This is a genomic window from Candidatus Nitrosocosmicus sp. T (genome assembly GCF_054408485.1).
Window position 1 is genome coordinate 1,614,800 of the sequence record NZ_CP166992.1, and the last position, 115,343, is coordinate 1,730,142.

Annotated in this window: 105 protein-coding genes and 1 tRNA gene (1 of these 106 cut by a window edge); 42 read left to right on the forward strand and 64 right to left on the reverse strand. The window is 33.7% G+C overall.

Annotated elements, in window-relative coordinates:
- Both AB0A59_RS08275 and tmk read right to left on the reverse strand, forming a co-directional pair.
- Window positions 1-929, reverse strand: partial view of an HD domain-containing protein gene (locus tag AB0A59_RS08275; RefSeq protein ID WP_458742858.1) — the 5' portion only. Its footprint begins 376 nt before the window's first position; the window shows 929 of its 1,305 coding nt (coding positions 1-929); the start codon lies at window positions 927-929; its stop codon lies off the left edge, out of view.
- Between the two features lie 45 nt (window positions 930-974).
- On the reverse strand, window positions 975-1,571 hold the full coding sequence (gene tmk, locus AB0A59_RS08280) for a dTMP kinase (RefSeq protein WP_458742859.1): 597 nt from the start codon (window positions 1,569-1,571) through the stop codon (window positions 975-977).
- Between the two features lie 85 nt (window positions 1,572-1,656).
- Here tmk and AB0A59_RS08285 point away from each other — a divergent pair, with 85 nt between their 5' ends.
- The gene (locus tag AB0A59_RS08285) at window positions 1,657-1,986 is read left to right on the forward strand and encodes a hypothetical protein (RefSeq protein ID WP_458742861.1); all 330 of its coding nucleotides are present in this window, start codon (window positions 1,657-1,659) and stop codon (window positions 1,984-1,986) included.
- 12 nt (window positions 1,987-1,998) lie between these two features.
- Here AB0A59_RS08285 and AB0A59_RS08290 read toward each other — a convergent pair whose 3' ends face one another.
- A complete protein-coding gene (locus tag AB0A59_RS08290) occupies window positions 1,999-2,700 on the reverse strand; it encodes a hypothetical protein (protein ID WP_458742863.1) in 702 nt (233 codons plus the stop codon).
- Window positions 2,701-2,788: 88 nt separating this feature from the next.
- On the opposite strand from AB0A59_RS08290, the gene AB0A59_RS08295 reads away from it, so the two are divergent.
- On the forward strand, window positions 2,789-4,063 hold the full coding sequence (locus AB0A59_RS08295; protein WP_458742865.1) for an aminotransferase class V-fold PLP-dependent enzyme: 1,275 nt from the start codon (window positions 2,789-2,791) through the stop codon (window positions 4,061-4,063).
- Between the two features lie 562 nt (window positions 4,064-4,625).
- On the opposite strand, the gene AB0A59_RS08300 is transcribed toward AB0A59_RS08295, so the two are convergent.
- Window positions 4,626-4,868 (reverse strand): Lrp/AsnC family transcriptional regulator, encoded by a 243-nt coding sequence (locus tag AB0A59_RS08300; RefSeq protein WP_458747587.1) that lies wholly within the window; start codon window positions 4,866-4,868, stop codon window positions 4,626-4,628.
- A gap of 155 nt (window positions 4,869-5,023) precedes the next feature.
- Here AB0A59_RS08300 and AB0A59_RS08305 point away from each other — a divergent pair.
- The 3 genes from AB0A59_RS08305 to AB0A59_RS08315 all read left to right on the forward strand — a co-directional run bounded on the left by AB0A59_RS08305 (window position 5,024) and on the right by AB0A59_RS08315 (window position 6,006).
- A tRNA-Ser gene (locus AB0A59_RS08305) sits at window positions 5,024-5,107 on the forward strand.
- Window positions 5,083-5,640, forward strand: a complete 558-nt coding sequence (locus AB0A59_RS08310) for a hypothetical protein (RefSeq protein WP_458742867.1) — start codon at window positions 5,083-5,085, stop codon at window positions 5,638-5,640. The genes AB0A59_RS08305 and AB0A59_RS08310 overlap by 25 nt, the downstream gene beginning before the upstream one ends.
- A 15-nt stretch (window positions 5,641-5,655) precedes the next feature.
- Window positions 5,656-6,006: a site-specific integrase gene (locus AB0A59_RS08315; protein ID WP_458742869.1), complete on the forward strand. Its 351-nt coding sequence runs from the start codon at window positions 5,656-5,658 to the stop codon at window positions 6,004-6,006.
- A 344-nt stretch (window positions 6,007-6,350) separates the two neighbouring features.
- Here AB0A59_RS08315 and nuoB read toward each other — a convergent pair whose 3' ends face one another.
- The 7 genes from nuoB to AB0A59_RS08350 all read right to left on the reverse strand — a co-directional run bounded on the left by nuoB (window position 6,351) and on the right by AB0A59_RS08350 (window position 14,432).
- Window positions 6,351-7,295, reverse strand: coding sequence for an NADH-quinone oxidoreductase subunit NuoB (nuoB, locus tag AB0A59_RS08320; protein WP_458742871.1), 945 nt, complete (start codon window positions 7,293-7,295; stop codon window positions 6,351-6,353).
- A gap of 66 nt (window positions 7,296-7,361) precedes the next feature.
- Entirely contained in the window at window positions 7,362-9,074 is a 1,713-nt protein-coding gene (locus AB0A59_RS08325) for a hydrogenase large subunit (RefSeq protein ID WP_458742872.1), read from the reverse strand.
- Window positions 9,075-9,179: 105 nt separating this feature from the next.
- Window positions 9,180-10,703: a hydrogenase 4 subunit F gene (locus tag AB0A59_RS08330; protein WP_458742874.1), complete on the reverse strand. Its 1,524-nt coding sequence runs from the start codon at window positions 10,701-10,703 to the stop codon at window positions 9,180-9,182.
- A 4-nt stretch (window positions 10,704-10,707) separates the two neighbouring features.
- On the reverse strand, window positions 10,708-11,046 hold the full coding sequence (locus AB0A59_RS08335) for a hypothetical protein (RefSeq protein ID WP_458742876.1): 339 nt from the start codon (window positions 11,044-11,046) through the stop codon (window positions 10,708-10,710).
- Window positions 11,021-11,386: a hypothetical protein gene (locus AB0A59_RS08340; RefSeq protein WP_458742877.1), complete on the reverse strand. Its 366-nt coding sequence runs from the start codon at window positions 11,384-11,386 to the stop codon at window positions 11,021-11,023. Before AB0A59_RS08340 ends, AB0A59_RS08335 begins: the two co-directional genes overlap by 26 nt.
- An 8-nt stretch (window positions 11,387-11,394) precedes the next feature.
- Entirely contained in the window at window positions 11,395-12,357 is a 963-nt protein-coding gene (locus AB0A59_RS08345; protein ID WP_458742879.1) for a respiratory chain complex I subunit 1 family protein, read from the reverse strand.
- Window positions 12,357-14,432, reverse strand: a complete 2,076-nt coding sequence (locus tag AB0A59_RS08350) for a proton-conducting transporter transmembrane domain-containing protein (protein ID WP_458742881.1) — start codon at window positions 14,430-14,432, stop codon at window positions 12,357-12,359. The genes AB0A59_RS08345 and AB0A59_RS08350 overlap by 1 nt, the downstream gene beginning before the upstream one ends.
- A 292-nt stretch (window positions 14,433-14,724) precedes the next feature.
- Here AB0A59_RS08350 and AB0A59_RS08355 point away from each other — a divergent pair, with 292 nt between their 5' ends.
- Window positions 14,725-15,339: a hypothetical protein gene (locus AB0A59_RS08355; RefSeq protein ID WP_458742883.1), complete on the forward strand. Its 615-nt coding sequence runs from the start codon at window positions 14,725-14,727 to the stop codon at window positions 15,337-15,339.
- Between the two features lie 175 nt (window positions 15,340-15,514).
- Here the strand turns inward: AB0A59_RS08355 and AB0A59_RS08360 are convergent, their stop codons facing one another.
- Window positions 15,515-15,718: a winged helix-turn-helix domain-containing protein gene (locus tag AB0A59_RS08360; protein WP_458742885.1), complete on the reverse strand. Its 204-nt coding sequence runs from the start codon at window positions 15,716-15,718 to the stop codon at window positions 15,515-15,517.
- 360 nt (window positions 15,719-16,078) lie between these two features.
- Here AB0A59_RS08360 and AB0A59_RS08365 point away from each other — a divergent pair, with 360 nt between their 5' ends.
- Complete coding sequence (locus AB0A59_RS08365; RefSeq protein WP_458742887.1) at window positions 16,079-16,285, forward strand: sporulation protein Cse60; 207 nt, start codon at window positions 16,079-16,081, stop codon at window positions 16,283-16,285.
- 223 nt (window positions 16,286-16,508) lie between these two features.
- Here the strand turns inward: AB0A59_RS08365 and AB0A59_RS08370 are convergent, their stop codons facing one another.
- Window positions 16,509-16,943 carry a hypothetical protein gene (locus AB0A59_RS08370; protein WP_458742889.1) on the reverse strand — a complete coding sequence of 145 codons (435 nt, stop codon included), beginning with the start codon at window positions 16,941-16,943 and terminating at the stop codon, window positions 16,509-16,511.
- A 558-nt stretch (window positions 16,944-17,501) separates the two neighbouring features.
- Complete coding sequence (locus AB0A59_RS08375; protein ID WP_458742891.1) at window positions 17,502-18,122, reverse strand: MEDS domain-containing protein; 621 nt, start codon at window positions 18,120-18,122, stop codon at window positions 17,502-17,504.
- Between the two features lie 459 nt (window positions 18,123-18,581).
- On the opposite strand from AB0A59_RS08375, the gene AB0A59_RS08380 reads away from it, so the two are divergent.
- The gene (locus AB0A59_RS08380) at window positions 18,582-19,076 is read left to right on the forward strand and encodes a hypothetical protein (protein WP_458742892.1); all 495 of its coding nucleotides are present in this window, start codon (window positions 18,582-18,584) and stop codon (window positions 19,074-19,076) included.
- Window positions 19,077-19,653: 577 nt separating this feature from the next.
- Here the strand turns inward: AB0A59_RS08380 and AB0A59_RS08385 are convergent.
- From AB0A59_RS08385 to AB0A59_RS08395, 3 genes are all read right to left on the reverse strand, one after another.
- Complete coding sequence (locus AB0A59_RS08385; protein ID WP_458742894.1) at window positions 19,654-20,937, reverse strand: response regulator; 1,284 nt, start codon at window positions 20,935-20,937, stop codon at window positions 19,654-19,656.
- A gap of 294 nt (window positions 20,938-21,231) precedes the next feature.
- Window positions 21,232-25,245, reverse strand: a complete 4,014-nt coding sequence (locus AB0A59_RS08390; protein WP_458742896.1) for a hypothetical protein — start codon at window positions 25,243-25,245, stop codon at window positions 21,232-21,234.
- A gap of 182 nt (window positions 25,246-25,427) precedes the next feature.
- On the reverse strand, window positions 25,428-26,828 hold the full coding sequence (locus AB0A59_RS08395) for an NAD(P)/FAD-dependent oxidoreductase (protein WP_458742897.1): 1,401 nt from the start codon (window positions 26,826-26,828) through the stop codon (window positions 25,428-25,430).
- 1,258 nt (window positions 26,829-28,086) lie between these two features.
- Between AB0A59_RS08395 and AB0A59_RS08400 the strand changes: the two genes are divergently transcribed.
- Together AB0A59_RS08400 and AB0A59_RS08405 are read left to right on the forward strand one after the other, a co-directional pair.
- The gene (locus AB0A59_RS08400; protein WP_458742898.1) at window positions 28,087-28,230 is read left to right on the forward strand and encodes a hypothetical protein; all 144 of its coding nucleotides are present in this window, start codon (window positions 28,087-28,089) and stop codon (window positions 28,228-28,230) included.
- A gap of 921 nt (window positions 28,231-29,151) precedes the next feature.
- Complete coding sequence (locus AB0A59_RS08405) at window positions 29,152-29,697, forward strand: hypothetical protein (protein WP_458742899.1); 546 nt, start codon at window positions 29,152-29,154, stop codon at window positions 29,695-29,697.
- A gap of 357 nt (window positions 29,698-30,054) precedes the next feature.
- On the opposite strand, the gene AB0A59_RS08410 is transcribed toward AB0A59_RS08405, so the two are convergent.
- Window positions 30,055-30,456, reverse strand: coding sequence for a DUF1428 family protein (locus tag AB0A59_RS08410; RefSeq protein ID WP_458742901.1), 402 nt, complete (start codon window positions 30,454-30,456; stop codon window positions 30,055-30,057).
- Window positions 30,449-30,703, reverse strand: coding sequence for a hypothetical protein (locus AB0A59_RS08415; RefSeq protein WP_458742903.1), 255 nt, complete (start codon window positions 30,701-30,703; stop codon window positions 30,449-30,451). The genes AB0A59_RS08410 and AB0A59_RS08415 overlap by 8 nt, the downstream gene beginning before the upstream one ends.
- A 143-nt stretch (window positions 30,704-30,846) precedes the next feature.
- Here AB0A59_RS08415 and AB0A59_RS08420 point away from each other — a divergent pair, with 143 nt between their 5' ends.
- Together AB0A59_RS08420 and AB0A59_RS08425 are read left to right on the forward strand one after the other, a co-directional pair.
- A complete protein-coding gene (locus tag AB0A59_RS08420; protein ID WP_458742905.1) occupies window positions 30,847-31,092 on the forward strand; it encodes a hypothetical protein in 246 nt (81 codons plus the stop codon).
- Between the two features lies 1 nt (window position 31,093).
- Window positions 31,094-31,333, forward strand: a complete 240-nt coding sequence (locus AB0A59_RS08425) for a hypothetical protein (protein WP_458742907.1) — start codon at window positions 31,094-31,096, stop codon at window positions 31,331-31,333.
- Between the two features lie 342 nt (window positions 31,334-31,675).
- Here AB0A59_RS08425 and AB0A59_RS08430 read toward each other — a convergent pair whose 3' ends face one another.
- The 3 genes from AB0A59_RS08430 to AB0A59_RS08440 all read right to left on the reverse strand — a co-directional run bounded on the left by AB0A59_RS08430 (window position 31,676) and on the right by AB0A59_RS08440 (window position 34,738).
- The gene (locus AB0A59_RS08430) at window positions 31,676-32,281 is read right to left on the reverse strand and encodes a CHRD domain-containing protein (protein WP_458742909.1); all 606 of its coding nucleotides are present in this window, start codon (window positions 32,279-32,281) and stop codon (window positions 31,676-31,678) included.
- A gap of 1,329 nt (window positions 32,282-33,610) precedes the next feature.
- Window positions 33,611-34,405, reverse strand: coding sequence for an LbetaH domain-containing protein (locus tag AB0A59_RS08435; protein ID WP_458742911.1), 795 nt, complete (start codon window positions 34,403-34,405; stop codon window positions 33,611-33,613).
- A 75-nt stretch (window positions 34,406-34,480) separates the two neighbouring features.
- On the reverse strand, window positions 34,481-34,738 hold the full coding sequence (locus AB0A59_RS08440) for a hypothetical protein (protein WP_458742913.1): 258 nt from the start codon (window positions 34,736-34,738) through the stop codon (window positions 34,481-34,483).
- A gap of 393 nt (window positions 34,739-35,131) precedes the next feature.
- Here AB0A59_RS08440 and AB0A59_RS08445 point away from each other — a divergent pair, with 393 nt between their 5' ends.
- The 3 genes from AB0A59_RS08445 (at window position 35,132) to AB0A59_RS08455 (ending at window position 37,577) form a co-directional block, all read left to right on the forward strand.
- Window positions 35,132-35,623, forward strand: a complete 492-nt coding sequence (locus AB0A59_RS08445; protein WP_458742915.1) for a hypothetical protein — start codon at window positions 35,132-35,134, stop codon at window positions 35,621-35,623.
- 1,015 nt (window positions 35,624-36,638) lie between these two features.
- Window positions 36,639-36,881, forward strand: a complete 243-nt coding sequence (locus tag AB0A59_RS08450; protein WP_458742917.1) for a hypothetical protein — start codon at window positions 36,639-36,641, stop codon at window positions 36,879-36,881.
- 432 nt (window positions 36,882-37,313) lie between these two features.
- Complete coding sequence (locus AB0A59_RS08455) at window positions 37,314-37,577, forward strand: hypothetical protein (protein ID WP_458742918.1); 264 nt, start codon at window positions 37,314-37,316, stop codon at window positions 37,575-37,577.
- A gap of 701 nt (window positions 37,578-38,278) precedes the next feature.
- Here AB0A59_RS08455 and AB0A59_RS08460 read toward each other — a convergent pair.
- Window positions 38,279-39,055: an MBL fold metallo-hydrolase gene (locus AB0A59_RS08460; RefSeq protein ID WP_458742920.1), complete on the reverse strand. Its 777-nt coding sequence runs from the start codon at window positions 39,053-39,055 to the stop codon at window positions 38,279-38,281.
- 273 nt (window positions 39,056-39,328) lie between these two features.
- Between AB0A59_RS08460 and AB0A59_RS08465 the strand changes: the two genes are divergently transcribed.
- Window positions 39,329-40,138 (forward strand): hypothetical protein, encoded by an 810-nt coding sequence (locus AB0A59_RS08465; RefSeq protein ID WP_458742921.1) that lies wholly within the window; start codon window positions 39,329-39,331, stop codon window positions 40,136-40,138.
- Window positions 40,139-40,718: 580 nt separating this feature from the next.
- Here the strand turns inward: AB0A59_RS08465 and AB0A59_RS08470 are convergent.
- Complete coding sequence (locus AB0A59_RS08470) at window positions 40,719-41,165, reverse strand: hypothetical protein (protein WP_458742923.1); 447 nt, start codon at window positions 41,163-41,165, stop codon at window positions 40,719-40,721.
- Window positions 41,166-41,307: 142 nt separating this feature from the next.
- Between AB0A59_RS08470 and AB0A59_RS08475 the strand changes: the two genes are divergently transcribed.
- Complete coding sequence (locus AB0A59_RS08475) at window positions 41,308-43,770, forward strand: ATP-binding protein (protein WP_458742925.1); 2,463 nt, start codon at window positions 41,308-41,310, stop codon at window positions 43,768-43,770.
- A 351-nt stretch (window positions 43,771-44,121) separates the two neighbouring features.
- Here AB0A59_RS08475 and AB0A59_RS08480 read toward each other — a convergent pair whose 3' ends face one another.
- Window positions 44,122-44,565 (reverse strand): hypothetical protein, encoded by a 444-nt coding sequence (locus AB0A59_RS08480; protein WP_458742927.1) that lies wholly within the window; start codon window positions 44,563-44,565, stop codon window positions 44,122-44,124.
- Window positions 44,460-46,181 (reverse strand): hypothetical protein, encoded by a 1,722-nt coding sequence (locus AB0A59_RS08485; protein ID WP_458742929.1) that lies wholly within the window; start codon window positions 46,179-46,181, stop codon window positions 44,460-44,462. The genes AB0A59_RS08480 and AB0A59_RS08485 overlap by 106 nt, the downstream gene beginning before the upstream one ends.
- Before the next feature lie 366 nt (window positions 46,182-46,547).
- On the opposite strand from AB0A59_RS08485, the gene AB0A59_RS08490 reads away from it, so the two are divergent.
- Window positions 46,548-47,369, forward strand: coding sequence for a PD-(D/E)XK nuclease family protein (locus AB0A59_RS08490; protein WP_458742930.1), 822 nt, complete (start codon window positions 46,548-46,550; stop codon window positions 47,367-47,369).
- A 364-nt stretch (window positions 47,370-47,733) separates the two neighbouring features.
- Here AB0A59_RS08490 and AB0A59_RS08495 read toward each other — a convergent pair whose 3' ends face one another.
- Window positions 47,734-48,288: a hypothetical protein gene (locus tag AB0A59_RS08495; protein ID WP_458742932.1), complete on the reverse strand. Its 555-nt coding sequence runs from the start codon at window positions 48,286-48,288 to the stop codon at window positions 47,734-47,736.
- 425 nt (window positions 48,289-48,713) lie between these two features.
- Here AB0A59_RS08495 and AB0A59_RS08500 point away from each other — a divergent pair, with 425 nt between their 5' ends.
- The 3 genes from AB0A59_RS08500 to AB0A59_RS08510 all read left to right on the forward strand — a co-directional run bounded on the left by AB0A59_RS08500 (window position 48,714) and on the right by AB0A59_RS08510 (window position 54,494).
- Window positions 48,714-50,729 carry a S8 family serine peptidase gene (locus AB0A59_RS08500; RefSeq protein WP_458742934.1) on the forward strand — a complete coding sequence of 672 codons (2,016 nt, stop codon included), beginning with the start codon at window positions 48,714-48,716 and terminating at the stop codon, window positions 50,727-50,729.
- A 454-nt stretch (window positions 50,730-51,183) separates the two neighbouring features.
- Window positions 51,184-52,359, forward strand: coding sequence for an MBL fold metallo-hydrolase (locus AB0A59_RS08505; RefSeq protein WP_458742936.1), 1,176 nt, complete (start codon window positions 51,184-51,186; stop codon window positions 52,357-52,359).
- 704 nt (window positions 52,360-53,063) lie between these two features.
- Window positions 53,064-54,494: a TIGR01777 family oxidoreductase gene (locus AB0A59_RS08510; RefSeq protein ID WP_458742938.1), complete on the forward strand. Its 1,431-nt coding sequence runs from the start codon at window positions 53,064-53,066 to the stop codon at window positions 54,492-54,494.
- A 315-nt stretch (window positions 54,495-54,809) separates the two neighbouring features.
- Here the strand turns inward: AB0A59_RS08510 and AB0A59_RS08515 are convergent, their stop codons facing one another.
- The 6 genes from AB0A59_RS08515 to AB0A59_RS08540 form a co-directional block, all read right to left on the reverse strand.
- On the reverse strand, window positions 54,810-55,136 hold the full coding sequence (locus AB0A59_RS08515) for a nitroreductase family deazaflavin-dependent oxidoreductase (protein ID WP_458742939.1): 327 nt from the start codon (window positions 55,134-55,136) through the stop codon (window positions 54,810-54,812).
- Between the two features lie 251 nt (window positions 55,137-55,387).
- Window positions 55,388-56,113, reverse strand: a complete 726-nt coding sequence (locus tag AB0A59_RS08520) for an adenylate/guanylate cyclase domain-containing protein (RefSeq protein WP_458742941.1) — start codon at window positions 56,111-56,113, stop codon at window positions 55,388-55,390.
- A gap of 936 nt (window positions 56,114-57,049) precedes the next feature.
- The gene (locus AB0A59_RS08525) at window positions 57,050-57,400 is read right to left on the reverse strand and encodes a PPOX class F420-dependent oxidoreductase (RefSeq protein WP_458742943.1); all 351 of its coding nucleotides are present in this window, start codon (window positions 57,398-57,400) and stop codon (window positions 57,050-57,052) included.
- Between the two features lie 203 nt (window positions 57,401-57,603).
- The gene (locus tag AB0A59_RS08530) at window positions 57,604-58,026 is read right to left on the reverse strand and encodes a pyridoxamine 5'-phosphate oxidase family protein (protein WP_458742945.1); all 423 of its coding nucleotides are present in this window, start codon (window positions 58,024-58,026) and stop codon (window positions 57,604-57,606) included.
- A gap of 507 nt (window positions 58,027-58,533) precedes the next feature.
- Window positions 58,534-58,833, reverse strand: a complete 300-nt coding sequence (locus AB0A59_RS08535) for a hypothetical protein (RefSeq protein WP_458742947.1) — start codon at window positions 58,831-58,833, stop codon at window positions 58,534-58,536.
- Between the two features lie 312 nt (window positions 58,834-59,145).
- On the reverse strand, window positions 59,146-60,801 hold the full coding sequence (locus AB0A59_RS08540; RefSeq protein WP_458742949.1) for a sensor histidine kinase: 1,656 nt from the start codon (window positions 60,799-60,801) through the stop codon (window positions 59,146-59,148).
- A gap of 775 nt (window positions 60,802-61,576) precedes the next feature.
- Here AB0A59_RS08540 and AB0A59_RS08545 point away from each other — a divergent pair.
- Together AB0A59_RS08545 and AB0A59_RS08550 are read left to right on the forward strand one after the other, a co-directional pair.
- Complete coding sequence (locus AB0A59_RS08545; RefSeq protein WP_458742950.1) at window positions 61,577-61,969, forward strand: response regulator; 393 nt, start codon at window positions 61,577-61,579, stop codon at window positions 61,967-61,969.
- Between the two features lie 1,157 nt (window positions 61,970-63,126).
- Complete coding sequence (locus AB0A59_RS08550; protein ID WP_458742952.1) at window positions 63,127-63,630, forward strand: hypothetical protein; 504 nt, start codon at window positions 63,127-63,129, stop codon at window positions 63,628-63,630.
- An 841-nt stretch (window positions 63,631-64,471) separates the two neighbouring features.
- On the opposite strand, the gene AB0A59_RS08555 is transcribed toward AB0A59_RS08550, so the two are convergent.
- A complete protein-coding gene (locus AB0A59_RS08555) occupies window positions 64,472-65,350 on the reverse strand; it encodes an SDR family NAD(P)-dependent oxidoreductase (protein ID WP_458742954.1) in 879 nt (292 codons plus the stop codon).
- Between the two features lie 444 nt (window positions 65,351-65,794).
- Between AB0A59_RS08555 and AB0A59_RS08560 the strand changes: the two genes are divergently transcribed.
- Window positions 65,795-66,352 carry a ferritin-like domain-containing protein gene (locus AB0A59_RS08560; RefSeq protein WP_458742956.1) on the forward strand — a complete coding sequence of 186 codons (558 nt, stop codon included), beginning with the start codon at window positions 65,795-65,797 and terminating at the stop codon, window positions 66,350-66,352.
- Between the two features lie 705 nt (window positions 66,353-67,057).
- Here the strand turns inward: AB0A59_RS08560 and AB0A59_RS08565 are convergent.
- The gene (locus AB0A59_RS08565; protein ID WP_458742958.1) at window positions 67,058-67,726 is read right to left on the reverse strand and encodes a YsnF/AvaK domain-containing protein; all 669 of its coding nucleotides are present in this window, start codon (window positions 67,724-67,726) and stop codon (window positions 67,058-67,060) included.
- A 281-nt stretch (window positions 67,727-68,007) separates the two neighbouring features.
- Window positions 68,008-68,424 carry a hypothetical protein gene (locus AB0A59_RS08570; RefSeq protein ID WP_458742960.1) on the reverse strand — a complete coding sequence of 139 codons (417 nt, stop codon included), beginning with the start codon at window positions 68,422-68,424 and terminating at the stop codon, window positions 68,008-68,010.
- A 730-nt stretch (window positions 68,425-69,154) separates the two neighbouring features.
- On the opposite strand from AB0A59_RS08570, the gene AB0A59_RS08575 reads away from it, so the two are divergent.
- Together AB0A59_RS08575 and AB0A59_RS08580 are read left to right on the forward strand one after the other, a co-directional pair.
- Window positions 69,155-69,820 carry a thermonuclease family protein gene (locus tag AB0A59_RS08575; RefSeq protein WP_458742962.1) on the forward strand — a complete coding sequence of 222 codons (666 nt, stop codon included), beginning with the start codon at window positions 69,155-69,157 and terminating at the stop codon, window positions 69,818-69,820.
- Window positions 69,821-70,273: 453 nt separating this feature from the next.
- The gene (locus AB0A59_RS08580; protein ID WP_458742964.1) at window positions 70,274-70,828 is read left to right on the forward strand and encodes a hypothetical protein; all 555 of its coding nucleotides are present in this window, start codon (window positions 70,274-70,276) and stop codon (window positions 70,826-70,828) included.
- Between the two features lie 477 nt (window positions 70,829-71,305).
- On the opposite strand, the gene AB0A59_RS08585 is transcribed toward AB0A59_RS08580, so the two are convergent.
- On the reverse strand, window positions 71,306-73,522 hold the full coding sequence (locus AB0A59_RS08585; RefSeq protein WP_458742965.1) for an ATP-binding protein: 2,217 nt from the start codon (window positions 73,520-73,522) through the stop codon (window positions 71,306-71,308).
- Between the two features lie 331 nt (window positions 73,523-73,853).
- Between AB0A59_RS08585 and AB0A59_RS08590 the strand changes: the two genes are divergently transcribed.
- The 3 genes from AB0A59_RS08590 to AB0A59_RS08600 are packed head-to-tail and all read left to right on the forward strand — an operon-like array spanning window position 73,854 to window position 77,300.
- Window positions 73,854-74,900: an ABC transporter substrate-binding protein gene (locus AB0A59_RS08590; RefSeq protein WP_458742967.1), complete on the forward strand. Its 1,047-nt coding sequence runs from the start codon at window positions 73,854-73,856 to the stop codon at window positions 74,898-74,900.
- 7 nt (window positions 74,901-74,907) lie between these two features.
- Entirely contained in the window at window positions 74,908-76,827 is a 1,920-nt protein-coding gene (locus AB0A59_RS08595) for a sensor histidine kinase (protein WP_458742969.1), read from the forward strand.
- A gap of 32 nt (window positions 76,828-76,859) precedes the next feature.
- Window positions 76,860-77,300: a response regulator gene (locus AB0A59_RS08600; RefSeq protein WP_458742971.1), complete on the forward strand. Its 441-nt coding sequence runs from the start codon at window positions 76,860-76,862 to the stop codon at window positions 77,298-77,300.
- A 288-nt stretch (window positions 77,301-77,588) separates the two neighbouring features.
- Here AB0A59_RS08600 and AB0A59_RS08605 read toward each other — a convergent pair whose 3' ends face one another.
- The 3 genes from AB0A59_RS08605 to AB0A59_RS08615 form a co-directional block, all read right to left on the reverse strand.
- Window positions 77,589-78,071 carry a DUF2299 family protein gene (locus AB0A59_RS08605; RefSeq protein WP_458742973.1) on the reverse strand — a complete coding sequence of 161 codons (483 nt, stop codon included), beginning with the start codon at window positions 78,069-78,071 and terminating at the stop codon, window positions 77,589-77,591.
- Between the two features lie 229 nt (window positions 78,072-78,300).
- Entirely contained in the window at window positions 78,301-78,948 is a 648-nt protein-coding gene (locus tag AB0A59_RS08610) for a methionine biosynthesis protein MetW (RefSeq protein ID WP_458742975.1), read from the reverse strand.
- 822 nt (window positions 78,949-79,770) lie between these two features.
- Entirely contained in the window at window positions 79,771-80,658 is an 888-nt protein-coding gene (locus AB0A59_RS08615; protein ID WP_458742977.1) for a glycosyltransferase family protein, read from the reverse strand.
- Window positions 80,659-80,796: 138 nt separating this feature from the next.
- Here AB0A59_RS08615 and AB0A59_RS08620 point away from each other — a divergent pair, with 138 nt between their 5' ends.
- Window positions 80,797-81,006 carry a hypothetical protein gene (locus AB0A59_RS08620; RefSeq protein WP_458742979.1) on the forward strand — a complete coding sequence of 70 codons (210 nt, stop codon included), beginning with the start codon at window positions 80,797-80,799 and terminating at the stop codon, window positions 81,004-81,006.
- A gap of 110 nt (window positions 81,007-81,116) precedes the next feature.
- Window positions 81,117-82,253, forward strand: a complete 1,137-nt coding sequence (locus AB0A59_RS08625) for a glycosyltransferase family protein (protein ID WP_458742981.1) — start codon at window positions 81,117-81,119, stop codon at window positions 82,251-82,253.
- A gap of 273 nt (window positions 82,254-82,526) precedes the next feature.
- On the opposite strand, the gene AB0A59_RS08630 is transcribed toward AB0A59_RS08625, so the two are convergent.
- Window positions 82,527-82,733 carry a DUF2283 domain-containing protein gene (locus AB0A59_RS08630; protein WP_458747588.1) on the reverse strand — a complete coding sequence of 69 codons (207 nt, stop codon included), beginning with the start codon at window positions 82,731-82,733 and terminating at the stop codon, window positions 82,527-82,529.
- 316 nt (window positions 82,734-83,049) lie between these two features.
- On the opposite strand from AB0A59_RS08630, the gene AB0A59_RS08635 reads away from it, so the two are divergent.
- Window positions 83,050-83,334, forward strand: a complete 285-nt coding sequence (locus AB0A59_RS08635) for a hypothetical protein (RefSeq protein WP_458742983.1) — start codon at window positions 83,050-83,052, stop codon at window positions 83,332-83,334.
- A 473-nt stretch (window positions 83,335-83,807) separates the two neighbouring features.
- Here the strand turns inward: AB0A59_RS08635 and AB0A59_RS08640 are convergent, their stop codons facing one another.
- The 5 genes from AB0A59_RS08640 to AB0A59_RS08660 all read right to left on the reverse strand — a co-directional run bounded on the left by AB0A59_RS08640 (window position 83,808) and on the right by AB0A59_RS08660 (window position 88,336).
- On the reverse strand, window positions 83,808-84,272 hold the full coding sequence (locus tag AB0A59_RS08640) for a hypothetical protein (RefSeq protein WP_458742985.1): 465 nt from the start codon (window positions 84,270-84,272) through the stop codon (window positions 83,808-83,810).
- 1,631 nt (window positions 84,273-85,903) lie between these two features.
- Window positions 85,904-86,032 (reverse strand): hypothetical protein, encoded by a 129-nt coding sequence (locus AB0A59_RS08645; protein WP_458742987.1) that lies wholly within the window; start codon window positions 86,030-86,032, stop codon window positions 85,904-85,906.
- A 374-nt stretch (window positions 86,033-86,406) separates the two neighbouring features.
- The gene (locus tag AB0A59_RS08650) at window positions 86,407-86,652 is read right to left on the reverse strand and encodes an Lrp/AsnC ligand binding domain-containing protein (protein ID WP_458742988.1); all 246 of its coding nucleotides are present in this window, start codon (window positions 86,650-86,652) and stop codon (window positions 86,407-86,409) included.
- A gap of 486 nt (window positions 86,653-87,138) precedes the next feature.
- Window positions 87,139-87,579 (reverse strand): DUF308 domain-containing protein, encoded by a 441-nt coding sequence (locus tag AB0A59_RS08655; RefSeq protein WP_458742990.1) that lies wholly within the window; start codon window positions 87,577-87,579, stop codon window positions 87,139-87,141.
- Window positions 87,580-87,967: 388 nt separating this feature from the next.
- Window positions 87,968-88,336 (reverse strand): hypothetical protein, encoded by a 369-nt coding sequence (locus AB0A59_RS08660; protein ID WP_458742992.1) that lies wholly within the window; start codon window positions 88,334-88,336, stop codon window positions 87,968-87,970.
- A 213-nt stretch (window positions 88,337-88,549) separates the two neighbouring features.
- Here AB0A59_RS08660 and AB0A59_RS08665 point away from each other — a divergent pair, with 213 nt between their 5' ends.
- From AB0A59_RS08665 to AB0A59_RS08675, 3 genes are all read left to right on the forward strand, one after another.
- Window positions 88,550-89,140 carry a DUF7482 domain-containing protein gene (locus tag AB0A59_RS08665; RefSeq protein WP_458742994.1) on the forward strand — a complete coding sequence of 197 codons (591 nt, stop codon included), beginning with the start codon at window positions 88,550-88,552 and terminating at the stop codon, window positions 89,138-89,140.
- A gap of 313 nt (window positions 89,141-89,453) precedes the next feature.
- The gene (locus AB0A59_RS08670) at window positions 89,454-91,637 is read left to right on the forward strand and encodes an ABC transporter substrate-binding protein (protein ID WP_458742995.1); all 2,184 of its coding nucleotides are present in this window, start codon (window positions 89,454-89,456) and stop codon (window positions 91,635-91,637) included.
- Window positions 91,638-91,765: 128 nt separating this feature from the next.
- Window positions 91,766-91,939, forward strand: coding sequence for a hypothetical protein (locus AB0A59_RS08675; RefSeq protein ID WP_458742997.1), 174 nt, complete (start codon window positions 91,766-91,768; stop codon window positions 91,937-91,939).
- Window positions 91,940-92,811: 872 nt separating this feature from the next.
- Here the strand turns inward: AB0A59_RS08675 and AB0A59_RS08680 are convergent.
- Both AB0A59_RS08680 and mce read right to left on the reverse strand, forming a co-directional pair.
- Entirely contained in the window at window positions 92,812-93,138 is a 327-nt protein-coding gene (locus AB0A59_RS08680; RefSeq protein ID WP_458742999.1) for a hypothetical protein, read from the reverse strand.
- Window positions 93,139-93,260: 122 nt separating this feature from the next.
- Window positions 93,261-93,659, reverse strand: coding sequence for a methylmalonyl-CoA epimerase (gene mce, locus AB0A59_RS08685; protein WP_458743000.1), 399 nt, complete (start codon window positions 93,657-93,659; stop codon window positions 93,261-93,263).
- Between the two features lie 395 nt (window positions 93,660-94,054).
- Between mce and AB0A59_RS08690 the strand changes: the two genes are divergently transcribed.
- Entirely contained in the window at window positions 94,055-94,780 is a 726-nt protein-coding gene (locus AB0A59_RS08690; protein WP_458743002.1) for a hypothetical protein, read from the forward strand.
- 11 nt (window positions 94,781-94,791) lie between these two features.
- On the opposite strand, the gene AB0A59_RS08695 is transcribed toward AB0A59_RS08690, so the two are convergent.
- The gene (locus tag AB0A59_RS08695) at window positions 94,792-95,220 is read right to left on the reverse strand and encodes a pyridoxamine 5'-phosphate oxidase family protein (protein WP_458743004.1); all 429 of its coding nucleotides are present in this window, start codon (window positions 95,218-95,220) and stop codon (window positions 94,792-94,794) included.
- A gap of 161 nt (window positions 95,221-95,381) precedes the next feature.
- On the opposite strand from AB0A59_RS08695, the gene AB0A59_RS08700 reads away from it, so the two are divergent.
- Window positions 95,382-95,594, forward strand: a complete 213-nt coding sequence (locus AB0A59_RS08700) for a hypothetical protein (protein ID WP_458743006.1) — start codon at window positions 95,382-95,384, stop codon at window positions 95,592-95,594.
- Window positions 95,595-95,679: 85 nt separating this feature from the next.
- Here AB0A59_RS08700 and AB0A59_RS08705 read toward each other — a convergent pair whose 3' ends face one another.
- The 10 genes from AB0A59_RS08705 to AB0A59_RS08750 all read right to left on the reverse strand — a co-directional run bounded on the left by AB0A59_RS08705 (window position 95,680) and on the right by AB0A59_RS08750 (window position 104,441).
- Window positions 95,680-95,820: a hypothetical protein gene (locus AB0A59_RS08705; RefSeq protein WP_458743008.1), complete on the reverse strand. Its 141-nt coding sequence runs from the start codon at window positions 95,818-95,820 to the stop codon at window positions 95,680-95,682.
- 102 nt (window positions 95,821-95,922) lie between these two features.
- Window positions 95,923-97,944, reverse strand: coding sequence for a V-type ATP synthase subunit I (locus tag AB0A59_RS08710; protein ID WP_458743010.1), 2,022 nt, complete (start codon window positions 97,942-97,944; stop codon window positions 95,923-95,925).
- A 15-nt stretch (window positions 97,945-97,959) separates the two neighbouring features.
- Window positions 97,960-98,295 (reverse strand): hypothetical protein, encoded by a 336-nt coding sequence (locus tag AB0A59_RS08715; RefSeq protein WP_458743012.1) that lies wholly within the window; start codon window positions 98,293-98,295, stop codon window positions 97,960-97,962.
- Window positions 98,296-98,446: 151 nt separating this feature from the next.
- Window positions 98,447-99,112, reverse strand: coding sequence for a V-type ATP synthase subunit D (locus tag AB0A59_RS08720; RefSeq protein WP_458743014.1), 666 nt, complete (start codon window positions 99,110-99,112; stop codon window positions 98,447-98,449).
- Between the two features lie 7 nt (window positions 99,113-99,119).
- Complete coding sequence (locus AB0A59_RS08725) at window positions 99,120-100,529, reverse strand: V-type ATP synthase subunit B (RefSeq protein WP_458743015.1); 1,410 nt, start codon at window positions 100,527-100,529, stop codon at window positions 99,120-99,122.
- A 1-nt stretch (window position 100,530) separates the two neighbouring features.
- Window positions 100,531-102,297 carry a V-type ATP synthase subunit A gene (locus AB0A59_RS08730; RefSeq protein WP_458743017.1) on the reverse strand — a complete coding sequence of 589 codons (1,767 nt, stop codon included), beginning with the start codon at window positions 102,295-102,297 and terminating at the stop codon, window positions 100,531-100,533.
- A 19-nt stretch (window positions 102,298-102,316) separates the two neighbouring features.
- Window positions 102,317-102,661, reverse strand: a complete 345-nt coding sequence (locus AB0A59_RS08735) for a V-type ATP synthase subunit F (RefSeq protein WP_458743019.1) — start codon at window positions 102,659-102,661, stop codon at window positions 102,317-102,319.
- Window positions 102,662-102,670: 9 nt separating this feature from the next.
- Window positions 102,671-103,738, reverse strand: coding sequence for a V-type ATPase subunit (locus AB0A59_RS08740; protein ID WP_458743021.1), 1,068 nt, complete (start codon window positions 103,736-103,738; stop codon window positions 102,671-102,673).
- Between the two features lies 1 nt (window position 103,739).
- The gene (locus AB0A59_RS08745) at window positions 103,740-104,303 is read right to left on the reverse strand and encodes a V-type ATP synthase subunit E (RefSeq protein WP_458743023.1); all 564 of its coding nucleotides are present in this window, start codon (window positions 104,301-104,303) and stop codon (window positions 103,740-103,742) included.
- 15 nt (window positions 104,304-104,318) lie between these two features.
- A complete protein-coding gene (locus AB0A59_RS08750; RefSeq protein WP_458743024.1) occupies window positions 104,319-104,441 on the reverse strand; it encodes a hypothetical protein in 123 nt (40 codons plus the stop codon).
- An 846-nt stretch (window positions 104,442-105,287) separates the two neighbouring features.
- Between AB0A59_RS08750 and AB0A59_RS08755 the strand changes: the two genes are divergently transcribed.
- The 3 genes from AB0A59_RS08755 (at window position 105,288) to AB0A59_RS08765 (ending at window position 107,555) form a co-directional block, all read left to right on the forward strand.
- Window positions 105,288-106,142, forward strand: coding sequence for a methyltransferase domain-containing protein (locus AB0A59_RS08755; RefSeq protein ID WP_458743026.1), 855 nt, complete (start codon window positions 105,288-105,290; stop codon window positions 106,140-106,142).
- Window positions 106,143-106,208: 66 nt separating this feature from the next.
- Window positions 106,209-106,832, forward strand: coding sequence for a hypothetical protein (locus AB0A59_RS08760; RefSeq protein WP_458743027.1), 624 nt, complete (start codon window positions 106,209-106,211; stop codon window positions 106,830-106,832).
- Between the two features lie 327 nt (window positions 106,833-107,159).
- Window positions 107,160-107,555, forward strand: coding sequence for a J domain-containing protein (locus AB0A59_RS08765; RefSeq protein WP_458743029.1), 396 nt, complete (start codon window positions 107,160-107,162; stop codon window positions 107,553-107,555).
- Between the two features lie 296 nt (window positions 107,556-107,851).
- Here the strand turns inward: AB0A59_RS08765 and asnB are convergent, their stop codons facing one another.
- Together asnB and AB0A59_RS08775 are read right to left on the reverse strand one after the other, a co-directional pair.
- Window positions 107,852-109,552 (reverse strand): asparagine synthase (glutamine-hydrolyzing), encoded by a 1,701-nt coding sequence (gene asnB / locus AB0A59_RS08770; RefSeq protein WP_458743031.1) that lies wholly within the window; start codon window positions 109,550-109,552, stop codon window positions 107,852-107,854.
- Window positions 109,553-109,638: 86 nt separating this feature from the next.
- Window positions 109,639-110,292, reverse strand: coding sequence for an HAD family hydrolase (locus tag AB0A59_RS08775; RefSeq protein WP_458743033.1), 654 nt, complete (start codon window positions 110,290-110,292; stop codon window positions 109,639-109,641).
- 99 nt (window positions 110,293-110,391) lie between these two features.
- Here AB0A59_RS08775 and mpgS point away from each other — a divergent pair, with 99 nt between their 5' ends.
- The gene (gene mpgS / locus AB0A59_RS08780) at window positions 110,392-111,594 is read left to right on the forward strand and encodes a mannosyl-3-phosphoglycerate synthase (protein ID WP_458743034.1); all 1,203 of its coding nucleotides are present in this window, start codon (window positions 110,392-110,394) and stop codon (window positions 111,592-111,594) included.
- Window positions 111,595-112,206: 612 nt separating this feature from the next.
- Window positions 112,207-112,716, forward strand: coding sequence for a hypothetical protein (locus AB0A59_RS08785; protein ID WP_458743036.1), 510 nt, complete (start codon window positions 112,207-112,209; stop codon window positions 112,714-112,716).
- A gap of 246 nt (window positions 112,717-112,962) precedes the next feature.
- Here the strand turns inward: AB0A59_RS08785 and AB0A59_RS08790 are convergent, their stop codons facing one another.
- From AB0A59_RS08790 to AB0A59_RS08800, 3 genes are all read right to left on the reverse strand, one after another.
- Window positions 112,963-113,877 (reverse strand): cache domain-containing protein, encoded by a 915-nt coding sequence (locus AB0A59_RS08790; RefSeq protein WP_458743037.1) that lies wholly within the window; start codon window positions 113,875-113,877, stop codon window positions 112,963-112,965.
- 350 nt (window positions 113,878-114,227) lie between these two features.
- Window positions 114,228-114,410 carry a hypothetical protein gene (locus AB0A59_RS08795; RefSeq protein WP_458743039.1) on the reverse strand — a complete coding sequence of 61 codons (183 nt, stop codon included), beginning with the start codon at window positions 114,408-114,410 and terminating at the stop codon, window positions 114,228-114,230.
- On the reverse strand, window positions 114,370-115,296 hold the full coding sequence (locus AB0A59_RS08800) for a hypothetical protein (RefSeq protein ID WP_458743041.1): 927 nt from the start codon (window positions 115,294-115,296) through the stop codon (window positions 114,370-114,372). The genes AB0A59_RS08795 and AB0A59_RS08800 overlap by 41 nt, the downstream gene beginning before the upstream one ends.
- Between the last annotated feature and the right edge of the window lie 47 nt (window positions 115,297-115,343).

A 115,343-nucleotide genomic window follows, 5' to 3' on the forward strand; every position in this document is an offset into this window, starting at 1 on the left:
TATTCATAGATGCATTTAAGCAAATTTCTGTTTTTGTAATCTCTAGCAAGCTTTACTGCAAAAGTATCCATGTGCCGGGATTTTGGGGCTTGAAAATTGCATAATAATTCAAGGACCATTTCGTCATGTAAATTAAGGTAATCCTCTAGCGAATCAAAATCAGTCAAGTGCAGAGCCTGATTAAGATGTTTCATGGAGTGTAATATCATGACTTCGCCGGATCGGACAGTCTTGTGAAAATAAACAGACTTGAACATTTGATATCTTGAGATGAGCATGGACTCATATGAATACAAAGCAGATTTGTTAATTCCCAAAACTTTTGAAGACGCAACCTCCAGGGAATTAATAATTCTAAAATAATCTACCTTACCATATTCAGTACCTGAAAAATAACTGTCACGAGGCAAGTAATCCATCAAATCTACTGATAATCCACCAGAAATAACTTCATTTAAATATCCTGAATTATGTTTTCCAAAACTTAGGGAAGATACAGTAGAAGGACTATAACCATTGCGTTTTATTATATCTGATATTTTGGTTTCCAAGATGATCCTCTCGCCGAGATTCTCATGAGAATAGTTTTTGGAATCTTTTAGGATTTCCTCAAATAAATGTGAAAACGGACCGTGTCCAACGTCGTGTAATAGGGCTGCCAATCTTAGGTGTTGAATCAAATCGGCATCTGCAAAGTATCCCTTATCAAATAATGTTTGACCGGCCATCCCAGCCAAAAACATTGAACCAAGTGAATGTTCAAATCTAGAATGAAGTGCTCCCGGATAAACGAGATGAGCGCCAGCTAACTGACGAATTCTCCTGAGCCTTTGAAAAATATAGGTATCGATTATCTCTATTTCAACATTTGTAAATTTTATGTTCTTATGTATTGGATCAGTAATTTCACCTACATATTTTAGAGCCATTGTTCTTCTAAACACCCTTATTCTATATTCAGAACAATAATACTATTACTCTCCTATTATATTTAGGATTGATTTGAAAACAATGTCCGTAGAATTTTCCGAATAAAGAACATTCCAATTGAATATTTTAGCAAGTTCAAGATAATTAGCTCTTACTTTTTCTAAGAATTCTCGACTTTTCTCAAATTCATCTAAAATAAAATTATTCGCAATACTCCGTAGATAAGAAACATGAGGACTGACATCTAGTATTATGGTAACGTCTTCCTTTGGCATACCTCTATCTAGTGCAGACAACCATTCGAAATCTAATCCATTTGCCAAGCCATATACGAGGTTGGATTGATAGTATCTGTTCATGATTACTGTTTTTCCGGATTTTAAGGATTCTAAAATCTCTTCTTTTTTCTCCCATCTATTACTTGAAAGAAGCATGTGTTTAGTTTCAGCGTTGTATTCAGCTTTGCCATCTAAGAAGGCACGAATTTCTTGTCCTATCTTGGTAGAGTAATCCGGAAAGCCTAACAGCTCTGCCTGTCCACGACGTTTGTCATTGAGATAATCAAATAATAATCGAGCTTGGGTTGTTTTTCCTGACTTGTCAAGGCCCTCCAGCACGATAATTCTCCCCCCCGGCTCCATAGTTACACTTTTTCCCTTAATGAGTCGATCATAATATTAAGGGAAAAAGTTTTAATTTATAAATCCTATAGATTTAACTACACCATTGAAACCTAAATTTATCAAACCTGTGCTTATTTTATCGAGCATTTATATCTTGATATACTTTGCATTTGCTTCCGGAATAATTAATTCTATAATAGAAGGCCAAAATTATAATCAGGCTGTTTTTCTACCCTCTAGAGCTGTCCAAAATAATTATGAGACCGCGATAGGTATTATTATAGTGTTATCTGGATTTATTGGCGCCCTTATCGCGGTCAAGGGATTAAACGTAGAAAAAGTATACGAAAAATATGCCTTGATGGGTTCAGGCTTTATGATAGTGATGATATCATTAATTTTCATGTACAAAGTTATGGAATTAAAGGCTTAGGTCATATCCTTGTCAATTTATTTTGGCATTCCTGATTATTTTCCGAGTTTGAGGAAAATCAGGAAAACGCGACAAGAAATTGGATGCGGAACTAGTTTTTTTTTTCTTTAAAATGGTAATAAACAAATCATCTTTGTCTTGAAAATATTCTAATAAAGTTATTAAATTTGATATCCTTCTGAAATGATTATTTTCTTGGTGTGGATATGATTCATCGGAAATTGTTTCAAAAATCAACCGGTCAATACTGCTTTGCGACTGATAAGAAGTGATTACTACTGGTATTTTCTTATCAGCGTGAAACTGAAATAATATCTTTAAAAGGTTTAGGCTCTTGTAACCAGCATGTTTTCCAGCAATACGATTTAGGCTAGCAGCGCCTTTGTATTTACCCACATTTTTATGAGTATTAAAAATCTCATTATTTCCACCAAAGTTAAAGTAATCTAACAATCCATTCAATGAATCTATTACAATAAGTGAATTAAATTTGTTATATTCAATAAACTTGTTGACCATTGTACTATGAGTAATTTGATATGGCAGAAAAATCTCAAGATTAGGTTGAAGATCACAATCTGAAAATATAAAGTGATTGTTCAGAAGTGAGGAAAGTTGTGTATCAAAATCCATTAACAAAATATTCCAATTGCTAAATTCAGTGATTAATTTCTCAATTAAGCTTATTTTAGCATTTACATCGTAATAATACATTAAATTAATCCCACCCGAGATTATAGGATGTAGAAATGATGGTAATAATTCAGCTCACCTTAAATAATAATGCCTAATCTGATATATATTGAGTAACCAGGAAAATGTCGGTACATTGGATAAGGAATTGTTAGACAGTATCAACTCAGATTTTTATATAACCAAAAAGAGAATCTATTTGAACAATGGTTCAATTAGTCCGCTTCCTATTTCATCCATAAAATCAATGACGGATTTTAATATAAGATATTCTGAAGTGGGACCAGATTCTAAAGAGTTTGCAGTTTACTTAGATGAACTCAAATTGGAAACTCGAAAACGTGTCGCAAATCTCATAAACGGGCACAAGGATGAGATTATTTTCACACAGAGCACCACGGAAGGAATCAACATGATTGCTAGTGGATTAGCATGGAAGGATGGAAATCGCTTATTAATTAGAAATCCTTTAAACGAGCATTATTCAAATTATTTGCCTTGGGTCAGACTCTCTGTAGATAAAAACCTACAGATTAGAAATTTTCCAGAAGGAAAGATTGAGAATTACGGTAATAGCTTGATTGAGGATTTTGTCAATATTTATGAGAAAAGTACTTTTAAATTAGTTTCTACAAGTCATGTCATTTATAATAATGGGTCAATCACTCCTGTTGAAAAAATGGGAAACATAATAAAAAAAAGGAACAAAGGTACTTTGTTTTCTATTGACGGAGCACAAAGTGTAGGGGCAATGGTAACCGACGTAAAGAAAATGAGATGCGATTTTTTGACATTTCCGAGTTTTAAATGGCTGTGTGGGCCTTTAGGAATTGGTATACTCTATGTTAAAAAGCAGGTAATGGAAGATTTGAATCCTGTGTTCATCGGATCAGGAACTGCAGACCTTGAATTTGTGAGAGACAAGAAATTAAAGGATGATAAAAACAAGAAATTAAAGGAATCTACCAAATACCTCAAATATCCAGAAAAGTACCATGCTACATTCAGAAACTTCACTGGATTGGCTGGGCTTGAGGCATCATTGCGATACCTGTTAAGGGTAGGGATACAAAATATTTTTCAACGAAATAGATATTTGGCTTCAATATTAAGGCAGGAACTAATGAATATGGATGATATAACACTGCATGAAGCATCAACGGAAGAATTTAGATCTTCGCTTGTTTCCTTTTCTTTTAGAAAGCAAAACAATAAGAGAATCGAAAAATTAAATGCTAGGTTGCAAAAAGAAGGGGTGATATTAGCAGAAAGGGAAATAGGAGCAAGAAAGATATTGAGGGCTTCTCCACACTTTTATAATTCCGAAGATGAAATGGTGAAGACAGCAGGTTCAATAAAAGCATTGATACAGGTATTAGATTAGGATGAGATGAGTTCAGAGAGGAAGAGGAGGACTCGAAGATTATTACCTAAAAACAAATACGATAATATTTTACTGCTTTGTAACAACTTTTTGAATAAATTCAATGGAGTCAGAGTAAAAGGTGGCGCATTATTCTATGATTATCACGCTACTAAAATTTGTCATCGCCAACATATTGAATAAGTCATTAGATTTCGAAATCAAGTATTAAGAAGATTGGAAACCGAAGTAAACATTAATTTTACTTTAAAAAGTTCTATGGTAACTCTGTTTTAGATTTGTAACAATATTGTTTTGAAAACTAGATCCTCCTAAGTTTTACGTGAGTAATAGTAACGTTGGATTTTGGATTCGAATCTAGTATCTTTCTCATTTTCTTAATACTGATCATTTAAATTTACTTACGATGCGGAATCTAATGGATCAACAGATATTTAGAAAAGTTGATAATTCTTACCTATCCCAACATAATCTTAAAATTTTTAGGGAACTATTTTCTGTTGAATTTTTTTTAATTAGATAAACTATCCTTAATAAGGATTAAAAGAAAGGGATATTGTAATTAATGCGACTGCCCTTCAATAACTATCATTGTCAAAGTGGAGCGAACCTTATCTATCTTGCGGATTCGCCATGTAATGATTTCCCTCAATTTATCCATATTATCGGATGAAATTCTTACTATAATATCGTAAACTCCAAATACTCCATTCACCTCAATGACTTCTGGAACTTCCTTAATTTTTTTGATTATCTCACTTTCAGAACCTAGATCACAATTTAATAATACATAAGCAGTTGGCATACTTATCAAAAGGTGGATAAAGTATTAAATCTTTATTAGTAGATTATTAGAAGAGCAAAGAGACTACTGTTTTGCTGATAATCTTTCTTTGCTTCCTCTTATGTCAATTTTGATTGCAAATAATTAATATACCCATGTCAAAAAACAATTGTAAAGCGGGGGTCGCCTAGCCTGGTAGGGCGTGGGATTGCTAATCCCATGTTCGCAAGAACTCGTGGGTTCGAATCCCACTCCCCGCGCTTATCTTGGGGATTTATACGACAATCTTAAATGCGATAGAAAAGCAACAAATGATAGAACGACAAATTTGGCGCATGCTAATAATCCTAATTTTGATGATGGACAACAACAAGACATCAATTCATCAATCACTAAAAGGATAGACCTGTTGACAAAATCATGCACCAAACAATACTTTAACAAAATTTTAAAAAATCTAGCCATTGCTAATATCAGCAATGCTAATACGATTTGTGATTATATTATTTCTGAAGAAACAGAGATCAACATAAAGAATTCTACTAAAGAAGAAAGGATAAAAGTTCTTGTATGGCTTTCAAATTGTCATGAAAACAAGAAACTCTTTAAAGAGTTAACTAAACAAGATATCTTAGAATTTCTAAATAATTTGCGAAAACCTATTTCCGAGGATCCAACTCAGAGGTGGATAGGCACCTATAACGGAAGGCAAATCATTTTGAGTAAATTTTTTAGATGGCTTTACAATCCTTCAGACCTGACCATACTAAGAGAGAAACTCCTGATGGTATGAAGGGGATAAAGCAAATTGCCAAGAAATGAAAAAACGCCGTATTCCCCGTCAGACTTGTGGGAACCAAGAGAACATGCTTTATTTTTGAGATATTGTCCTAGCGTAAGAGACAGAAGTTTTCATGCTATGGCGAATGATTCATCGTGTCGGCCATCAGAATTATTGAATTTACGAATACGTGACATTATTTTCAAAAAGACAAGTGAAGGAAAACAGTATGCAGAAATTCAAATTAAGGGGGGTAAGACTAGGCCAAGGACCATACAACTAATAGATTCAATTCCCTATGTAAAGGAGCTTATTAACAGTCATCCCACAGGTTCAAACCACTCTGTAGTTTTTATTAGATTTACTCAAACAATTTAATTTCTGGATAATTATCTTATGTATTACAACCCCCAAGATAAGCTAATGGATTTGAATCCCAAACCTCATCTGGTGCGATTTTTCAACCCATGATTTTTAGGTACTTGTTAGCAGACAAAAACCGACGATTATCTAATAACAATATCCTCCAGCAAATTCAAATCTTACTATACCTACTTTCTTTTTGTCATTTAATGGATGTTTGATTAGATCCGCAAGCGGATTTAACATTCGTCTCTATCTTTATCAGTGTTGTTTTAATGTTCAATTTATCTATTCTATAGAATTTCTTTAATCATTATCCCAAATTTACTTCATTAACACCTTAACTAAAACGAGAAGAATCAAATTTGAATTTTATTCATTGCAGTTAGAATCCCGTAAATTAGAGCCTCGGGTCTGGGTGGACATCCTGGAATATACACATCGACAGGTAATATGGTATCAACGCCACCGGTTGTAGCATAGATATTCCCAAAGATTCCGCCACTGCATGCACACGCTCCGACGGCAATTACAATTTTAGGATCGGGAGTAGCCTGATAGGTTTTTTGAAGTGCAATAACCATATTCTGAGATACAGGGCCTGTAACTAACAACGCATCAGCATGTCGAGGAGATGAAACAAATTGAACGCCAAATCGTTCTATATCATAGATGGGATTATTCAAGGCAGTTATCTCTATCTCACATCCATTACACGATCCACCATCAACTTGCCGGATCGCCAAAGATCTACCAAATAAAGTTTTGATCTTTTCTTTCAATTCATTACCTATCTGTTCATAAGACAAATCAGAAGAACTTTTCTCATTTATAGGTATATTCACAGATTCTTTGTTTGGTTGTTGTAGCGCCAATTCAACCAAATCTATCAATTGTTCTTTATTCTTTGCTGCAAGGTTCAGGTTCTTTTCCATTCTAAATAAACTCGGATATACTTCTTCACATCTACCACAGAGAAAACATTTTCCATTATCCAAAGTTACTACAGCGGTGTTATTCTTTGATTTTCTTATTTTGATTGCGTTTGATAGACAAATATTTTCTATCTCGTCTCCCTTTCCAACTAGTTCATATTTATAGACATCCCTGGAAGGAATTACATTAATTTTGCCCTTAGAATTTTCAGGAATTAGATCTAGCTCCTTAATCGGATTAGGTATCGTTACGCGTTTATTCTTTAGAATATCACTTTTATTTTTGTCCTTGGAATTAGGCCACAATATCCCTTTATAATCAAATCGGCTCTTATTTGAAACAGTGTCTGAGAGATCCTTTTCCTTCATTACAAATCGTTTCCTGAATAAGAGAGATCAAAACTTTTGTTAATCAATGGAAAATCCGGAACAATATTATTCAGTACCAGCTAATTCTATCAACGGCCAATTACAAAAAGATGCTGTTCTTATTTTGTATCTAAAAATCCTATTGGTGTCGTCTCCAAGCATGACCCAATGTATTGTTTGACCTCTGTGGGATTCAGTATATCCCAACGCACTGTCGTATGGTTGAAGATGATTTTTTAGTTCCTCTATAACCAGACTGTCATCATTGTAGGTTTGATAATTACCACTGGTATCGCTCTTTGTGCCTTTATCTAGGATATCAGTCGCTATTTTCTGAATAATATCTATCGAGTGCCTAGTTTCAAGCACTCGGACTTCGAGCCTTGAAAGAGCATCGCCTTTACGTTTGTTTAGCTCAACTTCATATGCAATCTTATGGACAATACCTTGTATATTTTCAAGATTAAGATAAGGGTAATATGCATAGGGATGGTTCTTTCTCGTATCGATATCAACTCCAGTACTTCTTGCAATTACACCATTTGCTCCTAATCCAAGTACATCTTGAATTGATATACTTCCAGTTCCTTTAAGGCGGTCCATAAAGGAGGAAGTGTTATTTAATAATTTTACTAAACTATTAAAGTCTGTTAATATATCTGATAGATCTTTAAGGATCAGGGTTAGAGTTTCCGGTTTAAAATCTATTTTTACTCCACCAATCCTGTTTATTCCGAAAAGGAGTCTACTTCCACTTAATTTTTCATTTATTCGCATTACTTTCTCTTTGAGTATGTTGATTCTTGAGCTTCCGTATCCGAATCCAACATCAGTACAAATACCCGCGAGAGTCCCAAAGTGATTCCAAATTCGTTCTAGCTCTGCACAAATCGTTCTAATTTGCAAGGCTTTCTTGGGAATTTGTATTGAAGCCATCCTCTCTATCGCCTGGCAATACGCCATAGAATTTGCCACTGATTCATCACCAGATATACGCTCAGATAAGAGCAATGCTTCGTCCAGAGTCATTGTTTCAGCTAGTTTTTCAATACCTTTATGGGTATAGTATAAGCGCGTTTCCAAGTTGAGTATATTTTCTCCGTATATACTAAATCTAAAATGTCCAGGTTCGATGATTCCAGCATGTACTGGACCGACAGGTATCTCACATATACCCTCCCCTTCGACCTTTAGGAATTCATAATGATAATTTAAATGACTTTTTATTTTTGTCTTAATATCAAAATCCTTTCGAAGCAGAAAATGATTCTCTGGCCATTGTTCGTGCAAAACTAGTTTTCTTGTGTCAGGGTTCCCTTGGGCAATGACACCAAACATATCGGATATTTCCCTTTCATAGTACACCGCAGATGGTATATGCGAAACGATACTCGGATAGGTGGGCTTATGCAGATTAGGGAGTAATGAAGTAACTATGAAAAAAATATCTTCAGTCTCACTAGAAAAAACATGTCTAAGGTTCAAACCATCATGTCTTTTGTTAATTAAATCAATTGTATGTTTAGTATTATCCAATTCGTCTTTTTTGTCAAGTCTATCTTCAATATTTCGTTCATCGGTACATATCATGGTAACAAGTCTGCATCCTAGATTATCATTTATAAAATAAATAATCTCAGTAGTGGCTTCGGGACTGCTCGTCAAAATATGGATTTCGTTGTAATTTTTGTAACAGATCCTCTGTATCCTTTCTTTGAATTTTTCGAAGAATAATGGCTCGTATTCAAAGATTTTCTTGCGGAAAGTAGTATGGTTCAATATACCTCCAACCCCTCAACAGTTTGAATATTTAAATGACTAACGCCGCTCTTCTTCACAACAACTTCTGTTAACATTGCCTGTTTCAATCTGCCTTCTCCATCGTCATACCACTTTGAATATCTTCACAGCATCATTGATTAAAGTGTCCAAAGGTTCAGGTATATATATCCCGAGTATTATTACAAAAGCAACAAGCATTCCCATTGCAATTATGGAAAGATTACCAAGTTCTCCATTATTTATTTGTGTTTTAGGTTCACCGAAAGACATCATTACTAAATTTCTTATAAAACCGATAAAAATTATTGCTAACAAGATTATCAAAACTGTGCTAGCCAGTATATTATTAGTACTAAATCCGGAATATAATATCATAAATTTACTTAAGAAGATATTAAACGGAGGTAAGCCTATTATTGCTAATCCTCCTATGAGAAACATAATTCCAGTAATAGGCATAATCGTAACTATTCCTTTTATTTTAGACATTGCTTTAGTTTCGTATTTCTGGCTAATCTTTCCACTCGCAAAGAACATTAATGGTTTTACGATGGCATGATTTATCATATGCAAAATCGCGCCGTATATACCAACGAGACCTCCAAATCCAAACGCTAAAGTGACTATACCTATATGCTCTACACTAGAATATGCTAACATCCTCTTCATATCCTTTTGAAAGAGAATTGAAAAAGAAGCAATGCCAACTGATAATAATCCAAAAATGATCAGTAAATTTTCAGAATATTCTGCACCTATTGAACCACTGCTAATTAGATGAAAACGAAGTATCCCATATAGAGCACAGTTTAAAAGTACTCCTGACAGCATCGCACTTATTGGTGTTGGAGACTCGCTATGGGCATCAGGTAACCAAGTATGCATTGGAGCTATGCCTGCTTTTGTTCCATAACCTATTATTATGAAAATAAATGCTATTTTTACAATCATCGGATCAAAAAGTTTGGAGTTTTGTAGCATGTTTGTCCAGTTTATCTTATCCTCTTCCGGTTGAACAGGTGATAAAGGATCATGAATATTAGCATAATAAAAGAAGATAGTCCCGATTAGTGCAAATGATAATCCAACAGTAGCAATTATGAGATATTTCCAAGCCGATCTTATTGCATCCTCTTTTACGTAAATCATTATTAATAAAACAGATATCAGGGTGGTTGCTTCTATTGCAACCCACATTACTCCTGTATTGTTTATAATGGGAACTAAAATCATTGTAAAGATGAAAATATTGAACCCTTGGTAATATCGGAGTAGATGTTTGTCATCAACTAGTCCACCCTGATACTGTTTTCCCATATAATTAACAGAATAAATAGAGGAAACAAAACTGACAAAGGATATTAACAAAAGTACAACCATACTCAGTGAATCAACATAAAAAAAATCGTTGAATAGAGTAATTTTCTTCAAATCAACTATATATAGGAACAGAAAAAAAGTCAGAAAAAGGATAAAGGCAGTTGACAATACACTGATAATTTCTAGGAATATTTTCTTTTTGAATATTGTTACTAGGACACCACCTAAAATTGGAGTTAAGATAATAGACATCATTAAGTATGATTCAGGCAATATTTTGATTAATGAATTAGCCATGCTCATCATGTTTCTAATCTTCCTCCTCTGAGTACTCTAAGCTTTCACGTTTATGATTAATGTCATTCATGTTATCAAATGTGTATCCAATTCTATGTATCAAAATTGATGATATTACAATTCCGACCAAAATGTCTACGAATATGCCTATTTCTATTATCAGAGAAATTCCATGGGTGAGGGAGAGGACAAACAAGAATAATCCATTTTCCAATATCAAAAGACCAACTATCTGATTAAGGGCAATCTTTCTTCCAATCATTACTAAGAGGCCTATAAGTAACAACGAAATGGAGACTGGAAGAAAACTAATGGCAATAGCATCTTCATCCAGTTGAATTTGGTGAGTCAAAAAAGTACGAAAGCGCCACAAGAATGGTCGAAGCAACGAGTGACACACGTATGCTAATGTACGGCTTTGTTTCATTTTTGAAATCGTAACTTATTTTTTCTGTTACCTTTGTTAAAAGCCTAGGAACAATTACTGCTTTTAATGAAAAGGTGATAATGGCTGCCAGATATATCTCCCAGTTATTAGTAATATAACCAATTACTCCAGTAATTAAAGAGAGGATAATTGTTTGGTATTTATAAGCTTGAATCCATCCCAAAAATTCTTTTTTTATAATTAAAATAAAAGTTGCAATCAGTAACGTACCTGATAAGAATATCAAAATATTGTTATAAGTCATTTCTAATCCTATCCTCCAATATAAAGGAAAACTATACCCATTAGTCCACTTGCCAAAGACAAAAATATTAAATCAGGGATTCTAAATAGTCTCCATTTAGCAACCTTAGATTCAATGTATGCGATCATCATGCCTAAAGATATCACTTTTAAAAGAAAAACTAATAACCCTACTATAATCGCAGGGACTGAGAAAGTTGTAGATAGTCCCCATGGGATAAAAATGCCGATTAAAAGAGACAACAAGAGTAGTTGCTTTATAGATTGGGATAATTCAATAAGAGCAAGTCTTTTTCCTGAAAACTCCAAGATCATTGCTTCATGAACCATTGTAAGTTCTAAATGAGTAGCCGGATTATCAAAAGGTAATTTTCCAGTTTCGGACATAACAATAATGAAAAAACCAAATAGTGAAAACAACAGGCTTGCTGATATCATGTTGGATGATTCTGCCGCATGAGATACAATTGTTTCAATATTTGTTGCACCAAACGTTACTGCTACAGTAAATAAGACTAAAAACAATGCAGGCTCTGTTAGGGATGAAATCATCATCTCCCTGCTGACGCCGATACCTCCAAAAGCGCTAGAAACATCCAGTCCAGCCAGCATTAGAAAAAACCTAGAGAGGCCTAAAAGGCCAATTACTAATATAATATCACCTCCAAGACCAAATGGAGAATAGACAGCAATGATTGGTACGAAGAATGCAACAACCAGTGTAGAAGTAAATATAATCCAAGGAGAGAATCTAAATATCCAAGAAGATTCTTCTGATATTACTTCATCTTTTCTTATCAATTTCAGTAAATCAAAATACATCTGAAAAATACTAGAGCCTGTTCTTTTTTGAGTTATTGCCTTTATCTTCCGCATTATTCCGGTTAATAATGGAGCAAGTACTATAATGATCAGAAATTGAATAATACCAATAAGAATCCCGGATACGGATGGAGCGATTTCAACAGGCATTATGGAAATAACCTCACGTATACCAAAAGTAATATGATGATCACCAAGACATTGAGTAAATACAAATTAACTTTTCCTGTCTGAAATTTTTTCATTGTCTCATATACCTTAAATACGTTACTAATAAACGGTCTATATATGAAATCCTCAATGATATTCTTGTTAGCAACCTGAATCCTAACTGATTTTTTAAAGTAGGGATTAGAGGAGTGGTATGGGATATTCTCAATGGCCAAAGAAGGCTTGTAGAAATTTCTAAATACATGTAGTATAGGCTGAGACAGAGAAGAAGCAGTATATTGCATTCTTTCATTCAGATTACCAAATCCGCAGCTCCAAGTTTCAGTAATCCTATGTTTTGTTCTACCACCGACCCCATATAGAAATCCTATTGTCGCAACCAGAATTGATACAAATATAACGAGGACCACTGGTAACGAAAGTCCTAAAACAGTATTATTTGTTTCAGGCTCTGACCAAATCGAACCAAATGAAAATAACGGTTGATTCAAAGGCATTTGAAAATTAAATGCAAGAGTTATCATACCTATACCAATTGAGGGAATCAATCCTAGAATAATGCATATGATAGCAACAATACCCATTCCTGCAAGCATTGTGCGAGGAACTTCTTTTATTTGGTAAATTATATCGCTTCGAGGTTTTGAGAGAAAAGAAATACCAAAGATTTTTACAAAGGTGGCCAAGACGATCCCCAAAGTCAGTGCAAACGCCGCGCTTGCAAAACCCACAGACATTGCAATAACGATATCAGGAATACGGTAAGAAGATATGAAAGAGAGCATCATGAGATATTCGCTTACAAACCCATTGAAAAAAGGTAAACCAGAAATTGAAAGTACTCCCACTAAAAAGAAAAGCGAAGTCCACGGCATCCTTTTAACTAATCCTCCCAACTTTTCCATATTTCCAGTATGAGTTCTAAAAATTATGGCGCCAACACCCATGAATAAGAGGCTTTTAAAAATAGCATGATTTAGCAAATGGTACATTGCAGCTAACATTGCGATCGCAGATAGATAGATTAAATTAAAAGTTAGAAATACAATAGACAATCCTATTCCAATAAAGATTATCCCCATGTTTTCTATACTGCTATATGCTAAAGCACGTTTGATATCTTTTTCAATTACGCTGTATAACACACCTACCACAGAGGATATCGCGCCTATGGTAACAAACAATAATCCCCACCAAACAAATTCAGAATTATCTGTCGCACCTGATCCTACTCCACTAAAATCATAAATGATTCTTATCAGGCCATAAACAGCGGTTTTGATCATTATTGCCGACATTAACGCAGACACGTTGCTCGGAGCAGATGGATGTGCGTAAGGAAGCCAAATATGTAATGGCACGATTCCTGCCTTTGTGCCAAAACCAACAAAGGCTAGTATGAAAACGATATTTTTCATTGATACAGAAAAAGTATCTGAGGACAATCTGAAGGATTCAAAACTAGTATCACCAGTTTGAGACGAAAGTAACAAAAGTGAAGCTAATATTAGCGCAGTTCCCAGATTAGTCATTATTAAATAGATTATACCGGATTTCAAGCTAGAATCATTTTTATGATTATATATTACGAGAAAGAAAGATGTTAGAGACATTAATTCCCAATATACAACAAATGAGAAAACATCATTTGATGAGACTAAAAGGATCATGGAAAGAATAAAAGTATTAAAAAAAAATCCAAATACAGTTACATGCTTATTTTCAATATATTCTTTAATGTAACTTAAAGAGTATATTGACACGGACAAGGAAACTAAACCGATAAGTAGGAGAAAGAATGCAGCTACTCCATCTATCAGGAATTCATTGAACGAAAAAACATTGTTAGGTGCTATTTCAAAATGAATTGAACTTCCGTTTATTATGACATTCAACGCGAGTATTATCAAAAAGATGGATCCAATGATAGTAGGAATGAAAAAGGGTTTTCCACTCCCGTGTTTTCTAAACATTAACGAGAATAAAGCTCCAAAGATGTAGGATATTATCACCATCCAAAATAATGATATCGAGTCTTCAAACATTGAAATCATAAATACCGTCTAAACCCTCTGAAAATTTTATCATTATAGGAAACTTGAGATTTGTACAAGTACATCAATATTTAATTGTTATGTATTTCTGAAATTTTGAGTTTTTGAGTTTTTTATAAAATGAATAAATTAAATCAGCCAAATTTACCATACTATTGATTCAGGTTAGCCCATCCAGGATAAATAATTCAAATTATTTTCTAATGAAAAAAATGTAAATTACATAATATTCAATTTATTGAATTTATGAATTTAACAAAATTTAAGAATTGAGCCGACTAAATACAAGTAGTTGAAACAAAAAAGTAAAAAATTAAAAACATATTTGACACATTTTCCCGTCAAATCCTATATAGAAGCTGACATTCTATCAAAAGAATCCACTTGGCGAATTATGGATCGAATAAGACAAGCAGGTGCAAAGGGAATAACTGCCGAAGAGATAACACAGCAGGAACAAATTCCTGTAAGTATAGTATACACAACTTTGAAAGAATTATACAGGCTGGAATATGTGTTCCTTTATCCTAGACAAAAAAAGGAAAAGGGTGAAAGGAAGAAGAGATTTGTTTGTGAGAGAGGGTCTTGGGGTAAATATGGTATTGACAAGGAATTTGACGCAATAATAAAGGTCAATGGAATAACAGAAGGAGTAATGAATGATCTGCGCCAGCCTATAATGAAAATATTTGATGAAATTTATGAAAAATTTTCATCAAAAAAAGAGCTTCATCAATTCTTGCCAACAAAACATTCGAACATTTGTCCAAATTGTCAGAGGAGTCATGAATCAATGGAGTTTTTTTATGCAATATTATTGAGAAGTATAGATCTTATGATAACAGAGTCCAAACAGATTAAGGATTTCTTAATTGAGAAAGGATATGCTTACGAGGAACAAATATAGTTCTAAAAGAGGTAGCTTCCTTTAATAAAATAGCTCAAACAAAAGTTCAGAACAAAGGATCCTTTTTTGAAATACCTATTTTAAACTTAATAGAGATTCGGTCATTTTGCTAGACAATGAGAGGAAATGTTTTCCACTATCTGTTAAATGATATAGACGTAAATCTGCATATACGTTATAAGCTTCTTTTGTTGAAGGGAATCCAAGTTCTCTTCATCTGAACAAAAGAGAGATATACCTCGTACATTATTTTTGATTGAATAGCACCTTTATTTCCTATAGTTTTAATAATCTGGGCTTTGATTTCTAAGCGACTTCTATTTTTCATAGTATGGTTAAAGTGCACAAAACTAAAATATAAGTGACCAAAAAATAACATTACTGAAGATCATTAGGTAGTTTTACTAGAATTATTATAACAAATCCCCTTTTGTGGAATTTTTATTGTCTATTCATTACTATTTCGTCAGTTGCAATTCCTCTTTTGGCCGAGTTAAGTTGAGTAACCACATTTTACTTTGAAGTTGATAATTATTTATTAGATCTCAATCGACGTGAGGCTGAAAAGTACATGCAAACTGAAGTTTTTTTATATGGAAGGCTATTATTTCCATATCAGCCGGATATAATGATAAATACAGACATTGGAAAGGATCTTAAAAATCAAAACCTATGGCTCGTAGAAACCTATAATTAACGAGAAAATAACAATTATATTAAAATCAAAGACGATTAAGGTATGACAAGGGTAAAATTCTACAGCAACCAACAATTATCAGAAATTGAAAAAAGCATCAATGAATTTCTTAAAAAAGAAGAGGTAAAACAATTAATTAACATTAAATTTGCCGTCGTTAACAGAGATGGCAGTAATGAATATACTGCACTAATTATTTATGAGGAAAACATGTCTCTTGGTAAAGAAGATCCTCAAATGTATGAATAATTCCACATTGAAGTACGAGGAACGTAAATACACAATTGAGAACTTGCTTTTTAACAACTAGAATAGGACATTCTCGATTTATTTATTTTTTATACTAACCCCTTTTACGTGGAAAAATCAAATTACTCTCAAAGATAGAAAAATTATGCTTATGTAACAAAATAATAGACTAATCAGATATAATGAATGAAAAGATTTCTACTGTCAAAAAAAATAGAGAAAATTATTGTTGTGCTAGAGCGTTGTTACCAGTGTTTTCTTGGTTTTGCAAGTTGATGTTGTTGCCAGAGGCTACGGTATCATCACCTGAAACTACTTGACTATTTTGGTTGGACGATTGAGATTGGCCAATACCCTGTGATGCAGAATTCTCTCCGTTATGGTTATTGTTATTGTCATCATCGTGGTCATCATCATCAATGTCCTTAGACCCAAAATCGCCATCATAGTCTTCGCCATAATGTTCTCTCAAATTTTTGTCGCAGTCTTTTTCATTGTCTTCATAATAATCCTCATCATCCTTACACTTGTCTTTGTCTACACCATAGTGGGCAAAGGCAAAATCAAGACTCGATGTCGTTGGGCCCATTACCATTACTGTCACAAATACTGCTACAATTAGTAATGCTGTTGTTTTGCTATTACTTATCTTTAACATTTTAATCTTGAATTCTCTAGAAAGAATATATGATTTAATAATTTTCTAAGATAATTAGGTAATTAATTTACAGTAATAATATGCAGAAATTTTTCTAATTATGTTTTTATAATATGTTGATTTAAATGCCACAATTAGAAAAGAGATCAAGAGAACTTTGGTTGCGGAACTAGCCTTTGAATAGTATTTCAATAATTAACAAGTATAAACTATTAAATGCAGATTCTTCGAATGCTGTGGATCAGTTCAGACCTCCGTTGAAATAATGACCATTGAATTTAATCTCAGTTGGATGACATTTTATTAGCATAAACCCAGGATTATCTAGCATAGTTATAGGTTTCTATTTCTCATACCGTCATGATTTCATGTAGTCGATATTTCTAGGCTAAAGGTAGTGAATTTAATTGATGATAGATAGCGAAGACTACTAATTATGACAGAACAGATTTTTATGTTAGGAGCCCTCTCATGCTAAACCCAAAGGTTCAAATCCCAACCTGATGGATCATATGACAAATCCTCAGGTACCATAATTGGATCTCAATCCAGTTATTCTCATTCAAGTCTTGCGTTCTTATACGTAATAACATCATCATGTAGAAACAGTCTAGTGAAATATGCATTATAGGGAAACTGATTTACCAAATACTTTGGATATGGACAGATATAGGACCCTGGAAAGGGTTCTTGATGCCACCACTCTTCGAGTAAAATACATTGATTAAAATGTTGATTTTTAAATAATAAAGTTGCACAATCTGCAGTTAAACGTACGTGTTTATCCTTTCTATTCCTGTCTTTATTAACAATGTTGACAATCTCCTCTTTTAGTTTATTAAACGGGTCTAAATTTCCAACCATTGCCTGCACATAATATAGCGTCAAGTCAATAATCATTAGATTTCCTTTTTCTATATTTTCTTGGTAATTGGTAATTTGGGATGAAAAGTTTTCAATATAATCTCTATTGTTTAAATTTACGGATGCATGAAGACAGAGTTGATCACGCTTTAATCCTTCATTGATATAAGTTGCTATTGCATTATCTAAGTCAGATTCGTTTTCATAAAGAAGAATGATATGCCCATTATAAGGGGGACTAATTAGGATATTCTCATAATTAATTTCATGAGTTAATTTGTAATAGAATGCTGCCGTCTTAAACGTTAGTAACATATGATAAATTCTATTATTGCTTAATGAGTTAAAATTACATACCGGCAATTAAAATGTGTTATTAGATATTAAGCATAAATGCATTCTGAAGGTTTGTTATCTATATCTTGTGTATTAAAATCATCAGCTTGTTGTTGCTTGTTGTTATTCATGTTTCTCAATCTTTTGTTTCACATCTTACTTGAAATAAACAAAAATATGATGATAAATATGATACAATTTTTAATTGAAACATCTTCATCAAAGTTAGAGTTCCAAAAATTCAATTAATACACTACAAATTATTGTCCTGCAATAAGTACAAGAAAAATGATTTCTACTACTCCTCTTTTTGTCGTGTTGCATAAGACCTGGTATCAGAGGTTCTAATAATATTTTACACTGTATCTTTCTTTAACGAATCTAATATACTCTATTTCTATGAATGGAATTCTTAAATATGTTCTCTGCATTAAAATTATGATGAAAAATATTTCCTTGTTCTTATGCGTTTTATCTATAACATCCATATTGTATTTGTATAATCTTTCGGCTAGTCCCGCCCAGTCGCAGTCAGGGGGCGGATTAGAGATTACCCCGACGGTTCAATGGAGTGAAAATTTAGAAGGGACTTTCAGTTATTGCGTTTATGAAGGAACAGTCACACTTGATTCAGTTAATGATCCTCAAGCATTTTGCATTGTTCCAACTTCGAATTTGCCTTTCCAAAATATGCAATCTAGTGTGAATGATAATGTTGATACTTATCTGTTACAACAAATAGAGACTCCGGCTGGTCTATTTAAGGATGGTACTCCATACTCTGTCTGTGTTGTGTTTGCTCCATTCTCGCCCCAAGACGCTGGATTTAATACCGCAGAAAGTTGCCAACAATTCACAAACAAAAAAGGTAGTCATCCTGAAGAACCCTTTATCAACCTAGATGATGGGGTATTGTTTACAAATAACCAGTAATTTTTTTGTACTCATTCTATTTATAGAAGAAAATATATCTTCATTTAAGCGGTAGGTAAGTTAGAAAAATAAATGCATAAACTATCTAACTTGTTCCTCCTTTAGTATCATTTAGAGAAGATAATTAGCCAAACAATAAATAATACCATAGGGAATTTTAGGGTACATTAAAATGCTTGCGAGATATCGCAACCTGGACTACAAAAGACTCGATTATGTATTTTATACCACAAGCAACTTAATCCCCACGGATTCACACAACTATATAGATCTTTAACAAAAGTCTTGATTATTCCTAAAAGAATATCAATACGTATCTTACTAAATTCATATTGATCTTTTCAAATATATTTGGAGATGAGTCAGACTTACCACATCATCTAGTTAGAAACAATTTCTTGATTGAATTAAAATTTTGATAAGGCTGGAGGCATACATCTTCACTGAGGTTAGCAATAGTGTGCTTGTTTCTGCATAAATGCTCACCGAAATCCTTGACAATGTCATATGACAAGAGAGATAATTCTTAAATCTTTATAGACAACGAAATCGGTTAATAGCGCCGATAGGTGATTGCTCATTGGATTTCAATTTCACCTTTAATTGCTGATTCTATTGCATGGATGAACCTTTTTCTTTCAATCGGTTTCTTTACCAATTGTTCCATTTTTACATTAGACATAGTATCTATGATAATATCTGCACCCTCTATACCTGAAATAAACAATACCTTTGCGCCTTTGTCTCTTGATTTTATTTTGTTATGGAACTCCACACCATTTATTTTCGGCATTTTAATATCCAATATTATAAGATCGTAATAGTAAGGAGCTGATTGCTCAAATCTCTCTAACGCCAGGACTGGATCACTAAATCCTTCTATAATATAACTTCCGGATTCCAAAAATTTTTTGTACACTTGGAGGTTGTCTTCTTGGTCCTCCACAATCAAAATTTTGATTTCTTTACTTTCTTTGTCATAACCGATTTTTCTATCGTTTATACCTATAATAGGATCAGTAAATTCATTGTTGCTAGCCAATGATGAATATGTAGAAGTTCCATGTTGAATATTTGACTCTGATCTTCTCTTAAATGGATTCAGTATGGGTCGGTTATCCTTTAATGCCACAGAATATATGGGATAGTCAGCCTGGTCAGAAGTAATTGTGTATCTTGCAATTTCTTCAAATATGTATTCTTTGTACGATTTTACAATATCATACAAGTTTTTTCCTATTGCCATGCCATTTGGATTGGCCTTGGAGTTTATTTTTGAACATATATTTACCGTGGAGCCAAAGAGATCTTGGGCCTTTGATGATGAAGATTTTGCTAATTCCACCATTCCGTAATCTGCACTTATCCTGTAGTTAAGCGGAGGTAGACTTTCCTGAGTCATTTTTGAGTTGATTATGCTATGAGCAGCTATCGTGGTGATTCCGCATTCTATTACATCCTGAAAGACAAACTTGTTGCTGTCCAAGGGATTAGTAAAAGTGTTTGGAAAATAGTATATGAGACAATCACCAGCATTTTTGATTATTGTTGCACCAAAGTTTTTAGCAATTGAAGCCATAGCATTTAAAAAGATGGAATAATAGTTGCTGATCTCCAAGTCATTGAGTCTTGATACCGTTTTTGTGGAGTTCATCATATCAATAAAGCATATGCAGCATTTTTGACGATTACCTGAAAAAAGTATTTCTCCATCTTTTATAATGTTCCAATAATTAGCTCGAGGAATAATCGAATGTTGATTAGATTCACTGCCATTTTGTCTAGGAATTAACGGAAATTCATCATAGTCTCCGCTATGATAGGCTATGTATTTTTCACTACTTTGATCCTCGGATGACAATATGTAATTATAATACCAATACATATTATTAACAATATACTTTTTGATTGGTACTTACGTAGAACGATTCTTATATGAGGAAAGATTGTTTTACATCTAATTTACTCTTTCACAATTCAAATTCTATAATTAGTTATCACGGTTATAATTGGCATTGTCAAAAAAAAAGAAAAGAATATTGTCTTAAAATAAAGGACATGATTATTAATGTAAATATTGTCTTGAATGAGTAAACGATAAACACGCTGAATAAAGCTACTCAACCGACCATCCTAAACCGAAGACCATTAGATGCTAAAGATCTAGAGGTAGATTGAAATCTTTGACAATATTTCTGAGTTTGTCTTTGGTTTCAATGTTAAGGTTCTTAATAGAATTCTTTATACCATGCATCCAGCCCACTACAAATTTACTGTTTGGATTGATTTTGACTCTTTCAAATATTTTCTGCTGTATATCAATTGATAACTGTTGGAAATTCATTCCCAAGCTGGTACCCATACCAAAAGATAGATTATTGTATCTCTCCAAGTCGCATAAACTCAATAGTTGATTTTGCAACAACTGATCCTGTAGTGGAAAGCTTTTTCCCAAACCTAAACCCAAGCCCGCCGCAAATTCAGAACCTTGTGTAGCCATATAAAACGCTTCCTCTTGCAGTTTTGTACTTAAACCGTGAAAAATGTGTCCGATACCATCGCCGAAACCCCTAGCAAAGTCCTGCAGTCGATCAGATGTAACATGATTAACAATTGTATAACGAAAGTCTTTGCTTAGGTACGAAAAGATGTGTCCCAACGAAAATCCTGCCTCAAAGCCTAATATTCTGTTATTCTCTATTATTTTGAATAAGTGACTTCTAATTTGCTCAGGCATGTAAGGAAGAATATTGCCAAATCCTGTAGCAAGTCCCCTATTGAAATGTTCTTTTTTCAATAAATAGTCTACTAATTCATGTCTATCTTTATTGTTAAGATATTTGAAAGAATTTCCAATGCCAATTCCCAATCCTCTTGCCAACTCAGCGTTGACGTCTGCTTTCTCAATCCACATTCGCCTAGTATTGGTGCTCATGGTGACGATATTCTCTCCAATTCCAGTGCCAAACCCTCTTGCAAACTGAGCATTCTCATCAACCCATTGAAGTGATTTATTGCCTATTTCATCGTCAAGATAATGTAATGTAGAGCTGAATCCAATGCCTAACCCTCTTCTAAACTGCAAATGATGTTGAGAATACGTGAAGATGGTATGATGAAATTCAGTTTCATAATATCTATAAGCTCTTCCAATTCCAGTGCCGAGACCTCTCGCAAAGGCATCATTCACCTCAGCTTTATCAAAAAGTTCATTCTGTGAAACCTCATCAAGGTACTTAAATATTTGTCCCAAACCATCACCCAAACCAATTGCGAACTCGGGGTTTTGACTACATTCAAACCAAATTTGCTCTTTGAGTTTATCATCAATGTACAAAAAACTCATTCCAAACCCATTACCCAATCCCCTGGCCAGATGCACATTATTCTTTACAAGATGATCTAAAATCTCTTTTTTGAAGTGTTCATTTAAGTATTTGAAAGAATATCCGAATCCATTCCCAATACCAAACGCCAATCCTTGGTTCTCTTTAATCTTAACTTGCAATATCTCATCTTGTAGTTTGTCATCTTGGTAAGTAAAGAGAAATCCTATCCCCATTCCTAGACCTCTCGCAAAGGCATCATTCACTTCAGCGCTTTCAAATAATACTTTCTGAAATACTTGGTCTGAATATCTAAATATTCTTCCATAACCAAAACCTAAACCAAAAGCAAATTCAGTATTTGTCTTCATTCGTTCCCTTATCTTATCCTGCAGTCCTTGATCGAGATATGGAAAAGAATATCCGATTCCAAACCCTAATCCCTTGTCAAACTCGCTATTTCTCTCAGCTCGTCTTAATATATCACTCCGGGTATTTTCGTCAAAATATCTGAAAATGTATCCAAAGCCATAGCCCAAGCCAAAAGCAAAACCGCTATTGGTCTCAATTCTTGCAAACGCCTTTTCCTGAAGTATCTTGCCCAGATATGACCATGTGAACCCAAATCCAAACCCTAGTCCCTTGTCAAATTCTATATTTTTGTCAGCCCGTAAAAAGAACTGGTTTTGAAATTCCTGAGGAAAATGTTTTAGTACAAATCCAAATCCAACCCCAAGTCCTAGGTCAAATTTGATGTTTTGGTTCGTCATGGACAGAATTTGTGCTTGTTTATTTGTAGATAGATATCCAAAGTATATTCCAAAGCCCAAACCCATACCATGGGCGAATTCGCCATCACTTTCCGTATGCATTATAATGGCAGCAGGTGTTTCATCTTTACCGGTAAAGGATATATACATTCCAAACCCTAGGATAAATTCCGAGTGCTTTAGTGCCCTGTTAAAAATTTCTTTGTGAAATGTACTTGGTAAAAACTTAAAATTTATGGCTAGGCCCATTCCAAGCCCCTTGTCAAACTCGCTGTTATTTTCTCCCATCTTAAATGTAGCTTTTCTAGATTCTAAACTCATAGAAGGCATGGCCAGTCCAAATCCACACCCCAAGCCCCTTGTCAGTTCACTGTTTCCCTTAGCCTTTTCAAAAACTTCCGCCTTGAGATCGTTCCCAAGTGAATCGTATGTATAGCCTATACCCATACCTAGACCATCTGCAAATTGATCATTGGTTTCTATATGTTGAAAAATCTCTTTCCTAGTCTCCGGTGAAACATACCCGATAATTTTTCCAAGGCTTTGACCAAGGTACCTGGCAAACAGCATTGCTTTGTAAATTTTCCTTAATATCTCTGTTTTGTGTCTTGAGCCAAGAGAGAGGAAATTTTGACCCATGCTCTCTGCTAAACCCAAACCAAATTCAATGTCTATATCAACTCTGCTTAAGATGATAGATTGTAGTTCCTCATCTAAAATTTGGAAACAGTCTCCAACGCCGTACCCTAAAGCTCTTTCGAACTTGACATGCTTTTTGAAGTATTCATAGATATGGGCGGGTAGGAATGGGCTTGTAGTATTGGAAGGTATAAACGAAAAATTTCTTCCTAAATAGGTTCCAAATAAATAAACCTGGCTTTCTTCTTCGGGTATGATATTAAAGAAATTGGTTATTAAAAATCTCATGATTTTCATTCTTACAAAGTCATCGAATCTGATAGATTCCCTGGCAGCATCATGCATAGCATAAAAGAATCCTGATAGATAGACCCAAGTAATTAACTTTCTTGAAGGCTCTTGGGGAGCAACGCTTCCAAAGATATCTAACTGAAGTTTTTCTATATTGTTTATGTCTCTATCCAGGCCTGTTTCATAAGCGAATTTTAATGTATAAAGAAATTCAGACTCGGCTCTTCGTTCATCAAAACCACTGATTAGACCAAATTGCTGCTCATAGTATTCAGTACTTCGTAATAGCCTTTGGGCAATAACAATAGGATTTACCAAGATGTGGGAAAGTTCTCTCTTGTCTTCTGCAGTGGTTAAATTGTGAAGTGAGTGATTATTCAGGTAAACTTGTTTCTCTTTTGAGCCTAATTCGTTGTAATAGTCAAATATGGTTAATGGGGAAGGCTCTTTTTGCCATAATACAGTAGAGATTTTGTCAATGTCCTTTTCAACGTATTTTTTATATATGTTTGTAAAAACTGAAATTTGTGTACCATACTGCTTTAGCATTTCCTTAATCCGCTCCCTGCTGTATGTAATTTCACTTCTATAGATATCATGGAGTTTAGTAAGGGAAAACCGGTATTCCTCCATAAAAGATGGTCTTAGTGCCAAGAACAGATTGCTTGCTTTTACATTTGAGCTCAATATCTCAATTACTCTTAGACCATTATTAGGATCCTTTCTTAGAAGATCTTCTGGGAAATTGTCCCAAAGTATTGCATCGTTCTCGTTAATTCTTTTTATTAGTTCAAAAAGGTCTGTCCTTCCAACTTCCTCTATCCCTACCGTGTTCCTTGGATTAAGAATAATAATGCTATCATATTCTGTAATTTTTCGCTTGATAATCTCATAAAGTATTCTTGATTTGCCGCATCCACTTGGACCAAAAAGAAATAATTTGCTAAAATGGCGTATATTCTCAAATCCATCATAATCTACAAAAGGAATCGTCTGTAGATCAAAAGTCAACTGGACGTTAATTGCGATACTTATCTTCTGGAGTGTCTCGTCTATACTACCGCTGTTTCTTAGTATTGCATACGAGACATCTATTGGCTCCATCGACATTTGTGTTCCTTGTTGATTAGTCTCGGCGTTCATTTACCTTCTTTTCCAAATTGTTGATATATCGTGATGGTCCACAAAATTATAAAAGGCTTTGCTCGATAAGATAAAATTATTATTTATCTAACTATAGCCTAATAACATATAATTAAATTAATTTATAACTTGGACTATTCCGGGTCTTGTGTTTTATGGTCAAAGAAGATTATTTTTTCCACCTAGTATTCCTTTAACCTTTCAAGTAATACATGTAACAAGATCAATGGATGAAAAATGATTATCGGAGGCTTTATCATATGTATTACTTCAAAAAAATATTTTGTAGCTATTTTACTTTTAGGGGTCAAGAGCAGTACACGATGAGAGTATTTTTGCAATAAACGTGTTAAGAGGTTTGGACGAATCCCTTCAGTCGTAGACCATTGAAAGTCCTCTCCAGTTCCTAATAGCCACGGAAGTTTGTTAGTTTTTGAAATTCTTTTTTGAAATGTCAAAGCAAATCTGGATTTACTTCGATCTAATGGGCCCTTTTTTTTGTATTGCTTCAAGGTTTTGTCCAGAGTCAGGGCTCCAATGCACGCCACAGTAATTCCTTGTGCATAGATTGGGTTAAATGAGGAAACTGAATCACCAAACGCAATGAAGTTCTCTGGCCATGATTTCATTTTTTCATAATGATACTGCCTGCTACCGGTTGTCCGAAATCCGTATATTTGGTTATCGAACTCAAAATCTTTTATTATGTTATACATATCTGTTGTTTCCAATTTCATTATGTATTGCAGGAATCCATTTTGATCTGTTGGCGGGTAAAGCCCTCCTATACCCAGAATACTAATTAACCATGACGAATCTTCAACTGGATAAATTACACCCATTCGTGGATTAAAGGGGGGATTTGTAAATACTATGGTTGGTATAATCTTGTGCAAAGGAGGTTGATTAGGGGAAAAATTGTGTATATTTGGCTTATACCGACAGGTGGAATAGCCTATGAAGGACCCGATATTTGTTTCCGATGGTTTGCCATAACCGAGTTCTTCAAGCCATTCAGCCGTTCTTGATCCTCTTCCGCTGGTGTCTACAACTAAATCTGCAGATATGATCTCTTCCGAATTTGTATTTAGGCAAATGGCAGTTAGGCCTTTACACATACTGATTTCCTTTTGCGTGGATTTTTCAGTTACTAGTCCTTTTACCATCGTTTTTTCACGTATTATAATATTTGCAAAATTTTCTATTATTTCATTTCTAATCTCGTATTCCAGAAGTTGTCGTGTGCATGCAATCGTAGTAATATCGGATCTAAAGTTCAGTGAGTACCCTTTCCCAACATAATATCGTACATCATTAAGCAGATCCAAAGTGTGCGCCCCTTTGAGAACAAGTTTTTTTTCTAAATTGGGAAACAGTTCTAAAAGTATTTTTTTTCCTTTGACTAATAATACATGAGTGTGGTTTGATTGAGGCGTTCCATTCCTGGGGCCTGTATGCAAAGGGTAAGTATCCTTCTCTATAATAATGACTCTCTCATAATACTTTGATAAGACCCTTGCAGCCAACAAGCCTGCAATTCCACCTCCGATAACCAAAGCTTGTTGTTCAGGAATTCTCTCCATTTATTGGGGTTTGCTGTGGTACACGTTTATTTAATAATTTGCTTTAATTTTATAAACTAAAGAGCTGATATCTCCTAATCATTTCCAGCCTGCTTAGAATATATTGACATTTTCAAACTAATTACTAGGACTTCATTTTTTACTGCTAATTGCTATACATTATATTTGAAATCTTAAGAATGATGTTCCTATAATTAAAAAACTCTCTTAAAAGTCTTATTTGATTCTTGGAGTCCTTTACCAAATCAAGTATACTTTATGCACCTAGAATTCTAATACCGTTAAAAGTTGTCAATCTAGTCAAAAATCTACCAATACCTTTTATCAATTCTCTTATTCTAATATTGCCATTAATTTATCCCCAGTTGCGCATCCTTGTAAAGACTATTACTCAGATTAAAGATCTTGTCAGTCCTCTTAAAATTCCGAAACAAAGCACAATACTTGTTTAAGTCATCATAACTCTACTAGAAGTTATACAATCACTATGATCCTGCGGTGAAAAACCCATGACTTATATTTATTTTAAATGTCCTTCCATTCGCAGTTCAAAAAGTATCTTCATTAAAGTATCATAATCAATATTAACTTCGTTTAGAATAAATGAATGATCTGTTCTTCCATGTTTGTTAATAAATCTTAAAATTGACTGCTTTTTCTTTTCATATACTCTATCATTCACCATCAAGTAATAATGAAGATAAGTCGAGTGACTTTCCTATTTTGATATGGGATCGGCCATTTTGACATTATCACAGGTGTCTCTAATTTGTCTTCATTAAGAATGGAAACACCTATCAATTAAAAAATTAAGGTAATAACTCCTGTATAGTAAATAATAGTACTTTAATATGCCATGTGCAAAACATTGTAAATTGTCAATTTAAGTCAGAAGATGATCAGTTAATTCCAAAAAGTTTATTCTTAATCATGCACCTACACCACCAACAGAAACAAACATCACTGCTAATTAATGATGCAATAATATTATATTAAAATGAGATTGCATGCTGCATAGATTAGCATATCTATCTTAAGGTCTTATGAATGTGATAGATTAATGCCTTTCCCCCCCCCCTCCACCTCCATCACATTTACAATTCCTTTATCTAACGACTAAAGGATGGAAAACAGGAAAAGTACATGAGATAGAAATTTAGTTTGTTGAGCAAAATAAAAAATATTATGTTTTATCAGAGCACAAAAAAAAGCACATTAGGTTCAGAATATTATACATTACCCTAAAATAGCTTTTGAAGTGGATAATCAAATCTTCAATGGTTATGGAAGGGTCGTTGAAGATGTTGTAGAGAAAGATTTGATTCATAGAGTTTCAGAATTGATGGATAAGAAGTACGGGTGGAGTGACGGATTAATCGTAGAATTGTACTCTTCGAATTAAACAAAATATACATGTATTGAGACAATCTTCTAAACCTCTTTCCTTATCTTTGGATTATTCAACCTTGAATGGTATCCCGATGATTCATTCCATACAAATAACCTAATTTTAATTATTTGTAAATTTTATAAATGGTTCACAAAGAAGTCCGCCTTTTAAATAATATGTTGCATAAAACCTGTAAATGTCAGACATTAAAAACTCAATGGAAGATACAGGCGAAAGTATGAAAAGAGGAGCAAAGAAAGCAGGCAACAGAATAGAAGAAGGGGCCGAAGAAGCAAAAGACAAGGTGGACTAATAGTCCATTAATTTTTTTGATAATGCTTGTAATATTATAGTTTGACTTGTCTGTTTTAAAATATGTGTTTGATAGCAGCTGTAAATAAGAACTCCATCAAAATCTAATTTTATGCATAATCAATAAAAAGATTGTATATTAATAATTAATAGTAACAGATCTCATATACCTGATGGATTCGAAGCCCATCAGTGCAGAATTTGCAGTTATTAAGTATCATTGAATTTATCTGGAAATTAGACTCATAACATTGGCTATTACTAAAACCATCGGGTCCGATCCATTGATATGCTTTAGATGAAAAGGTAAAAATTTTGATGAAAAGCAACCTCACACAAAGTTTGTAAGAAATATTATTTCTCTTTTCAGTAGAATCCCATTTAAAGAACCGATATCAGCATTAATCCCACGGATGAAAACTGTAACTAATGAATTAAATAATAATTGCTATAAAAATTCAATTTCAAATTGACCTGATTAGACTGCACTATTAAGACTTACCCGAGTTAATCAAGCATATCTTTCAGTATATTTTTTTTGATTGCCAAAGCTTGTGATATTAGACCAAAACAAACTATTCCCTACTAATGAAATTTAAATACTAGGGTTTTAGATAAATTATGATGAAAATCACCAATAGATTGATTCAGACCATCTTTTTGTTAGCAGTTTCTATTTCTTTGATAGTAGTGGCTGTTAATTCGAATCAGGTTTTTGCTCAAAATCCTTCGAATACGGACTCAAATGTCCTGAAAGGAGCTATAACAAGTACTTCAAATGACGGCAATACAACGGAGCCTGCCTGGGTATTAGGTGGAGTGTATAGATTTACCGAATTTAATTCCTCCTCTCCTGCTTTTAACGCTTCTTTCTATATGACTAAAATAGATGGTACAGCCGAACATATTCACTCTATATATGACCTCAAGTTATCGGGTAGCCCGGTTGTTGATAGCAGTTCAAACTCTACAAACCTTAATGGAACAACAACAGTAACGCTTAAAGACGGACCAGTTTCAAATGTGCCAACACAAATAGAGTTACTAGATGAAAGTGCGATAGCCATTACTGTTGATAGCAATTCGACTAATAATCACTTTGGAACTACTCCAATCTATGGAACTCAGCATCTCATCTGTGTAGAAGCCCCAGATCTGTGCAAATAACCCTTTTTGGGTTTATTACCTCTTTATTTAAGCAAGATCATTATCTTTTTTTTAAATAAACTAATTTTTAAGTAGAGGAATTATTCTACGCAGAATTAGAATCCCATTTAAAGAACCGATATCAGCACCTATCGTCACGGGCCCAAACTAACAGTTTTGTTGTAGGGTAATAATATCATGATTTGCTGGGATTTGAACTATTATCCAAACACGCCTGTCAAATTATCCTGGGTTCTACTCCACCTCCAATGAAGTCCACAATGATCTATTCAATAGGGGTTGGATATTTGGAAAATTATAAAAAATCTAACATTGATTCTATGAATTTTTAAAAATTGTAGAAAAAGAAATGGCTATTCAGGATGTTTCATTCAATCTAGTAAAATCTCCAAACACTATTGAACCAGGTGTAATGATTTCCATAGATTCTTTATACAATTTGTTAGCTCTTTTATCGCTTTCCACAGCCTTCATAACTTCATCTACATGCTTGGCGTCTCTATAGGATAGTATTTCTAAATTTACATCTTCGTCATCATTAGCAGAAATGATTTTTGATATATTTACAAAATCCATCATGTTTTCTCTTGTATTTAATCTATATACAAATTTTGACACGCAATGTTTCCTGAAAAAATCATCCGTTTGCTTGCCAATCTTTGCTAAAGCATCACGATCCTTCTTTGGGGCGCGGATAAAAACAATTTGGATCAGACCTCCGGTATCCTTTTGGTGTTCAAAGTTATCAGAATTACTCATACGAATCGATATGAATTGATATTATAAAAATAACAAAGGTTTTGACCTTGTTACTACTCGTTATGTCGATAAATGGGGGATTATATTCAAATTTGAATCTTATCCCCCGGCCCGAACCCCGTACAAATGAAGTATATACAAGATTACCATAGATTTTTTTTGGTGGAGCCCCCATCTGAAAGCCGCAGATTCGAATCCCACTCTTATTTGATATCAATGAAAAAGATAGCGGGATTGATGTTAACATCTAATTTGTTGCCCCTTGAATATTTGAGTAATATCTATCAATATTCAAACTTTCACAATATTGTGTCGAAAGATATTCAATATTGAATCATATGCCCATGAAAGATATCTAATTCTTAAATATTGCCATATCTATACCCGTTTATGACATGGACAAGTGGTTTTGGAAATTTACCTTCAGGTGGAATACAAACATTTTGGGTCGAAGGGTTCGTTGGAGAACCAGCTCAGTACATAATGGCTAATCCTCTGAATCCCGGTGGTTCATTAATGATAAGTGATTTTACAAAGGTAATGAACAACGATGGATCAATAACTTATATGGTGACTATTATTAATGTAGGAACTATAAGTACTAACTTTAATCTAATAGGAGGAAGTGTGAGTTAATATGAAATTTAATGTAATTGTTGATAGCTTTGGTAATATCGTTGGAGCATTCCAATCTGAATTTATAAAAAAAGAAGATGGAAAGGAAAGAAAGAGTGGTATATTCCTTAAACCAGATCAGAAAATGTTCGAAATTGAAGTGGATAACCAAATAATCAAAGAACATCCTTCAAAATTACAAGAACAAATGCAAAAAATTGTCGATACAAAATTTGATCTACGACCTTATTTGAAAAAATAAGTGCTTTAATCTAGATTAAATCTTTTTTTATAAATGCTAATGCCTTATTCGGTAGGAACCCCCGTCCGAAAGGTGTAGATTTGAATCCCAACCTTTGTCTTGTTTATTTTTTGTATTTTTTGCAAACTATATGCATACTGAAAGAATGGTAATTATTCAATAGACAAAGTATTATGCGAATTTGCTCATTATCCTAATCCTAACATCACATGCCTAAAACGGTATTATGTCTAATACGTAACCTTCATTCCTAACTTCATAGTCGGATTTTGAAAGATAAAGTAAGTTAATAGGCATTAAAAAAAATATTGCTATTAATCACGTTTACATAAAAAGTAAAGGTTATTGTTCTTCTGTATCCTCTTGTAATTCTTCACTAATTATCTGTCCTCGTATCTCCCCGTTAGGATTCTGTTGAGTATGTATATTAGCATAGGTGTTTCCATCGTTAAAAGCGTCTACTAAATCAGAAATTTGCATTCCTTCAAGAGTGCCTGAAAGATCTTCTGAGTTAATTGTTCCACTTTCTGAAACTTCATCCTGAGGCGATTCAAATTCAAATAAAGTAGCTACTACTGGTCCATTCTGACCTTCAATTCCAAAATGAATGTGTCCTGCTGTTACTGCTTCTATATCGGTGGCAGTAATAGTATAATCAATGCTACCACCATCGTTAGATGGACTGAAATCTGCAATTCCTGTTGCTTGTGTGTTCACTGGCGGAACCTCTTGATCTCCTGAAAGAACTGTACTGTATTCTACATTGCTACTACCGTTATTATTGTCATCACCATTGTTGTTGTTGTTGCTATTGGTATTGGTATTGGTGTCGTTAGCCTGTGCAAAAGATTGAGATATTGCAACCGAGGAACCTATTCCAAATAATCCCAAGACCAACACTGCTATTATTGATGAAACAAAAAATGGTTTTGTATTTCTTATATTCATTAGCATACATTGAATGTCATAATATATAACTAAATTTCTCTAGGTATGAAGGATATGTGCAGAACCTTGTATTTATTTAACTAAATTTATCTCAATGGATCTAAATTATCTTGTTTTTAGTAAATGGATGTCATTGTTAGGATTCCTGTCGACGGCGAAAGTAGAAACCCGTGACTACTGACATGTACATAATCCCATCTATTCCTCATTTAATTAGATTCCATACATCGATTAGATTCCCTGTTTTTATTCTATTGCTTCGGGTCCCACTCCCCATAGTTCCTATTTATACCTTAACATTTTCTAATCGATAAAGTAGTTATTGGAATTCACGACTTTCGCCAGAAGATCCGAGTCGCAGCCTTTGTCTTGTTTATTTTTGCTCAAAGACAAACTCCATCGTCACATTTTGTAGCGCATCAATTAAAAGTAATGTTACGTCCAAAGCGAGTAGCATACCTAATTTTAATTATAATGCATATTCCCAGTACAATATAACCTACATTATACAAAAGATCGAAAAACCCAGTAGTATAGATAATTTTAAAAAGATCATTGAATCCAAAAAGGAAATCTGCAATAAAAAACAAGAGTCCAAATGATGCAATCAAAATCCAGTAATTATGTCCCTTGTTTAATGAGATAGATCTTCCTCTAAGATAATAAGCGATAGCTACTAGTATAATAAAAGCATCTAAAACAAGGTAACTAAAAAGGAGTATTAAACCAATTATATCATTACTAAAAGTATAAATTTCAAATATAAATATTGAAATATACAATATATATATTACAAAAAGAGAGAAGGTAACTAAAGCGCTTATAATAAAACCTAATTCTATTTTATACGATTTATTTAACAAGTATAAGTATAAAATAAAGAAAATATATCCTGTTAAATAAAAGCAATCTGCAAAGGATGGATATGCGTCTATCCGTAGAAATCCGTCATAGTATGCATATAGAAATTCAGCAGTAAGCCAGCATAGTAGTGAAGATAAAATAAACAAATATGTTTTATGAATACCCCGTATAGAATTTGTTGACTTTTGTATGAAGATTATGATCAAAAAGGTAACTATACCAGCTGACAAAATGTTTGGAATATTAAATTGCGGATAAAAACCTATAAAATAAAAAGAAAGCGAGATTGAGCCTGTAAAAATGAAAATAATTATTAAGGATCTTGTCGAGAAGCCTTGAGAATAATTTTTACTTACAGAATTCACTTTTAAAAACTCTTCCAAAAGAAAAGGTTTGATGGTGATAAATAATAAGCCGTAGATGGTCCATTTAATTATAAATAACTAGTAGTAATAATTGCCTTTACTACCTTTCAATATTTGCACTATCGTATGCGGTCGCAAGAGCTTGGCTATTTTGTAGATCCCCTTGGTTTAGATTTTGACTTGGACTTCCAATTACAGATGGCAACTTGGCAACGTGCGATTGATTCGTAAGAACACTCCCTGGAGGAACCAAGGTATTGTCTGGAATTTCAACTCCTGTTATGATACTGCCGAGCCTGATAACTACGTTGTTGCCTATCTTTGAATCAAGCACGGCACTTTTTACTCCAATTAATGTATTGTTTCCAATCCAAACTGGTCCATGGACAAGTGAGTCATGTGCCAAGCTCACATTTCCGCTGATGAAAATTGCATACCCTTTATCAAATCGTGTGTCATTGCCTAGTAACCTATCTCCTTCCTTAGAGAACCGTTTGTTATCAACATTGGTGCCGTTTCTAGCGGCATCAAGAGCATGTAGAATAACTCCATCCTGGATGTTTGAATAATCACCAACGTGAATCGGAATGCCTTCATCAGCCCTACAAACAGCAGTAGGGGCCACTAGTACCTTCTTTCCGATTGAACAATCACCGATTATTATTGCAAATGGATGTACAAATGCAGAATCATCAATTTTAGGGGATGTAACATTTTGAACTACAAATGTCTTTACGTTTGACATTACGTTTGGCCATTGGTTATATACCGATGCATTGTTATTAGCATCTTGTCCCATGGCGAAAGGATTTTGATACACGAAACTAACAGTTATTACTAAAATCAAAGATACCGTTATTATTGCAATAGATTTGATATTTCCACTATTTTCCACTACATTTGTTATAAATTGCAAAATATAAACAATTACCTTATGAAGTATGTAAATGACATTTCATAAGAAATTTTACTATAGTTTTGTCTGTTTAGACATGTTAGAACTAGATATAAATTTTGTATCCTTTGGTGGCAACTCATCAATTAGTATTGCCATTATTTTAGCTCTCAAGGTTAGCAAATTCTCTTTATCAATAGCAAAGCCATCACTTGTTATCTCTCCATCGTCTTGATAGGTACGTTTGATAAGAGAATAGAATCCTTTGTAAGCTGGCTTTCCTGGATGCTTTTTAGATAGATTGGTGACTGCTATCTCCACCTTATCTGTCAATATTTACCAGAATTAAAACCTCTATCAATTAAATATATAGATTGCTGATTGTGACAAGCATAACAATGGATTAAAGATCCTTACATTACTATAGATCCGATATCAGCCAAATAGTAACAAAGAGGATTAGGCCACTGTTAGAGTTACTATTCAATAAATTGCTAGGCTGATCTAATCTTTGTTTCTGAATTTATTCTGCTCCGCTGTTCAAGAGGCGGCGCTGTATTCACGGTAGACGAGAACAACACATACGGAATTTTCATTCTTGGATAACACCAAAAATAAAAGTTAAATGAGAATGTTGATATTATCTGTCTAAAGGAAAAAAAACGGACTAAAGACGATGGTTTCTAAAAAAGATGAATATAAAGTTTGATTCCAATAATAATTGTGATGAGTAATCACTCTAAGAACCATAATAAATTGTATCTAGTTATATCATTCTTTATTGCAAGTGCATTGATTTTTACATCCCTAATCGCGAGTAATGGTGCCCTTGCTCAACCATCTAATTCTAATAAATTATCAAAAGTTGAAAAATGTGCTTCAGGAGATCTTCCACCTTCGGCTTGCAAAAAAGCTTCTGACCGGAGCCAAACAAATAGTGGTGGTATAGACCCAGGTCAAGCAGGTAATGGTAGTGCTAGAACAAATATGGATGGGAATGGTGGTAGAGCAAGTACGGATAGTTCTCCGGGTGGTTTGAATACCGCAAATTCAACCATTAACCAGAATCAGCAATCTACTCAATTATGCGCCACAGGCAACATCAAAGCGTTACCGCATAGTACTATCATATGTAATAACAATGCTGATTTAGACCAAGCAAATAATGGAGATATTAGTACTGATCAAACAGCCGATGGTAGGTTAACAAAACCATAACCACTAGGTTGTTTAAAAAATTGATGTCAAATGTAAAACTAAAAGTTCTCCAGATATGAGAAATGCTTAGGGCTGGTCTTTTCAATAGAAACCCGCATGGTCTATTTATATAGCAAACAAAAAAGTCGGGCTTAATTTTAGTTTTGGAGGAGTTCAGGTTAATTCATTGGTAAACGACGTGTCGGCAGAAAAGGGTGGAGTTCAAGGAACAAATCAGGCTACCCCCTGGGCGATATAATCACAGCTCTCGACTGGTTTCCGATTAGTAATACTCATGACCTATTGTCATATATTGAAAACAATAAATTAGCCGGGGATAAAATCACCGTTTCAATATACAGTAACAATCAGACTCACAACATAATAGCAACCATAGGAGAAAGGCCAATTTCAGTATGTATATACCTCATCATATATTACAGCACAAACACCATTATTTTAAGAGACAGGGATCATCAATACTACAGGTCATACATTAACGAAATAATCACAAAATGGAAGGCCTGTGTTAGATGAGTTGAAGAAGGAACTTGATGATTTACATTAAAAAGCGCGTTTGTTTCTTTGATAATTTAATCTATTAATTCAATTTGGAAATGATTTCAATTAGTTAACAATATGGATAATCACATTCGGAATTTTTTAGAATATGAACTTTTAGATGAACTTTTTTATCTTAAATTGCGCTGTTGAAAACAGATCTTGCTATACCCTGTGAGATAATATATGATAATTTAGGATCCTTTCCAATTAAAAGCCTTCAATGAGATTATTATTTCTATTCTAAAGGTTTTAGCGACGGCAAGTCGTTGACTCTTTTTTGAAAATATCTGCATCACTATGAAGTGCTGTTGTTTTTGTAAATTTGGTTAAATCCTTCAACACTTTTGGATTATTCTTCATAATGAGTTCAGCTTGATAATTTTAATGAATATTATTATATTTGTGAGGTTATGCCAATGAGTGCCATTTATAAGAAGAATTATATATTAGAATGTTCTTTGTCAATATACATTTGATTACCAAAACAATTTTAGCATGTGCGGCAATAGTAATTGCATTCGCTTTGATTATCGCACCGTCGGTCTTAGGAAATGATGCATTCGCAGGAAAGAAATCGCTTTTCCAATCAATTAAGCAGTATGACTCTAAGAAGCAAAGCAGCAAGATTGTATCCGATGGAGATATAAAAAAATCTGGCAATAACTTTAACATCCAAAAACAGGAAAACAAAGGCGGCAATTCAGCAGCTCAATAGATAGATACATCATATTTTTTTTCATGCGCTCAAAACCGTTGAATTGATTAGTATAGTATCCTTTAGCATTGCGTAATTCATTCACAAGTATTATATGAGGATTTCTTATATCTAACACATTTTGAATCTTTTCATAACAAAAAATGGAAATTGGGTCCATCCACTTCCTCTCCACTCTCGACATCACTATGTCTACTTCCACTCTTCTTCTGTATTCTATTCACATATAACTGAGCAAAAGGAAAAAGACACAACCTTTATTTCATCACACAAATATTTTACCTCATTTCATAAACTCAAAACATGTCTAATATCTATCCCTCTATAGTTACACAGTTTTTTTGCAGAACATTCTTTGGTATTTAAATCCAAGGAGATCTTTTCAGTAACAGGTTGCTCAACTCAGTTAAATGAAAATGCATATTAAGTTTTATGAATAAAAAAATTTCCTTGTCAGTTTTGTCCATATTTATTGCAGCAGCTCTCATCGGCTCTGTAGTTGCTTATGGGGACAATATCGCATATGCAGGTGGAAAAAACAAAAAATCTAATGACGCAGCTCAACTTCTAGAACAATCTTCAAATACTACTGAACAATCAACCTGTGGTTCTGAAGATAAGACCATTGCCTCCTGTAACAACTTGGCCTTCACAGCCAACTTAAATGATGGCAACAATGCATTAGGTCAACAATAAAAGTTAAAGCCAACCTCAATCCTTTTTTTTGTTATATCCTTTTTATCATTTCTTGTCAAATATCTAATTTCAAATAGGTGAGCAATTGTGGTTATAAAAGCTATGTTCAATCTGTATTTTAGTTTTGCAAAATGTTTTGTCTTGTCGACTCAGGCACTACAGAAGCATAGACAAATTCTGTTCCTGTATTAGCACTTTTCTCGCTTTGCTTACATCAGCCGTATGAATATCTTTTCTTTATTTATTGTCATAAAATTATTATTAATGGTCTTAGGCGTATTTAGTAAGTATCTATGGTCCCAGATTAAATTATCAATTAGTCGCCTCATACCTCCAATTGCTATATTTAAAAAAAATTAGAAAAACAGTCTAAAACGATTTACGATTTTAACAATATCAAAATATCATGCAATAATCATTTATTGCTCTAAGCGCGGCGTTTCTATTCATACAAAATGAATCAAGGTTTGCAGACCGGATTATTCTTTACTAACAGAGTATACAATTCAGGTTGTTCGTTTTTTAACTTGTCTCTTGATGATGGAGGAAATGGACCCAAAAATCTTAAATGATTTTAACTTCTCTTTGAGGATTAAAATCCAATTGCCATTGTGAGTGGCGTACTATGACAAACAATCCTGTTGTGGCATAACTCAGGATTGGACTAGGCTCTATTAGTAACAGGATACTGGAACAATGTTTTATTTTGCTATCGTATTCTTATCTGTAATGGCGATAGACACAGCTTTTTCTATCATCTTTGATGCATTCTCATGTATCGGATTTGACTGATGTACTAACAATAGTTTTTCAACTTTAAGGTTCACAAGTCTCCCTGCCGATACAATGGAAGTTTCCCAATCCTTTGTTACTGTGTGTGGAGGAATAAACAAACCGTCAATATTTAAGATAGAAATAAAGAGAATGTCTCCCCCAATGAGAATCCGACGCTCCCTGTTATACAGGGAAATATGGCCCGGAGTATGTCCATGAGTATGAATAACTTGTAGAGTGTTTCCTATGATATATCCATCTTTCAATAAGATATCTATGGCAACTGGCCCGACGTGTATGTTTTTAAACTTTTTTGATACTGTATTAATATCAGTTCCCATTATTTTTAAAATGTGTGCAAAGGCATCCTTAACTGGTGGTCCATTATACTCTAACTCATGTAACAAGTACGATGCTTCTATCCAGTGAGAATAGATTTTGGCACCTTTTTTTCTCCTTAATTCATTTACAGCCTCAACATGGTCTGGATGCAAATGTGTCAGAACGATTGGGTTAATATCTTTGATATCAATCCCTGCTTTTAACAAATAAGATTCAAACATTGGAATACTGTAAATAAAACAAGTGTCAACAAGAGTATAGTCTCGGGGCTTTTCTTCAATGAGGTAGGACACCATCCCTACAGTTGGAATTGGATGATCCAATCTATCTATTGAATGCACCGTTGAAACAATTTCTACCATACAACATTATGGTTCTCTCCTATCAATAAGGGTTTTGTTATTTAAAGCAAAAATATTACAATCACGTCTGTTTATTAACATCGAATTTCAGAAGAAATGGTTTGGCTTGATTGCATTTTTAGTTGATTGTTATTCTCTTTAGCTCACAGTATATTGATCCAATTCCTTTAAAGCTTCATCAATCTGCTTTTCCAACTCAAATAGACAAATCTAATTTGTATCGATAAATGAGAAAAATAATACGCTTTTATAGTTATATATACCAGAGTACACATGTCTAACATAGATTTTTCAGAATTGATTTTATCAAAAAAAGGTGTAGTTTTATCAAATCGCCAAGTTGTAGGAAATATAATTGGTGAAAGAGATGATTCTATTATAGTAGAAAAGGACAAAGTAAGTGAAAATGTATACACGATACCGAAATCCAAGATCGAAAGCTATGATGGTACACAATTAACATTAAAAAGTACTGAAACCGAACTTAGAGCGTTTGAGCAAAAAAGGGAAAATACAGGTGAATCAGTTCTAGGCAATATAACAGACAAGCTAGAAGATGTCAAAGACAAGGTAGTAGGTACTACAAAAGATCTCGCAAATAAGACAAAAGATACAATAGCTTCTACTTCTTCTATTGGACAAGAACAGTCTTCTGGTGGAGATAGATTATACGAAGAAGGCGGACCTGGAACAGATACAAGTAGAAATGACGATCCTTTATCAGAGTATCGAGATAAAGAACCCATGACACCTGCTAAAATTAACACAGGCGAACCAACTGCGGTAAAAAGAGATCCAAGCGATCAAAAAATAACATCAGAAGGCCAAACTGGGACAAATACACAGGAAGCCCAAGAAGAGTATCGTAAACGAGGTATGACAAAGGTGGATTCGGATTCTCATACGCACGAAGGTTCATCAGTCAATCAAAGTAAACAGAGTAGTTCCGAAGTAGATAATGGAAGAAATTCAGACGAAAATTCAACAAATGTAAAGGCAACCTTTTCCTGCGAAACATGTGGACAAACATTTGACTCAAGACAAGTTTTGAAGGAACATACTAGCATGACTCACTACAAGTAATTACTAAATATCTATTGATATAGCCGATAGGAACACTCTTAGATTAGCGAAATTCCTACTCCTAAGAACATAATGTCATGTCCCATCATCCTCCTAAAGGGGTGTCGCCATCAAATTTATTTTAAGATTAAAAGCCCAAACCCATTTTATTCTGGTTAACGATATTCGCAAGGTAAGTATAGATATTATGGCACTCCAAAGATCAGATTAGATGAATTATTAGATTGGCATTTGGTAGGTATGGGATGTGTATCTATTGCAGGTTTCTTGGCAACAATTTATTCTAGTCGAAACAATAAGAATACTAACGAGATATTTGATAGGGTTTGCCGATAGACTTAATTTGTGCGGTCTTAAATTTACACTAGAGGAAAATAATTGTGGTATGACATATCTATTAAAAAGGCAATGCCTTTCCCTAATCCTAATCTTTGTGAATTATGTTATCTAGGGCAACAATTGTTGAGCTCTTAAAGAACAAACTAGTAGAAATTATAATTTAGAAGCACGTTATGGCTTGTCAATGTGAACGATAAGTGTAATCATTGACTAATTAATTATTACGACATTAATAACACTTTTATTGTATATTCCTAAGGTATTCACAATCCTCATAAAATACTTTTTCAAAAGTTGATAATACCATAGAACGAAGCCTTTCATCGTCTCCAACAGTAGGATCGATTGAGAGCGTGCTAAATTCTCCAGCTAATATGACACTGGTTTTATTATCTTGCCTTGGCATATAGTATATAAAATAAGTAGATCCAGCAAATGGTCCTTCAATCATTTCAAATGCGACACCTACAGGATAAAACATTATTCCTTTAACCTTTTCTGAAATAGATTGACCGTTAATCTCTTCATTCCAACTGTTTATTAATGTGTTGTCATCTAACAGCTCTGTAACAACATTTTTTGCATTAGGATGAATCTTTGATCCTTCTTTTACATGCGCTTGGACTAATTTCCATACTTTATCTATAGAAGCATCAAAGACGCCTTCTCTATCTTCAATGAAAACCATAACTATTATGATCTATTCGGCCATTTAATATAATCAATAATATTAATTATGGAGTCTCTTTTGACGAACTGCTATTAGCACGCATCCCCAGGGGACAAAACCACATGTATATTATGTTAGATATACACTATTATGATACTAAATGGATGAAGATGGTGACTTTCTTAAGGCAACAAAGGATTTACACAGTCAAGATTCATCTTCATCCAAAACTTTGGATATGCGAAATAACAAAGTAAGCGTAGATGATAAACAAGGAAAACAAACCATAGCAACTAGAATTGCTTATGGGGAAGAAACTATACCGATAACTGAAAAATTTGCTATAAACTGTAAAAGGGATCTCAATATATGTATTGATAAAAATGGTCTATCTGTAATAATCAATGTTCCCGAGATTACAAAATTGTATGTAATATTCAAAAGTAACTCTGTAAAGATAAGGATAGTTACGGAAATAACTTCAGAAAACATTGGATATTGCAAACAGATAGTCGAGAAATTCGGTGTCGAAATCAGACATTTGTCAGATATCAAAGGCAATCTTGCAATATCCGATAATAGAGAATATCTTGCATCTGTAGTGTTACGGGAAAGTAAACCTCTAACTGAAATAATACACAGTAATGTAAAAGAGATCATAGAACAAAATCAATTGATTTTTGAAACTTTCTGGAAAAATGCAATACCTGCAGAACAGAGAATAAGAGAAATCGAAGATGGCATATTACCGATTCAAACCTATATGATAAACAATAATGCTGGGGCGCTATCTTATGAACAAGATTTTATTAGTAATGCTGATACGGGTTTTTCAAATTCAACATCTATTGGATATTTCAAGTTACTTGATCAAAACCAGACCCTACTTCAAGCATATTTGAATTATCTTTCAAAGTATAAAGAAGGAAAAATAAAAGGCGGTCTGCGATGGATTACTTTTATAGAAAACAAGAAAGAGAATATAGAATTAATAAAAAAATTTCTTAATATTGGTATTGAAATAAAACATGTTAGAAACCTACCTCCATTGTATTTCTCAGTGTCGCGAAAACAATGTGTCACAATTATAGAAGATATTAAAAATGGAGAGACGTATCAGAGGCTTATTCATAGCACAGAGCCACTTTACATTTTACATTATCAGACAGTATTTGAGGAATTGTGGGACAGGGGCATAAATGCTCAAGAAAGAATAAGACAGATAGAAACAGGGGCTATTTTACAGACAACAAAACTTATTGAAAATGCTGTTAAAACAAAACAGTACTTTATAGACTTGGTACGAAATGCAAAACAAGAAATTCTGATACTTTTTCCCTCATTAAATGCTGTAAAAAGAGAAGTTATTATAGGAATCATTGATTTACTGAAAAAAAGGAGCGCTGAAAATATTAGAATTAAAATTCTATCTCCAGTGAATGAAAATGTCCAAGAAATATTGTTTCCAAAGGATGTTGAAGGGAAGTATAATGTTACAGAAAACATTATTAGCCGAGAGATTCGAAAGCAGGAAAATTTGATATCTACCATTGTAATCGTAGATAGAAAATATGTCTTAGCCACAGAATTAAAAGACGATTCCAAAGAATTATTTGAAGAGGCTATAGGAGTATCAACATATTCAACAAGTAAACCTACCGTATTGTCTTACATATCAATTTTTGAAAGCCTTTGGGACCAAACGGAAATGTCTGATAACCTCAGAACGGCCAATGAAAAGCTAGTACAAAGTGAGCAATTAGAAAGAGAATTCATTAACACAGCAGCACATGAACTGAGAACTCCTACCCAAGCGGTAATGGGATATGCGGAATTAGATAAACAAGTATTTGAGGATCTGTTGAGAAATACTAAAGTAACAACCGATGATGAGTTAAAAAGGCTTATCGACGGTCTAAAAGGACACTTTGATATCATATCTCGCAATTCAACTAGACTAAACGAATTAATAAATAATCTATTAGATGTAGCAAGAATTGAATCTAATAGAATTAACAGTTTGCAACTTCGTAAAGAAAAGTTAGATCTTATCAAGGAAATTAATGATTTACTTAAGACAGAACTTGATCAAAAAATCAAAAATAAGAATATTAAAATCAACTTTATAAATGAATGTATCAATGAGCAATGCTGGATATATGCAGATAAATCAAGACTTAACCAAATCATTAATAACTTGATAGGCAATGCAATAAAGTTTACCAATCAAAATGGTACAATAGACATTATGATAAAAGAGAATGCTTCTAATCTAAGTGAACTAGCTGTAGGAAATAAGAAAACTATTGTAGATAGTATAAAGGATGACAGAGAAGAGAAGATAAAAGAAGGAAACAAAAAGAAGATAAAAGAAGGAAACAAAGGAAGGAAACAAATACTTGTTGGCATCTCTGACACTGGTAAAGGGATATCACCACAAATAATGCCTAAATTATTTGAAAAATTTATTACAGGTTCTAGTACCGGAACAGGTCTTGGACTTTACATTACTCGGAATCTAGTTGAGGCTCATGGTGGTAGAATCTGGGCATTTAACAATACTGATGGAGTGGGATCTACCTTTGAATTTACTTTACCTAAAGCGGATGATGGGTTTAGGTAGTAATTAGAAATTAGACTTTCTATCGGATTAGGTTTATTTAATTTGAAAAAAGATGTAATAGATTTTTGTAGAAATCGAGTTTATTTGTAGTGATTGATATCTGCAATCTTTTATGTTGTAGCATAAAACCCCAATAATTAGTCAAATTAGTTACTAAGCTCCACGTCCCAAAACTCACTGATATCTTATTTGGTAATACTACGGTTCAAATAAGGGGTGAATATCTCTTTAAGCTCTTCAAAAATAATAGATTTGCTTTGAGAAATAGTAGGTCTTGGTTACATTATCTTGTTTATAACTATCCTTGCTGAAAAATGAATTTATCAATGTACAACAAGACTATCTAGATATCTAACCTCCACTTCCACCTCCACCTGCAGGTGGTTGTGAGGCTAGTGTTGGTGATTGTGTTGCTGTTGCTGTTGTAGCAGCACCCTGTCTGAGAGCAGCGTCCATATTTACTTTGTTATCTGCACTAAGTTTAACATTCTCTCCACCTAGATTCAGTAGGAGTAATGCATTGACATTGCCACCACCAAGATTCACAGGATTACCACTCACTAGATCTAAACCTGTAGATTGTTCGGTCAAGTCAATAAAATATTGTGCTTGACCTGGAGCAGTAGGAGCTATTCTTTGTATTGGGACTATTGCAGATTGTGTTGTTTGTCCATCTTGTATTTTAGCTCCTACAAGTTGAATTCCTTTTTCGTCTGGTAAATTGAGTAAGACTTTCCCATTAGTAAGAACACATGGATCAAATGCTGCAAGTATTCGCGCTTTCCCATTTTCCATTGGGGATGGACCCAAGACAATATTTGCAGACTGTGGTGGACAATCTGCAGTGGATGTACAGCTCCGTCAAGTGTTTGTACTGTCAATCCTCCATCATTTCTCACAGTGACTTGATCATTGTTAATATTTGTTTTAGTAACAATAACCGTCTTTGTACCTGTAGCTGGTGTTGTAGTTTGAGCTGGTGTTGTAGTTTGAGCTGGTGTTGTAGTTTGAGCTGGTGTTGTAGTAGTTTTTGATGGTGTGTTATTTGAAACGCAAGTAGAAGATCCTGTCCCTGGTTGACCGGCGTTACCACCACTTCCTACACCGAATGATCCTGCTGGACATGTTCCATCTGCATTTTTAGGAACTTCGACTTCTACTGGTGTTGTTGGTGTTTTATTACATTCAGGAGGTGTAGGAGTAGATGCACAAAGATAAAGCCAACCGAAATTAGTGGGTATCGGTTCTCTTGTAGTAGTACCAGGCGTTGTAGTTGTTTTCGCTGCTGGGTTATCAGAAATGCACTTAGACCCACTAGGAGCATTCGATCCTGTCTTTCCACCAAATCCTACGACATGAGATCCTGCTGGACATGTTCCATCCGGATTTTTAGGTACTTCTCCTTCTATTGGTGTCGTCGGTGTAGTTGGTCCACCTGGTAATGTAGTTGTAGATTTGGTAGTACCTGGACCGACACATGCACCTACGCTTGTTTCAAGGGTTCCAGCTGGACATTTTCCGTCAGGTTCTTTAGGAAAAGTTCCTGGTCCTACTGTAGATGTAGTGTCACCTGTTTGCCCTGTCGGTGTTGTTGGTTCTGTTGTTGTACCAGATGGTGCTCCTGTTGTTGTACTAGTAGTGGTTGATGATTTACAAGCAGGATCGGTTGGATTAGATTCGCAAGTGTTGACAGCATCAAAACCAACACTGAAACGTGATTCAGCTTGCTTTTGAGTTTCTTCAAATGTAGGTGAGCTTGTCGTTGTTTGTGATTTACAAAATGGAGCTTCGGGAGCTTTCGTACAAAAATCATTCTTGTCAGTTCCGGAATCTGCAGGAAGGGAACCAGATGGTGCTCCTGGCGTATTTGTACCTAGATCTGTTTCAAAATATGGTAGAAGTAATGTTTCCGATGGGGTGTCATCAATTGTACCAATAATTGTTTGAGGTTTACAAAATTGTGCTTCTGGAGATGTTTTACAAATAGCGTTGTTCTCGGATCCTGCATCAGTAGGGACGGAACCAGATGGTATTGATGATGTACTTGTATCATTCCCTGTAATACATTCTTCCGCTGTAACTGCTTGACTACCGTCGGGACAATTTACAAGTTCTGTTGAGGTTGTTGCTGATGTCTTTGGACACTCTTCCGCTGTACTTGCCTGACTACCGTCGGGACAATTTACAGGTTCTGGCTCAGTTTGTTCTTCTGACATTTCAGTTTCTGACTCTACTTCTGACTGTTCGTTTTCTGTTGAGCCATTATCTCCATCTGAACTACCTCCATCTGAACTACCTCCATCTGATGGACTAGCAAAGATAGTAGACGACATTATCATGACTGGGTTAGCAGACAGCATCATGGCTAATGTCAAAAATATAGTGAAACTAGATGCAACTGTTGGATTCATTTCTATTACTCCTCCTCCTCACTATTATAGTCAAATCCTAAAATTGAATCAAAGTCACGTACTATTTTTACATAATCAAATGAGAAAAGTACAATATTACTCATGTCTATATCATCTCTTGTTTTATAACACTACCGTTTTTATTTATAATCGAATACGACTTGTTCACATTTTTGCCGTTAAGACACATTATCATGATTGTAGATCGGAATCAATACGGTGACTGCTATATAACCATTTTATCATCTGAATTATTGATATTCTAAAAACTGAGATTCCATTCAACCTTGAACCCTATCCGCACGGATGTAATTTAATAAAAGAGCATAATGTTAATTTGCAATTAGGCGGTAAATAGATATTATTATGACCATTGTTGTTCGCTCTGACCGTGAATTTACAGATCTATTGAAGAATTCCCTCAGATCACGATATGAAAAAAGGAAGAGATCTGAGGATGAGGTACATGTTTCCGATATTTTGCCTTCTTCCTGTATTCGAAAACAATACTATGGACGTAAGTTTCCAGATCTTGAACCACTCACAGACGAATCCATTAATCATTTCATTAGGGGCGAGGCCAGTGAATTTGTAATTACAGATCTGGCTAACATGGGTGTATCACAGGCAGATTTAGAATTTGATGGTTTGATTGCTCATCCAGATATTCTGGACAAAGAGGTGATTATAGAATTGAAGGATACCCAAAGTAATAGAAGACTGGATATAACTGATTACGGATTTAGATCATATCTTAGACAGTTACTTTATTATCTTACCATAACCGGTATAGAAAAAGGTATCATATCAATTAGGTATAGTAATAGGGAAATGCGATGGATAAAATCGGATGAAAAAGGCGATTATTTCTTCCGGCCGTTTGATGGTAAAGGTCCTCGCATCGAAAGCTGGTCTGTATTGTTACCGAAGGACGATATAGCCCGGGAACTTTTCAAAAACGAAATGATGCGCAGGAAAAACTTATTCGTAGAGGCAATTAATGAAAATGATGTGTCTGTACTTCCTCGGCTTAACATGAAAGTAAGAAACATCAAGTGTCCATACTGTGTATTTTACGATAAATGTATGAATGAGGACGGGGAAACAGAGAAAGCCGCTAAAATGGCAAATGAAATAGACTTGTTAGATATTCCTGGGTTAGTAGATTTTAGACCCTTCTTACAATGACTAAAGTGGGACATCAATTTGAAATATATTGATAATCACTTCTAGAAACAGTATACCAATGGGGTGGATTACAAAAATACCTTGCAATTTATCATAATCCTTAAATTCAACTTTGCCCAGTACACTGTAGAATCCCATTTAAAATACCGATATCAGCACTAATCCCCACGCGCTCAAACTGTTACCAGTTATAAATTAAAATACTGCAGTAAGTAGTTACCTGCTCATAAATTTATAAGTGCAAAAGACAATCTCCTTATTTCTGTTAATTAAAGACTAAATTGAAATATCAGATTGTAGAATTAGAATTATATTCTAAGACTTTCCAAAAAAAAGAATAAAATTGTACCTATATTGTTGTTACTTATTTTCTTATACTCTCTAAATCTACTATTCCCTTGGGTAAAATTTCTTCAGCAACTACTTCATAAACTGCAATAAATGGCTCTCCATGAGGTGTTCGTAGCCATACTGAATCCCCTACGAAGGGTATTGATGCAGAGAAATATGGTGGTGCAGTCCCGTAGTCTGGTACTATGACTGATGGAACACTAATTTCTCCTGGTGTTCCTTGTTCGGCTTTACCGGTATGAAATCCAGCAAACAACTCTCCAAATGTACTTGTATCGAGTTCTGAAAAAGTGGAGTTATCTATATGGAGTCTATGACTGATTCCTACCTCTACAGGTTTTGTTGCGGTAAATGTCAGAACACCTGTATAAATTGTGCCATCATCATTATTGGACAATATTACTGCTCCATGAGGTTGTTCATTGGGTTCTGAAGTTGAATTGGTATAGGCATCAGAAGAGACTATTCCTCTAAGCGCTATTTCCTTTTCACTTGACGTAGCATTAATTCTTTCATCGGAAGTAACGGTAGTTTCGCTATTGGTGGTGAAATTATTTAGTTGCCCCAAGGCTTGATTAGGGTATAATTGAGTGTCACTAATAATAGATAGTAACAGTGGTGTTATAACTGCTGCTATAATTATGAATAAATGTAAATTATTGATTGCAATGGTATTGGAGATCTAGTAAAAAAGGCTTTTGTAGGTGAAAATATCTGGCTAATAAGTTGCTATTTTCCATTTGATTTCATAAAGTACGTCCTAGATTCCATTCAACCTTGAACCGTATCCCCACGTGTGTATTCAAACAAATATGAGATCTTCAGAAATGACTAAAATTCGACTCTGTTTTATCCTTGACTATCTATAAAAACGAATTGCTTACTGATGTTTCTGGAAAAATCATTTTCAACAACCTAATTTCTTACATAGCGCTATAATCCGTAACTGTTGTTCTTCAACTAACTTAATAATATCTGGCATATACCATATATATGGCATATTTTCCAGATGAAATTGTCTATCCAAGTGGTATTAAAGTATACATTGATAGAAACAGATGGTTACTAGGCCTAAAGAAACCTTATACACTTAATCAAGTGACGGGTACTCTTCCATCCCCAATGACTTTGGAGAATCCTGTGAATCCTGACGAAAGAATAAACCATACCAATAAGAGGTTCTGGATATACAATTCTGAATTATATACTCCTGCAGATATGAGCGGAACATTACATAATCTATTTGGACAGGACTTTGATTGGGTTGCTCCAGTTTATAGTAATCCAGACATCTCAGGACAAAAAGGAATGATATGTCCGTTACCACACGTTCTGATACTCACATTTACAACTCAAGCAAGTAGTGCTGAACCACCCATTTCTCAAGATCTTTACAACCATTATTCAATGAAAAAGTCGATTGAAAAATCAAAGTATTCTGGAAAGAATACATACTACTATGAAATAGGGGATCTAAATAATTTTAATGCGTTTAAAATAAAAAGTATTTTAGATTCTGATACAGATGTTTATAGTTTAATACGTTTTGAGCACATGCCTATGATAATTCCAGTTTCTAATGTTCCCAATGATCCTGATTACATTAGCCAATGGAATATGAGACGCATTAGAGCAGGCGGTGAAGTTACTACGCCTCCTGACAAAGGTACTACCACATGGGATCTATCGAGAGGAAGCGGAGATGTAGTAATTTGTGTATTGGATTCTGGATGTGATTTAACTCATCCTGATATCAAGTTTGCTAGTCCAGGTGTAAACTTAGATACTATGTTAGGAGATGGCTCTCCAATAGAACCTCCTGGTGCTACAGAAATTGGACATGGAACTGCAGTCACAGGTATAATTGCTGCTACAATTAATAATTCACTTGGAGTTGCAGGCGTAGCTGGAGATTGTAAGATACTTCCACTTGCATTTGTAAACTGGACTGAAGAGGAGCTTATAAGAGGAATAAATTTTGCAAGGGTGTTTAAATCTAGGGTCATTAATATGAGTATCTTTTTTAATCTTCCTGATACTACTGCAGTAGATGCAGCCCTAAGTGAGGCATCAACTGATTTACTTATTTGCGCTTCTAGTGGTAACAATAATAGTAGTACGATAAATTATCCTGCAAGTAGTAAATACGTGATGGCCTGTGGTGGAACAGATCAAAATGATAATCGTCAATCTCTTACAAGTTCAGTCTCAGGCGGGACAGCGTACACAGGTTCTAATTTTGGACCAGAAATGTCTGTAGTAGCGCCGGGCATACTAATACCTACTACTGATATGGTAGGAATGCAGGGATATAATAATTCGGGCGATTATATGTTAGATTTTCAAGGGACATCGGCAGCTGTACCGCATCTCTCAGGGTTAGCGGGACTAGTGTTTAGCGTATATCCTGCAATCAATCCAGAAGAAGCTCGAAATATCATAGAAAGAACCGCAGATAAGGTGGGTACATTACCCTATAGTATAGACGCGACACATCCTAATGGGACTTGGAATATTGAAATGGGATATGGACGTATAAACACACTTAGAGCCGTATTGGCGGCTTCAGCATTCAATCCTGATTCTCCATGGTATCGTGAAGTTCTTCTTGAAGGAACCATGGTTCTGCATGACTATGAGGATTTTGGAGACGATGAAGAAAAAACTGTCTCATTTAATGCTGGAGTTCCACAGATTTTCCAACTAGGGCCTTTTCAAACACATGTAGATATACCTGTTTGGATCGATAAGGTGGGAGGCGAAGTAAGAGGTGAGATACGTCTAATCCTTGATTGGAAAACCGATTCATCTATTGATGTCAATTATAATATAAAATTGTATGAGGGAACTTCGGAAGATACAACCGACTTAGATGGTGAAAAATCTGGTTTGCTGAATGTTCCTAAAGATTCATTACGCAACCTAAATGAAACAGTATTGAATACTGATGAGGGCGATAATGACTTTATTAAATTAGAGATGAAAATTACTAATAATCGACGGATCTAGTTGACTAGCAACTCAGTTCACTTGCTTTTCCTTCTATTATTTAGATTTAATAATGAATATTGTATAATAGTCAAATTTGGTACTAATCCCCGCTCGCCCAGACTGTTACTATTTGCAGTTGCACCTTCGTGATAGAAAACGATGGAACCTTTTGAGCATCATGCAATGATAATAGAATTGTTTGAATCATATAGAGCTAAAAATTGAAATCTTCAATAGTATAGGTCTTATTATATACAGGCTTTTCAACAACCATCAGTGTCGATCAATATTTCTAATAAAAAAGATCATTGATAATGATTTAAGCATTACAATTGATGCAAATGTGAAAGTGGTATGTCACGTTTGTTAATCCCAATTTCCTATAACCTATTTGGTTTTTAAAATGGTCATCCTTTTATAAAAGAATTTGTTTCGTTTGAGTGATGAAAAATAAAGCTTAAAACGGCTAAAGATGTCGCTTTCGATAATAATTATTGCAAAGTTGATAGGACCATTATCTTTTGTCCTTAGTACGATGTCAACATCAAACCTAACTGGCCCTAATGGTTACGCATATGATGATATGAGGATAACTGGAGATAAACAGAGTTATCTGAAATTTGTTTCAGCAGCAGAAATGAATGGTGACATGAATAATACTTCTAATGTTGCACAAATACAAATCCCTGAATCTGCTAAAGGGACGGTGATCCCTGAAAAAGGATATTTAGTCGAAGAGATACGCGATAATTTGTACTGGGTGACAAATGGTTCTTATAATACCATGTTTTTAGTAACAGATGATGGTGTTGTCGCAATTGATGCTCCGCCATCTATTGGACAAAATTACTTGAAAGCTATTGCCGAAGTAACTGACAAGCCGATTACTTACGTAATTTATAGTCATTCCCATCTAGATCATATTGGTGCAGCTGGTGAGTTCCCAAGAAATGCAACTTACATTGCTCAAGAAGCTATAACTTCAGAATTACAACGGGCGATGGAGCTGGCTAGCAATACTTCTACTATTCCCCCTGTCCCCACTGTGACTTTTGCGAATAACTATACATTACAAATTGGAAATCAAACTCTTGATCTTGATTATTATGGCGATAATCACATGCCTGGAAACCTCTTTATCTATGCACCAAATCAGAAAACATTGATGCTAGTGGACGTAATATTTCCTGGTTGGGTTCCATTTGTCTATTTGGCAATCTCTAGTGATGTTGCAGGGTTCATAAAATCTCATGATATAATTCTAAACAACTATGACTTTGATACTTTTGTTGGTGGACATTTGACCAGATTAGGAACCCAAGATTATGTTCAAACGCAGCAAGAATTTGTCAATGATTTGGAAAAAGCAGCTGTTAAAGCTAATAGCGAAGTTCAATTTGCTGATATCGCAGCACAAGTTGGAAATACATCAGATACTTGGCTACTTAACTCTAAATACATTGATGCAGTTGACCAGAATTGCTTTCAGCCCATGTTGGCAAAGTGGGAGGACAGGCTAGGAGGTGCAGCGGCATTCATGCCTACGCATTGTTTCACCATGACTGAGGCTGGAAGAGTTGAACCTAGTCTAAGCGCAATACTTCAAAATGTCACTATGCCTGATATTGCAAATCCCACTGGAAACTAGAAGATTGTATCTATCGAGTGTGAAAATTATAGATTATGAGGTTGGATAGGTATGTAGATAGGTAGGTAGTAGATTACAAAGCCGCCTTACCTTTTTCTTTCTAATCTTTTCTGTTTCTTACTGTCAAATAACAACTGTGCAATGGTTTGCCCTTAATAATATCGGATTAATAGATATTGGTAAGGACAGACTTAATTAGAGTTACCAGAAATGGTGTATACTGAATTACAGGAAGGTTGACCGAATCCTACTACCACAAGGAACTTAATCCCCACTGGCCCGCTGTAATTTTACTACTTGATAGAAAGTATAGTACAAATTAAAGTATTGCCTAAGTTCTCACTAAAACACTTCATACCATCAGTATGATCGGTAGTTTAGACAGATCAATAAAATTACATGCAGGATAATCATTAATCATAACTAAGTATGATTAAATATCAATCTATCAAATTTGTAAAAAGACAAAGAGATGTGACAAGTCTTCTTAAGAATATTTTCTAAGATATTACCTCTTATAACTAGAAAGGGTATTAGTACAATAATGATAGAAATCAGGTGAAAGTTAGTTAGAAGATAAGATAGCGAGCGATATTATTTTGTTATGTGTATATGCCAATATCATAGTTATTCCAATAAACCAGTGCCAACACAATTAAAAAAAATGTTATAGTAAATAGGTAGATTGATCAATTACTATAATAATGCCTTACTTCTCTTCTAAAAAGCCTAAAAATGACGTTTTTGTAAAGCGAGTAAATATTTCTTCAAATGTAGAAGATGTTTTTGAATATCATACACGAGAAGGAGCATTAGAGAGACTAATACCTCCCTGGAGTTTCTTGAGGGTTCTCAAAAGCAACAATGATATAGAAAATGGATCTATTACCATTCTTAGAATAAATTTAGGTCCATTAGGAATAAGATGGATAGCACAACATTTAGGTTATATACAAAATAGGCAATTTCAAGATAAAATGATAAAAGGTCCATTTCGATATTGGCTCCATACTCATTCGTTTAATCCAGACGAATTTAATAACTGTATAATGGAGGATAGGATCGATTATTCTCCTCCGTTCGGCTTCGGAGGTTCTAAATTTGTCAATAATCTGATACACAACAACCTGTATCAACTATTCCATTATAGACATATGGTCTTAAAAAATGACATGAATTTATGGAAGTTAGTAAGAAGGAACAAAGGCAAAAAGATTCTGATAACTGGTTCTACTGGTCTGATAGGGTCAGCACTTGTCCCTATTTTAAAGATTGTTGGAGAGCACCAAATCACTAGAATGACTAGACCTTCATCTAATCAAAATTATAATGATCCCAATGTAGTAAAATGGGATCCGGACCATCATAAAATAGATATTGACAAAATGGAGGGATATGATGTAGTTATTCATTTAAGTGGGGAAAATATTTTTGCACGATGGTCAAATTCTAAAAAACAAAGACTAGTGAAAAGCCGTATTGGAAGTACAAGGTTACTTTGTGATTCATTAATCAATCTTAAAACTCCTCCATCAACTCTCATTTGTGCCTCAGCTATTGGGTTTTACGGAAATCGAGGGAAAGACGTTCTTACCGAAGACACCCCTCCAGGCTCTGGATTTCTTTCAGATGTATGTCAGAGATGGGAAGAGTGTACCGAATCTGCAAAATCTATTGGAATTAGAGTAATAAATACACGGTTTGGGATGGTTTTAACACCTAAAGGAGGTATATTGCAAAAGCTAGCCAAACTAGCAGCATTAAAGATCGGTTTGCAATTAGGAGATGAAAATCAATACATAAGTTGGGTATCGATGGAAGACGTTATTGGTAGCATTATTTATTCTATTGATGATTCCCATATCAAAGGACCTATTAATGTAGTTTCTCCAAATCCGACTAAAATGTCAGAATTTACAAAAATACTATCACGCGTACTTGATAATAGGCTTGAGATATCCTTATCAAAAAAAACTTTAAAACTTGTATTTGGAGAATTTGCAGATTATGTTGTATCATCTAGCTCCTTTATTTTACCAAAGAAATTGTCTTCTGTTAGTTACCCATTCATGAATACTGATTTAGAAGATACACTACGATTTTTATTAGGACGTCAAATTTTTAAACGAGAATAAATATCACAAATACAAATATTATATACCAAGACCGACCGTGAAACTTAAGAGTATAACATTTTCAGGATCTACAAATTCATCTATCCATCAAAAACCCCCGTTCACTATTCCATCTTCTTATATTATTAATATTATGAGCTGTTCAATCTTGAACTGCATACCCGGGAAATAAAAACAGTTCTATTGCATGTCTATTAAGCAGGACACGATGCATTAATTCAGGATGAGGAAGTAAAAGAGAGCGTGTAGCGGTCGGTCGGTCTCGCTCAACCCTATTGTAATTAAAACTCGTAATTGATTACTTTAATCCTATTGTTATTTTATATCCCTTTCAATTTCGACAATTGAGCCAATAACGTATTTAGACTTCATCAGTTCCTTAATCGCGTTTGACAATTCCTGCTCCTTTTCATTATCTATTATTCGAGCTGTGGCTTCGAATACATTATTACTTATCTCAATTAATACCCTAGGATAGTGAATAATGTTTTGAACCCAGTGTGCTTTTGTAGATGTTTCTGAAGTAATATAATAACGACCATTATGCTCTACAAACCATATTCTTATTTTGTGGTTTATCCCCGTTTTCCAACCCGTACTGGTCAATAGTAGATATCGAGATTGATCACCTTTATCCATCATATCTAATCAGTTCATTCACTATTTGACATTATCTGAAATATATCCAATCTAATGTCTCATCAAATCAATATAATTATAATTGGATCATATTAGTTCTTTAAACAAAAATTGAATTTTATATTTTTTCTTTTGTTCTCACCTTTAATTTCATAATTGTTTATCGCTAACATAGGTATAGGGAGGATGCTCTAGGTAATGATCAGAATGTGTGTTCTTTTGTATATGTACAAGTTTTTTTGACTACTTCTGAGTTAACCAATATTGGAATATAATTTATAAAGTTCTCCAGTCCGCAGATCGATATACCTCCATTTTTCCGTATCAAATCTAACCTCCTTATAATTTTGTTTCATGTCCAATGGTAAATTAACAAATACATTCTGTCCTATGGTAATGCCATTGGGTAGAGATAGCGAAGTAATCTTGGCAGTCCTATTCATCGTATATCCAAGTATATCTATCAATGAAGTCGTATCGTGACCATATTGGATAACTAGATTCTCACCTTCGTCTATTCCTACCTTTACTTTCAGTTCTGGCATGTTATTCTGAATTAACACAGGGTTAATGCCTTTTTCTATGGCCTCGATCATTAAATTCGCCCTTTCTAAAGCTATCTTTAAAGCTGATTTCTTGTTAATGTTTGAGGGAAAAAAAGCGATCACAGCATCCCCGGAATACTTTAGTACATATCCTCCACTATTGATTATAATATTTGACATTTCATAAGAAAAAGCTCTTATGATTGTAACCATCGATCGAACCGGCAGACTCATACTCATCTTAGTCGAACCAACTAAATCGGCATACATTATTACTAATGGAACTTTGGTGTTAACAAAGTCAAGTAAGAACTTTTGAGCCGTCCTTAAATTAGATTCATATTGATAACGCTTTTTTATGGCTCTTGATAATCTTTCCTGTATTTTATCAGTCAATAGTTGCACATCCTCGCCTTCAAAATTAGCCCCATTCATAGAAATATTAACATCATCATGTCCTATCACATCTTCTATAAGGGTTAATAATGATAAAATGTTTCTTCGATTACCGGCTTTTTGGCTTTTAGTGCAAAATTAGTGTTTATGGATTTAACAAGTTATCGAGTTTACTTTGACAAAAAGATATCCATAAAAATAATAAATCCAATCCCTCATAATGGTTCTGTTAACTTGTACCTAAGTTATCTACTTATTGTAAAAGTAAAAAGTAATAAAATATAGATTCATAGAAATTGTTTTCGGTCTAGTTTTCTTTTCGGCAAGGAAAGTTGCCATCAAAACTTACGTTTTATTCTGTATATATATTGCATAGTTCTAAATTATGCTCTTCACTAATTGAAAATATAGGTGATCACCTAAAATGTGGAATCTACCTGCTTGAAGACACAATATACTACTTTCTGTAGATATTGGATGCTTTACATGTATCTTGACAACCCCGGAGAGGAACTTTTCACCTATCAGAATGTTTTTCTCTATAAATTACTAGCAAAAGTGCGAAAATTACTTATTTTGTTTCTATTCTACTAATGATCAAACATGTTCTCAAACCACAGTAATCAATATCTTGTTAACTACGAGTTCTGTGTTATCACTTTCATCACAGTAATTCCTGAATTCATTTCCAGATTACGATGTGGATTATTATGACCTAGTGTAAAAAGAACATTGCTTTGGCAGCAGATTTAGTTGGTAACCCAAGAAAATACAAATACGGAATGGAACCATATACTTAAGAGGTGCTGCCATACTATTTCTTTTGATAATCTACAAGGAATAGTATATATTCGATCTATAGATTTTTGTTAATTTAACGGCGCCATCCTCTTGACTAATCTCTCGATTAAATATAACTCATCATGAATTTAGACTAACAAATGATAATGCTGTCATTTGCTAATGCGACAATTTTTATAAACCCCAACTAGTCTTTTTAAAGGGTATGATCCTAACATAATCCTCTCCTCTTAATATCTCTGTAATTCCCCTAATTTCAATTCCTCTAGGTACCCATGGATTGACAGACAATAAATCATCCACCACCATTGCGACTTTATTGTTCTTCAAAATATGTCGAAACTTTAAACTATTCTTAAGATCCCATCCTCCAAAAAATAAATCAGTTCCATCAAAATTATATGAAACAGGAACTACATGAGGTTGATTATCCGACGAAACGGTCGCTAGTCGGCCTAACCGATTGTCAAACAAATATTTAGTTTCATTTTCAGAAAACACTATCATATTATTATTTTTATTCACGGCTCTACTTCCATATTCGTATATTATGATCTGCTTATTATTTTATCAGTGCCTCAATCTAGATATTAACATAATATTGCAATAAAGAATACTTTCATATCTATTAATTAGATTACACTATTAATTAGATTACACTTTATTCAAAAATAATAGATTGTAATTATAAATGGTCCAAAGTGATTGATATAATGGAACAACATATTTTATGTCAAATCTTTCATACGATTAGTATAATCCCATTCATATATTCTAACTGGATCTATTACTATGGCAACTTCTGTTTTTAGGTGATTTTCCGATAGTAAAAACTTGTGCAACTGCGATGACTCTTTGCCCTCAAAATACCTGTGCAATAACATGCGCAGAATTTTTTCTGCTAAATTTTCAATTATAGTAACTTTTCCATATCCTCTGACGCCAAGATAGGGGGGAAGGTTCCGAGCGATTTCAAAACCGCATTTAGAATTTATCTTTAAAGACTTTATGAGTTTCGAAGTTCCTTGCGTAGCACAAAAAAATTTCTCATCCATATAAACATACATTAGTGACACAATCATAGGATAACCCGATTCAGAAATACAAGCTATCCTGATAGGGATATGGACGTCTTCTATGAATTTTAACATTTTTTGGCCAATCATCCGTTTAGATATGTTATCACTGTAAGGTTTTAATATTTATCTTCATTGTGAAGTCAGGTATTGAGAGAGATTATTTATCCTGAGATCATATCCAATCTAGACCTAATCCCACTAATCCCCTTCATGATGACCTCTCAAGTCCAATATGCTGGATGTAGTCCAGAAACATGATTACATTAAGAAAATAGGCTAACGTGACCTAATAATTGTACTACATCAAATTCAATTTGTTGAGAAGGAAGTTCCTTTCCTTTAAAGTCTTGTATCAATTGCGTAAATGGCGTATTAACAGACGAAGAGTTGAGTATTATTATGTAATTTTATCAGGATGAATAACTATATATGTAATTTCTTTTTTTTGATTTGTAATCTATAACTTTTTTAGTTTAATAGATAAGAAGTGTAACTTATGAAAGTAATACTTTACTATGTGATTTATTATCTGTAATTTTCATTTTACTTATACACTTTAATGCATTAATTAAACATTTTCTATTTTATTAGAAAATCTTGTAGATTTGTTTTGGTGATTGCTAATGGGTCTTTATGATTTGAAATAATAATTCTAGCAACATTTCCTATAGATTTTTTTACGCTACTATTTTTATCTAATGGATCGGTTATAGGATCTAATCTCAATGTTAGTTGATTTTCTTTTTTCATCAATTGAATATAATATTTTTGATTGATATTGTTTTTAATAACCGTTGTTTTTATCATGATTAAATCTTTTGATTGATTTAAAAATACATCATCAAATTTTATGATATAATTATCTTTTCTTTCTACCATTTTATCAAAATTTACATATATGGATTCAAAGTTAATTTTCCTTTATCAGATTCACAATACTTAACTAATCTTTTCCTTACTTGTTTTACTCCAAAGTTTAGTAAAAATGTTACCTTATTTATTAAATTTTTTATGAATGGTAATTCTTTTTTTGTTGGATCCGACGTCCGAGACGAGTGGATTCGAATCCCATTGATATTTAATATAAGAAAAAATTAATTCTTAAGAATAATTTCACTTTTTGTCAGAGCGGTCTTATGTATTACAAGTTGATTATTTGGAGCATTACGATCTAATTTTATGCTTGTCTTTTCATCTAGGTAAACTAAACACAAAAGTAGAGCCGATTCCGTCATTATTGTTAAAAGCCCAGATTCTACCCCCATGAGCCTCGACTAATTTCTTGGTAATAAAAAGTCCAAGACCAGTTCCAAAATCAGAGTCAGTTGTAAACTTTTCAAATAACTTTGGCAGAATCTTTGATGATATCCCTTTACCGGAGTCGGATATACCAACATATACCATCTCCTCTTCTTTTTCTTGTTTCTGATTGATTTTTGTTCCTTCTCTTTCGTTACTATTCCTATCATTTTGTATCAGTTCATCACCTGATATACTTCTGCTATCTTTAGTGATATTGTTTGTTTCGTCTACTCCTGTTTCATTTAAATTTAATTCAAAATCATTACTGTCTTTTATCATGATATGGATACTATCATCTCTTTTAGTAAATTTCACGGCGTTATCGAGTATATTAACTAGAATTTGATTTAATCTCAGTCTATCTGAATATATCCAACAAGGCTCTCCTAGACTTTTATTTATAAAATCCATTTTGATGCCTTTATTTTTTGATTTTTGACTAAATTGATTTTCAATAATATCATTAATCTCTTTTACCAAATCTACTTTCTCTTTTTGTAGTATAATCTCACCACTATTATCTGACTCAAATCTTGCGACATCTAAAAGATTATTTGTTAAAATATTTAATCTTGATGCATTTCTAGAAATACTGTCATGATGAGCATGAAGTTTCACAATGATCCTTGCTAATTCATCATCTGTCATTTTTTTTCTTTCCTTTAAGAGAGTGTCAAATAATTCAGCGTTTAGTTCAGAGTATCCAGCAATGGCTTGAGTTGGTGTTCTCAATTCATGGGCGGCAGTATTTATAAAGTCGTCCTTAATTATTCCTTCATGCTTTAGTTCTTGAGAAACAATACTTTGGTTAACTATCATTTCAAATATTGAACAATACGATAATACTGTTGGAGTACTATCAGAATAGATAGAGAAACCAATAGGTAGGTTAATATTTTCCTCCAGTTCTATTTTCTTTATTTCCATTATAAGACATTCTTTTTTATCTACCACCAATGATTTTATTTTAATGTCGATGCTTGATTCAATATCTTGAATATGAATATTGTTGTTAACAGTGGTAGATAAGAGCGCAAGAGATAACGATTCTCTAATACTATAGTCGATTGGCACAAGAATACTAATCTTTAGATTTTTGTTCTGATCAGATACTTGCTTTAAAAGTTCAAGTGTGCCACTTTTCTCTTGAAGATGGAATGCGTCTGAAGTAGAGTAAATTATTTGTATTTCTTCCTTGGCTTCTCTAATCATGTCAAATTCTTTTTTCTCTGCTTTCTCGTATTCATTAAAAATAGTGGTAACGGATGATTTGATTCCTTTCTCTAGTTCTTTAATCCTTTCTTCTGAAGGTATGCCCTTTTCCCAGAAACTATCAAAAACAAACTGTTGTTGTTCTACGATTTCAGGCACATTGCTAAATATAAGTTGGGGTATAGGTTGTGCTTTTTTAAGAGTTGCAACAGCCACGTATTCTTTTTCATCTGCTACTTCAAAGTTTCCTTTCATTCCTTTCAAATGTCTTATTTCAGAGAATTTCAACATCTCCTTACAATAATTGAGGTTGTCTGCAGTTATCTCAATCACATATCTGAGTTTTACTCCTCTTTTTTTGAATGCAGCAATTCTCGCGTTTTTAATCGCTTTTACTTCTATAAATACCGATGGGGCAGTAGAATTTACGCATGAGTCAATCTTTTCTCTACTCCTGCTAACAAATTCTATAATTGTTTTATCTGCGTCTTCTGGACCATGAATTACTTTGGTGAATGCATTATCTTCTTTTGTAATTGAATTATCTGAACTTATTATTTCAGGTTCAGAAAAATCTTCACTATCTTTGATATCTTTAATTAAAAAAAGACACTCTCAAATCATTATTATGACGTATATCAGTGAGGTTCATCAATTTACACACATTATAGTATAGATTTCATAGTATAATAGTATGTACGTAGTATCATACTCTTCCTTTGTTTCAGGTCAAATTTGAAAGGATGTATAGGAGATACATTGCTATTATGATTGAATTGATTGTTGAGTCTCCAGAGTAATTCCAAAGGTCATTTATGTAAAAATCCAATATAATCAAACAGTCAGCAATATATGGTTAGATTAGAGTAAATTAAAAGGAGTCAAATGGGTGATTTACTTCAAATCGACTATAGCCAGTGAATAGTACATAAGAAATAGGATATACAAAAACCTAATAATGATATTTATGCAACATGTGGATGGGATACTCAAAATAAATATATTTGGATACTTGTAAATTTGTTGATAAATTCAATTTTTGGTTTAAAAATTAAATTTCATTAGTGCTTATAAATAATGTTTAATTAGATATTTTACATTGAATATATTGGCAATCGATGACCACACTGACACTACCGATGCTCTTATAGATTATTGTAGTACGCAGGGTATAGGTTGCAAAGTAGTTAACGAAGGTCAAAAAGGCTTATCTGAAATTCAAAAACGAGAATACGACCTTATAATTCTGGATATTGCAATGCCAGGGTTTACAGGATTAGATATTCTACGTCAATTGAAAAAACAAGGTGTTAGACATGAAGCTATAGTAGTATTGACCGGCTGGGATTTGAATGATGAGGATTTCAAAGATTATAGAGATGTTGGAGTAAAAGAAATCATTAAAAAACCAATAGGAGTGGACAGACTTGATGATATTGTGAGAACTTATTTGATAAATGTCAGGCAAGTTAATTCAACTGATATTCTTTCAATTCATTGATATTTTTATGTAAATTTACAAGTGTTATCGAATAAAATATCATATCTCTATGAAGTTGGATATATGATCATTTTCGATAAATCGGATGTTTTATTATGGATAGACACTTAAAACCATGTCCCTAATTAATTCGGTGTCGTTCTTATCCATAGTCGCATCCATAGCATGAATCAATCCATTCTCCTTATTGTTGATATTATGAAATACTTCTCGTTTTGAATCATGTGTTAGTTTGTATGAAAGTTCTCTACCAGTTTCTATAGTATTTGCTTTGAGAATCTAAGATTATTATCTTTTTAATATTTTCAATAGAATTATAGAATATATTCTTAATTATGATAGCTCTAAATGAATAGCCAATGACGATCTAATCTTGATTACATTTAATTCTCTATGCAAATGATAAAACGCTTGTATAAGTGGTCTATCATATGATAATGATATTATAACTAGTCGAGATTTGAACTACTTTCCTGACACTGATGCCAAATTAATTCTAGATTTTATTTGATCTTGAATCATATTCCACAGGTATGAGAAATGTTACTAATGTGTTGTCATTCTTGCTTAAGAAAAGAAATTATTCTACAATAAAATACACCACGTTCAACAAACCCCTTGAGAAGGTTATGCATATGATCCAAAGAGTTTGTTGTAGTTGTTTTTGGTTTCAGGTAGACATGCAATGAGCCCAGTGCGATCGTCTGCTTTTGCTAGTCGTGGAACTAGCAAATATAGTAGAAGAATAAAGTATTTAACCATCCGGGTAAACTAAATTGAGTTTATTTTGTGAATTATTGCAACAAGCATTCAGAACATTTAATTTTATGATTTATTACCTCAATTTTAGATTGACATATGAATTAGCAAAATCATCTTCACAATTAAATGACCATACTTAATTTGTTTAGGTTAGATAGGAATCTATTATGGTTATATTGGTCATCGCCTGCAATCAATCACATAAGGTATAATACAGAACAAAGGAATAAGACGTAATAAACATATGATTTTTTAGAAGTTTTTTGTAATTGGTTATTAGTAATAAATCTAATCTAGTTATTAAAAGGTTAAGTTATACCCTACATATCCCTTTAGTATTCTTCCTAACTGCTTATGTACATATTATCATTTGTTGAATCAGTTAGGGAAAATTCTTGTCCATCATATTAATTCCAATTTTAGTTTTCATAATGCTATTATCTTGTATTTTCGCTGACATATATCTAGTTTGGGCTGATACTTTAGTTGCTAGCGTAGATCTTGATGATCATCCTTTGTTATTAGAATATAATCCTAATGATGGTAAAGTCTATGTATCGATCAGGGAATCAGGGAGTCTAAATTATAGCTCAGCCCCTTGGGGATGTGCGCCGGAAATAACAAAAGGTTGCATAGACATGACAAATGCATCCAGCACCTATCTTAGTATTGCTATTGGCGCTATTGTTGGTGCGATGATTACTTGGGTGGTATACGCCCTGCAAAAAAAGTCAATTGTCAAACAGGATGAAAACCTCAAGAAACTCAGGGACTTAGATGAGAGGCATGATACTATCTTAAAACTGATACAGGATTTCCAAAAACATCAGGAAAAACTTCTTCAACAAATACTTAGCCTGGATAAAAAAATTGAGTCTATAATTGAAAAGAAAAATTAAAGATATGTCAATGGATAATATCCCCTGAGAATTCTCAATAAGTAATTATCAAAATGCTTGCAAAACTAATGCTAAAATGTCAATTCTTTACAAGTTAAAATTTAAGACTAAAGTCCAAAGATAACTGGTAGACGATATAACTATTGTTAATTTTTTCGATGACTTAAAATAATTTTTGTCATTGTTTTTCTCATATGGACTTGACAATATGAAAGCGATAATAATTTTCTAAAATACAACTAACAATAAGACTATTTATTGACACAGCAATAATATATTAGAATCCACGAGTATACGGTATGGATTCGAATTCCCAAACTTCGTCTAACCTAATTATGAAAGAATTGTGAAGTTGCTATAATACTAGGATTAATCCCGTTCGACCAATAAATCCATCCAACATCTTAATACAAATTGAAACTCTCTTAGTTTTTCGTTAGTTAATTTATCCAAAAAAACAAATAAACGAAGGTAACGTTAGCAGGACAGTTCAATAAATTTAATGAGATTTAGAGAATTTTCTGATAAACTCGCTCCAATTTTTGTACAATATTTGCTGGTTGATGCTCTACTGGCAGTCCATACTTGGGCTCAAAACCATGGTCAATAACTCTCAGCCCACATGCGAGTGATTCTATTCCTTTTTACTATTACTTTTTTCCAGTTTGTTATTTATATATAGGATATCAATGAAGAAAATGCAAAAGGGCCGTTGCTAACACAAAAAGCCTCGGATCAATATCCTATATGAAATCTTTATTTTATATTATTGTTGGGCAGACGAATTGCAAATTGGAAAAAATTCTTTTCCCTGAACGGCAAAGTTTGTAATTTCGTTATTCTAAATTACCTCCACAAAATAATTTGGCTGCTTTAACATTAAACCTCCGTCCACAGGAATCATTGCTCCTGTAATGTAACTGGCATCTTTTGAGGCTAAAAAGAGTGCTAACTTAGAAACTTCCTGTGGCTTAGCAATCCTTCCTAAAGGAACTTCATTTTGCTTGTAATTTCGCTTATTTTCATCCTCAATTAATTCTTTATTTATATCATTGAATACAAGACCAGGTACAATTCCGTTGACTCTTATTCCTTTATCTGCCAACTCTAGAGCTATTGATTTTGTTAAGGTTTCCATTCGGGCCATTGAATCAACATATGGATCCACCCCAAAGTTAAACTGTGTATATGAATTGACTGATTGTTGGGTCATGCATCCTTGACAGGATGATATATTGACAATAGCGTAGTTGCTATCATTATTTAGTAACATCCTCGTCACTGCTGCTTTGATACAATAATACATACCCCTTATCAATGGATCCGATGTTTCATATTCCTCTGGCACAAAATAGGAAGGTTGTTGCTGTTGAAGTTCACCTTTCAAAAGAGCTTCTTCATCATTCTTTACCTTGGGGTTGCTGGTTATTTTCCCATTATTGATTAAAACATCAATTCGCCCCCATTTTTTTATTGCTGCTTCCATGAATTCATCAGCAAAGCCTTTTTCAGAAATATCGCCCACAAGGTAAGATATTCTATTGTGATTTCCAGTTAACACTGAAATATTCTCAACTATATTTTTTAATTCATGTTCATCTGATGAATTTACCAAAACATTAAATCCAAGGTTTGCAAAATCTATTGCAATTGACTGGCCTATTCCTTGACTTAAACCTGTAATAACAACTACTTCATTGCCATCTTTATTGAGAGACATACTATTATGCCTAATATAACAAATTATATGAACAGTAGTGGAAAGGTCTAAATTGCAATGACATTGATGGGAAGCCAATTCATGTTATGCGACTTTGTTTCATTTTTTCCCCGGAGATTTATTATACTGCAAGGCAATCAAAATTTAGTTCACAATTCATTTCCTTTGAACAAAAGGAAAACTAATAGGCTCCCTTACCTATAACCAAGGGTTTTTTTAAAAGGCAATAAATCAATAAGCCTGCATATGCATCTTTGGCTTTGGAATAAGGTATTTAATTATTAGGATTAACCAAATGTATCAAAATAACTGAAAAAGAAAAAAACATTCCATACTACAGCCAGTTTTCATTAAATACTCAAATACTCATCAGTAATTCTATTTTTGAGATACATAAATTTCATGCTTCTGTATGTTATATAGTTTGTTACTAAAATAATACTGATGAATACGAAGTCAAAAAATAACTTTGATGCACAGCAAACAGTTCAAAAATTTGAGGATATAGATAAAAATCCAATAGCATTATCAGAAGATTATACTAAAAAAATTATTGAGCAGTTGAATACAGATATTGCGAGTCATTTTATCACCTTTTACCAATTAAAAAAGCAACATTGGATAGTTGAGGGACCCGACTGGAAACACATCTCCGCAGCACTAGACACTTACGCAAAAACAAATCTAGAACTGGCTGAGGAATTAGCTGAACGTATCACTTTGCTAGGAGGAATACCAGTATCAAATCCATCAAGGTTTGAAGCACTATCTTATGTACAGTTTGAGGGGGAAGACAAATATAATCTTAGAACAATGTTAGAAAATGATTTAAGAGCAGAACAAAATCTGATTACATCTATTCGAGAAAGGATAGACTTTGCAAAAGAAAACAGAGATCATGGAATCGACGATTTGCTTAAAGATGTATTAGAAGGTCACGAGAAGACTGCACACGAGTTGCATCATTATCTACAAGAACAAAGCTTAGAGAAGGATCTTTGAAATTCAACAGTAAAAGTAAAAAGAAATAAAGCCATCAGATGACTGACAACTTTTACCTATTTGTTCCTTAAATGATAACACATTGTTGCCAAATATTAATTGGTATCTTTTTTATTAAGTTTCTTAGATTCCTTTAAATTAATCTTTATGACATTTTTCTACAAGTCGATTCAACTTTAAAACTATATCATTATTTATTTGTATTAGAATAATATTATTTATGGGAATGCGAGCCCCACCAAGTAAAACTATTCATATTATACAGACAAGTCATTTCAAGCAAGAGATTAGGTGTTTATGAACGACATAAATTGGTATAGTATTCCTATTATCTTCCTTGCAAATCGTAAAATGTCTCTATGATTATTCGTCGCCGAACACAGAAAATTGATTAGAACATGATTCTAATGAAAGTTATAGATGAGATATATTGGCATATACTATTATTAGCAATTCTAATTGCAAAAGTTTATGGATAAATAAATGTCACTTTAGCACTACATTCGGAAGTGGCGTGATAACACTATAGCCTTTGCCATTAATTAGAATTATCTTCTTCTTCTCTGATTCAGAAGCCTATTAATTAACATTTGAATCCCCCTATTGGCCAAGTAAGACGTAATCCATCTTCTTATAGGCATCTATTCCAATTCATCTCCTATTAAAAAATGTGGATATAAAAAATTTGGTCTTAATTAAAACCATCTATTGTGAATCTTCTGTACTAATCCTTTCTGCAGTTACTTCTTCTGTTACTTGCCTTGTCTCAGTAACTGGTTTTTTAGTAACTGTGACCTCTTCTTTGACATATGGAGTTTTGTTCACTTCAACTTCTTCCTTCTTTAATGGAATGGTTATTTCCTCACTAGAAGTTACTGGGCCCTCAGAAGCAACTTGTCCCTCTCCACCTGATGGAGCTCTTCTCTCAATAGAAACCTCCTCATGAGTCACTGGTACTTCGACAGTCTTTGTTTCAGTTACAGGCTTCTTTGTTATAGTTGCCTGTTGCTCCTGGACATTTTTTGATACTTCAAGTCTTTCCTCTGTTAATGGAATTGTTTCTTCCGTATTCACTTCACTCTGTTCAACCTCCTGTGTTGTCTGGGTTACACCTGTGGTTGCTGCTGTTGCTTCAACGCTATCTTCCTCTCGATATCTGCTTAACAAGTCGTCTTCTGATATTTTAAATCTTACAATATCACCATCATAACTCTCAGCTAACTCTTGAGGTATCAGAAACTTTTCCTTATTGATGATGCCCCTCTGGACTAATACACTTCCGTTTGACACTTCTTGTACTTCACCAAAATCTTCACCGTTAATACCCTCAGCTTCCTTTTTAATAGTATCATTCCAATCTATATTTGAACTCATATAATATTTTGTTGAACATGGTATAAATACGTAGACAAATTAGTACCTCATATGGTAATAGCCACTATTGACAGATTTGAAAGATAACATCATTACTCGACTAACTAATATCCAATTATTATAACCCGTTGGATTTAAAATATCAGAAGATAAAAAATAATACTAGCAATGGGACCATATTTTGTTATGATTCATCGCTATTTTAATTATATCTAAACTTTTTTGTTGCTTAGACCAAGGTGCTGATAATTGCACCCACGTTGACTAAAGTTGTTTGTGAATTACTGTGTCATATTCTCTGCACCTATGGTGGTCTGGTTAAATGGGACTGTAGTTTTATTTGCAATAACAGTAGTAGCTGGACCAGTAGCTTGCACCATAGTCTTATTTTCTATGTTAGACAAATTTCCAGTTTCTGGAGTTACTGTCATATTCTCTAAGGGCTGAAGCTGACCTTGATTCTCAATAGACTTGGTTGTTTGATTAACAGTTACAGTGGTCTGTTCTGCTGGAACGGTTGTCTGATTCGCTAAAACAGTTTGAGGACTATCTGAAACAGTTGCCATTGTCTGATTTTCAGGCAGCGTAGGTGATGACTGGTTTTGACCTTGACTTTGATTCTGAGCAAACACTGATCCCATACCTGCATATGAGACAATGAAAGCCACAGCTATCATGAATGTAAAAATGTTTTTCATGGTAAGTACGTGGATAATATAGCTTAAATATGTAGTATAAATCATAAGATAGCAGCAGTCTATTTATTAACCCATTCACAAAATTCTAGATGAATTTTCTTATTGATTTACAAATTCATAATATCATCATATTTGACTTTTTAGATTAATTGCAAATGCTAACTTTGTAATTGTTGTGCTTATCATGATTATATATTGTATCCTTCGAATGACTAGCTAATCATAATACTATGAACAAGCTGTTGTTAAGATTCGTTGATTTTTCTATAGAATGGTGTATTTCTATACTATAAATTATATATTAATTTAACGGAGTGATCAATTAAGTCTCAAATATGGTAAGATATGATAAAAACAATCTTTTACTTTTACGAATGGATCAAATCTTTTCTCGTCTGAGAATATAAATTCAGTGTGTTGTTAGTACCAACTTATCTATAGGCAGATCTGCTAAATCAATCTATCTCAAAGTCATTGTATGCAAGCAGATTACTTGTATTGCACATTACTCCTTCTCTTTACTTCTGGTGTCTCAGCATTATCAAAGATATCAAAGTCGTCATTTTTATATCCTATTTAGTAGGCTTTGCCACCCAGTTCTATCACTATAAACTTCAATTGGACTCTGACTAATTATCTTACAGGCTATAATCAATGAGATCTCATTTATTTTTCTATATTTATATATTAAATACAATAATAGTCAGCATTGTATGATTTGTTATTTTATATGAGAATACTTGTTTTTCTAGTTTTTTTAGGGACAATTACATTCTCAAATCAAGTTTGGGCGTCCTCTATAAATTCTGATACAGTTACCACCACTACATCAAACTTTAGTGGAACAGTGTCAAGAGTCATTGATGGCGATACTCTTGATGTATTGACAAGAGAAGGAGATACAATAACAATAAGACTAGCGTTAATTGATGCTCCAGAAAGAAATGAACCCGGATTTAATGAAGCAAAAAATTTCATTACCGAACAATGTCTGAATAAGAATGCAGAGGTAGACCCAGATAATATGCAAGGACTTACCTATGGTCGAACCGTTGCTGTCGTATATTGCGAAGGTGTTAACGTAAATGAAGTAATACTTGATAATAACTTGGCCGATATTTATCAAAGCTTCTGTGACGTCTCTGAATTTGCAGATACTAATTGGGCACAGGAACATGGCTGTTCAAACAATAGGAGTGATAATGGCGACAACGATGACGTCGAAAAGGAAGAACCTGTAGAGTCTGATAGCATCAGTAACGCTAATAGAGTTGATACTAGTGACACTAGTAAAGATCTCGATTGTAAGGATTTTGATGAGAAGAACATCCCAGTAGGAAGCGATGATCCCCATAACCTTGACGCTGACGGCGATGGCATAGGCTGCGAAGGATAATAGTGACTATAACAGTGGATTATACTGATGACTATGATAGCACAGAATCTAGGATATTTATGACAATGATAAAGTGAAATTCTGCAAAGGCTGTGGGATATAGTCCAGTATTAACTGTCTTGATGCATCAATCGTTTGGCCTAATGTTAAGGCGCTCTCTGAGAGAGATTCCAAAGCAGTTGTAAATACATATGTTATTATTCTAAATCAATCTGTCTAGAAGGTCCTGGACTAAAAAAGGTAGAATAGTATAACTTAAAAAAAATTTTCTTTTATACTTAGCTATCTTATTTGACAAGTCAACTACTTAGTCCGACTAAACTTCTCTTATTTAAAATGAAATTATAAATAGATTTGCAATTCTGTCTTCATAAAGTAAATAATGATAATGTAAACGGTAGTTTATTTATGATATACTAACCTTTTATAATTTGTTAAACAAAGGGCATTACAATGTCTATTGATGATAAAAACGAAACAGAATCTCCTGATATAATTGAAGAAATTATTCCTGGCAAGAATAATGACGATAATGATAAATCCATAAAACAAAATAATAACAATAATAATAACAATAATCATCAATCATTTATTGAGAATTATGATGAGGAACAGTCGGCACAGTCTGTTTTAGAAGTCTCAGAACAGTCTAACGAAAGTATTGAGAGAAATACTGAAGAAGCAAGCAATCAAGCTCATTATTATACACAAGCAATTGCTGATACTCAGGAACAAACATCTCAAGCCCCCAAAGCGTTAGCAGAAAATTATCTAGAATTACAAAACCAGGTTATAAATTCATTTCAATCGGTATTCATGCCTTATTTTGGAAATGTCCAAAAGCAATTTTGGTATAATCAAGATTTTCTTAGGAGTATACCAGAGATGTATTCAAGATTGATTAGCAATTATATTGAGAGTGCAATCGCTTTCAGTAAAATGTGGAATGACATTGCATTTGCAAGTGCAGGTCCTTTTAGAAATGCAATCAATAAAACTAACGCATAATCATTTGGTCTTGCTGAGCTTGCAAAAGTAAAGTAAAATAAAGTAAGGTATTTGACGGATTGGGAAATGATAATACCAATTTATTTATTTCTAGTTTATATTAATTCAATCACAGTAAATTAGTGGAAGCGCCAATAACAGGATATCTATTACTTGCCATTATTCATTAAATTCAAAATAGTTGAGAATGACAATGGTCAGGTGAGTAAATGGGATACAGAAACTTTCAAAATCACATCCTAATCATCTTTGTTTTTTTTCTCCATTCTTCCTAAATAACTCCTATCTTACCAATTAACAATGTGTTTGTTTTTTTTGTTTAATAATTGATGAAAGAGTGAGCATAAGCTCTTTCCTTTTATTTGGGATATCTGTACGATTTGTAATACTCAACAGTTTAACTAATTAATTGATTATTATATTGACATTGTTGAATAATATTCAAAAATAAATTATTTCAAATCACAATAATGCGCTCTAAATGAACATGGGCAAGGTAAAAGAAATGCTGGCGCCTATACCATCTTTATTATGTTCAACCCAGATTTTGCCTTGATGCAGATTTATAATGTTCTTACAAATATATAATCCTAGTCCGGTACCATAAAAGGATTTAGTCGCAAACTTGGTAAATAGCCGTGGCAGAATTTCCGGATGTATTCCCTCACCATTATCTTTTATCTGGACCATCAAATCGTTTTCATTATTTCTGATAGCTATCGTTATGATACCATCTTCTCCTTCGGCAATAAAATTAATAGAATTATCAATTAAATTCGAAATAACCTGAGTAATTCGAAGCTTATCCCCATTTACTATATGTTCCTTTTCAAAACCAATAAAATCAAACTTTATTTTTTTCTCAGAAATACGGACTATTTTATTCTTATTTTCAAGTATTGTTTCGAAATCCTTTATAACATCTAAAATGACCGCGGTAAGATTAAACTTACTCCTCGAAATATTAAATAAGTTCCCTTCAATCTTAGTTACCGTAAGAATGTTTTCAGTTAATGTGTGTAATTTGTGTGCACTTGCAATTACAATCTCAAGTAGTCCTTTCTGCTCATTATCAAATATATTATCTTTAACGTGTTCTGTCAAGCCAATTATTGGTTGAATAGGAGTCCGTAACTCATGTGCAACAACATCTATGAACTCTCTTTGCATTTTGTCATGAACTTTTAGCCTTGCATACACCTTCTTTAAAAAATAGTATAATTCTGATTGGTTCCACAGTGAATCAAAAATAAACGCATAGGAGTTTGATATGGGGATACTATTTGAATAAGATGCAAGCCCGGTTGAATCTAGAGGATCTTCTGTGGTATTATTTTTGAACTCTATGATTATTGATTTACTCCTATCAACTACCAACAAACCTACTTCTGATTGAATATCATTATTAGATATCGCTCTAATTTTCATATTTTTTATAGCGCTTACGGTAAAGTCAAACGGCTTGTTATTGACATCATCCATACCGAACTTTCTTTTGTTGTCTTCCAAAAGAGTAAAATCATCCTTGAATAACTCATTGATAGTCTTTTGTCTTGACTGGTCGATTCTATCGGTAACAAGAATTTTAATAGATAAATTCCTTTTTTCAATAGTATTTTTTATGTTTAGGAAAAAGTCGTTTTCCACCTGTCTCTTGAAGGAATCAAAAGTTGGAAGGATTCCTAATATTTCTTGATTAGCAGACGATATCAAGTTTTTGATCAATCTAAATGTTTCATCGGATTTTTCAATCGTTTCAAAAAATGGAATCTCTATATCATCTTCGATTGACTTGATTATTGCAGTAGCATCCTTACTATTATTCCATAATTTGTCAAATAGTAATTTAAAATTATTTACATAAGCAGGTTCGTTGCTGTATAAAACACTATCCACAAAATTCTTGTCAGTCGATTGTTCTATCGCTGCGGCCAGATGTGATTCAGTAACACCAAAGTTGATAAAGGGTGTCTCTTTTAAGTGGCGAATTTCCACACCCATCTCAAGATACTCTTTAACCAAGTTCATATTATCCTCTGATATTCCGATTAAAATTCTAAGACCTTTATGCAAACTATTTTTCTTCCTTTCTAAAAGATTTTTAGTGAGAGGTAGAAAAAGTTCGTAACCAATTTTTAGACCTTCTGGAGTAATACAAACACTTAATTCGTTTGAGTCGAGAAAAATTGACACCAGTTCTTCATCACTTAAGGAACCATTGGATCTTGTTAAAATTTTGGTTTCATTTTTTGTTTTACCTTCCTCAATTTCTATTATTTTTTTTATTGCTGGTACTGCATTTTTCCAAAGAGTATCAAAAATATATTGCCCCTGTGCAACCACCTCATCTACGTCGCTATAAATTAAGTGAGTAGCTGCTTGCTCTTTTCGGAGAACCGTTGTAGCCATATACTCAGACTCATTGATTGCAATTCCCCCCTTTATGCCATCTAGGTGCCGTAGTTCACTAACCACGCTTAACAATTCTTTACAATATTTTATATTTTCAGAAGTAACTTCGGTAACACATCTAATTTTTGCACCTCTAGCTAAAATGTCTTTGTAACAATCGCGATAGGCGGGAAGCTGAATTACTCTGCATGGGCCCAAATGGTCCAACGCAATATCCATTTTTGTTTTAGTATTTTGTATAAAGATAATTGCCTTTTCTACTATGTTTTCAGAACCATACAAAACTTCTGACTTACCGTCGCTAGTAACATCACTAGATATGACTAATCAAGTGTAATTTATATCTCTCAACTATATATTTTTATTCATCAATAGTATCGTTTTTGATTCTATTGATATAGTTTTAGAATTCAACGAGTGCTTAATAAAAGTAAGGATGATTAGAAATTTGAAATAAGTTTGAAATAATAGTATATATTTTTCAACATAAAAAACTTTTTAATTTGGATGAATAATCAAAGTTTAACTGTAATAATATATAATGCCACCTAAAATGCCCTTAGTATACCTAGATAGAGAAAAATACCTGTCCATGTAATCTTAATGAATATAAATGATATTTGAACAATTAAATAGGAAGTTATTCTGCGCACTAACTTTTAGTATTCTTGTAATACCATTTTACAGCGGCCTGAATTTGGTGGATGCTCAGATATCTGATGGAGAACCGATAAATCTAGTACTAACTTTATGGGTTCCTAATTTTTTGGCATATGTTGCCCAAGAAAAAGGCTATTTTGATAAAAATAATGTTGATGTAAATGTAACTTTAATTCAAGATTATGCAGAGGCGGTACGTGCTTACTCGAACGGGGAGTATGATGGAATGTTCATCGTGTATTCAGATGCCATAATACAAAATGCTGAAGGAGTTGATACTAAAGTTGTATTCAATGTGGATACGTCTTATGAGGCGGATGCAATTATAGGTAGCGTAGACAACCTTACGGGTGTAAAGGGTAAAAAAGTAGGTGTTGAAGGAATCAACAGTTTTTCACATATATTCATGTTAAAATCTCTGGAAAATGTTGGTCTTGCTGAAGCCGATGTTGAATTCGTAAATATTCTGGGTCAAAATATTCCAGAGGCGCTAGTAAATAATGAAATTGCCGCAGGACATGTTTACGAGCCATTTATTATAGAAGGAGTGAAGAAAGGATTAAAAATCCTTTCAACGGGCGCAGATATTCCAGGAATCATAACAAATGTATTAGTATTTCATTCCGATATAGTGGAACAAAGACCCATGGATATTCAAAACATAATAAAATCATTGATAGAGGCAAAGGAAGATTATGATAGAAATTCGGAGCAAGGCATAGAAATAATGTCGTCAAAATCCGGGTTAAGCAAAAATTTGATAGTGGAAGGACTCAATAATGTCAAGTTTACTGACCTAGATTATAACACTCAATTTTCAATCAATAGAGAATTAAACGATACTCTTTCATTGTACTATTCTGGAAATTCTATTGCAAACTTTTATGCTGAAAGAGGAGTAATAAGTGAATATCCCGTTATCGAAAATATAGTTGAACCTAAATTTGTCAATGAATTATTGATGGAAAATAGTACTAAAAATGAGATATCTGCAAGGTAAATAGTATTTGAAAATTAGAACAAAGCTCATCGTGACCATGATTCCACTAGTGTCTTTTTCTATAATGATACTATCTTATGTTGCGTTTCAAAATTTTGCTGCTACTATACAAGCTCAATTAATTAATGAATTAAAAACGGTGGCCGGTCATACAATGGATAATCTCTCACATCAAATGTTTGAGAGGCTAGCCGATATAGAATTTTTATCTACAGGTAATATATTGGTAAATTCAAATTTAACACTATCTGAAAAAATGGAATATCTTCGTTCAATGGAAAGATCTTTCAAAACATATTCCTCCATTTCCTTATATGATAAAGAAGGTATTAAAATTGGGGACACAAGAAATATACTTTTAGGGGAGAATGAATCTGATAAATCTTTCTTTAAAGAAGCAATTAAGGGAAAAATACATTATGATACCGTACCTACTCTATCTGAATCGCTTAATCAATATGTAATCCATTTTGCTGCTCCTTTGTATAATGAAAGCGAAGAGATTGAAGGAGTTGTAGTTACAAGACAACCAGTAAATAAGATCAACGATATATTCAAAGAAATTAACTTGGAGGATAAAGAAATAGATTCGGGCAGTAGCAATCTTAAATTGGATTTAATATCTAAGAATGGCACAGTAATATATTCCAACCATGATAGAAAATCAATTTTGCAAGAAATACCAGGATTCCAAGAGATGATCGGTAACAACGATCGACAGAATAATATGTCTATGCTGAATCCCGCTTCAGCAGAAACTCGAATTAATAGTGATGAAATTATTGTTAGTGTACCACAGGGGAAGGGACACTTAGACTATAAAGGAAGTGATTGGTTTCTCATACTAAGAGAAAATACTGATATCGTATTTGGAAATTTACAAAAAACAGCAGATCAATTTCTAATTGTTTCAGGCATTATGTTCGTAATATCGATAATTCTTATTTTGTTCATTGCCAGAACTATTTCTTTACCATTATCAAAACTTATGAGAAAGGTAATTGAGATTGGTAAGGGAAATTATGATTCCAGAATTGATATTAAAAGCTCTGACGAAGTTGGTGAATTAGCGTCAAATTTTGAGTCAATGAGGCAGAGTGTAAATCAGGTGAACCAAAATTTGAATAATATGGTAATGGAGAGAACACTAGAACTAGAAAAAGCAAATGAAGAATTAAGACTAAATGATGAATATTTAGAAAAAATAAACAATGAATTGGTATCTGCAGACAAAGCAAAAGAAGAATTTATGTCCATGGTTAGCCATGAATTAAAAACTCCACTCGTCCCCGCTAGAGGTTATGTGGAGCTTTTACTTAGGCAAAAAAAAACAGGTGACCTGAGTGAAAAACAAAAGAAATATGCAGATATTGTTTACAGAAATATATTAAAATTAGAAGTTTTGGTTAATGATGTTCTTGATGGATACAAAATTGAAATGGGAAAGTTTAAAATTCAAAAAAGTCTAGTAAATATACGGGATTTGATGTCATCGGTTGTATCCGATTTGCCTTCTTTAATTGGAGATAAACAAATTACCTTTAAAGTAAATTCAAAATTAAGAGAAGAAACTACTATTATGTGTGACCAAAGGAGGATCGAACAAGTATTCGCAAATTTGATTAAAAACTCTATAGATTTTGTACCAGCAAGCAATGGTAAAATAACTATAGGAGCAGAATTGATTCAAAACCAAACGATGATTCAATTTTCGGTAGAAGATAATGGCCCAGGTATTCCAGCAGATAAAATGGATAAACTATTTCACAAATTCTATCAAGTTGATACAAGTTTGATAAGAAAACATGGCGGTAGTGGACTTGGTTTAGCCATCTCAAAAGGTATCGTAGAAGCACACGGTGGTAAAATATGGATTGATAAAGAATATAATCATGGTGCAGCCTTTAGATTTACAATACCTTTTTAAACCGAGAAGAATTCGGTTATAATAAAGATACAATGAGTCCTAATATACCATCATCATCGTCATCATCATCATCATCGGTAACACCTATTTCCCGAGTTCTTATTATAGATGATAATGAGGATATAACTGAGTTGATAAAAGACTACCTCGAAACAGAAGATATAGAATGTAAAATAATTAATAGAGGGATAGATGGCTTAGATGAAATACGAAAGAAGGATGGATATTATGATGTAATTTTATTGGATCTGGCCATGCCAGAATTTAGCGGATTAGATGTTTTTAACAAACTAAAGGAAGAGAATTTGTTAAATTCAAATAATGTAATAATATTTACTGCTTCATCCACGCAGAACAGTGAAATAAATGAAATGATGAATGGTGGTGCTAAATACATCTTAAGAAAACCTTCCTCCATAGATGAAATACTCGATGTAGTTACAAGATTCACAATCAAAAAAGATGAAATATAATAAATTTTAGCCTGTAGAACCTAAATATTATAAGGATATTTAGACCAAAATTAGGAAATGTTCTAATTGGAATGAGATAACAATCCATTAATAAAATCATTATCATTATAGATTGCTGTTTAAACTTTGACAATATTCCTCTCCTACAAGCCTTCTTATCATCAATATATTTTAATTAAAGAATATGGATTGCACATATTTAGTAATACTTCTTTTGAATGTTCCTAAAAATATACCAGTTATTAAAAATATTAAAAAACCCAATTGACAGATTCTATTTCATTTAATTTAATCGAGAGTTTTGCCATCAGTAGAAATCAAGGATAATCTGTTAAAATATTGTTGAAGGGTATCTATACCTAATAACATTGAAAACAATGAATCAAAAAATTTATCTTTGGTTAAGCCATCAAAGTAAATGAGTTTCTCCATGATAAATTTTTCTATTTTGTCTTTTGATGAATTGCTATGACGAGCCAGTAAACCCAATTGGTACAAAGCCATCAATAGATCCGGAATAAAGCGATTCTTCTCTTTCGATGGTAGAAGAGATAAAGAATTCTTCTGTTGCTTTGAGAAATTCATTGATGTAATTAATGTTACCTTGTCGTGTAAATCATCAACAATGATGTTGACATTTCTATTATTAGATTTTGCAACTATATTCATAATAACTGTGGAGTCTTTGATTTCATCAAATCTCCAAATATCACTTTCTTCAATAAGCCATCGTTTAATTCGCAGTGATATTTCTTGCTGAGACAATGACAACGTATTTTATTGAAAATCGCCTCTATATAATCATATAAATGTAAAAATTCTAAGGGATTGAGACATCTTGATTTTGGACGTATACTCGCTAGATCTGATATAAAATTAGCTCTAGTTGGGATTTCGTCGTTAGAATTACTAAAAGAATAGTGATGGTGAATAAGATATTACCATGGTACAATATAACCCATAAATAATACCGCCATTTTTGATAAGGCCAAGATATCTACTAAACATTATTAGAATATGGTTTGGGCGCAAGGAGCCAGCATTGTTGCCAACCAAGTAAATTGCTAAATTTTATTAGCCATGGCGGAAGTAACGTATTAAAATCGACGATGTTGATATCAAGCTTCTTGCAAAAAAGGCTAAAGTCCTTTACAGACCAGAAATGCAAATGAGAAAACGACTGGCGTGGCGAATATCCTCTAAGTAATTGAATTCTCCATTTAACATATGCACTATTAGGGATAGTTACAACTACCCCTTTTCGAGCATGAGATATAGCTTCAACTAGTATTTTTTGTGGATATATGGTATGTTCAATAACTTCAATAAGAAGTATATAATCATAATATTCATCCCTGCCAAGACTTAGTCCGTTGTTAATATCTTTTACGGTTACGGAAATACCTCTATTTTTGGCTTTCTCACATGCTATATGCGAAATATCGATCCCTTTAACTAAAGCATTCTTGTTTTTCATCAATAGTTCGGCCATGTGACCATCTCCTACACCTACATCCAAAATTGTAGAGTTTGGCTCAATCCATTTCTTTATTAAGTCATATCTCACTGATTTTCCGGTGTTTATGTTGGCGTGATATTTTTCATAATCTTCAAACATTTCTGGAAACTCCCAGTCTTTCTGTGTCATAGTCCTTGTTAGATCCCTTTTTAGTTCTCTAGATAATAGTAGTAAACTTCTAATTTTATTACGAAAAGGAATGAGCTGCATAAAAATTCATATTATCATATCTTTATTAATTGTTAAGTTTTGAGTATGATAGTTATGGTATTTGGATTATGGTAGAAAGGTAAAAGTGAAGGTGAAAATTTATTAAAAAATTAGTGAGGATATTTTTTCGCTTCTATTGGAACAAATTGATCAAGATCAACTAAAAGCTTCAGCAATTTGAATAAGCAGAGTTGTTGTTAGTATGATTAAAAACAGAAAGGGAAACACCTCCACTTTATGAATCTATAGAGTCTATGAACAAAATATCTATAAACGTATTTGTTATATACTCAATTTAATTGTTAAAGAATGATCTAAAGAATGCAAACTCGTTGATATTTCTGCTCGTCATTATTATATCATAATTTTCGGCTTGTTTAACTTCATTCATTCATTCAGACATTCACACTGTTATACTTAAGTCGTAGATTCTCTAATATACCTGTATTAGTAACTAATTTCATAATTTTAATAGCCATTTCCGAAAAATTTTGACCAAAATTCATGATCATTGTAAACCAAAGGATACTCTCCAATTTCCATTGCCATTTTGGCTGAAAAAATGTTGTGAGCACGAACTACCCAATTATAATCTCTAGAGAGGTATTTTTTAATGATTCTTCAATGCGTTCCGATCAATTGGAATTGGAATTTCGCCCCTAAATCGTGAAATCCTTTATATTATATTATAGTATCAGGTATAGATTTTTTTGCTAGTACTTTTTTTTAATGAATTACATCTTATAAAATCTCCTCATAAGCCTCTTGTACTATTTTCGCAGCATTTGATCCAACATGATCGCTAGGTAACTCACTGACCTGCTCGAGGTTATAGTTTACTACTTTCAAACCACAAGCGAGTGATTGAAGTGCAGTAGTACTAAGATTAGACAAGACATTGTCGTTTACATATCTGATATCAACATAAGTTCCGAACTGTTTGAGAAACCTGGGCATATCAGAGTATTTTACAGGATGCTTCATTCTATCAATTACCTTTAAATTGTCGATACCGCTTCCTTTACAATAATCTATTATCCATTTCATATTGGAAATAGCCTCGGTATTAAATATAAAAAAGTCCTTGCCGGTTTGATTGTTGGTATTTGGTGTAAAATGGTCAGTATCAATCGGTATGTTTATTAGGACCGAATCATTACGCTTTAAGAATTTCCTTAGATCTGCCGTAGAGTAGAGGACTTTATCTGCAGACCGCTCGGCTAGAAGATTGTTTTTCCTTCGAACACGAGTTGATCTTGAATTCCTAACTAGTAGCCCAGGGTTCAACAATAAATCCTGACGTTTATATTTTTGGTTGATTCCTCGTAGATCTGATCCATGAAAATGCATGATAATTTTATTTCTTTTGTTTGACTTTCTTCGGATATAGAATAATGCATCAGTCCTGCTATGTATATGCACAAGGTCAGCTTTGTTTGCTTCTTGTAAACTTAATTCTAAAAAATTTTCTTCTGGGATAAGCGTAACTATTTCGCCATAAAATTCGTATATCCCATATCGATCATAACCAGTTCTTCTCAGAATCTTAACTTCATGTCCCAATTTTTGCTGATTCTTTGCAAGAACGCAAGCTACAGCCGATTGATCCCAAATATGAAGAATATTCAACTAAAAAGCCAACCTAACATTGTTATCTCTTGTTAAGATTTATAATTTTTGCAATAGGTTTCTATAATAATTGGTAGGATCGTATTTCTTAAGAAAGCTTTAATTAATCTTCTTATCTCCAGTCAATTGGAGTTTTTCTTGTTATATAAGATAAACGCTTTCGATCTGTATTTTGGATCCAGCAAGAACACGATCATCAATCAAATTCGCCTATTAAATAGATGGGAAGAGGATGCAAATCTAGCAAACAGATCTTTGATAATATTCAGTATACTCTTAGCTACATCCTCTAGATATGATCAAAGAGAAGCTGAAAATAATAAAGCAATCGAAACTGACAAGTGCTAACATTTTAATTTTAATCTCAATTTTAATTGAAAAAGTATGCTACAACCATTAGAAAAATTAACTTGCAAAGTTATATTAATGAAATCACTCATTCATGGTAATAAAAAGAGATGAGAATATTACATCTTTTAGATACCCACTTGCCCCAATGGCGGACCGAAAAGTGCGCAATTAGCGCTAAGAAAAATGGACATAGTGTTTTCTTTGGTGGTCCAAAAAATCCAAAATATCAATCTATTTTTGATAAATCTTTAGAGATAAAATGGACTCCCTCTGCTAGACATATGTTTCCATATCAATGGAATATTGTAAAGAAACATATGAAAAGAGTCATCGATGAGGTTCGTCCAGACATAATTCATGCTCACAACATTTTTTCAGCCAAAATGGCAATGGAAATTGGAGAGTATCCTTTGGTTTACAATGATCATGAATTTTGGTCAATTTATGTCCAAAGGCAGCTGGAAGCATATAATCTAACAAAACAGGCAAACATTGATAAGCCATCCTTTCCAAGAGGCATAGTCAGAAATATCGCCCGAGATTTCTTAAAAAAGAGATGGGTTAGGATCTGGTCCGATGCAGAAAAGGATGTGGTAACAAAGGTTCCCACAATCACAGTGTCTCAAACCATAGTGGAGGCGCATAATAAAATTAGTGATAGAAATTTTCTTGTTCCAAACTTTCCTCTTTATAAAGAAATAGAATCCATTGATGAACCGAGATATCACAAATCTCTTTCTTCGGTCTATGCTGGTGTTGAAGCAAAAGGCCTGATAAAACCTACACATAGGAACCTTGAAGGTTTCTTTGAAACATTTGAAAAGGATAACGTCGGTAAGCTTTTTGTCCTGGGATGGGACAGTCCTTCTACTAAGAACACAGTATATTGCGGATACCTAGATAGAGAAAGTATGTACAAGGAAATGGCAAATCATTCAACTGGTTTGGTTCCTTTTAAAAAACATTGGTCTCACAAATACATTAATCCAAATAAGGCCTATGAATATGCTCATGCAGGATTGCTTGTAATCAACACTTCTGGACTGACCCCAATATCAGAAACCATGAAAGGATATTGTTTAGAGTATGAGAATAACGATGGCCTGATTGATATCTTAAATTATCTAAATCATAATTTGGAGGAGCTATACTCAAAACGGATTGGGACATATAAATACGCAAGAAACATGTTACTTTGGGAAGTGCATGAGAAAAATATCTTTGAGGCATATAAAATCTGTTAATCAAACATCAAGTTAGTATCGCTCAATCTATTGTAGGGCGAACTAAGCTAAAATAGGGAATCTATTAAAAAAATTTTCCGCCGTATAAGGTAAAGGTTCTGGAACCAATTTTGCCTAATTCTACTACCATTGGTTCAAAGCCTATATACTTTTACTTGTGCCTTTAAAATGGATCGCACACCTCCTTCTTTTAATAAAATTTTATTTTCTTTCATTCAAATCCACTCGATTTCTTTTGCTATTGGTAAAGCCTACAATGTACATGTCTAAATATTATGTCAAGAACAATGATTGTACCTCCTTAATTGTATCGGGACTTTTGTCAGTCAGAATGTATTTGATGCCTACAGGTTTATTGTCATCACTAATATCAATAAACACCGAATTTCCAATTGGAATGGTGCTCACTATTTTCTTGTCGGTTAGTTTAACATATAGTGTATTATCCTCAGAATCATATTCAACAATCGAATCGATGATCCTTGACCTCCTTCATTAAAAGTTCTCCTATTGTCATAAATTTCATTGTACTAATATTATTAGTAAAACATCCTCAAGTATTTAGATTCTTTAATTACGCATGACAAATCTTCAGAGGCTACAATGTTTGGAACAAGGATTATAGACCTTTAGAGAGGATAACATTGTTATTGGAAGAAGTAATCGCTCTTTTCGGAATTCATAAGCTTAACCATCCATTTTGCATAGTCAGGTTAACTAAAAACTTTGCATTAAAAGAATTATGTCATGAGTTCTGTGATAAGCATATTAACCAAGATATTATATTATTACAATTATGGTCAAAGATCTAGACGCCAAGGATGACAACGACATGCTCAATAAGATTGAGGGCATGATATTGGATAAATTGGTAGCCGCACATACAGCTGGAACCAAATCATTGAACTATGAAGAGATAACTGACCAGATTAGCTCACCACATCCTGAAGATATTGACACCGCCCTTGAAGACTTGATTGCCCAAGCATTGATTCATTCATTTGATGGTGAAAATTATTATATCACCAATGATGGAATAATCGAACATAAAAAAAGAAAGACAGAAGGAACCTTGTTTTAGAAATCATATAGCAGGTTTAATTTCCTCTTTAAAGGTTTGAGCTTTCTTGAATAAGAAAGACAGTTCTGTAATGGAATCCTCCTACAAATTCATTTGCAGGACAGTGAACTGTGAGCTACTCAGACAGTATGAGGATACTTGTAGAAATGCTACAGGTTGAAGATTATTTTTTTTCTAAAAATTTCTATATCAATTTTACCTTTTACCAACCACAATTTTTTTCTTCAGCATATAACCATTTTGAGGAGAAAATTTGCAAAGAAGATATCATATTAACTTCGAAATAGGAACCCAATTACATTGCATCTGAGTTTAGTCCCATGATTTGGAAATTAAAAACTAATATAATTAATTTCTGTTCTAAAAACACATTTCATTTAAGATCAAATGAATTTTGTAAATGATAATCAAAAGTACAAAGAAGAAGATGATGATGATAATAATTTTGATTTGTTGACTGTCGATCTATTTTATTATTTTCTAGCAAAACAAAAATTCAACAGATCTAATATTTTTTCTTTAACAAGTTCAGTAGTAATCTCCTCTAAGGTAAATGTTCCCTCCCGGCCTGCTGAACCCTCCTCTTGCATCATCTTTTGCATATAGAGCGTTACCTTATTTGGTTCTTCCATAAAGAAGGTTAAAGAAGGATGTTTGTCTTGTGCTGATGAAGTATCCTTATAAGGGTATATATCAAGCTTGATTTCGGTTACCAATCTTCCTTGTATCTTGTCTATTATGTCACATTTGATATCATGTAAGATCAGCTTGTTCTTAATTTCTTTAAATACAGGAAAAATAACTGTATGAACTTTTTTAGAAAAACCCTCAGTGAATTCATCGAGATTTTCTGTGGATTCTATGTTTGTATTTTGGTTATGTCTAGTTAAAGCAACATAATTATCGATAACCTTATCAATTTCATCATCTATGTTCATTTTTATCCTATATTCTCCTTGGATATGGGTAACGCCATATATAGGTTTGAAGGAAATATATTGTTAAAATAAACAATTTTAAAATTTAGTGACGCTGATCCTTGTACATAATCTAAGGAACAGTGTAAATTATTACATCAAACTAAATACCGTGATTATTATCCCAAATCACGACAAATATTCATTCTATTAGATAAATTAATTATCGGGCCGAGCATAGCTAATTTAAAACTTTACAAGGTAATAGAAATGAATCATGTTATGCAGCTGTAACTATGAGTATCTACACAAGACGTACAGACCGTTATTGGCCAGATTAGACAACTATCTACAAGCGAATTTGAGTGTATAGATTAATGTCTCTTTTTAGATGTGGTCGAAGATTTGGAGATTGTAGCGGTATAGAAAATCGTAAGTTACTTTAGTAGATAATCCTATGGATCAATGAATGAATTCGAAATCTATAGATCTTCTATCTACTATCAAATATTTTTTCCTCTGTTCATTAAATAATATTAGGTATGATAAAGGGTCGTTGAATTACTTCATGAAGAGGAGAAGCATCTCGGATTTGCTTTCCTATTGATCTTGCTGACGCCAGTTCCAACAGATGAGGATAAAATTCCGATACCTTCATCTCTCTAAGCTCAGTATTTTGATAAACTTTGTTCCAGAATGCTTTCACTAAAATCCAGATTGCAACCATCTTGCATTTTTATGGATTGCTAATATTTCTCAACAGCTCTTTTCAAATTTTTCTACCTCTCTCGTCAAAAAGCCGATTAATTTTCACGTATTCTTGGATCCCCCATGAATCCTGGTCCATAAAAAGCAATGAAATCTATCCCCCATGCTGTTAAATATCATGGGTTTTTTGACTCTAGCCATTTCGATTGATCTTTAAACCAAGGCTTTATAATGATATATTGCCATTCAAAGGTAGTACGCAATTAGTTCAGAGTTATCCAAGTATAATTGCCTACTAGCAATGTCGGTTTGGGCTCTTACCTTCTAAAAAGTCGCTATAGGTACGGCATAAGACACTTCGTCTATGCTAGACGCTCTCTAGTTCAATGATGTCCTATTTGCATACCCTGCTGCCGAACTTGATCCCTAAAAATACTGTTTATCTCGACAATTATTCTTCAATAGCTTAAGCTGAAAATTCCTACCAAGTCATTGAGCCCCATCATATATGGTTTATGCAATAACAAAAATTTTGGATTAGAATAGGAAGCAAGTCCATTAGTACAGGGTCTATCCTTCTTGCGGCTTACTGTCATCGCCTCGCAGGGGAGTCACAAGCGCTTACAGCGGTGCTATCAGACTTACCTTAATAAACAAGTAATTATCCATGGTTATCTTTTTACACTTCAAGGTTAGAACATTCATTTCATAACAAATTTTATTTGTTTTAGATAGTTGTGGATAGCTGAAACTTTGATCTCCTTTTTTCTATTCTATCTTTTAGATGAACTACTAATCTAAAAGCCCAAGTCATTGCATCACTTGGATTTGCATGACAATGTTGGATAAAAATCCTATATCTTTCCTTCAATCTGCCTTGAGACAATGAAGTAAAGAAAAAAAAGAGATGATAAGCCCCTATATTTTTGTCTAGTTAGATGAGATCAAATTGCATTTGAAAAGACTATATATGTGCCTATATCCATGAGATTAGTCTTTTTATCTGCTGCAGCTTTGATTGACATCATCTCTTCTATTTTATTATCACAGAAATCGTATTTTAGTACTGTCATAGATGTGGACCAAGTGGTATTAATGATGATAAATGTTCCTTTTATAAGTTTCTAGTATTTTTTATCCAAAGTCAAAGATAAAGCTTTCGTTAGATATTTTTCAAAATAAAATGGGTTACTATATCAAAGTAATATATGGTGAAGATCTTTCAAAAGGTGCATTTGAAATCAATAGTCGATCTAAAGCTCCTCAGGTTGTGAGTATTGCAATACCCTAATTGCTTTTTTTGTGCATAATGATGCTTTTAAAAAAAATGGTCATATGTGCTTTCAACCCTGATAATCAACAGGCACAGAAATTCATTTGGAAACACGTCCCACTTATGTATGTCATAGTTGAATACAATTTATTAAAAGGAATTACATCCGTGAAATCAATTTCTATCTGCATTATTTGTCACGACCATAGATAGAGCTGAACGCACTTCGTTTAATTTCTTAATTTTCCAATTAATAATTTCTTTTAGTGTTTCCATATTGTCGGAAGAAATTCTTACAATAATATCATAAACCCCAAACACCCGGTACACATCAACTACTTCAGGAATTTTTCTTATTTTCTCTGTCGTTTCGTTCTCTGATCCTAACTCACAGTTTATTAGTACATAGGCAGATGGCACACTTAATAGAATCATACAAAAATAAAAAAAGTTTCTACATGGTCAACTGCTAAATTCATCCTTAGGTTTGTGCATAATCATATAACTCGAAGACTGGTAAAAATGGATGTTCTAATTTTATTAATGTATAGTACATTCACATGCTCCTATGCAGGTATTATTTAAGAAATCGTTAGAATAAGGCATACTACGAAATTAAGAATATTTTTTCTAAAAAAGGTATTATAACTCCCAAGGCATAAGCAGACACATGGAAGACGAACCAAGCTATTTCTTTCACTTTACAAGTACTGATTAAAAGCGTAGACTCGGCATGTGCAATAATCTATAATTGGAGTAACCTGTGTATAAATTAATATTAACTAAATCTAAAAAAAATTCAGATGGATTTTGGTCTTCTTTGCTCTCCGGTTACTCCTGCTGAAATTATTTGTAAGCTTGTTATTAACAGGGCAATTCCAATCAATATGCCGGCTAAGACTAGACCTATTCCGGGATAAACAGTACTGCTAATGCAAAAACAATTGATAGTACTCCTACACCTATGCCAAAATTTTTCGACCACCCTCTGCTAGCCTTATCTCTGATCCCATGAATGATTCTAGAAATTCCATCCACAAGCAAAGCAATACCCAAAAGTAAAACTACGAATGTTCCTGCCTGGATAGGAAACGCAAGGACGATCAAAGATACTATTATAACAATTATTCCCAAGCCGATGCTTGCAAATCGGGATTTCCCTGAAAGCACTACCCCACTAACTATTTTTTCGATACCAGTAAATAATAACAACAAGCCAAGAAAGAGTACAACAGATATTGAGCCTATAAAAGGGTTAATCAGTACGATTATTGCCAAGATTAAGATAACAAGACCTAATCCTATCTGAGACATCTTAACCCAGTTAGGTGATTTTTCAATACCCACTATATTTACCCCCAAAAAATACCTTTAGGGCAGATCCAGGAACTGCATCGCAACTAAAAGATTTTTCTCTTTGAAATTCGTCTTCCCTAAATGGAAAGCGTTTCAGATTTATCACATTATTTAATTAGGCACGTCGTATTTAATTTTTTAAAAGCCGATCTCGATTGTCTGAGACAACAATTTCAAAACAATATGTATATCTAAGTTAGTCATCAAACAGCATTAGTCTTTATATCTTATACCAAAAGTGATTTCACAGTTCCTTTTTTCAAAAAAGTTTATCCGCACTATCAACTTATTCTATGTTCTCACGTTACCTCTTGTTAAAGCCATTTATTTAAGAAAATGAAAATGTAAATACCTTTGCAAGAATATCATTAGGATAAATTCATTTAATAGCTTGCTCAGGATGTTTTGAAAACTGCAAACGAATAATGATACCAAGCAAAATTATGAAACCAATTTGAAGAGCTTCGATAATCACTGCAGTCTCGCCAATTCGGCCACCTCTTCCAGTAATTGGATTATCAGGTATCCTAGTTATGACCCAGATCACTACAAAGGTGGCGGTCCCAACAATACCTATCAAGTCCCACATTTTACCCCATCTCCTAATAGTAGGAACAATCCAGAAGACCTGCGCCAAACCCCCTATCAGAAAAAGGATCGTAGAATTGGTGTTGTTTGAAGTCAACATGTATAGATGCAAGATTCCAGCTAACCCAGTGCAAAATGCCGCGGCTATGGACAGTACCATAATTAACTTCATACGTTCTTTATCAAAAAATCATAATAAGAATGTATGATACCCAAGATAAATTTAAAATCTATACATATCATAAATGGTAATAGGTAATCTAAAACAGATTTGATTAAGTTGCGATTGGCGAATCAGTGTAATTAAACTCAAAACAAACGTTATGATAATTATCAAGAAATTCTTTTATAGGACAACAAACACTAATTGACGATGAAAAAAAAAGCTGTTATATCTAATAACCCCTTTTTGGCCGTTGTAATTGCTACGAGTCTTCTGATTACTCTGTTATCATCTGGAGTAGCTCAGGGTCAAGATAGTAATTCAATCCAAAATGAATCCTTAAAATCAATTGGTAATGTAACAAATGGAAGTAATGATTCCACCTTCATTAGTATTCCTGTGGAAAAAGGCTTTGTGAATGGAAATATATCATATTTTATAAGTACTGATGCATCAGAAGAAATGATTGTTTCCTCAGTCACGAATACAACCGGATTTGATGTTAATTACGCACCAACTCTCAGCGATACTTCGCAAATTTCCCGTCAACAGGGTTTTGTATTTACAAATGGCGTAATAGGAAACGGTACTTTTGAACATCAATTGCCAGTGGCGACAGCAGCCTCTGGAGATGAGGGATATAGTCCTTTATTTGAAATAAATTATGTAAAATGGAATAATGATTCTCAACCAAGAATTTTAAAATCAGCAGCTGAAATAATTGAAGCACAGTCAAACGGAGAACTTTCTATACAAAAATCAAATATAGTAATCAATAGTCCCGCTGTGAAGATTCAATAATCATAATTTTTTTAACTATGAAGTGAAAATTTTTTTTCATTTCGGTTAAGAAAATAAAGTATTTGATCTATTTTCAGTCTAAAATAATCTTTTCTTTTCGCATAAATATTTGTCTTATAATAGATAATTTTTAAGATTACCTGAATAATTTCTTAGGGATTATTCTCACCTTATTAGAACGAATTAAAATCAGACTACAGAAAGGGTATAAAAATTTTTAGCATATTCAGTTTTGTTAATCTTAAGACGGCAATATGGAAATTCTTTTAAAAGTTTAATAGACCTTTCGAATATCCAAAGAAAAAGAGAATAATTGCAGCCTTTGTATTTTTTTCTGGCTTTGTTATTTGCAATAACAATTGCAAATCTTGCAATCATTCTTGCAGATTCAGACAGTAAGATAATTTATTCCAGCTGGATGTTGATTATTACTTCATCTATCGCTGCCGGATTATCCATACTAACGCTATTAAAGGATAGGTCGAAAATAAAAAAAGACAAGACGGCAATTCATCTTACAATAGGACTCATATTTTGGTGTATTGCAAATATGATTTGGGGATATTATGAGATAATCCTTGATATAGTATCACCAGTACCTTCACTTGCTGATTTATTCTTATTGTCTGCTTATGGATTTTTGATCTATAGGTTATTGGTGACTTACAAAAACCTAGAAGAAATAGAGAATAAGAAAATTATCTACATTGTGTCTATAGGAACCGGACTATTTCTTATTTATATACTGAATTTGATGCTTAGCCTGACGGTGATTCCTAATTTTAGGGGTTTTATGTTATTTGTAGTCACCATTGCATATCCCGTTTTGAATTCAATTCTGACTGTTTTGGCATTGACTATTATTCTCAATATTAAAAATGAAACGCATCTGTCTATTCCTTGGATATGCGAGCTAATAGGCCTGCTGGCCATAGTGATTGGAGACAGTTGGTTCGCTATAATAGTATTGACTGCATTTGTAGAACAGATTTGGATATCTGCTATTTTGCTCTCTGCTCACTATTTACTGATTGCCGGCGGCCTTGTATGGTATCTGCGTTTCCACTCTACTTGGGATCTAAGGATATCTAATAGTACAACAATAAGAAAAATTAAAGAAAAATTTTCAATTAGGGCATTCATTTTTTTCCTCATCCCTTCAGCCTCCATTGTTCTAATCATTTTGTTTATACCAATAAATTTTGCATCCTTAGCAAATCAGGCAGGGCTACCATGGCTATATCCAGAATATCATGAACCGCTCCCGTCCAATAATACTTACACAGAGTATATAATTGGAGCAATCGTTCCACAATCTGGATCATTGTCCTCTATAGGAAAACCGGTTCAGGCTTCATTGGAAAAGGCAGAGAAGGACATTAATAAATACTTTGATCACTATAACTCCTCCTCTAGGGCTAAGTTAATAGTGGCAGATTCAAAGACCAGTCCACAGGAATCTCTCGCAGCGATCAAGAAATTATACGCTTCAGGAGCGACAGTGATTGTGGGCCCGGCCACTAGCACTGCTGTTTCGGCGGTCCTTGATTTTGCAAACGAAAGAAATATTACACTATTAAGTTATGCGAGCACTTCGCCAAAGCTCTCCGTTGGCGGAGATAATCTTTTCAGATTGGTACCGGATGATAAGAGCCAAGGTAAAGTTATTGCTGAAAAAATGATAGATGATGGTATCAAAGTTATTGTTCCTTTCTGGAGAGGCGATATTTATGGTAACGAGTTGGCCAATGCTACCAAATATTACTTTGAAAAACTTGGCGGCAAGGTAGAGGAAGGGGTTAATTATGAACCACACACTGGAAAATTTGCGACTAGTTTGCATAGGATTAACTTTATCATGTGGAATCAAGAACTCAAAAAGATGAATACAATGGTATCCGACGCAATAACAAAATACGGTAAGGAATCCGTGGGGGTATACATCGTTTCTTATGATGAAATTACACCAATTTTGATTCAGGCACAATTATTTGATGATCTTGGAAAGGTAAGATGGTATGGAAGCGATAGTATAGCGGAGAACCACCATCTTACTAAAAATACAGAATCTGCAAGTTTCGCTGCTCATACACAATTCATAAATCCGTTATTTTCTGTTGGCAGTGATAGCCACTCAATAACTGAATCATCACATGACAATGAGATTGAATTGACAGAGGAGGGAAGCGAAGATGGAGAACACGATAGTTCTATGACTTATTCATCCGTTGCATATGACGCTTTATGGATTGCCGCAAAAAGCATGGACAAAAATTTTACTACCAATACGAAAGATGGAGATTTTAGCATAAAGGACTTTAATGAAATTTTAGTAGACACTGCAGAATCATTTAGCGGAGTAAGTGGTGAAATCAAGCTAAACAAGGCCGGTGATCGAATAAGCGAAAATTATGACTTTTGGCATGTTGCCAAAGATGATATGACTAATGAATTCAAATGGCAAGCGAATTTTCAAGATTATAATTCTGATCACTGAACTGATCACAAATAAATAAAATTGCAAAATGGCTTGATCAAGTACTAACAATACATTCCTTTATCTTGTAGTAATGCCACCTACCACAGCGATCTTATATATTTGAATCTTCTATACATTCAGCAGTTATGATGTCAAATATCATAAAATGCAAATGTGGCACTAGAGACATTATAAAACTAAAAAATAAAGAGACTGTAGAACATTTCATGCTTGGTAAGAGATGTCCTAGATGTGGAACAGTTGGCGGATGGAGACAATTATCTCAAGATGAGTATATGTGGGAAAAAGCCAAGGGTTAGAGTCAACGTTCTTTACAATAAATACATCAACTTCGGCAGAGAAATAGAGAGTTTATTTAAATGGGAATTTATCCGGAAGATGTTAATCTGGTTGCGAGAGTAAATTTTGAAAACATTTACATAATCTAGAAGCAGATGTTCATTTTTTATACGAGTGGTTCATTCGTATATGATCTTTTAGCTTGTCCATATCTGAGAATTTACCTCCACAGTTGGAGCAATCATATGAATAGTTATCTGAATGAAATAATAGTTGGTGATGCATTGAATTTTCAATTTTTCTAAATTTCCTTCCACAAATATCACAACGGTATTTCTTGAACAATGATAGAAAATCCATTAATATCTTTAAGCTTGTTCTTTTAATCCATAATATTTCTTTTACCATTATAGCAGTTGAGATATTGTATTAGCTAGCACTCTTTATCGTGCATCTGTAATCAAGGTATATGCAATGAATTAAATACTTTGGCGGGCTCCATCCCGTATTATCGAAAATTTATTGTTAGTATGATTTGCAGCCGAGAATCTAACCCGCAACGTAGTAATAACATTCTATTATAAAAAAGATGGTAGGCTTGGTGAGCCTAGTTAGTATTATTTAAAATTAAATCAGTTTTGATCCAAGGATAACAGTATATGCTCAATGGCCTGGCTTGAGTTCAGCATACCGTTCTTCTTAGCATATTCCTCTAATAGTTTTATTTGTTCAGGCGTAAAACAAATCGGCATAGAACGTCTTTCATTATCCATATATTTTTGTAATATTTAATCCGTTATTAAAATTTTATTGCGACAAGATAGATCAACGCCTCCTACTAACCAACCATCATCATCATAATTGTCGTCGTATCAAATAAGATTGCATCCTTCTATCTCTTTAAGATATTAATTACTAAAGACTCACCCACCTGAGGTTTACCATAAGTTTCGTAATTTCGTTTAGGCATGGTGATCGTAATGCTTGTTTGAGGGTAAGATTGAATTAAGGTCTGTGGTTGTGCTTTTAACATAGCCTCCATTATCGGCTGTAGTTGATCCTTCATTTCCTTATCTGGAATGGCCTTATTAATGGCTTCCAGCATCATTTGTTGCTGTGAAACCGGTTCAAGTTCGATGTCCTCTACTAATGTGAGAGTAACAGAAATGCCATTATCACTCAAATTTCTAATTTTATAAACATTCTCATGAATTTCCATCTGAATTTAATAAATCTTCTTTTTATTTAATCTTAATCATAGACTAATCGAAAAAAGACGGATTTGATAAGAAAAAAGTTAAGGTTAAAAAGATGCTATTTTGACCGTTATGGAAATCACATCTAGGCTGGTGGGGCCTGACAAAACTCTACAAGTACACCATTTAGTGATTTGGGATGGATGAAAGTAATCTTGCGTCCATATGATCCCGTTCTCAGTTCTCCTAAAAATTTCATACCATTCTCCTTAGCACGATTAACGTCACTTTCTATCCCATCAGCCGTAATCGCTATATGGTGGATGCCTTCACCTCTCTCCTTTAAGAATTTGCTAATTGGACTAGTATCTTCTAAAGGCTCAATTAATTCTAACCTAGTGTCCTCCAAATTCAACATTACTACCTTTACTTTTTCATTTGGGACTTCCTCGACATCGATTTTATCAATTTTCAAGATTTTTTTGTAATTGTCAAGGGCTTTATTTGCATCATTCACAGCTATTGCTATGTGGTCCACTCGCATATTTGGATATAATAAAAAAAGTAGTATATATTATAACCAATATTTTTGGAAGGTAATTATAATAGCGAGTCAAATTTTTTAACACTAAAATAAGGATCTGATTATTTAAATTATCCTTATGAATCCTCAAATCGAACCCAAATAACATTGGAGCAAGAAATCTAGTTAGAATCTTAAATAAATCACGCTTGTCCATTTGCTCCATTCTATTTGGTATGTACTCGATGTTGTTATCACACTTCAGACGGAAAACTTTATTGTTATTTAATCTATCGAAATCAATCTCCACTTAGACAGGCTAGTCAAGATTCAGATATTATTGATAGTAAATAGATGCCATAATCCACCATTTTGAGAAAAAACAAATTTATCTAATAATTAATAGAACCTAGTATATGAAAAGAAGAGCAATCAATATTCTAGTCTTTACATTATTTGCTTCTATTCTTATGACTTTTTCTCTGAGCCAAACTGGTCAGTCCTCAGTAAACGTATCAAAACCTTTTTTAGCAAATTCGACGATTCTTCCGGGATATATCAATTGTCTGATAGACTATACAACAAAGCAATGCAGCGAGTGTCCGCCTAACTGTATTACATTTAAGACTAATAACTTCATCATAGATAACAAGGATTTATCTTCTAATTTAGACAAGATATATGAAAAATCCTTAAGACAAATATCAATTATCAAATCTGCTGATATAAGTACTAATTATACAAAAACAGCAATAATTTATTTGCAAAGTCTATTATTAAAAAATAATATCAAACCTCTTGAACTAACCCTAATAAGTGACGTATTTAATGATATTAACCAGACAAATTCGACTACAGAATTAGGAAAATCTCTTCATGCTAAAATGGATGAGTTAGAAACAAAAAAAGATTCTAGCCCGATCGCTGTTTCTATTATGAATATAACTACAAAGAGTATTGATTTACTTATTAATTCAGATAGCATCATCCATAGAATTCAAGAATATCCCGATCTTCCATACGACATGACCGAGCAAAAACAATGGATTACCGGTATACTTTCAAGTACAATTGTAGGATGTGAAATTTCAGGTGTTCTGGGTTGCCTAATGGCATCTATAGTATCTTCAGGAATAGTCTAGGCAATATTAATTCATAAGTATGTAGATAAGGGTATTGAAACATAGAAGATTTTGTTTGGCCTGATCTTTAATATTACTCTTTTTTCTTCTGGTTTCTCTATTGGATATTTGTCTAGATTCAAATATTTTTTTGATAGTTTATTGAAATGATGGTTACTCCAATCGCGGGTCTTTTCGACCACGTTTCCCATAATAGTTACAGTCTCATAAGGGTTTGACATGCTAAATAAGGATACACCTACTTTATCATTAATGGTAGTATATCTTTCCTTTGCCCGTCCCAAGGCAGTGTTTACTAATAAATCATGATTTTTATCATAATCAATCCATACGGGAGTGACTTGCGGAAAGCCACTAGGCATTACGATGCCAAGAGTAGCAAAATTTTTTCCATCTAAAAGGTCTATTATTTGAGGACTAAACACAAGATTCAGTATCAATCTTTAAATATAATCCTTGCAATCAACTAAATTCTAACACAATATTATATTCTCTCTTAAGTATAGTAATATGGCAGATTTAATATGACTAAAAAACGTCCCTGAGAGATTTATCGCTTTATAAGAATATTTAATAATTCTCAGTTCTATATATAATATAATTGGGGATTATTATAACTCTAATTCTAATAGTAATAGTAGCACTCGTAATTTTGGGGATAGGATGGACAAATTTCTTTTCTGCTTTGATGAAAGGCGCAGATAAGGTAAAAGAAATTCCAGTGGTCAGAAACATAACTGATACCGCCCAAGTTGAGTTGAATAAAATACTAAATAATGTATCAAACAATGTGGTAAATAATATTGGAAATTAAGTCCGGTCTAAATCTTAAATTAGAATAGGCCATTTTACAAAATCAATATTTTTTTATAATCTTAATAATTAACCAAAAAAAATAATTAATGGCTATGGCCACAACCACAACCAGAATGTCCACTAGCACTATTACCTCCTTGTTGTTGTTGTTGCTCGACACAAGTAGGACATTTAGTTTGTTGAGTTTCTGACATAAACATAGTTCCACATGTGGAACATTTCATTTTTTGAATTCCTTCCATGATAAAAAGCGGTTTTCAAACTAATTAATAGTTATCTATGAGGAATTAACACTAATATCTTAATAAAAAATTAGTGATAAGGAATTATTTTTGCGTTTGGGTAGGATACTGATTATGTGTATATCTCCGCCGGAATCCAAAAGGTTTGAACGGTCTTCCATTACCGTGGTAGAATTTAGAGAAAAATTCTACGTAGAGCAGCCTCGCACCCTGAATTCCAGGTTCAAAAACACCTAAAATGATATTGAACAAATGCCCTACAATGAGGATTATAAATCCTACAAGTGCAAATATTATCCCGTTATCCAGGACCCTGAGGAATACATGATCAATCACGTCCGCCAATATAATAGAAGCCATCATTATGCCAACAAGCCTAGTAAAAGAAAGTATATGACTTATAATTGAAGGTAATTCCATCATGGCTCTTGTTCCTTCACCATAAAACATTAATGCTATTCCTCCAAATATCAGTGTAAAATATAGAGCGCCCTGTACGCTGGCCATAGGATTAATATTTTCCTGGCCTATCAATCCTAAGCCAATAAATACCACGCCCCATCCAAACATCAACCAGCCGATTTTTCCAATAGCATGTCTCTTATTGCCGTGATTATAGTCATTTATTATACCAAGGATAAATCCGAATGATACCATTCCTAATCCTACATATCCACTTATCAACAATAATTTACGTAAACCGAACGTTGACAACGGATCGAATATGGTACCATCTTCTGGCAAGTGAAGACCACCAATACTATTCAAGAATGCAAAAATGTATTCATTCAGATGGAATCCGAAATAAAGATTAAAGCAGAATCCTAGGACAATTGCTACTATACAGCCTGGTGTAATTGCCTTTGCAATTTTGACCATTTGAACAGGCTGTAATATGGTCTTACCAAAATTTCTAAGGAACTTTGGCATAATAGTAAAGCCCTTATGTCCACCCTCAACACGCCAAATTACCCATCGTGAAACTAGTAAAATTACAATTGCATAACCTACATCAGCAAACATCATGCCGTAAAATACTGGAAATACAAGTGCAAATACAAGTGTGGGATCAAATTCATTGCCTGATGGTAAAGAGTAAAATCGGATGAACGACTCATATACTCGCAGACGCTTTGGAGTTTTCTGTAATGTAGGAGGCACTTCATTTGTACTTAAAATAAACATCAGAGTTCCCTTACTATGCATTTCAAGTGCAGCTTTTGTATTTTCAATCATAGATTTGGGAATCCAACCTTCAAGTGTAAAAGTGTCACGGGTGACGCCAAGATTGTCGATTACTTCCAGTTTCTTATTCTCAATATCAAGTTGTTCCTCCAACCCTTTTAACAAAGAATAATTTGCCTGAGAAAATGCCAATAATTGACTGTTGATATTTTCTAATTTCTTTTCGAGCTCTTCAAGCTTATGTTTTAATTTGTCTATAACATCTTTTGGTTTACCTTTTAAAGGTGGAACAGCCTCCATGTGAACATTATAAAGATTAATAATGGAAGCCAATGCATTTGAAGGATAATGTGGTAAAACAACTAAAACAAATTCAGTAACCTTTTCACCCTCTTTTGAATACAGTATTATATCTTGGTTGTTGGATTCAAGTTTTTTCTTGAATTCAGAATATTTTTCACTAGCAATGCGACCAAAGAAAGAACGTGCAGATTTAAGTTGCAATATATCCAGGTCTTCTGGGAAAAAGGAAAAATCCCCAATCAGTTTGATATTATTCTGCGTATTTCTTATTTCAGTGAGTATATTTTCTCTTTCTCTTTCTAGTGAAGCCACATTTTTATCAATATCTAAACGTAATAACGTGTTATTCATTTCCTCTATGGATGAAAATGTGATTTTTTCCCCCAAAGGAGTTGGAGGAAGGGTGGTAAGCAAACCTCTTATTCGGATTAGTTGATCAGCAATATGTCTGTGAGATTCGCTTTCCTTCTCGGTACTCAAGTAAGATGAGATTTCTTTAGAAATTTGCTCAATCTGAATAACGCTCATCTCTTGCAAAATTGAAATAATCTGCTGTCTATATTTTTTTAATCCTAAAACAGCAATCTTAGACATAGGTTCAGGTCTTAATAACGTCAAGACAAAGACCTCCTTTTATTTAATTCCTGAAATCAAAATTTCCAATATTTCTTTCATCATTGTCTGGTCGAACTGAAATGTAATGCTCTTTGCTTTGTTTTCAGCCTCAGAAATTATTTTCTGTGCTTCTTCATTTGCTTTCATTCTGGATTTCTCTATATTAGTTTCAACTAGTAACCTTCCTTCGCTTGCAGCGTTTGCGATCGAACTTTCTGAATCGGCCTCGAGGGCTTTAATCTGACTTTGAACCTCTGCTTTGCGATCGTCAATTTCCTTTTGAACTTTATCCTCAATCTGTTTAATTTGTACTAATGACTGGATATATTGTTCCTGATCTTGAATATTAGACATTCTTTAGTTTACTCCAAATAAATATCGTACAATAAATATCAACAAAATAACTGTTGCAATAACGTTTCCAATTTTGATAACTCTTGTAATTCGATAAAATTTTCTTTGTTTGTCATTTGAAAAACCTCTATAATCATTACCTTTCATATCTTTATACATGTAGCTCTGGTTCAACCTCTCTTAATTCTTGTATCTCTCTTTCACCCATCTTTCTTTTTACTGTTTTTAACATTATAAATGTGTCACGCTCTATTTCGTCCAATCTGAATGTAATAAATTTAACAGCATCCATTAGTTTTGGAATAAAAACGTTCTCTATTGCATTTGATTTCCGTTTCGTTCTCTCAATTTCATAAAGGAGTTTCCTTAACGCAGTTTCTTTCTCAGCTACATCTAGGACGATCTTATGAATTCTATTGAAGGAGCTAATTGCTTCATTGATTGAAGTGGGTAGTTCTAACAAATATTCCTCATATACCTTATTTTTACCCCCTTCAAGCCTTGGGATATGCACACCCATTATGCTTTTTGATTTAACATTTAGTTTGCCCATCATTGGCAATTTCATTGATTCATTCTCTAATCTCATAGACCCAGCTAAGATTTCCGCCATCCTGATTGATTCGTATCCCTTAATTAGTTCAGTCTGTAAATTTTCTCTTAAAGCTGCAGCGGTTTTACTTGTATTAAAAAATTCAAGAATAAGCGCTTGACGTTTTAATTTTAACAATTTTAGGCCCTTTTTTGCTATAAGGATTCTACGCTTTGTACGTATATACTCCAATCTTGTAGGCCTAATATCAGAAGTAGAGGGCATTTTTTCTCTATCGTTCCTCTTTTTCAGTATCTTCTTGAGCTATTGATTTTTTTCTATATTTTGCAATAAATTCTGGTTTAATACGTTTCATCTCAGATTCAGGGAGATCAGCCAATAGTTCCCAACCAATAGAAAGAGTTTGTTCGATGGACCTGTTCTCATCAATACCTTGATTTACAAATTTTCTCTCAAAATTATTTGCAATTGTCAGAAACTTTCTGTCTATCTCACTTAATGCTTCCTCTCCTACAATTGCAGAGAGAGCACGAGCGTCCTTGCCTTGGGCATATGCTGCGTATAACTGATCGGCCAAATTCCTGTGATCCTCTCGTGTTCTTCCGCTTCCTATTCCCTGATTCATCAATCTTGATAAACTAGTAAGGACATCTACGGGAGGTTGTATGTTTAGCCTATGCAATTCTCTGCTCATGACAATCTGACCTTCCGTAATATATCCCGTCAAATCAGGTATTGGATGCGTGATATCATCAGCGGGCATAGCCAAGATTGGAATTTGGGTTACTGAGCCCTTTCTACCTTTTATTTTTCCGGCCCTTTCATAAATTGAAGCAAGATCGGTATACATATAACCAGGATAACCCCGTCGACCAGGCACTTCTTCCCGAGCCGCAGAAATTTCTCTTAACGCTTCGCAATAATTAGTCATATCAGTCAAAATTACAAGAACATGCATTTCCCTTTCATAAGCTAAGAATTCGGCTGTAGTCAACGCTAGCCGAGGTGTAAGGATACGCTCCATGGATGGATCGGAAGATAAGTTTAGGAATAACACACTTCTCCCCAAGGCGCCACTTTCCTCAAATTGCTTTATAAAGAAATTTGACTCCTCGCTTGTGATGCCTATTGCACCAAATACAACAGAGAAGGACTCTGAAGAACCGAGAACTTTAGCTTGTCTGGCTATTTGAGAGGCTAGCAGGTTATGAGGCAAGCCAGCACCTGAAAAAATTGGAAGCTTTTGACCCCTTACAAGAGTATTCATACCGTCTATATTAGACATGCCGGTTTGGATGAATTCAGATGGTTCTTCCCTAGAATAAGGATTAATTCCTGAACCTACAAGATCGTATCTCTCCTTAGAAATAATTTTTGGGCCGTTATCCCGAGGGTTTCCTAACCCATCAAAGGTCCTTCCCAACATTTCATCAGAAACTGAAATCATTGCGGTCTCACCTGTGAACCGAGTAGAAGTATTATCAGTTCCCAGTCCATATGTTTGCCCAAAGACTTGGACAACTGCTAATCCTTCCCTTGTATCCAAAACCTGTCCCAAACGCCTCTCTCCGTTGGCTAATTTTATCTCAACCATTTCACCATAAGCAGCATCTTTGACTCCTTCGATAAATATTAGAGGACCAGCTATCTTTGCTAGATTCTTATAAGCTATTTTAGACATTTTAATGCGAAACCTCCATCAACAATTCTTCAAACTGTTTTTTCATATTTGTTCTAATTTCCTCGACTTTAGGTTCAACCTCGTCCTCCTTGGTCCATTTTATCATAGACAAGTCTTTTCTTGTCCCGATAGTGCTTATTTTCATGGAGGTTACGCCTTTCTTAATTGCATCTGCCTCTGATCGGCCAAATTCTAATATTGTTGCCAGCATCAAGAATTGCTTTTTTATTGAGGTGTATGTGTCGACCTCATCGTATGCACTTTGTTGTAAATAATCTTCTCTAATGGAACGCGCTGTATCTAAAATTCCTTTTTCAGGTTCAGGAAGCGCATCATATCCTATTAGTTGAACAATTTCTTGTAACTCGGATTCCCTCTGTAAAATCCCTAGAGCCTCCTTCCTCAATGCAGTCCATTCTGGCGAAATATTCTTCTTATACCACTCATCCATATCGTCGGCATACAAAGAGTAACTGGTTAACCAATTAATTGATGGAAAGTGTCTTCTTGATGCCAAATTAGCGTCTAATCCCCAGAATACACGTGTGACTCTCAATGTATTTTGGGAAACCGGTTCCGAAAAATCTCCTCCCGGTGGTGAAACAGCTCCGACTAATGTCAGTGAGCCTATTCTTTTCTCTGGTGATATGACAATTGCTTTTCCACCCCTCTCATAAAATTCAGCTAAACGTCTACCTAAATATGCAGGATACCCTTCTTCTCCTGGCATTTCTTCTAGTCTGCCAGAAATCTCTCTTAGTGCTTCAGCCCATCTGGAAGTACTGTCGGCCATTAATGCAACATCGTAACCCATATCCCGATAATATTCACCCATGGTTATACCTGTGTAAATGCTTGCTTCACGTGCCGCTACAGGCATATTAGAAGTATTGGCTACCAGAATAGTTCTTTCCATTAGAGGCCTTTTTGATTTTGGGTCTTCCAATTCAGGAAAGGTAGTAAGTATCTCAGTCATCTCATTGCCTCGCTCTCCACATCCGATGTAAACAATGACACTGCTGTCTGCCCATTTTGCAAGTTGCTGCTGGGTGACTGTTTTTCCACTACCGAATGGACCAGGTATAGCAGCAGTCCCTCCTTTTGCAACAGGAAAGAAGGTATCTAATACCCGTTGTCCTGTGAGTAATGGCGATTCGGGTGGCAACTTTCTAAAGACTGGTCTTGGGGTTCTAACCATCCACCAGCTAGACAATCCCACAGGTGATTTCCCGCTTGTTGTTTTTATTTCAGCTACGTTCTCATTTACAGTATATCTACCTTCACTGATTTCAGATAATTTGCCATTAATTCCAAAAGGGACCATTATTTTATGATTAATGAGCGGAGTTTCTTGAACTTCGCCTAATATTTCACCTTCCTGAACTTCATCATTTTTATTTTTTGTTGGAATGAATTCCCATTTTGTTTGTTGATCTAGGGCTGGAATCGTGACTCCTCTTCCTATAAAATCCCCACTCTTTTCTCTTAGAACATCTAAAGGACGCTGAATTCCATCATAAATAGATTTTAATAATCCCGGTCCTAATTGCATGGACAAAGGTCTTTTAGTATTAATTATTTTTTCACCTGGTCTTAATCCTGTGGTGTCTTCATAAACCTGGATAGTGGCCTTATTTCCTTCCAACCGAATGATCTCTCCTAATAATCCTAAATCTCCAATACGTACAACATGATACATCTCTGCATCCTCTACATCAGTAGCCATAACTACTGATCCTGAAATACGTGATACTATTGAATTTGCCATATTTCCCTACCTTTCACTCTTATTGTCCCGTTTTAATACTTATCCCAAGCACTCGTTTTGCCAAAGCGGCAATAGACTCCTCATGAATAGTGCCGTGCAATGCAGGCATAAAAATAACCAGTGGATCAATGGATGATTCAATTTTTGATCTTGTTAATTGAGAAAGAGAATCTTGTACGAATTGACTTGCTATTATAAGATTATATTTATGAGATGTGAAAAGACTTTCCATTTTTTTTACTGCTTCATTTTTGTCTGTAACGGTGAAAGTATCTTCTACGCCCAATAATCGATACCCCATAACTATTTCTCTTTCGCCAATTACTGCAATAGATTTAACATTTTCTTTTTTCTTACTTGACATCCTGGCATTCTACTCCAAAACCAACAAAGAGTTAATACGCTCTGGGGTTAAATTATATCTCTTACCGTATGCAATCCTTTTAATATTGTCCCATTCGAACTCAGCAGTAATAATAAAGTAAAAAATTGTACCAATCGACAAGGCAATATTCTTTAGTTTTCTTACATAATGATTGTTTATGTATTTATCCATAGCAACTTCAAAATCTATGAGGTTATGTGTTTTTAAATAATTATTCAATAGGTCATCAAATTTTATGTGTTCATTAATCCTGTTCACAAAGTCTTCAATGCTGTTTGATGAAAAAATTTCTATTAATTTTTCAATCGGAACTTTGCCCTCCTCGATAAGATGCTTCTTGACGGTATCCCTGTCAAGATTGGAGTCTTTTCCCTTTAGCAGGGTTAAAATATTCTTTTTATCAATTTGAGTACGAAACAGATCTCTTGCTATTCCTTCGTCACCTTGGAAAAACCTTATACTTTCTAACAGATTAATGTAATAAAAAGATAAGAGTTCAGTCATCATGGGACTTATATCAGATGTCTTTTGGTATGTATCGAGATTCTGTATCAAAATAGTTCCATACTTGTACTTTACTAATTGATTAACAACGCCTTCTACAGTAGGCTGTGATAATATTATTTTCATCTCGTCATGAGGAATGTTGCCTGCAGTGATTCCAGCGGGAAAATTCCGACTAGATACCAAGAATGGTTCTGTTTCTGTAATAGTCCTTCCTATGACCTTAGATGAAAGAATCAACTCAATATTATGTATATCCCATTTAGAGAAGTAAGCTCGGATTGCTTGCTTCCCACTAAAAGGAGTAGCCTCGAGGGCAATCTTATTGACTTCTACTAAATGTCGATTAATAGCAACCTCTAACAATTCAGGTGGGGAGTAAAGTGCAGCAGCCCGGTCAATTTCAGGTCCATACCATGTTGATTCCAACATTCTTGCGACTTCTCCAACGTCCTCAGCTTTAACAAGATTTTGAATAGCCTCGTGCGAAAGAAAATTAGTAGATATCGCCTGCAATCGTCCGAATGCAGAAGAATACGGGGATGTGGTCATTTTATTTAATCATTTTTTCATAGAGGAAGTTCTTAATTTCGTCTTCTTGATTTTCCAACAACTCCTCAAAAGTAAGATCTATTTCTTTGGTCTGTGATTTATCTACTGCTATAATTCCGCCCATAGTAGAAATACTCGATCCTACGATGACCTTCATATCCTTAATGTAAGGAATATCAGACTCTCTACATTTTATTATAATGTCGTCACCCAGGTGTCTTTTTGCATAGTGAATCATCTTTTCCAAGGTCTTTTTGTAATCAGCCTTTTTAGTATAATTCTTTAGTTCATGTTTTATAGCATCTACTGAAGTGCTCATATTCTTATTTATTGCATCAAACAGAATTTTCTTTGCTTCCAGTCGTGCACTTTCAGTTATTCTCGCATACTCTCTCTGAGCTTTGTTCTCGGCTTCATTTTCAGATTTTTCCTCTATTTCTCTCACTTTTTCGTTTTTTATTTGGGAAATTCTATTTTTTTTATCATCCAATAGAGAATTAAGGATAGCTAACTCTTTCTTTTTTCTATCCTGAATCTCTTGTTCAAATGTATTGAGGGCCGACATTTGATTTATCTTATGTTAAAGTATTCCCAGCAATAGGATAATACCAAGGACGAAACCAATGATCCATAGAGTTTCAGGAATGACAAAGAAGAATAAAACTTGACCAAATTTCTCGGGTTTTTCTGCAATTATACCCATACCAGCTGCGCCTATTCCTTGTTGAGCATTTCCAGTACCCGATCAACCCTCCTGCTATAGCAATTGCAGCGGCAACAGCTAATAGTGATTTATTTAAACCCCCATCTCCCGTCGCATTTTCTTGGGCAAAAGCTTGAGGTGTCAAGAGCGTAAAAGCCAACAATGCAGCGCCTGCTATTACAGGTATCATAAACAACTTTGAATAACGAGATTGTTTCATTAATAATTAAAGACCTGCAGTGGCATATTAATAGGTTTTTTTAAGATAACCTCATCTATTTGAATTCTTTAAAATTCTATATTTATACTTAAATGATCTTAGAATTTATGTATTTTATGGTTCTAATATTTAGACTTAACTAGAGTGAAAATCATAATTTTGACTTTGAGAAAGGTGAGAAAAGGTAAAAATTTTACTCAGCGATCTCAATATACTGTTGTTACTAATGTTAGGGATTGGATGAAAATGGCAATCAAAGCAAAGCGCTGACTTGCAGTGGATTATAGAATTAATACATTATCTATTGTTATGAATATTTTCATATTTCAAAAGACATAAATTAAAAGTTTCTAAAATTAAACTTTTACAATAAAACCTACTATCACAAGTATGACAAAATTTCTCAGATTTTCTGTTTAAATGAGAGCCAGTTTGGACAATCCAATTTTGTGGTATCTAAATAATCTCAATTTTTATTACTGGGCAAATAAGTACTAAATGGAATGACACGAATAGAATAATCTTTTATAAAATAACTTAGTTTGATTATTTATAGAAAGATATTGTTAAGAAGTATCCTCGGACTTATCATTCTCTCATTTATTAGAAGGAATGAACGCGATGTTGTGAATGTATACGATACATTCTCAAATTTGATGAGAATTACTACTGGAGGCAAATTACTAAATTTTGGATACTGGACAAAGGATATTACCAACCCGCTACAAGCTCAGATTCAACTTACTAAACTATTCGGAATATACGGTTCCTTTGATACTGCTCAAACAATATTAGATGTAGGAAGTGGTTTTTCCATTCCTGCATTACAATGGATTCATAGATATTCTAATCTCAAAATATATTGCCTCAACATTAGTCTTAACCAACTAAAGACTGCAAATGCCGACATAAATAGAAATCAATCTTTTGAAGATGTCAATAGTCGTACGAATTCGAATTCATATATTAGTAATAGAATATTTCACATTAATTCAACTTCAACATCAATGCCATTTAGAAACGAGAGTATGGAAAGGATAGCAGCATTTGAATCAGCTCAACATTTTAAGCCGATGGCTCAATTTATACATGAATCAAAACGGATCTTAAAGAATTCAGGACAGCTTGTAATGGCTATGCCAGTTATATCCTATGATTCGAATCTAGACCCTTTTTCCAAAAGTTATAATCTTGGAATACTTGCAGTAACGTGGGCCTCTGAACACTATAACGTTAGAATGTTAAAATCATTGTTGCTAAGGAATGGCTTTGAGTTATCAAATATAGAGTATATCGGGGAGAAAATCTATGGACCGTTGGCCGAATTTTACATTCAGAATCGCGATAAATTGAGGATTGAAATAACTAAAGAGTATCCCAAGTTTCTTGAGCTAATTCTTTACAAATCTATGATAAAGATGAAGTTGGCATCTGATAGAAATTTTATTGATTATGTTTTAATACGGGCTATTAAGAGATAAGCAATTTTGATTTCAAAGTTGATGTTAAAATGATTATTTAAATAATGTATATTTTTATTTTAAACTATGTCTACATCGGCACAAAATGAGTCATCAAAGGATTTTGTACAGCTCCCCAAAAGTAAAGATGAGCAAGAGCAATTAGCGAATACAAAACAATCCAAATTTGCAGAGTTAATTGGGTGGCTCCAGAGTTGGGGATATGGAGTAGTAGACAACTCCAAATATGTTAGAATAGCCGGTATTGAATTTCAAGCCGAGATAACACCACAAATTCCGTATTCCTCAGGGTTAAGCACTCCCTTTTATCTAGAATTTCAGGACGACTTGAGAGATGGATTCATACTAAGAACAACATTTGAACTTGACAAGAATATAGAGATCCATTTAAACACTCAAACCAGGGCAAGAGAAATTGAATTAACCTATATTGAAATAAACCAATTAGTTCTTCCTCTTAAAGTTTCCATTTTAAGGAATCATCCTTTTATCAAACTATACAAAGTAGTTTTTACAGATGGGCTAAATAAACAATATTTTTTGGAATGTGTTACTGATTTAATAAATTCGATGTCATTGATCATTGGCAAGTGGGATGAAAAGTACTACAGCATTCCCCATAAGGAGACCAAAGGAAAAACGGAAAAAAAAACTGATGACCTAGAATTAGAGGAAATACTAAATGGTTGATAGGTTAACATACATAGTCACAAGCCATCTATATAATTTTAAATTTGGAAATTTTGATATATTGAATAGGATTTTAATAATAGGATTTTATTAAAAGTTCTGTCATTTAAAGGAAATCATTACTTTTCCGTAAAACCAAGGCATTATACAGTTATTATCCGGTTTTCCATTGAACCTAACTCAAATGTCGGATTTTCATATCTTCCATAGGATTTATCGACTAATGTAAGCAGATTCGGATGAATTAAACTTGGACTATTATGGTGCAAAATGACAAGTTTAATAATAATGCTATAGATTTGATTATAATAAGCTGCTTTGGAAAAAATGGATCATTATAATATATTGGGAGTTGCTAGTAACGCTTCATCTAGAGAAATATCATCCGCTTATCGAAGGCTAGCATTGCAATACCATCCCGATCGGAACAAAACCCCTCATGCGAATGATATGATGTTAAGAATTAACACTTCTTATAGTATACTTTCTGATCCTAACAAGCGAAGAGAATATGATTCGTCTAGAATTAGAGCTGAAATTCAATACGAAAGTTACAATTCTAATATTAAAACTGATGTTTTTAATAAATCTAATATTAAAACAGGTGAGGAAAAGTCGAAAGGATTTTTTGAAACTAAATATGTAAAGTATGGAATTATTGCATTGCTAACTCTGAAATTTGTAATCTTAGAACTTAAAAAATGGATGCAGCGAATATTCTAAAGTCAACAAATAATACCTGCATCCACAATTTGCTCAAAGCTGAAATAATCTCTTATTTTCCAATCCTGCATTCACAATTATTAAACGAATACTGACCACTCATTCACAGACCTGGATAAATATCTCTTTCTAGGCCAATGGGGTTATGAGATAATCATAGTTCCTAAAATCGCAAATGATCCTTAGTATTTAAAATTCAAGTCTCCTCATTAATCATATATTACCAGTCGAGTTGGTTTAGAGTTTCACATATTTACAGAATAGGTCTATTTTCTAATAAATAAAAAAGAGACTTACTATTTACTTATGGCAGGTAAAATGTTGGTTGCGATGTCCTCCAAGTACATTTGGATATGAGGCTCTATATTCCAGATCTTCTCACTCTCAAATAAATGCCCATAACGTTGAGAACTCCCCATCAATTCCCTTTTCTGTAATTTATCTAAGTAACTGCTTTTGACACTGGTTTCGCTGAATCCGTTCTTCCTAGCGAGAGAATCTAACAGATTGTGAATCCCTGAACCATGTTGAGCTGCCTCTTTAATTCTATATGCAATTTCCTTAGGAATACCCAATTTTTCGGCTAACCTGCGGTGCACTCTTTTTCCTAGGTTGTCATATAGATCAATACCTCCATTTTGGATATTTAATCTCGGATCGATTCTTAAAACAGTATCAATTAGGTTTGGATCGAGAAATGGTTCCCGCAATTCTACGCTCTGTGACATAGTTATCTTATCTTCCCTTTCCAGTGTTTCTTTGTATAACAACTTTACATCCTTAATCATATATTCCAGGATCTTGTCGTACCCATATTTTTGAACTATTTTAGAGTACCATGAATAGCCTCCAAAGATTTCGTCTGCGCCCTGCCCTGTAAGCATAACCCTAATTCCTTGCTCGCGTGCTAATTTGACTGCTGCATAAATTGGAATCGCAACCTCAACCTGACCCATATTATCATCCTCAATCACATTTATGATTTCAGGTATCATTTTTTCAACGTCATCTTCCGATAATTGGTTAATCTCCAAGTGTAAGTCCAGTTTTTCGGCTATTTCTATAGAATTTGTAATATCGTTTGAATTCTTAATTCCAGAGGTATAGCATATGACTTCAGGAACCATTTGTTTGGCCAAATATGCAACAATAACACTATCGATCCCTCCAGAAAAGACAATTCCTATTCGACTGAAATCTCTTACCCGTTTCTCAACAGACTGGATCAGAGCATCATTGTAGGCATCCAAGGCAGAATTAATATCTTTGTACGTTATTGAATATTTAGTACGAATCGACTTGCTAGTGTTAACGGTTATAGGATGCAGAGTAGTGTTGTAGCTATGCTCGTCTCCGGTTTTAGAAATAGCCAAGGCATATCCAGGTAATAGCCTTTCAATCTTGTTAAACATATTGATATTCCACAATGCTTTCTTTTCTGAGCCAAAAGCGATAAAACTATCATTTTCACTATAATAAATTTGCCTTACACCGATACCATCTCTTACTAGTATAATATTGCCTGTTGATTGTTCTCTTATGGCTAGAACGTAAATTCCGTCAATTTGAAAAACGGTCCTTTTTACGGCTTCCAAAAGGTTACCTTTCGTTTTTTCGTAATGATCCTCTATCAGATGTATCACAACTTCACTGTCAGTCGAAGTCGTAAATTTATGACGGCCCTCTAGACTTTTCCTCAATTCTCTATAGTTATATATTTCTCCATTGTGTTCTAAGACCAATTTTTTGTTACAGCTAATAAAAGGCTGTGAACCACATGAGCCACCAACTATTGCTAATCTCGAGTGTCCAAGTACATTGAATGCATTTGCCTGAGCAAAAAATAATTTATCAAATTTATTAGAGTATACTATCTCATCTTCGGTAGCCAATCCAACACCGTCAGGTCCTCTGTTTTTCATACAAGTTAACATTTTTTCGATCAAAGGTGCTACATTCTCCCCTCTTTTACTTAATATTCCAACAATTCCACACATTTTAAAAATTTCCTAAACAATTACTATTGTATAACAAGATATAATAATAACCCCATTACTTAAATTTAAGTATTACAATTTATATACTACATATAATTTAGAACCTCAATCAAATCTGGATTACGAATAATGTTTTTGCTTTGTTTAATAATGTCCTGATCTTTTGGCATAAATGCAATACCCAATCCTGCTTGCTTTATCATGCAAATGTCTCCTCGGGTGTCTCCGATAGCGATCGTATCTTTAATTTGAACACCATACTTATCGGCATAATGATTTAAGTGATATCTTTTACAAATAGATATTTTACATGGACAAGAGATTTTCTCCCATCCAAGCGGCATAACGATTTCACCTGTGACTATCCCATCTTTAATGATTAATTCATTGGCTGAACAAAAATCTAATTCAAGTTTTTTTGCAATAACTTGTGCCGCTATACTGTAACTATCTGTTATGATGCCTGCTCTATATCCATTTTTTTTAAACCACGTTACAATTTTATCTGCATTATGCATAATAGGAATAGAATCAATTGAATCCACAATTTCCTTCTCTTTGACACCCTTAAGAAGGGAGGCTATTATTTGGGTTTTCTGATATCCCAATAAAGATAAGTCTGATTGAATCTTAGTTACTCTCTCTGTCACTTTTGCTTTTTTAGAAATTATTTCTATTAATCTGCCTTGAATTAAAGTCCCATCCATGTCAAATACTACAAGTTTTGGTCTAACAGTCATTGTCAGTAATACATAATATAATAGAAAGGGGGGATTATTATGTGCTGAGTCATAAGTTTTATGGAATAGGTATTATTATGAGCATAATTATAATTAGATATGAAACTTGATTTCCCCCCTAGATTTTCTGAGAGGATTGGGGCTATTAGCCTCCATGCGGTTCAGAAGATCTATGAATTGGATTCAGGAAAGTCTCCCGAGTTTCACGGTGGACACAGGACTATTCGAGCTTTTGATCATGATGAACTTTCTAGCATATTTAGAGATCTTGCAATTGTTATACCCATAAAAAATGAAAGATTAAGACTAATCGAAGGGGTTTTGAGTGGAATTCCAAATGAATGTATGGTAGTAATTGTTTCAAATAGTCAGATTACACCAGTAAACAGGTTTTCAATGGAGGTGGAAATGATCAAGCAATATTCTCAATTTGCAGATAAGAAAATAATAATAATACATCAAGGAGACCCTGATCTTGCAAAAATATTTGAAGAAATAAAATATACATCAATTCTAGATTCAAAAAAACAGATCCGTGATGGGAAAGCTGAAGGAATGATAATTGGCATTCTAATGGCTAAAATGCATAATAAAAAGTATGTCGGTTTTATCGATAGTGACAATTACTTTCCAGGGGCAGTAAACGAATATTGCAAGATCTACGCAGTTGGATTTGGGATGGCTTCTACCCCTTATAGCAATATTAGGATCTCGTGGCTTTACAAACCCAAAATAAGGAACAATATATTGAAATTCCCTAAATGGGGACGAACCTCAGAGGTGACTAACAAATATCTAAACGCCTTGTTGTCTTATATTACGGGATTTGAAACAGATATTATAAAAACGGGAAATTCTGGGGAGCATGCCCTATCTATGTCATTAGCAGAAAATTTAAATTATTCAAGCGGGTACTCAATCGAACCATATGAATTTATCAATATCTTAGAAAAATTTGGAGGATTGCTCCCTACAGATTCGCCGGATATCGTTGAAAAAGGAATGGAAATATTTCAGATAGAAACAAGGAATCCACATTTTCATGAAGAGAAAGGAAAGGATCATCTGACAGAAATGCTTCAGGCATCACTTCTTGCAATTAGCAATAGTAAAGTATGCAACTTGGAACTCGCAAAAGAAATAAAAGAACATTTACTCAGATTAGACACACTATATAAAAAGGATAAAAGTGGAAAGGCGGAATCAAAAAAGTATTTCATAATGGATCCAATAAAAACAATACCTATTGACAAGTTTGGTGAATTAGTAAAAAAGAATGTAAAAACATTCCACAAGATATAAGAAAAGCTTTTATCTGATCACCTATCGCCCTGGTGTATCTGATTATCCTTAAAATTGGATGAGGGGTTTTTTGAATTGATATTTTTACTTAAAATAGACCAAAAACTGGTCATCCATCTGTGGTTGATATAATATCCCACGATATGGAAGAAATGTCTTCATAAAAAGGTAGTCTAAAGCCGATTTATTAAAATAATTATAATTTTTTGTCAAATAACTTCCGTTAGAAAACCCACTTTACTTTACACTGCACTAACCGCCACTACTATTTTATTTAAAGCGGTGCTTCTGTCCACCTGCAAGTATGACTGTTCATCTGCACTATTCATTAAAGAGTTGATTGTTTCAATCAAGTTCAATTTATTTCAGCGGTGTTGAGGAGTTTACAAGATGTATATTACTCATTGTTTATGAAGAATACCATCAAATAAGATGAAATGATATCCCAATATAAAATTTAAGTAAGATTATTTCGGTAATTGATTTGAGACTAAAGGGGTAGACAAGGAGCTGAGAAATTTACAATCTATCATTATACCTGGAATAATCATAGGTCTCATATGTGGAATTCTCTTATTTTTCGCTGCATACAATTACTATCCTCAAAAGAATGTGAATATTAATTTAAACGGTAAATGCTATGAGTTTTTAGATGTAGCTTATCAAAAGTATCAACATCTAGTATCCATCAGGGAACGGGAATTGTTAAAGATGCAGATAGACGCCATAGGCAAATCAAACTCGTTTGTTCCAATTACATTCAGCGGTTCAAGTGTTGATATAGAACGCATAATAGACTACTATGGTATTAATGTGACAGACATTCAAACATTAGGTGATCTAAATACACAAGTCGACAAGATGATAGTAAAGGGCATAGTCAGCTTTGCGATTCTTGAGCAAATATTAAGCAATATTACTGAAAATAATATTGGTGCTACAATGAACTCTATGCCTAAATTCGGCATTTTACCCAATAGTGGCATTTCCACGTCCGAGAGTGCAGCAATTAGTGATAATACTCAGCAATTTATGACTAGTGGGATAAAGAAAATCATTCAAGAGGAAGACGGCGTAAAGGAAACAGAATGTAGAAGTACCATAATCTATAATGATTCGTAAATTCAAAATATAGTTGATTATAATTATTCCTCCAGTCACAAGTACTACTCTGTTTAATACAATACAAGATGCTCAACTACAAAATTTATCGGCATCTAAGCGAATTTGGATGTCACCCAGAGTGAAAATTTCAATTGCATAGTTTGATTTTTTTATTTATTTGCTTTTCATATCATAAGAATGGCTATTTGATTATCCAACGATTTTTGAATCCATTCCAAGGTTAGGTAAAACAAGTTCCAAGATTCAAATTCTTGTTATTAATACTACATACCAAACGGAATTCTTAATTTTAATTGAATCCCAAATCATCCACATTCTATCATCCAGATTTGCACTATTATAAGGGGTTTTAGGATCGCTTAACACCCCTTTGATGGTATCAAAATGCTCAAATGTCTCGAGATTAACTTGCTGAGTCATTTCACTAAGAGAGCGTGAATTAGGTTCCTTTTTAAAACTTGTAACATTAAGTAGTTTTAAATTATATTTCTTGGTATCTAAAAGCTCAGTTCCATTATGATCAATCAAAACGAATTGATCTTTAGTCTGAAGAGATAGACTTTCAAAAATGTCTTGCAGAGAGTGTAAATCTATTATCCCGACCCAGTATCCGTTTAGAGTGCTTGAAAGTGTTTGATTACCAAGCTCGCTTATCGATGAGTAAATAGGGACCGCAATGGCTAATGCTGGGGCATTTATCGAAGAAGATATAAAAATTGAACTAATATAGGTTTGATTACTTTTGAGAACTCCTTTATACCATTCTCGATCTGCAAAGTTAATTCTTGGAAGTTGCTCTTGGTCACTAAATGGTTCTCCCATATAGATATCTCCATTAGGCAGAACAAAGAAAATACTTGCAAGATCTTTGTTTCGTTGGAGGATATCTTTACCTAGATTTCTTTTGTCCAAGTCTAAGCTCGATGAAATACCGTTGTATTCGTCAGTAACATTCTCTATAAAAGGTACGTCCATAAGGGATTCGTCTTTACTTGAGATTTCAAGAACATCAACTATATTAGATATCTTGTCTTTGATCAAACTGGCAAAAAGGACAAGTATTGTAGACTTGTCAGTGAGGTTTATTGGAGGTTCTTGTAAATAATCAGATTCCTGGCTTTCATTGTTATATGGCTGAGCAATAACATGTTGGATCATCAACGAAAAGATGCATACGACAATGATAAAGATAGTTGAGAATAGAAATAATATTCCGATACCATGGAATTGAATAGAAATATGCTGATTCATACGATCAGTGATGACCAAGATAATCTGCTAATATTTGTTTCGCTTATACCTAAATAATATTTTTATCAATAATCTTGTTACATTCGAGTTAGTAAGGTCAATAGTACTTTTTTCGATTTATTCTATTCATCAAACAATTCTAATTACTTGATATCAAACATGATTGAAAGTGAATGATTTGATTTTCCCTTCAGAGTATACAAAAACAAGAGCAGTATGATGGACTAAATTAGCTGATGTTATCTTACTAGAAAAAATTATTGGGGATTTGATCCTAAGAAGGTAGCAGCATCATCTAGCACCTTATTAATTTCAGCAATACTCTCTTTTAATTCTTCTATTGATGCATTCCCGTCTATTTGTACACGAAGCTTTTCCCTAAGTAGAGCTTCACCCCTATCAGATAATTCTTTCCCAATTGGTGCTTCTGATGTACTCAAAATTATCTAAGTATGCGGTAGTTGCTAATTCTTTGGCCTTTGTTTTATCATTTGATTCATATGCTGTAATTACTTCATTTAGTAACCCTCTAATAGTAGCTATATAGTCCTGAGTAGTTTGAGTTGGGCTGTCAATTGAAGTCGTGGAGTTGTCCTTTGGGCTTAATCCCATGTTAATTTCCTGAATTATTTGATCAATAATGGAGGGATCATGTAGGTTTTGGACTGAATCTGTCAAATTTGCAAAATGAGATAATAGTACCGTAATTATCTGAGTTTCATTTGAGATATTTTGTGTATTATTAAACAAAGTAAATGCTCTATCAATAAAAGCAGAACCATCCTGATATTCCAATTCCAATATTATATTACCTCCTGCAACTCCTTCCTTATATTCTGAACCAGAGATGGTTAGTAGATTTTTTATTACACTAACATTGTGCTCGGTAGTTCCTAAGACTGTGGCAGGTATTACTGTGGTTATTACTTTATTAGACAATTCAATTGAATATTTGGTTTTATTATTAAATTCGTCAAGTGTACTATTACCAGGAGAAGCTAAAGCAGGCAAATGATATAAATCCCTAAAATATGTATCATTTAGGTTGTTATCTGTTGTAGATAATGGGATAGTAATAAGCGTCAATACCTCTTGAATAGGGTGAAGTGCGTGACCTAAAGTTAATGTGTCATTATTAGAAATTTTGTTTTCTTCTGCCTTCTCTATATGACCAATGATTTGTTCAACATTTGAATGAAAACCAGTATAATCCGTCTGGTTCTGTTGTTGTGTACCATTCATCTGACCTATAACTTGGTTTGGCAAGGATAAACCAATTATCAAGGTGGTAGATATAGCGGTCATTAATACTAAGACTATGTTCATGCGTTTGCAAGAATGCATAATGAAAACCTTGTTTATAATGCATTTAT

What these genes read in the sequence shown, in the direction of transcription:
- tmk (WP_458742859.1), bottom strand. Translation starts at nt 1,571, where the DNA reads ATGGAGCCGGGGGGGAGAATTATCGTGCTGGAGGGCCTTGACAAGTCA.
- AB0A59_RS08290 (WP_458742863.1), bottom strand. Translation starts at nt 2,700, where the DNA reads ATGTATTATTACGATGTAAATGCTAAAATAAGCTTAATTGAGAAATTA.
- AB0A59_RS08300 (WP_458747587.1), bottom strand. Translation starts at nt 4,868, where the DNA reads ATGCCAACTGCTTATGTATTATTAAATTGTGATCTAGGTTCTGAAAGT.
- nuoB (WP_458742871.1), bottom strand. Translation starts at nt 7,295, where the DNA reads ATGAAGGAAAAGGATCTCTCAGACACTGTTTCAAATAAGAGCCGATTT.
- AB0A59_RS08330 (WP_458742874.1), bottom strand. Translation starts at nt 10,703, where the DNA reads ATGATGAGCATGGCTAATTCATTAATCAAAATATTGCCTGAATCATAC.
- AB0A59_RS08340 (WP_458742877.1), bottom strand. Translation starts at nt 11,386, where the DNA reads ATGACTTATAACAATATTTTGATATTCTTATCAGGTACGTTACTGATT.
- AB0A59_RS08345 (WP_458742879.1), bottom strand. Translation starts at nt 12,357, where the DNA reads ATGCCTGTTGAAATCGCTCCATCCGTATCCGGGATTCTTATTGGTATT.
- AB0A59_RS08350 (WP_458742881.1), bottom strand. Translation starts at nt 14,432, where the DNA reads ATGATTTCAATGTTTGAAGACTCGATATCATTATTTTGGATGGTGATA.
- AB0A59_RS08360 (WP_458742885.1), bottom strand. Translation starts at nt 15,718, where the DNA reads ATGTTATTTTTTGGTCACTTATATTTTAGTTTTGTGCACTTTAACCAT.
- AB0A59_RS08365 (WP_458742887.1), top strand. Translation starts at nt 16,079, where the DNA reads ATGACAAGGGTAAAATTCTACAGCAACCAACAATTATCAGAAATTGAA.
- AB0A59_RS08370 (WP_458742889.1), bottom strand. Translation starts at nt 16,943, where the DNA reads ATGTTAAAGATAAGTAATAGCAAAACAACAGCATTACTAATTGTAGCA.
- AB0A59_RS08375 (WP_458742891.1), bottom strand. Translation starts at nt 18,122, where the DNA reads ATGTTACTAACGTTTAAGACGGCAGCATTCTATTACAAATTAACTCAT.
- AB0A59_RS08380 (WP_458742892.1), top strand. Translation starts at nt 18,582, where the DNA reads ATGATGAAAAATATTTCCTTGTTCTTATGCGTTTTATCTATAACATCC.
- AB0A59_RS08390 (WP_458742896.1), bottom strand. Translation starts at nt 25,245, where the DNA reads ATGAACGCCGAGACTAATCAACAAGGAACACAAATGTCGATGGAGCCA.
- AB0A59_RS08395 (WP_458742897.1), bottom strand. Translation starts at nt 26,828, where the DNA reads ATGGAGAGAATTCCTGAACAACAAGCTTTGGTTATCGGAGGTGGAATT.
- AB0A59_RS08405 (WP_458742899.1), top strand. Translation starts at nt 29,152, where the DNA reads ATGATGAAAATCACCAATAGATTGATTCAGACCATCTTTTTGTTAGCA.
- AB0A59_RS08410 (WP_458742901.1), bottom strand. Translation starts at nt 30,456, where the DNA reads ATGAGTAATTCTGATAACTTTGAACACCAAAAGGATACCGGAGGTCTG.
- AB0A59_RS08415 (WP_458742903.1), bottom strand. Translation starts at nt 30,703, where the DNA reads ATGTTAACATCAATCCCGCTATCTTTTTCATTGATATCAAATAAGAGT.
- AB0A59_RS08420 (WP_458742905.1), top strand. Translation starts at nt 30,847, where the DNA reads ATGACATGGACAAGTGGTTTTGGAAATTTACCTTCAGGTGGAATACAA.
- AB0A59_RS08425 (WP_458742907.1), top strand. Translation starts at nt 31,094, where the DNA reads ATGAAATTTAATGTAATTGTTGATAGCTTTGGTAATATCGTTGGAGCA.
- AB0A59_RS08430 (WP_458742909.1), bottom strand. Translation starts at nt 32,281, where the DNA reads ATGAATATAAGAAATACAAAACCATTTTTTGTTTCATCAATAATAGCA.
- AB0A59_RS08445 (WP_458742915.1), top strand. Translation starts at nt 35,132, where the DNA reads ATGAGTAATCACTCTAAGAACCATAATAAATTGTATCTAGTTATATCA.
- AB0A59_RS08455 (WP_458742918.1), top strand. Translation starts at nt 37,314, where the DNA reads ATGAATAAAAAAATTTCCTTGTCAGTTTTGTCCATATTTATTGCAGCA.
- AB0A59_RS08460 (WP_458742920.1), bottom strand. Translation starts at nt 39,055, where the DNA reads ATGGTAGAAATTGTTTCAACGGTGCATTCAATAGATAGATTGGATCAT.
- AB0A59_RS08465 (WP_458742921.1), top strand. Translation starts at nt 39,329, where the DNA reads ATGTCTAACATAGATTTTTCAGAATTGATTTTATCAAAAAAAGGTGTA.
- AB0A59_RS08470 (WP_458742923.1), bottom strand. Translation starts at nt 41,165, where the DNA reads ATGGTTTTCATTGAAGATAGAGAAGGCGTCTTTGATGCTTCTATAGAT.
- AB0A59_RS08475 (WP_458742925.1), top strand. Translation starts at nt 41,308, where the DNA reads ATGGATGAAGATGGTGACTTTCTTAAGGCAACAAAGGATTTACACAGT.
- AB0A59_RS08480 (WP_458742927.1), bottom strand. Translation starts at nt 44,565, where the DNA reads ATGGAAAATGGGAAAGCGCGAATACTTGCAGCATTTGATCCATGTGTT.
- AB0A59_RS08485 (WP_458742929.1), bottom strand. Translation starts at nt 46,181, where the DNA reads ATGAATCCAACAGTTGCATCTAGTTTCACTATATTTTTGACATTAGCC.
- AB0A59_RS08490 (WP_458742930.1), top strand. Translation starts at nt 46,548, where the DNA reads ATGACCATTGTTGTTCGCTCTGACCGTGAATTTACAGATCTATTGAAG.
- AB0A59_RS08500 (WP_458742934.1), top strand. Translation starts at nt 48,714, where the DNA reads ATGGCATATTTTCCAGATGAAATTGTCTATCCAAGTGGTATTAAAGTA.
- AB0A59_RS08505 (WP_458742936.1), top strand. Translation starts at nt 51,184, where the DNA reads ATGTCGCTTTCGATAATAATTATTGCAAAGTTGATAGGACCATTATCT.
- AB0A59_RS08510 (WP_458742938.1), top strand. Translation starts at nt 53,064, where the DNA reads ATGCCTTACTTCTCTTCTAAAAAGCCTAAAAATGACGTTTTTGTAAAG.
- AB0A59_RS08515 (WP_458742939.1), bottom strand. Translation starts at nt 55,136, where the DNA reads ATGATGGATAAAGGTGATCAATCTCGATATCTACTATTGACCAGTACG.
- AB0A59_RS08520 (WP_458742941.1), bottom strand. Translation starts at nt 56,113, where the DNA reads ATGAATGGGGCTAATTTTGAAGGCGAGGATGTGCAACTATTGACTGAT.
- AB0A59_RS08530 (WP_458742945.1), bottom strand. Translation starts at nt 58,026, where the DNA reads ATGTTAAAATTCATAGAAGACGTCCATATCCCTATCAGGATAGCTTGT.
- AB0A59_RS08535 (WP_458742947.1), bottom strand. Translation starts at nt 58,833, where the DNA reads ATGGTAGAAAGAAAAGATAATTATATCATAAAATTTGATGATGTATTT.
- AB0A59_RS08555 (WP_458742954.1), bottom strand. Translation starts at nt 65,350, where the DNA reads ATGTCTCTCAATAAAGATGGCAATGAAGTAGTTGTTATTACAGGTTTA.
- AB0A59_RS08560 (WP_458742956.1), top strand. Translation starts at nt 65,795, where the DNA reads ATGAATACGAAGTCAAAAAATAACTTTGATGCACAGCAAACAGTTCAA.
- AB0A59_RS08565 (WP_458742958.1), bottom strand. Translation starts at nt 67,726, where the DNA reads ATGAGTTCAAATATAGATTGGAATGATACTATTAAAAAGGAAGCTGAG.
- AB0A59_RS08570 (WP_458742960.1), bottom strand. Translation starts at nt 68,424, where the DNA reads ATGAAAAACATTTTTACATTCATGATAGCTGTGGCTTTCATTGTCTCA.
- AB0A59_RS08575 (WP_458742962.1), top strand. Translation starts at nt 69,155, where the DNA reads ATGAGAATACTTGTTTTTCTAGTTTTTTTAGGGACAATTACATTCTCA.
- AB0A59_RS08580 (WP_458742964.1), top strand. Translation starts at nt 70,274, where the DNA reads ATGTCTATTGATGATAAAAACGAAACAGAATCTCCTGATATAATTGAA.
- AB0A59_RS08590 (WP_458742967.1), top strand. Translation starts at nt 73,854, where the DNA reads ATGATATTTGAACAATTAAATAGGAAGTTATTCTGCGCACTAACTTTT.
- AB0A59_RS08600 (WP_458742971.1), top strand. Translation starts at nt 76,860, where the DNA reads ATGAGTCCTAATATACCATCATCATCGTCATCATCATCATCATCGGTA.
- AB0A59_RS08610 (WP_458742975.1), bottom strand. Translation starts at nt 78,948, where the DNA reads ATGACACAGAAAGACTGGGAGTTTCCAGAAATGTTTGAAGATTATGAA.
- AB0A59_RS08625 (WP_458742981.1), top strand. Translation starts at nt 81,117, where the DNA reads ATGAGAATATTACATCTTTTAGATACCCACTTGCCCCAATGGCGGACC.
- AB0A59_RS08635 (WP_458742983.1), top strand. Translation starts at nt 83,050, where the DNA reads ATGGTCAAAGATCTAGACGCCAAGGATGACAACGACATGCTCAATAAG.
- AB0A59_RS08640 (WP_458742985.1), bottom strand. Translation starts at nt 84,272, where the DNA reads ATGAACATAGATGATGAAATTGATAAGGTTATCGATAATTATGTTGCT.
- AB0A59_RS08645 (WP_458742987.1), bottom strand. Translation starts at nt 86,032, where the DNA reads ATGACAGTACTAAAATACGATTTCTGTGATAATAAAATAGAAGAGATG.
- AB0A59_RS08660 (WP_458742992.1), bottom strand. Translation starts at nt 88,336, where the DNA reads ATGGTACTGTCCATAGCCGCGGCATTTTGCACTGGGTTAGCTGGAATC.
- AB0A59_RS08665 (WP_458742994.1), top strand. Translation starts at nt 88,550, where the DNA reads ATGAAAAAAAAAGCTGTTATATCTAATAACCCCTTTTTGGCCGTTGTA.
- AB0A59_RS08675 (WP_458742997.1), top strand. Translation starts at nt 91,766, where the DNA reads ATGATGTCAAATATCATAAAATGCAAATGTGGCACTAGAGACATTATA.
- AB0A59_RS08680 (WP_458742999.1), bottom strand. Translation starts at nt 93,138, where the DNA reads ATGGAAATTCATGAGAATGTTTATAAAATTAGAAATTTGAGTGATAAT.
- mce (WP_458743000.1), bottom strand. Translation starts at nt 93,659, where the DNA reads ATGCGAGTGGACCACATAGCAATAGCTGTGAATGATGCAAATAAAGCC.
- AB0A59_RS08690 (WP_458743002.1), top strand. Translation starts at nt 94,055, where the DNA reads ATGAAAAGAAGAGCAATCAATATTCTAGTCTTTACATTATTTGCTTCT.
- AB0A59_RS08705 (WP_458743008.1), bottom strand. Translation starts at nt 95,820, where the DNA reads ATGAAATGTTCCACATGTGGAACTATGTTTATGTCAGAAACTCAACAA.
- AB0A59_RS08715 (WP_458743012.1), bottom strand. Translation starts at nt 98,295, where the DNA reads ATGTCTAATATTCAAGATCAGGAACAATATATCCAGTCATTAGTACAA.
- AB0A59_RS08720 (WP_458743014.1), bottom strand. Translation starts at nt 99,112, where the DNA reads ATGCCCTCTACTTCTGATATTAGGCCTACAAGATTGGAGTATATACGT.
- AB0A59_RS08725 (WP_458743015.1), bottom strand. Translation starts at nt 100,529, where the DNA reads ATGTCTAAAATAGCTTATAAGAATCTAGCAAAGATAGCTGGTCCTCTA.
- AB0A59_RS08730 (WP_458743017.1), bottom strand. Translation starts at nt 102,297, where the DNA reads ATGGCAAATTCAATAGTATCACGTATTTCAGGATCAGTAGTTATGGCT.
- AB0A59_RS08735 (WP_458743019.1), bottom strand. Translation starts at nt 102,661, where the DNA reads ATGTCAAGTAAGAAAAAAGAAAATGTTAAATCTATTGCAGTAATTGGC.
- AB0A59_RS08740 (WP_458743021.1), bottom strand. Translation starts at nt 103,738, where the DNA reads ATGACCACATCCCCGTATTCTTCTGCATTCGGACGATTGCAGGCGATA.
- AB0A59_RS08745 (WP_458743023.1), bottom strand. Translation starts at nt 104,303, where the DNA reads ATGTCGGCCCTCAATACATTTGAACAAGAGATTCAGGATAGAAAAAAG.
- AB0A59_RS08750 (WP_458743024.1), bottom strand. Translation starts at nt 104,441, where the DNA reads ATGGGTATAATTGCAGAAAAACCCGAGAAATTTGGTCAAGTTTTATTC.
- AB0A59_RS08760 (WP_458743027.1), top strand. Translation starts at nt 106,209, where the DNA reads ATGTCTACATCGGCACAAAATGAGTCATCAAAGGATTTTGTACAGCTC.
- AB0A59_RS08765 (WP_458743029.1), top strand. Translation starts at nt 107,160, where the DNA reads ATGGATCATTATAATATATTGGGAGTTGCTAGTAACGCTTCATCTAGA.
- asnB (WP_458743031.1), bottom strand. Translation starts at nt 109,552, where the DNA reads ATGTGTGGAATTGTTGGAATATTAAGTAAAAGAGGGGAGAATGTAGCA.
- AB0A59_RS08775 (WP_458743033.1), bottom strand. Translation starts at nt 110,292, where the DNA reads ATGACTGTTAGACCAAAACTTGTAGTATTTGACATGGATGGGACTTTA.
- mpgS (WP_458743034.1), top strand. Translation starts at nt 110,392, where the DNA reads ATGAAACTTGATTTCCCCCCTAGATTTTCTGAGAGGATTGGGGCTATT.
- AB0A59_RS08790 (WP_458743037.1), bottom strand. Translation starts at nt 113,877, where the DNA reads ATGATCCAACATGTTATTGCTCAGCCATATAACAATGAAAGCCAGGAA.
- AB0A59_RS08800 (WP_458743041.1), bottom strand. Translation starts at nt 115,296, where the DNA reads ATGAACATAGTCTTAGTATTAATGACCGCTATATCTACCACCTTGATA.